General features: G+C 71.8%; 79 protein-coding genes, 1 tRNA gene and 1 other RNA gene (1 of these 81 cut by a window edge). 24 read left to right on the plus strand and 57 right to left on the minus strand.

The window, feature by feature from the left end; genetic code table 11:
• The 4 genes from NLX94_RS15465 to NLX94_RS15480 form a co-directional block, all read left to right on the plus strand.
• Positions 1-759: the 3' portion of a glycine betaine ABC transporter substrate-binding protein gene (locus NLX94_RS15465; RefSeq protein WP_254383281.1), read on the plus strand. The gene continues 225 nt to the left of window position 1, outside the view; the window shows 759 of its 984 coding nt (coding positions 226-984); its start codon lies off the left edge, out of view; it ends in the stop codon at positions 757-759.
• A 144-nt stretch (positions 760-903) separates the two neighbouring features.
• Positions 904-1497, plus strand: coding sequence for a transcriptional regulator (locus tag NLX94_RS15470; RefSeq protein WP_254383282.1), 594 nt, complete (start codon positions 904-906; stop codon positions 1495-1497).
• 56 nt (positions 1498-1553) lie between these two features.
• Positions 1554-1799, plus strand: a complete 246-nt coding sequence (locus NLX94_RS15475; protein WP_254383283.1) for a hypothetical protein — start codon at positions 1554-1556, stop codon at positions 1797-1799.
• Positions 1796-3079 (plus strand): MFS transporter, encoded by a 1284-nt coding sequence (locus NLX94_RS15480; RefSeq protein ID WP_254383284.1) that lies wholly within the window; start codon positions 1796-1798, stop codon positions 3077-3079. Before NLX94_RS15475 ends, NLX94_RS15480 begins: the two co-directional genes overlap by 4 nt.
• Here NLX94_RS15480 and NLX94_RS15485 read toward each other — a convergent pair.
• The 5 genes from NLX94_RS15485 to NLX94_RS15505 all read right to left on the minus strand — a co-directional run bounded on the left by NLX94_RS15485 (position 3030) and on the right by NLX94_RS15505 (position 7590).
• A complete protein-coding gene (locus NLX94_RS15485) occupies positions 3030-3827 on the minus strand; it encodes a S16 family serine protease (RefSeq protein WP_254383285.1) in 798 nt (265 codons plus the stop codon). The two genes, NLX94_RS15480 and NLX94_RS15485, sit on opposite strands and share 50 nt — an antisense overlap.
• A 98-nt stretch (positions 3828-3925) precedes the next feature.
• Positions 3926-4567 carry an IclR family transcriptional regulator gene (locus NLX94_RS15490; protein ID WP_054222485.1) on the minus strand — a complete coding sequence of 214 codons (642 nt, stop codon included), beginning with the start codon at positions 4565-4567 and terminating at the stop codon, positions 3926-3928.
• Between the two features lie 405 nt (positions 4568-4972).
• The gene (locus NLX94_RS15495) at positions 4973-6787 is read right to left on the minus strand and encodes a DEAD/DEAH box helicase (RefSeq protein ID WP_374683954.1); all 1815 of its coding nucleotides are present in this window, start codon (positions 6785-6787) and stop codon (positions 4973-4975) included.
• A gap of 150 nt (positions 6788-6937) precedes the next feature.
• A complete protein-coding gene (locus NLX94_RS15500) occupies positions 6938-7393 on the minus strand; it encodes a type II toxin-antitoxin system death-on-curing family toxin (protein WP_254383287.1) in 456 nt (151 codons plus the stop codon).
• The gene (locus NLX94_RS15505) at positions 7390-7590 is read right to left on the minus strand and encodes a hypothetical protein (RefSeq protein WP_254383288.1); all 201 of its coding nucleotides are present in this window, start codon (positions 7588-7590) and stop codon (positions 7390-7392) included. Before NLX94_RS15505 ends, NLX94_RS15500 begins: the two co-directional genes overlap by 4 nt.
• Before the next feature lie 68 nt (positions 7591-7658).
• Here NLX94_RS15505 and NLX94_RS15510 point away from each other — a divergent pair, with 68 nt between their 5' ends.
• The gene (locus NLX94_RS15510; protein WP_254383289.1) at positions 7659-8126 is read left to right on the plus strand and encodes a hypothetical protein; all 468 of its coding nucleotides are present in this window, start codon (positions 7659-7661) and stop codon (positions 8124-8126) included.
• Between the two features lie 541 nt (positions 8127-8667).
• Here NLX94_RS15510 and NLX94_RS15515 read toward each other — a convergent pair.
• Positions 8668-10281: an MFS transporter gene (locus NLX94_RS15515; RefSeq protein ID WP_254383290.1), complete on the minus strand. Its 1614-nt coding sequence runs from the start codon at positions 10279-10281 to the stop codon at positions 8668-8670.
• Positions 10282-10656: 375 nt separating this feature from the next.
• Between NLX94_RS15515 and NLX94_RS15520 the strand changes: the two genes are divergently transcribed.
• Positions 10657-10728: transfer RNA gene (locus NLX94_RS15520), tRNA-Cys, on the plus strand.
• Positions 10729-10809: 81 nt separating this feature from the next.
• Here the strand turns inward: NLX94_RS15520 and NLX94_RS15525 are convergent.
• The 17 genes from NLX94_RS15525 to NLX94_RS39360 form a co-directional block, all read right to left on the minus strand.
• Positions 10810-12084: a site-specific integrase gene (locus tag NLX94_RS15525; protein WP_254383291.1), complete on the minus strand. Its 1275-nt coding sequence runs from the start codon at positions 12082-12084 to the stop codon at positions 10810-10812.
• A gap of 10 nt (positions 12085-12094) precedes the next feature.
• On the minus strand, positions 12095-12331 hold the full coding sequence (locus NLX94_RS15530; protein ID WP_254383292.1) for an excisionase family DNA-binding protein: 237 nt from the start codon (positions 12329-12331) through the stop codon (positions 12095-12097).
• A gap of 457 nt (positions 12332-12788) precedes the next feature.
• A complete protein-coding gene (locus NLX94_RS15535; protein WP_254383293.1) occupies positions 12789-14264 on the minus strand; it encodes a virulence-associated E family protein in 1476 nt (491 codons plus the stop codon).
• 2 nt (positions 14265-14266) lie between these two features.
• A complete protein-coding gene (locus NLX94_RS15540; RefSeq protein WP_254383294.1) occupies positions 14267-15109 on the minus strand; it encodes a bifunctional DNA primase/polymerase in 843 nt (280 codons plus the stop codon).
• A complete protein-coding gene (locus NLX94_RS15545; protein ID WP_254383295.1) occupies positions 15106-15777 on the minus strand; it encodes a DNA cytosine methyltransferase in 672 nt (223 codons plus the stop codon). Before NLX94_RS15545 ends, NLX94_RS15540 begins: the two co-directional genes overlap by 4 nt.
• A complete protein-coding gene (locus tag NLX94_RS15550) occupies positions 15774-16505 on the minus strand; it encodes a DNA methylase (RefSeq protein WP_254383296.1) in 732 nt (243 codons plus the stop codon). Before NLX94_RS15550 ends, NLX94_RS15545 begins: the two co-directional genes overlap by 4 nt.
• Positions 16506-16590: 85 nt before the next feature.
• Entirely contained in the window at positions 16591-16881 is a 291-nt protein-coding gene (locus NLX94_RS15555; RefSeq protein ID WP_254383297.1) for a hypothetical protein, read from the minus strand.
• A gap of 11 nt (positions 16882-16892) precedes the next feature.
• Positions 16893-17342, minus strand: a complete 450-nt coding sequence (locus NLX94_RS15560) for a hypothetical protein (protein ID WP_374683955.1) — start codon at positions 17340-17342, stop codon at positions 16893-16895.
• 10 nt (positions 17343-17352) lie between these two features.
• Positions 17353-17541 (minus strand): hypothetical protein, encoded by a 189-nt coding sequence (locus tag NLX94_RS15565; RefSeq protein WP_254383298.1) that lies wholly within the window; start codon positions 17539-17541, stop codon positions 17353-17355.
• 33 nt (positions 17542-17574) lie between these two features.
• Positions 17575-17772 (minus strand): hypothetical protein, encoded by a 198-nt coding sequence (locus NLX94_RS15570; protein WP_254383299.1) that lies wholly within the window; start codon positions 17770-17772, stop codon positions 17575-17577.
• An 18-nt stretch (positions 17773-17790) separates the two neighbouring features.
• Complete coding sequence (locus NLX94_RS15575) at positions 17791-18042, minus strand: hypothetical protein (protein WP_254383300.1); 252 nt, start codon at positions 18040-18042, stop codon at positions 17791-17793.
• 139 nt (positions 18043-18181) lie between these two features.
• Entirely contained in the window at positions 18182-20392 is a 2211-nt protein-coding gene (locus NLX94_RS15580) for a cell division protein FtsK (RefSeq protein ID WP_254383301.1), read from the minus strand.
• A 25-nt stretch (positions 20393-20417) separates the two neighbouring features.
• A complete protein-coding gene (locus NLX94_RS15585) occupies positions 20418-20660 on the minus strand; it encodes a hypothetical protein (protein ID WP_254383302.1) in 243 nt (80 codons plus the stop codon).
• Entirely contained in the window at positions 20657-21034 is a 378-nt protein-coding gene (locus NLX94_RS15590) for an RRQRL motif-containing zinc-binding protein (RefSeq protein WP_254383303.1), read from the minus strand. Before NLX94_RS15590 ends, NLX94_RS15585 begins: the two co-directional genes overlap by 4 nt.
• Complete coding sequence (locus NLX94_RS15595) at positions 21031-21879, minus strand: DUF2637 domain-containing protein (RefSeq protein WP_254383304.1); 849 nt, start codon at positions 21877-21879, stop codon at positions 21031-21033. Before NLX94_RS15595 ends, NLX94_RS15590 begins: the two co-directional genes overlap by 4 nt.
• Positions 21876-22064, minus strand: coding sequence for a hypothetical protein (locus NLX94_RS15600; RefSeq protein WP_254383305.1), 189 nt, complete (start codon positions 22062-22064; stop codon positions 21876-21878). Before NLX94_RS15600 ends, NLX94_RS15595 begins: the two co-directional genes overlap by 4 nt.
• A 91-nt stretch (positions 22065-22155) precedes the next feature.
• Positions 22156-22320 carry a hypothetical protein gene (locus NLX94_RS39360; protein ID WP_308402433.1) on the minus strand — a complete coding sequence of 55 codons (165 nt, stop codon included), beginning with the start codon at positions 22318-22320 and terminating at the stop codon, positions 22156-22158.
• A gap of 573 nt (positions 22321-22893) precedes the next feature.
• Between NLX94_RS39360 and NLX94_RS15610 the strand changes: the two genes are divergently transcribed.
• Positions 22894-23664: a helix-turn-helix domain-containing protein gene (locus NLX94_RS15610; RefSeq protein ID WP_254383306.1), complete on the plus strand. Its 771-nt coding sequence runs from the start codon at positions 22894-22896 to the stop codon at positions 23662-23664.
• Complete coding sequence (locus tag NLX94_RS15615) at positions 23661-24134, plus strand: NUDIX hydrolase (protein ID WP_254383307.1); 474 nt, start codon at positions 23661-23663, stop codon at positions 24132-24134. The genes NLX94_RS15610 and NLX94_RS15615 overlap by 4 nt, the downstream gene beginning before the upstream one ends.
• Here the strand turns inward: NLX94_RS15615 and NLX94_RS15620 are convergent.
• The gene (locus tag NLX94_RS15620) at positions 24122-24691 is read right to left on the minus strand and encodes an HD domain-containing protein (RefSeq protein ID WP_254383308.1); all 570 of its coding nucleotides are present in this window, start codon (positions 24689-24691) and stop codon (positions 24122-24124) included. The two genes, NLX94_RS15615 and NLX94_RS15620, sit on opposite strands and share 13 nt — an antisense overlap.
• An 11-nt stretch (positions 24692-24702) precedes the next feature.
• Positions 24703-25149: a winged helix-turn-helix domain-containing protein gene (locus NLX94_RS15625; RefSeq protein WP_254383309.1), complete on the minus strand. Its 447-nt coding sequence runs from the start codon at positions 25147-25149 to the stop codon at positions 24703-24705.
• Positions 25150-25394: 245 nt separating this feature from the next.
• Here NLX94_RS15625 and NLX94_RS15630 point away from each other — a divergent pair, with 245 nt between their 5' ends.
• Positions 25395-26696 (plus strand): hypothetical protein, encoded by a 1302-nt coding sequence (locus tag NLX94_RS15630; RefSeq protein WP_254383310.1) that lies wholly within the window; start codon positions 25395-25397, stop codon positions 26694-26696.
• 460 nt (positions 26697-27156) lie between these two features.
• Here NLX94_RS15630 and NLX94_RS15635 read toward each other — a convergent pair whose 3' ends face one another.
• The 11 genes from NLX94_RS15635 to NLX94_RS15685 form a co-directional block, all read right to left on the minus strand.
• Positions 27157-27711, minus strand: coding sequence for a hypothetical protein (locus tag NLX94_RS15635; protein WP_254383311.1), 555 nt, complete (start codon positions 27709-27711; stop codon positions 27157-27159).
• 1 nt (position 27712) lies between these two features.
• The gene (locus NLX94_RS15640; RefSeq protein WP_254383312.1) at positions 27713-29998 is read right to left on the minus strand and encodes a hypothetical protein; all 2286 of its coding nucleotides are present in this window, start codon (positions 29996-29998) and stop codon (positions 27713-27715) included.
• A 16-nt stretch (positions 29999-30014) separates the two neighbouring features.
• Positions 30015-30440: a hypothetical protein gene (locus NLX94_RS15645; protein ID WP_254383313.1), complete on the minus strand. Its 426-nt coding sequence runs from the start codon at positions 30438-30440 to the stop codon at positions 30015-30017.
• 41 nt (positions 30441-30481) lie between these two features.
• Complete coding sequence (gene mycP / locus NLX94_RS15650; RefSeq protein WP_254383314.1) at positions 30482-31657, minus strand: type VII secretion-associated serine protease mycosin; 1176 nt, start codon at positions 31655-31657, stop codon at positions 30482-30484.
• 1523 nt (positions 31658-33180) lie between these two features.
• Positions 33181-33681, minus strand: a complete 501-nt coding sequence (locus NLX94_RS15655) for a hypothetical protein (protein WP_254383315.1) — start codon at positions 33679-33681, stop codon at positions 33181-33183.
• A gap of 153 nt (positions 33682-33834) precedes the next feature.
• The gene (locus NLX94_RS15660; protein ID WP_374683956.1) at positions 33835-36189 is read right to left on the minus strand and encodes a xanthine dehydrogenase family protein molybdopterin-binding subunit; all 2355 of its coding nucleotides are present in this window, start codon (positions 36187-36189) and stop codon (positions 33835-33837) included.
• Positions 36186-38171 carry a 2Fe-2S iron-sulfur cluster-binding protein gene (locus NLX94_RS15665; RefSeq protein WP_254383316.1) on the minus strand — a complete coding sequence of 662 codons (1986 nt, stop codon included), beginning with the start codon at positions 38169-38171 and terminating at the stop codon, positions 36186-36188. The genes NLX94_RS15660 and NLX94_RS15665 overlap by 4 nt, the downstream gene beginning before the upstream one ends.
• A complete protein-coding gene (locus NLX94_RS15670) occupies positions 38168-39100 on the minus strand; it encodes a xanthine dehydrogenase family protein subunit M (RefSeq protein WP_374683957.1) in 933 nt (310 codons plus the stop codon). The genes NLX94_RS15665 and NLX94_RS15670 overlap by 4 nt, the downstream gene beginning before the upstream one ends.
• Before the next feature lie 198 nt (positions 39101-39298).
• Positions 39299-40936 (minus strand): beta-N-acetylhexosaminidase, encoded by a 1638-nt coding sequence (locus tag NLX94_RS15675; RefSeq protein ID WP_254383317.1) that lies wholly within the window; start codon positions 40934-40936, stop codon positions 39299-39301.
• A 165-nt stretch (positions 40937-41101) separates the two neighbouring features.
• The gene (locus tag NLX94_RS15680; RefSeq protein ID WP_243337322.1) at positions 41102-41389 is read right to left on the minus strand and encodes a DUF3039 domain-containing protein; all 288 of its coding nucleotides are present in this window, start codon (positions 41387-41389) and stop codon (positions 41102-41104) included.
• A gap of 63 nt (positions 41390-41452) precedes the next feature.
• A complete protein-coding gene (locus tag NLX94_RS15685; RefSeq protein WP_254383318.1) occupies positions 41453-42013 on the minus strand; it encodes a YqgE/AlgH family protein in 561 nt (186 codons plus the stop codon).
• Between the two features lie 393 nt (positions 42014-42406).
• On the opposite strand from NLX94_RS15685, the gene murA reads away from it, so the two are divergent.
• Entirely contained in the window at positions 42407-43750 is a 1344-nt protein-coding gene (murA, locus tag NLX94_RS15690; RefSeq protein ID WP_254383319.1) for a UDP-N-acetylglucosamine 1-carboxyvinyltransferase, read from the plus strand.
• Positions 43751-43951: 201 nt separating this feature from the next.
• Here the strand turns inward: murA and NLX94_RS15695 are convergent, their stop codons facing one another.
• From NLX94_RS15695 to NLX94_RS15730, 8 genes are all read right to left on the minus strand, one after another.
• Positions 43952-44233 carry an HU family DNA-binding protein gene (locus tag NLX94_RS15695; protein ID WP_030161324.1) on the minus strand — a complete coding sequence of 94 codons (282 nt, stop codon included), beginning with the start codon at positions 44231-44233 and terminating at the stop codon, positions 43952-43954.
• 331 nt (positions 44234-44564) lie between these two features.
• Positions 44565-45989, minus strand: coding sequence for an NAD-dependent malic enzyme (locus NLX94_RS15700; protein ID WP_254383320.1), 1425 nt, complete (start codon positions 45987-45989; stop codon positions 44565-44567).
• 457 nt (positions 45990-46446) lie between these two features.
• On the minus strand, positions 46447-48774 hold the full coding sequence (locus tag NLX94_RS15705; RefSeq protein ID WP_254383321.1) for a UvrD-helicase domain-containing protein: 2328 nt from the start codon (positions 48772-48774) through the stop codon (positions 46447-46449).
• Positions 48775-48902: 128 nt separating this feature from the next.
• Positions 48903-49472, minus strand: a complete 570-nt coding sequence (locus tag NLX94_RS15710) for an ABATE domain-containing protein (RefSeq protein ID WP_254383322.1) — start codon at positions 49470-49472, stop codon at positions 48903-48905.
• A gap of 60 nt (positions 49473-49532) precedes the next feature.
• Positions 49533-50078 carry a GNAT family N-acetyltransferase gene (locus tag NLX94_RS15715; protein ID WP_254383323.1) on the minus strand — a complete coding sequence of 182 codons (546 nt, stop codon included), beginning with the start codon at positions 50076-50078 and terminating at the stop codon, positions 49533-49535.
• Positions 50079-50144: 66 nt separating this feature from the next.
• Entirely contained in the window at positions 50145-51290 is a 1146-nt protein-coding gene (locus NLX94_RS15720) for a uroporphyrinogen-III synthase (protein WP_254383324.1), read from the minus strand.
• A 155-nt stretch (positions 51291-51445) separates the two neighbouring features.
• On the minus strand, positions 51446-52816 hold the full coding sequence (locus tag NLX94_RS15725; protein WP_254383325.1) for a NarK/NasA family nitrate transporter: 1371 nt from the start codon (positions 52814-52816) through the stop codon (positions 51446-51448).
• Between the two features lie 122 nt (positions 52817-52938).
• The gene (locus NLX94_RS15730; RefSeq protein ID WP_254383326.1) at positions 52939-53904 is read right to left on the minus strand and encodes a LysR family transcriptional regulator; all 966 of its coding nucleotides are present in this window, start codon (positions 53902-53904) and stop codon (positions 52939-52941) included.
• A 262-nt stretch (positions 53905-54166) separates the two neighbouring features.
• Between NLX94_RS15730 and NLX94_RS15735 the strand changes: the two genes are divergently transcribed.
• Together NLX94_RS15735 and NLX94_RS15740 are read left to right on the plus strand one after the other, a co-directional pair.
• A complete protein-coding gene (locus NLX94_RS15735) occupies positions 54167-55435 on the plus strand; it encodes an MFS transporter (RefSeq protein WP_254383327.1) in 1269 nt (422 codons plus the stop codon).
• Between the two features lie 28 nt (positions 55436-55463).
• Positions 55464-55718 (plus strand): type II toxin-antitoxin system Phd/YefM family antitoxin, encoded by a 255-nt coding sequence (locus NLX94_RS15740; RefSeq protein WP_254383328.1) that lies wholly within the window; start codon positions 55464-55466, stop codon positions 55716-55718.
• An 88-nt stretch (positions 55719-55806) separates the two neighbouring features.
• On the opposite strand, the gene ssrA is transcribed toward NLX94_RS15740, so the two are convergent.
• From ssrA to ftsE, 5 genes are all read right to left on the minus strand, one after another.
• Positions 55807-56195: a transfer-messenger RNA gene (ssrA, locus tag NLX94_RS15745) on the minus strand.
• A gap of 127 nt (positions 56196-56322) precedes the next feature.
• On the minus strand, positions 56323-56808 hold the full coding sequence (smpB, locus tag NLX94_RS15750) for an SsrA-binding protein SmpB (protein WP_254383329.1): 486 nt from the start codon (positions 56806-56808) through the stop codon (positions 56323-56325).
• Between the two features lie 18 nt (positions 56809-56826).
• Positions 56827-58065 carry a S41 family peptidase gene (locus tag NLX94_RS15755; protein WP_254383330.1) on the minus strand — a complete coding sequence of 413 codons (1239 nt, stop codon included), beginning with the start codon at positions 58063-58065 and terminating at the stop codon, positions 56827-56829.
• Positions 58066-58132: 67 nt separating this feature from the next.
• Positions 58133-59056 carry a permease-like cell division protein FtsX gene (gene ftsX / locus NLX94_RS15760; RefSeq protein WP_254383331.1) on the minus strand — a complete coding sequence of 308 codons (924 nt, stop codon included), beginning with the start codon at positions 59054-59056 and terminating at the stop codon, positions 58133-58135.
• A 17-nt stretch (positions 59057-59073) separates the two neighbouring features.
• Entirely contained in the window at positions 59074-59763 is a 690-nt protein-coding gene (gene ftsE, locus NLX94_RS15765; RefSeq protein ID WP_243337359.1) for a cell division ATP-binding protein FtsE, read from the minus strand.
• 225 nt (positions 59764-59988) lie between these two features.
• Between ftsE and NLX94_RS15770 the strand changes: the two genes are divergently transcribed.
• Positions 59989-60183: a hypothetical protein gene (locus NLX94_RS15770; protein ID WP_254383332.1), complete on the plus strand. Its 195-nt coding sequence runs from the start codon at positions 59989-59991 to the stop codon at positions 60181-60183.
• Between the two features lie 114 nt (positions 60184-60297).
• Here NLX94_RS15770 and prfB read toward each other — a convergent pair whose 3' ends face one another.
• Positions 60298-61407 carry a peptide chain release factor 2 gene (prfB, locus tag NLX94_RS15775; protein ID WP_254383333.1) on the minus strand — a complete coding sequence of 370 codons (1110 nt, stop codon included), beginning with the start codon at positions 61405-61407 and terminating at the stop codon, positions 60298-60300.
• A gap of 313 nt (positions 61408-61720) precedes the next feature.
• On the opposite strand from prfB, the gene NLX94_RS15780 reads away from it, so the two are divergent.
• A complete protein-coding gene (locus tag NLX94_RS15780; protein WP_254383334.1) occupies positions 61721-62743 on the plus strand; it encodes an isopenicillin N synthase family oxygenase in 1023 nt (340 codons plus the stop codon).
• A 138-nt stretch (positions 62744-62881) separates the two neighbouring features.
• Here NLX94_RS15780 and NLX94_RS15785 read toward each other — a convergent pair whose 3' ends face one another.
• Entirely contained in the window at positions 62882-64126 is a 1245-nt protein-coding gene (locus tag NLX94_RS15785) for a serine/threonine-protein kinase (RefSeq protein WP_254383335.1), read from the minus strand.
• 181 nt (positions 64127-64307) lie between these two features.
• Entirely contained in the window at positions 64308-66101 is a 1794-nt protein-coding gene (locus tag NLX94_RS15790) for a serine/threonine-protein kinase (protein WP_254383336.1), read from the minus strand.
• 494 nt (positions 66102-66595) lie between these two features.
• On the opposite strand from NLX94_RS15790, the gene NLX94_RS15795 reads away from it, so the two are divergent.
• From NLX94_RS15795 to NLX94_RS15815, 5 genes are all read left to right on the plus strand, one after another.
• Entirely contained in the window at positions 66596-70300 is a 3705-nt protein-coding gene (locus NLX94_RS15795; protein ID WP_254383337.1) for an FHA domain-containing protein, read from the plus strand.
• Positions 70301-70473: 173 nt separating this feature from the next.
• The gene (locus tag NLX94_RS15800) at positions 70474-71862 is read left to right on the plus strand and encodes an ABC transporter substrate-binding protein (RefSeq protein ID WP_254383338.1); all 1389 of its coding nucleotides are present in this window, start codon (positions 70474-70476) and stop codon (positions 71860-71862) included.
• 4 nt (positions 71863-71866) lie between these two features.
• Positions 71867-73195 carry a carbohydrate ABC transporter permease gene (locus NLX94_RS15805; RefSeq protein WP_254383339.1) on the plus strand — a complete coding sequence of 443 codons (1329 nt, stop codon included), beginning with the start codon at positions 71867-71869 and terminating at the stop codon, positions 73193-73195.
• The gene (locus NLX94_RS15810) at positions 73192-74076 is read left to right on the plus strand and encodes a carbohydrate ABC transporter permease (RefSeq protein ID WP_254383340.1); all 885 of its coding nucleotides are present in this window, start codon (positions 73192-73194) and stop codon (positions 74074-74076) included. The genes NLX94_RS15805 and NLX94_RS15810 overlap by 4 nt, the downstream gene beginning before the upstream one ends.
• Before the next feature lie 129 nt (positions 74077-74205).
• Positions 74206-76455 (plus strand): bifunctional glycosyltransferase family 2 protein/CDP-glycerol:glycerophosphate glycerophosphotransferase, encoded by a 2250-nt coding sequence (locus NLX94_RS15815; RefSeq protein ID WP_254383341.1) that lies wholly within the window; start codon positions 74206-74208, stop codon positions 76453-76455.
• 170 nt (positions 76456-76625) lie between these two features.
• Here NLX94_RS15815 and NLX94_RS15820 read toward each other — a convergent pair whose 3' ends face one another.
• Entirely contained in the window at positions 76626-77255 is a 630-nt protein-coding gene (locus NLX94_RS15820) for a TetR/AcrR family transcriptional regulator (RefSeq protein ID WP_254383342.1), read from the minus strand.
• A gap of 134 nt (positions 77256-77389) precedes the next feature.
• On the opposite strand from NLX94_RS15820, the gene NLX94_RS15825 reads away from it, so the two are divergent.
• Together NLX94_RS15825 and NLX94_RS15830 are read left to right on the plus strand one after the other, a co-directional pair.
• Entirely contained in the window at positions 77390-78316 is a 927-nt protein-coding gene (locus tag NLX94_RS15825; protein WP_254383379.1) for an ABC transporter permease, read from the plus strand.
• The gene (locus tag NLX94_RS15830; protein WP_254383343.1) at positions 78309-79088 is read left to right on the plus strand and encodes an ABC transporter ATP-binding protein; all 780 of its coding nucleotides are present in this window, start codon (positions 78309-78311) and stop codon (positions 79086-79088) included. Before NLX94_RS15825 ends, NLX94_RS15830 begins: the two co-directional genes overlap by 8 nt.
• 193 nt (positions 79089-79281) lie before the next feature.
• Here NLX94_RS15830 and NLX94_RS15835 read toward each other — a convergent pair whose 3' ends face one another.
• The 3 genes from NLX94_RS15835 to NLX94_RS15845 form a co-directional block, all read right to left on the minus strand.
• Entirely contained in the window at positions 79282-84264 is a 4983-nt protein-coding gene (locus NLX94_RS15835; protein ID WP_254383344.1) for an NAD-glutamate dehydrogenase, read from the minus strand.
• Positions 84265-84660: 396 nt separating this feature from the next.
• Positions 84661-85326: an HAD family hydrolase gene (locus NLX94_RS15840; protein WP_254383345.1), complete on the minus strand. Its 666-nt coding sequence runs from the start codon at positions 85324-85326 to the stop codon at positions 84661-84663.
• The gene (locus NLX94_RS15845) at positions 85323-85823 is read right to left on the minus strand and encodes a hypothetical protein (RefSeq protein ID WP_254383346.1); all 501 of its coding nucleotides are present in this window, start codon (positions 85821-85823) and stop codon (positions 85323-85325) included. Before NLX94_RS15845 ends, NLX94_RS15840 begins: the two co-directional genes overlap by 4 nt.
• 332 nt (positions 85824-86155) lie before the next feature.
• On the opposite strand from NLX94_RS15845, the gene NLX94_RS15850 reads away from it, so the two are divergent.
• On the plus strand, positions 86156-86689 hold the full coding sequence (locus NLX94_RS15850; protein ID WP_254383347.1) for an Rv3235 family protein: 534 nt from the start codon (positions 86156-86158) through the stop codon (positions 86687-86689).
• A gap of 108 nt (positions 86690-86797) precedes the next feature.
• Here the strand turns inward: NLX94_RS15850 and secA are convergent, their stop codons facing one another.
• Positions 86798-89584, minus strand: coding sequence for a preprotein translocase subunit SecA (secA, locus tag NLX94_RS15855; RefSeq protein ID WP_254383348.1), 2787 nt, complete (start codon positions 89582-89584; stop codon positions 86798-86800).
• A gap of 241 nt (positions 89585-89825) precedes the next feature.
• On the opposite strand from secA, the gene NLX94_RS15860 reads away from it, so the two are divergent.
• Together NLX94_RS15860 and NLX94_RS15865 are read left to right on the plus strand one after the other, a co-directional pair.
• On the plus strand, positions 89826-90407 hold the full coding sequence (locus tag NLX94_RS15860) for a GNAT family N-acetyltransferase (protein ID WP_254383349.1): 582 nt from the start codon (positions 89826-89828) through the stop codon (positions 90405-90407).
• A 9-nt stretch (positions 90408-90416) separates the two neighbouring features.
• Positions 90417-91601, plus strand: coding sequence for a winged helix-turn-helix domain-containing protein (locus NLX94_RS15865; protein WP_254383350.1), 1185 nt, complete (start codon positions 90417-90419; stop codon positions 91599-91601).
• The last annotated feature ends 131 nt before the right edge of the window (positions 91602-91732 follow it).

Consider the following 91732-nt stretch of genomic DNA (forward strand, 5'->3'; position numbering starts at 1 on the left):
GCCGGCGCGGAGGTGCTGGACCGCACCAACCTGCCCGGGTCGATCAGCGCCCGCGAGGCGGTCATCCAGGGCGACGCGGACGCGATGTACGAGTACACGGGCACGGCATGGATCACCTACCTCGGCAACGACAAGCCGATCACCGACCCGTACGCGCAGTGGGAGGCGGTGCGGGACGCGGACGTGAAGAACGGCGTGGCCTGGCTGCCGCCGTCCACGCTCAACAACACGTACACGCTGGCCATCAGCAAGAAGAACAACGCCAAGTACGGGCTGAAGACCATGTCGGACGTGGCGGAGCTGTCGCGGCGCGACCCCTCGGCGGTGACGGTCTGCGTGGAGAACGAGTTCGCCTCGCGGGAGGACGGGCTGCCGGGGATGGAGAAGGCGTACGGGATGAACATCCCGGCGGGCAACGTCATGAAGATGGACGCCGGGATCATCTACACGCAGGTCTCCAAGTCCGATTCCTGCCTGCTGGGCGAGGCCTTCACCACGGACGGCCGGATCAAGGCCATGGACCTGGACACCCTCGTGGACGACCGGCACTTCTTCCCCAACTACAACGCGGCGCCGGAGCTGCACGCGAAGACCCTGGAGAAGTACCCGGAGATCGCCGGCCTCCTGGACCCCCTGTCGAAGCGGCTGACGACGGAGACGGCGCAGCGGCTCAACGCGCTGGTGGACGTGGAGGGGCGGGATCCGCACGGGGTGGCGAAGGAATGGCTGGTGGCGGAGGGGTTCATCAAGGAGGGCTGAGGTCCGGCCGAGTCCGGGCCGAGTCCGGGCCGACTCCGGGCGGACTCCGGGCCGACTCCGGGACGAGTTCCAAAGAAATGGATGCAAAGAAGTAGTTGCAAAGAAACCCTTGCACAGAGTCCTTTGCAACTCTACTGTTGAGGCATGCCCGAGAACCCCGACCCCCAGCAGCCGGCCCAGCCGAAGCTCCGGCAGCTCGACGCTCACTCCCTGCGCGGCCTGGCCCACCCGCTGCGCATCCGCCTGCTGGGCGACCTGCGCCTGCACGGGCCGGCCACCGCCTCGCAACTCGCGGAGCGGCTCGGGGAATCGAGCGGGGCCACCAGCTACCACCTGCGCCAGCTCGCCGCGTACGGGTTCGTCGAGGACGCCCCCGAGCACGGCAAGGGCCGTGAGCGCTGGTGGCGGCCCTCTCAGGACGGCACCTCGTTCGACGAGTCGCTGATCTACGACACCGACCCCACCACGCGCGGCGCCGCGGAGGTCTTCCTGACCGAGATCGCGAAGATCCACGCCCAGGAGCTGGCCACCTGGATGAGCGACGCCCCCAGCTGGCCCGTGGAGTGGCGCCGGGCCTCCGACCTCAGCGACTTCGCGCTCCAGCTGACCGCCGAGCAGAGCCTCGAACTGGTCCACAAGATGCACGAATTGGTCAACAGCTACCGCGATCTGCCGCCCACCGAAGGCACGGAGACGGTCCGTTTCCACACGCACGCCTTCCCCCGGCGCGCCCAGTAGCCCACATCACCCCTTCCTTCGTTTCCTTCGTTTCCTTTCGCAGAAGGAGTCCTGCCGTGCACGCCTTCAGCCATGCCGAAATCCACGCCGACACCCACGCCACCCGCACCGCCGAGGCCGCCGCCTGGCGCCGTGCCCGCGAGGCCGCGCCGCACCTGTGCCGCCACCCCGCCTCCGCCCTGCGCAACCGGGTCGGCGAGGCCCTGATCAGCGCCGGGATCCGCCTAATCCAGCCCGCCCACCTGCAGGCGCGCATCGTCCGCAACACCCGGATCTCCCGCCCGCACGGGGGCCTCGTGTGAGCCGTCGCCCTTTCATCGCCGTCCTGCTCGCCAACACCATTTCCATAGCCGGGAGTTCGCTGACCCTCATCGGCGTGCCCTGGTTCGTGCTCCAGACCACGGGCAGCGCCGGCCGGGCCGGGATCGTCGCCTTCTGCGCGACCCTGCCCGTCGTGGTGGCCGCCCTCGTCGGGGGCCCGGTCATCGACCGGATCGGCCGCCGCCGGGTCTCCGCCGTCTCCGACCTGATCTGCGCACTGTCCGTGGGAGCCATCCCGCTGCTGCACTACGCCGGGCTGCTGGAATTCTGGATGCTGTGCGCGCTGATGGCCGTCGGCGGCCTCGTGCACACGCCCGGACTGACCGCGCGCTACGTCCTCCTCCCCCACCTCGCCGAGCACGCCGGCACCACCGTCGCCCGTGCCGCCAGCCTCTACGACGCCGTCTCGCGCGGAGCCCGCATGATCGGGGCAGTGCTGGCCGGCGTACTGGTCGGCACGATCGGCGCCGAGTCCGTCCTGCTCCTCGACGCGGCCACCTTCGGCGCCTCCGCGCTGCTGGTCACCGCGTTCCTGCGCGGGGTACCGGCAGCCGAGCCGCAGCGTGACGCCGCGAAGGTGTCGTTGACCGGCTACCGGACCGAACTCGCCGAGGGCTGGCGGTTCCTGACCCGGGAGCGGCTGCTCCTGGGCATCACGGTGATGGTGATGATGACCAACGGCATCGACCAGGGCTGGTCCTCGGTCCTGCTTCCCGTACACGGCAGCGAGGTCCTCGGCGGGCCCACCGCGCTCGGCCTGATGATCGCCCTCTTCGGCGGGTTCGCGCTGCTGGGGGCCCTGCTCTACGGAGCCTGGGGCGAGCGGTTCCCCCGTAGGGCCGTCTTCGCCGCGGCCTTCCTGCTGTGCGGGGCCCCGCGGTACGTGGTCGCCGCCTTCACCGACACCCCGCTGCCGCTCGCGGTGACGATGGCGCTGTCCGGGCTGGGCGCGGGCGTGCTCAACCCGATCCTGACGACCGTGATGATGGAGAAGGTCCCCGACGCCCTGCGCAGCCGGGTCGCGGGCGTGACCACGGCCGGCTGCGAGCTGGCGATGCCGCTGGGCGGGCTGGCCGCCGGCCTGCTGGTCGACGGCTTCGGGGTGACGCAGGCGCTGCTGGTGTTCGGCGGGATCTACTTCCTCGCCACGCTCTCCCCGCTGGTGTTCCCGTCCTGGCGCACCATGGAGGCGGCCCCTGCGGCCCCCCTGCTCAGCAGGACGGAGCCTGCTCGCCCTTCTGCAGAGCCCGCAGCGCGCTGACCGCATCCGTCAGCGAGGTGACGGGGACCAGCCGCAGCCCCTCGGGGAGTTCGGACTTGGCGTCCGAGCACTCCGCCGCCGGTACGAGGAACACGCTCGCGCCGTCGCGCCGCGCGGCCTGAGTCTTCAGGGCCACCCCGCCGACCGCGCCGACCTCGCCGTCCGCGGTGATGGTGCCCGTACCGGCGATGGTGCTGCCGCCGGTGAGGTCGCCGCCGCTGCCGTTCCCGTCGAGCTTGTCGACGATGCCGAGGGAGAAGAGCAGTCCGGCGCTCGGACCGCCGACGTCGGCGAGGTTCAGCTCGACCTTCACGTCCTTCGGGTCCTTGTGGAGGAAGCCCAGGGCGGCCGCGGAGGCCGTCGACTGCGACTTGGTCATCTCCTCCAGGTTGTGCTTCTCGATCTCCTTGTCGCTTCCGCCCGACGGGTACACCGACTCCCTGGGCATGACCGCCCGGGTGGTGTCGAACCAGTCGCCGACCAGCTCGGGGAGAGTGACGGAGGTGGAGGGGCCGGTGGCCTGGATGGTGGTCATCCGCAGCTGGCCGGTGGTCTCGCGGGTGGGGGCTCCGGTGATGCTGATGACCTGCTTGCCGTCACGGGAGCCGAGCACGTCGGCCGTGAGGCCCGGCTGCGCGATCACGAAGGGCAGCGGGGCGAGGGCCGCGACGGCGAACAGCGCGAGCACGGGCACGGCGCAGACGGCGAGGGCGGCGGGACGCGGCAGACGTGTGAGGCGAGAGAGCACCGGGCCAATCTAGCGCGGGTGCCCCCGAACGGGTCGAGCCGCGCCCCCGGCGGTCGGGGGCGCGGCTCGGTGTCCTGCTCGATGTCGTGCTGCGCTGCTCAGCGCAGCGCGTCGGCCACCTCTCGGGCGGCGTCCACCACGCGCGGGCCGACCCGCTCGGGCACGGCGTCGGCCAGCATGACGACGCCCACGCTGCCCTCCAGCCCGGTGATGCCCACGAGGGGCGCGGCGGCGCCGCTGGCGCCCGCTTCGAGCTCCCCGTGGGTAAGCGTGTACCCGGGCTCGATGAGCGTGCCCTGACGGGCGGCCAGGATGGCCCGGCCGGCCGCCCCGCGGTCCAGCGGATGGCGGAAGCCGGGGCGGTAAGCCACGTGGTAGTCGGTCCAGGTCGGTTCGACGACCGCGACGGCGAGCGCTTCGGTTCCGTCCACGAGGGTCAGGTGCGCGGTGGCGCCTATGTCCTCGGCGAGGGAGCGCAGCGCCGGCAGTGCCGCCTCGCGCACCAGCGGGTGCACCTGGCGGCCCAGGCGCAGCACGCCGAGCCCGACGCGGGCGCGGCCGCCGAGGTCGCGGCGGACCAGGGCGTGCTGTTCGAGGGTGGCCAGGAGGCGGTAGACCACGGTGCGGTTCACACCGAGGCGGTTGGAGAGCTCGGTGACGGTCAGACCGTGGTCGGTGTCGGCGAGCAGTTTGAGAACTCGGAGTCCTCGGTCGAGAGTCTGGGAGGTTTCCGCGGTCACGACGCCTCTCCCTCTTTCGGTGGGCGGCGGTGACTCTCTGGGGAGCGCGCCGCCGGTCCCTCGGCGACGCACGGAGAGGCCGCCGGTAGCGGCCATGGCACCGGCTGCGCTCCCGCAGCGGCGCTGCCACGGGGCGTTCGATGCGGGGACACTAGCGAGCGGGTCCGCTCAGCGGAAGGGCTCGTCCAGAATCCGGGCGCCTACTGCCGTTTTATGCCGGTTGAAAACGCGCATCGCTGTCAATTCGTGACCTACGGCCCCCGGCCGCGACGCGCTCCCCCACCTCTGCCCCGAACGCCCCCGCAGGGCCTCCCACCACGGATCCGGCGCCCCCGCCACGAGGCCCCGGCGGGGCGTGGACCGTACGAATCTCCGCGCGCCCCGCGCTCCGCATTCCGTAGGAAATCACCGCATCCGGGTGGCCCACTCCTGGACCTTCTTGATCCGCTCGCGCAGCTGTCCCGCCGTGGCCTCCGCGCTCGGCGGTCCGCCGCACACGCGGCGCAGTTCGGTGTGCAGGACCCCGTGCGGTTTGCCGCTCTGGTGGACGTAGGCGCCCACCATCGTGTTGAGCGACTTCCGCAGCTCCAGCAGCTCCTTGTGGGAGACCACCGGCCGCCGGTCGGCGGGCAGCTCCAGCAGGTCGGCCTCCGAGTCCGGCTTGCGCTTGCTGTGCGCGATCTGCCGCGACTGCCGCTTCTGGAGCAGCATCTGCACCTGGTCGGGCTCCAGCAGCCCGGGGATGCCGAGGTAGTCCTGCTCCTCCTCGCTGCCCGGGTGCGCCTGCATGCCGAACTCGGCGCCGTCGTACAGCACCCGGTCGAAGACGGCGTCGGACTCCAGAGCCTCGAAGGACATCTGCTCCTCGTCGCCGGTGTCCTCGTCCTCCTGCTTGTTCGCCTCCTCCATCTCCTTCTCGGAGTCGGCGTACGGGTCCTCCTCGCCCTGCTTCTTCGGCTTGTCGAGGACGTGGTCGCGCTCGACCTCCATCTCGTTGGCGAAGCCGAGCAGGTAGGGGATGGTCGGCAGGAACACCGAGGCCGTCTCGCCGCGCCGGCGCGAGCGCACGAAGCGCCCGACGGCCTGCGCGAAGAACAGCGGGGTCGAGATGGTGGTGGCGTAGACGCCCACCGCCAGCCGCGGCACGTCGACGCCCTCGGACACCATGCGGACGGCGACCATCCACCGGTCGTTGCTCGCGGCGAACTCGTCGATCCGCTTCGAGGCGCCCGTGTCGTCGGACAGGACGACGGTGGCCTTGGTCCCCGTGATCTCCCGGATCAGCTTGGCGTAGGCGCGCGCGGAATCCTGGTCGGCGGCGATGACCAGCCCGCCCGCGTCCGGGATGCCCTTCCTGACCTCGGTCAGCCGCTGGTCGGCGGCGCGCAGCACGTTCGGCATCCAGTCGCCGCGCGCGTCGAGCGCCGTGCGCCAGGCCTGCGAGATGGCGTCCTTGGTCATCGGCTCGCCGAGGCGCGCGGCGATCTCGTCGCCCGCCTTGGTGCGCCAGCGCATGTTGCCGCTGTAGGAGAGGAAGATGACGGGCCGCACGACCCCGTCGCCGAGCGCGTTCCCGTAGCCGTACGTGTAGTCGGCGGAGGACCGCCGGATCCCGTCGTTCCCCTCCTCATAAGCCACGAAGGGAATGGGATTCGTATCGGACCGGAAGGGCGTACCGGTGAGGGCGAGCCGCCGGGTCGCCGGGTCGAAGGCCTCGAGGCAGGCCTCGCCCCACGACTTGGAGTCACCGGCATGGTGAATCTCATCAAGAATGACAAGGGTCTTGCGCTGCTCGCACCGGTTGCGGTGCAGCATCGGGCGCACGCCCACACCCGCGTACGTGACGGCGACCCCGTGGTACTCCTTGCTGAGCGGGCCGGCGGAGTAGTCCGGGTCCAGCCGGATCCCTATCCGGGCGGCGGCTTCCGCCCACTGCTTCTTCAGGTGCTCGGTGGGCGCGACGACGGTCACCTGCTGCACCACGTGGTGGTGCAGCAGCCAGGACGCGAGGGTCAGCGCGAAGGTGGTCTTGCCGGCGCCGGGGGTGGCGACGGCGAGGAAGTCGCGCGGCTGGGTCTCCAGGTACCGGTCCAGCGCACCCTGCTGCCAAGCTCGCAGGGCGCTGGCGGTACCCCACGGCGCGCGGCCGGGGAAGGCGGGTGAGAGGTGGTGGGAGGCGGTAGTAGTCACGGTCTCCGGTTCGGGCTCTCGGCGGCGCATCCGATCCGGTCCGGGCGTGCGATCCGGGCATCGGTACGGGTACGGCCGGCGGTACGGGCAGTCGTACGTAGGACAACCGGGCCACCTTACCGGCCCGGGCCCGCCCCCCGCGGAGGGACAGGCCCGTGACCTCGGCGCGTGCGGCGAGCGTCACATTCGCGGGTCCAGCGCGCGCAGCCGCTCCGCGATCCGCCCGATGTCCGCCTCGTTCCCCGCCGCGACGTCGATGACCAGGTCGTACGCGGAGTCCTGGTCGGCGTCGCCGAGATCGACCCCGTTGAGGGCGAGGAAGGTGGCGGCGGCGAGCCAGGCCGTGCGCTTGTTCCCGTCGACGAGGGGGTGGTTCGTCGCGATCCCGTGCAGCAGGGCCGCAGCCTGCTCGTAGGTGTCCTCGTAGGCCGAGGCCCCGAACATCCGCGCCCGCGGCCGGTGCACCGCGGACTCCAGCAGTCCGGGGGCCCGCAGCTCGACGGACTGCTCCTGAGCGAGACAGGCATACCGCGCGAGCCCGAGCACCTCCGCGAGGGTCAGGTACCTGACGCCCCGCCCGCTGCCCCCTGCCTGCTCTGCCTGCCCTGCCTGCCCCGTGTGCTGTCCGGTGCTCATTCCCCGAGCCTCCGCAGCAGCCCCGCGTGCCGGCCGGCGAGTCGCGCGGCCTCGCTCCCGGCGCGCTCGCGCTCCCCGCGCACCCAGGCCCGTACGGCCGCCAGCGCGGCGTCCTCGACGCTCTGCCCCGTGGCATCGGCGAGATCGGCCAACTCCGCCAGCTCCTGCTCGGGCAGCCCGATGATCAGCTCGTTCATCCCCGGATGCTACGGCCGCCGCCCCGGCGGCTGCGCCCCGTTTTCGCAGGGCCCGTACCCTCGGGTCCGTGCCCCGCAGCCCGAGGAAAACCCGCCGACTGCTCGCCGACGGGCGCGCGTACGCGTGGACGGTGCGCCACGGCCACCGCAAGGACGACACGGGCCGGCCCGTGGACTGCCGCCAGACACTCACCCTGTACCCGCAGCCCGCCGGCGCCGGCGGAGCGCTGCGCATCGTCTTCGCCGCCGGGCCGGGCCGTTACGTCCCGGGCGGGGCCCCCTTCGGCTCCGGGGACGTGGGCCTCGTCCGGGGCGCGGACCTCAATCTGCACGAGCCGGGCGCCGTACGGGCCCTGCTCGACGCGGCCCTGGCCCAGGGCTGGGACCCGGAGTCACGGCAGCCGGCGGAGGTCGACGGCTGGCCCCTGCTGGAGGCGGCGGCAGCCGCGCAGACCGCGGCCAAGGCCACCACCGCTCGCGCGGACCACCGAGTCCCCGACGCGGCGGAGTCACGGCACCGGGCGGCGCGGCCCTGACCTTCATGCGGGCCCCGCCGGGCTTCCCGCAATTGCCCGGGCTGCATCCCATCCCCACCGATGCAGGACCCGAAGACGCCGGGGCTCGGCAGCCTGACGGTCCGGAGGCCAGGGGCCGAGGGCCCCGCGGCCTGGCGGCCCGTGGGTCCGGCGGTCCGAAGGCCCAGCGGCCCGGCGGCCCGGGGTCCGAAGGCCCGGCGGCCCGGGGTCCGAAGGCCCGGCGGCCCGGCGGCCCGGCGGCCCGGCGGTCCGGCGGTCCGGCGGTCCGGCGGTCCGGCGGTCCGGCGGTCCGGCGGTGCGAGGGTCCGGCGGTGCGAGGGCCCAGCGGCCTGGCGGTCCGGGGGTCCGGCGGCCTGGCGGCCCGGCGGTCCGAAGGCCCAGCGGCCCGGCGGTCCGGCAGCCGGGCGGTCCGGGGGTCCGGCAGCCCGAAGGCCCAACGGCCCAGGGGTCCGGCGGACCGAGGGCCCAGCGACCTGGCAGTCCGGCAGTCCGGCAGTCCGGCAGTCCGGCAGTCCGGCAGTCCGGCAGTCCGGCAGTCCGGTCAAGCCTTTACGGTGTCCTCCGCCCCGGCCCCCGCTCCGGTTCCCGCTCCCGTTCCTGCCCCGGCCGCGGCCACCGCTCCGCCGCCCTCCCCCGCCGTCGGCCCGGTCCGGCCGGGCCCCCGCCCGGTCCGGCCGGGCCCCCGCCAGGCTCCCGGGACGAGGTCCAGCCGGGTGGCGACCCATGCCCCCACCAGCGCCACGCAGGCCATCGGCAGGAACACCACCAGGAAGGCACCGGGGTGCGAAGCACCGGCACCCTCCGCCGCGGAGTGCGCCGCACCCACCGCTCCCCCGCCCAGCGCAGCGAACGCCGCACCGCCCGCAGCGAGCAGCACCACGTTCGCCAGCGCGTCCGAGATCTGCAGCGAGGCGGAGTTCGCGCCCGCTTCCTCCGGCGCCGACAGCTTCAGCAGCAGCACGCTCGTGGAGCCGATGACGAGCCCCATCCCCAGGCACCCCACCGCCCACACCAGCGCCAGGGTCCACACCGGCACCCGCTCCACGAGCACCGCCGGCACCCCGGCGATGGACGCGGCGACCATGATCATGCCCAGCACCATCAGCCGCTCCCGGTACGGTGCCAGCCGCCCCTGCGACTGCACCCAGGAACCCGCGGCCCACGTCACCCCGCCCAGCGCGAGCGAGAACCCGGCCAGCGTCGGGCTCAGCCCCCGCTGGGTGACCAGCATCAGCGGTACGAAGCTCTCCGCCGCGATGAACGACCCCGCCGCCACGCCCCGCAGCAGCACCACCGACGGCAGCCCGCGCCGCGCCCGGTAGGTCCCGCGCGGCAGCAGCCCCAGCACGGCGGGCACCAGCAGCGCCGCCCCCGCGAGCCCCGGCAGCAGCGACAGCCACCGCGCGCCTGGATTGGACGCAGCCTGCGCGGCGTACTGCAGCAGCCCGGCGCCGGCCGAGATCCCCAGCGCCAGCTTGATCCGCCGCCGGTCGAACGCCACGGGCGGAGCCCCGGGGTCCACCGGCCCCGAGGCGGTCCGCCGGATCGCGGGCAGCGCCACGGCCAGCGGTACGAAGACCAGCGCGGGTATCCCGAGGAAGACCCAGCGCCATCCGAGGTGCTCGGTGACGGTTCCCGCGGCCAGCGGTCCCACGATCGAGGGCACGACCCAGCTCGCGGCGAAGGCCGCCATGATCGCGGGCCGCAGCCGCTCCTCGTAGGCCCGGCTCACCACCACGTAGAGCGCGACGATGACCAGCCCGCCCCCGAACCCCTGCACGGCCCGCCCGAGCACGAACATCCACATCGCCCCGGCGGTCCCGGAACACACCAGCCCGGCGGCGAAGGACCCGATCCCCACGGTCAGCGGCCGCAGCGGCCCCTGCCGGTCGGCCCACTGCCCGGAGAGCACCATCCCGAAGAGGCTGGTGGTGAAGTAGGCGGAGAAGCCGAAGGCGTACAGCCCGATCCCGTCCAGCTCCCGGGCGGCCACCGGCATGGCCGTCCCGACCGCGGTCGCCTCGAACGCGATCAGAAAGATGACGGAGATGATCCCGATGCTGAGCGTCCGGTACGCGGGCCCGAGGATCCCGCCCTTCGGGTGGTCGGGTATCGGTCCGGTGGGTGCGGCGGCTCGCTGCGGGTGGGCGCTCATCGCCCCAGCGTAAGGTGCGTACCCCTGTAGCGACCCTGTCCTTTCGGCGTATCCCACCTCGGCCCCTGGTCCTAGGCCTGCCGGCGCCCCGACGGCTTGCCCACGTCCCGGCCGGCCGGCCTGCGCCGGCTTCGCCCCCACGAACTCATCGGCACAGATATCCGACAGAGAGTTCCGTGTGCGCGGGCTGCGCCGACAGGGGTGGGGCCGGGGACTGCTTGGCCACGACCGGCCGGGAGCTGCGAGCCCGGGCCGTCGGGGTCCCGCTCCGCACCCCGGACTGTGAACGCGGCATGGCAGTCGCATTGCACAGCCGCCCTACCCCTTCCCCACCCCTCGGGCACCCTCGTACGGTCATACCCATCACCACCACCCAGCCGTGTGCCCGAGTGGTTGAGGGACTCGCCTGCAAAGCGAGTTACGCCGGTTCGATTCCGGTCACGGCTTCTGATGGCCCGACCAGCCAAAACGAATGGGCGGCCCCCACACGGGGTGCCGCCCATTTGGCTGTTCGTCTCAGTTCCCGTCTCACTTGGCCGGTACGAGCACGCCAGCTGCACCGTCGTCGCCCTCGTCCGTCCGGTCCGCCGCGGCCTTCCAGATCAGCCCGTCGACCTGCCGCGCGACGTCGCTCCGCACCGCGTCGACCATGTGCTGATACCGCGCGGCCATGGCCGTGGTCGACCACCCCATGAGGCCCATGACGGCCCGCTCGGGGACACCGAGGATGAGCAGCACCGTGGCGGCTGTGTGCCTCGCGTCGTGCAGGCGCCCGTCGCGAACCTTCGCTTCCACGAGCAGTGCCTTCCACTCGGCCCAGTCCCTCCGGTGCGAAGGGCTGCGCCCGTGCTCGTCGGGGAACACCCAGTCCCCTTCTACCCAGCGCTTCCCAACGGCCCGCCGCTCCTCATCCTGGACCTTGCGGTGGGCTCGCAGCAGGTCGACGAGCTGCTCCGGGAGACCTACCGCGCGACGGCCGGCACGCGACTTGGTGACGGAGGTCTCCGGGTTGCTGCGCCGCCTCTCCGGGCAGTACCCGGCCTTTCGACCGCAGGGGTCGCTGCACCCGTGCGCGTACTGAGGCCGGTGGCGACTCCGGCGGACCACGAGGAATCCACCCTCAAGGTCCACGTCCACCCACTTCAGGGCAAGCACCTCCCCCTGACGCAGCCCGAGGGCGAGCGCGACGGCCCAGCGCGCCGAATTCCGCTGCCGGCCGGAGGCCTCAAGGAGCCGCTGCACCTCTTTTACTGTGTAGGGCTCCGCCTCGTAGTCGCCGGTCTTCGGCGCCTTGGCCAACTGGACCGGGTTCTTCCCGAGGTGGCCGCGGCGCACTGCCTCGTTGAGCGCGGTGCGGAAGGTGCGGTGCACCTGGTGAGCGGTCGCGGGCTTGCTGCCGTTGGCCTGCATCTTCGCGTAGAAGATCTCGATGTGCTCGGGCTTGAGCCTGTCGAGACGGTGCGCTCCAAGTCCGGGGATGAGGTGCTTCCGCACGGCCACGCCGTACCCAACCATCGTGTTGTCGTTGACCACGAGGGGCGCGACGTTCTCGATCCAGTGCGTCAGCCAGGCCTTGACGGTCATGGCCTTGCCCGGCTTGCGCACGGTCTTGGCCTCCCGGTCCTTCTCCAGCTCCCGTACGGCGGCCGTGACCTCGGCACGGGTCTTGCGCTCGACGTGGCGCCGGTCAGGTGAGCCGTCGTCGCGCACGCCGACCGTGACGCGGCCGTGCCACTTTCCGTCCTTCCCGAAATAGATGGAGCTGCGGCCGTTGGGCTGGCGGGTCCGCTTGTTCTCTGTCATGGGCAGCCCTTCAGGCAGCGGTGGAGGTAGGACGGTGCGCTTCACGGAGCCGTGCGAGGAAGTCGGTCACGGCTTCCGCCGGCACTCGGCGAAGCCGGCCGATGGGCACGGACTCCAGCTGTCCGGAGGCGATGAGGTGAAAGCACGTGGTCCGGCCGACGGAGAGTCGGCGGGCTGCCTCTTCGACAGTCAGCAGAACGAGCGTTGGATCTGCGGAGTGGGTCGCGGCGACATGAACGTCGTGCATGAGCACGCTCCTTGGCGGGGGTCGTGGCGTGGTGTCCGAGGCCGGGATTTCTGCGTCATCGCGTCATCTGCGTCATTTCGGCATCTGACCTGCGGTTTTGGGGTGACGCAGTGGGCGGCTGTGTGTCACCGGCTGCGTCACCTCGCGTCATTGGGTGTCAGAGGAGGTGACGCAGGTGACGCAGGATGACGCAGCCGTTGGCCGTCTGCGTCACCCGTGTATTCGCAGATCACAGGCCGTTTTGGGGCCTCTGGTGACGCGGGTGACGCAGCATCTCTTCTCTTAGGAAAAAGAGGGGGTGGTTTCTGTTGTGGTGCGCTCTGCTCAAGAGGAAGAAGGGGCCGCTTCGCGGCGCGACCCTTGCAGGGGCGGCAAGCCGCCGGACAGGCAAGAGGAGCACCCCCGCCCGGCGGGGCGTGCTCCTCTTGCTCGTACGGGTGCGACTTCGGGGCGCGGGTCAGAACGCCTCTTGCTGCTGGCCCGGCGGCTCGGCGGCCGGTCGGGTCATCGCGATGTAGCGGGCGGCTTTGGTGCGTCCCCAGTCGACGAGGACGCCGCGGGCGGCGAGGGTCGGTTGGAGCCGTTTGAGGCGGTCGGAGAAGACCTTGCCGGTGGTGGGCCACCCCTTGGGAAGGGGCCGGAAGTCCTCGCCCGCGTAGAGCTGGGTGACGGTGTGCAGCCACTCCGCCGACGTCATCCGGACCTCCTCGCCCGGCTCGGCGCCGGCAGCGTGCTTGAGGACGGTCTGTGCCATGAGGTCGCCCTCGATCACGTCGTCGTTGAGTTCGTCCAGGCCCGCCCGGTAGGCGTTCAGGGCCCCGAAGCCGCTCGCGGCGTCGAGCTGCGCGCACAGGTGGGCAAAGTCGGCCATGCGCAGGTCGGCGGGGATGTCGGCCTCGGCGGCCCGGACCTTGACGGTCAGGTCCAGGAGGGAACCGAGGATGACCGGCAGAACCTGCGCGTACTCCGCCCACAGCTCCGCCTCGGTCCGCCGCACCCGAGGCCGCACCAAGCGCAGGGGGAGAAGGCGTTCGGCGAGGTCGGGGCGGATGACGCCCACGTCGATGCCGGTCAGCAGGAGCGGCCGGCGGTAGCGGGAGCGGTAGACGTCGCCGTCGCTGAACAGCGCCCGCTTGATGCTCTCGGCACCGGTCACGATGCAGCACATCAGATCGGACAGGTCAGGCGGCAGGTGCGAGAGGTTGTCCAGGGCCGTGATCCATCCGGCGGCCACGGCCGTGATCAGGTTCTCCTCGTCCTTCGGCGCGCGCCGAAGGTCCCCGGTCATGCCCTCAACGATCCGCATCAGCATGCGAGCCGCAGTGGACTTCCCCGCGCCCTGGGGGCCGGTGAGGAACGGGGCGGGGACGGGTACGGACGGCTCCAGGCAGCCGATCACCCAGGCGACGGCCAGGCACTCGCTCTCCGCCCCGGCGAAGTTGCACAGCCGCAGCAGAGCGTCGATGCCCTTCCCGTCGGTGTCCCCCTCGGGAAGGGGCAGTTCGCCAGTGAGCTGGGTGCGCCGCCAGCACACCTCACGCGGGTCGGGGACGCGGATGTCCCAGCCGGTGGGGTGGATACGGACGGACTGCCCGTCGTCGCGTCCCAGGTCCAGCCAGGTCGCACCGTCGAATCCCGGGGCGACCCGGATGTGGGTGGCCTGGACCTCCTGGCTGAGGGCGAGTGCTTCGATCAAGTCCAACGCCTCCTTGAGGGCGGTGCCGTTGAAGGAGCCGATCCCGTCGTTGTAGAGGCCAACCATGAGTTCCTGCCGGTGGCTGCCGGTCGTGCCCTGGGAGCGGATCGGCCGGGCGACGGGGTGGCCGTTCTTCTGCGCGTACACGGTGCCTTCGGTGGTGCGGAAGTACCGGAAATGCTGCTGCGCGTAGTCCGTGATGATCTGCCGGGCCGGGGTCTTCTCGTCCTCGGGCACGGTCACATCCCCAATGCGGTGCGGGCGTTGGTCCAGGCGTCCTCGCAGTGCCGGACGGATTCGCCCTTGCCCTGCGCGGCGGTGAACAGCCGCGCGGTGTGGGCCTCGGTCAGGCAGCCGCACCTGCCATGGGCCGACAGCACGGTGAGGAACGTCCGGTACACGGTCTTGTGGATGGTGGCGGTCGCCGCGGTGATGCACTGCTCGGCCATGGCGATGCCGCGCTCCAGGTAGGCGGGCGAGCGGTGCGGGCACTGCCCACCCCCGGCCGGCACCGCCACGATGACGGGGCGGGTCTGCTGGACGGTGGGTTCCTTCACGACGAGCGAGCGCACGGCGTCCGGCAGCACGGCCATCGTTCCGGCGCCGGGGCCGCGCCAGCGGACGTAGGACATCGTGGACTTCACGTCGGCCCCGGGGCGGACCCCGTTCTTCGACGGCATGGTGCCCCGGTAGATCCAGTGCTCGCCCCGCGTCGTCGGGACGACCGTGGTGGCGGGCAGGGTCTGGCGGGCCCAGGCGACGGCTTCGGCGTCGTCCAAGTCCACCACGGTCAGACCGCCGCCACCGGGGTGGTAGGCGACGGCCCCGGCCTGGCGCCAGGCGCGGGCCCAGGCCGGGCCGGTGATGACGTCGGGGTCGGTTGTGGCGGCTGCCCAGGCGTGGCAGGGGGCCGGGCACTGGCAGGGGCCCGCGGCCTTCATGTGGGGCCGGTCCCCGCACGCCGAACGGGTGCAGCCCGGGCAGTTCCCGAACGGCTCCTTCCCCTCCCGGAGCGGCAGGACCGGCAGACCGACCCCGGCGAGCCAGAGGGCGGTTCGCAGGTGTCCGGTGGTGTTCCTCATGCGGCTGCCTCCGCCTCGTGGGTGAGGTACTGGTCGGCGATCCATTCGGTGTAGGCGGGGGGTACGGCCTGGCGGGCTTCGGTCTTGTTCATCCAGGTGCAGCCCATGGCGTCCGCGTACGCGCGCTCGCCCTTGTGCTGGAAGGCCAAGAGGCCCTTGTGGTGCCAGCAAGGGGGCAGGAGGTCGCCACCACCGGCCCAGGAGGTTTCGAAGGCGCGGTGGCGGCGGACGTTCAGGCCGAACTGCGTCCCGCACAGGAGGTAGTCGGCACGGAGGGTGCCGTCCCAGGCGGCCTCAGGGACGTTCTCCAGGGCCCACGGCCGTCCGGAGGCCTGCATGAGCCTCTTGCCGGGGGTGATCAGGTCGGGATGGTCGTCGCGGCTGCCGCGCCAGGCGGTGACCCGGGCCTTGTTCTGACACGGCCACGACGCGTGGATCAGCTCGTACTCCTCGACCTCGCCCGTGGTGATGATCCGGTCGAGGTATTCGAGGGCGTCGGCCTGGTGGAAGGCGAAGGGGTAGTTCGGCATGGGGTGGATGTCGATGCCGGTGACGTCGAATCCGGCAAGGTAGTAGCCCATCGAGAGGCCGCCGGCGCCGCAGCACAGATCCAGTACACGCATACCGTTCGGGCGCCGCAGCGGGAGCACCATCGTGGACGCGCTCATGCGGCTACCGCCCCGGCGAGGGTACGGGTGAGGAAGACACGGCCGAGCCACTGGGAGTAGGCCGGGGGAATGGCTTCGGTCAGTTCCTCCCGGACGTCGGTCCAGTCGATCCCCATCGCGGCCTGCATCTCGGTGACGGTGGCCTTCCCGCCGCCGGAGCCGTACGCGGCGACGTACGGTCCGTCGAAGTACTGTCCGTGCCGCCAGCCGCGTACCCGGCCACGGTGCTTGGGGTGGACGGGCTGAGATGTGGTCCAGCCGCCCAGCTCGAAGTTGCGGTGGCGGAGCACTCCGAGAGCGAACTGTTCGCCGCACAGGGTGATGTCGCGGCGGACGGGGGCTTTGCCGTTGGGCTGCTCGATCATGTACGGGAGCCCTGTGGTGTCGAGCAGGGCCCGAAGTTCGGGGATGAGCTGGACGTGGGTGCGGCCCCAGCCCATGGCCCGGTTGGTGCCGATGGTCAGCGCGCATCCGTCCTGGCAGGGCGGGGAGGCGTGGATGAACGAGTACGCGCCGATTTCCCCGGACTCGATCAGCGCTGCGAGGACCGCGAGGGCATCGCCCTGCTGGAAGGCGAACGGGTATCGGGCCGATCGGTCGATGATGTCGACGCCGGTCACATCGAATCCGGCGCGGTGGTAGCCCATGGCGGCGCCGCCGGCACAGCAGAACAGGTCCAGCAGGGCCGGGCGCTGGTGTGCTCGCAGGATGGGGGTGGTCTGAGTCATGCTTGGGGTCTCCTGTTTCTGCGAAGGGACGGAGAAGCCGGGGCGGTCGCGGTCTTGTGGTGAGAGGCGACCGCCCCGGGCACAGCTACAGGTCGGTAAGCGCGGCGGTGGGGATCTCGTAGACGTCGATGACGTCCTTCACTCCGTGCCAGCGGCCCGGGGTGTGGTGGATGTAGACCACGTGCAGCGGGATGCCGTCGCGGCTGGTGAAGGCGTAGACGTTCACCGCGTCCACGTTCTGCGGGCTCTTACGGGCGCTGCGGATGTGGGACAGAACCGAGATCACCGTGAGGCGTTCGGGCCGGTACCGGGCCCCGTCAACCTGGGTGTGCAGGGTGGGGTGCTGGGTCGCGGCGAGGGTGGGGCTGTGGCTCATGGAGGGCTCCTTCAGTTGTGGAAGTGGTTGCGCTTGATGACGGCCCGGCGGATGTTGACTACCGTTCCGCCAGTGCGGCCGTGGTTGTTGCCGAGGACCTGGGTGGCGATCCATCCGCCGAAGATGACGGCGGCCAGGATGACGAGCTGCTGGATCAGCGCGGCGACGGCGGCGATGAAGGTGGTCAGGAGCATCAGTCCGCCGCAGGCCGCGGCGAAGCCGATGCCGCCGAGGGCGATGTTGACGGCGAGCGGGTTGATGGCCGGCCGCTCCGCGGCGGGCTCGGGGGCCTTCGTGGGGGCGATGGCGTAGCCGGTGATGATCCGGCCGTCCGGGAGCTGGATCGTCTGGACGTCCGGCAGCGGGTGCGGCTGCTGGACGACGACCAGCGGCGCCGGGGCCATGGGGACCGGCCGGTGAATCTCGGCGGTCTCCCAGCGGGTCGGGTCGTGGTGGTTCAAGGGGTGCCTCCTACAGGTCGGGTATGGCGTTGATGACGGAGGTGACGATCTCGGTGACGGCGGGGGCGGCTCCGGTGGAGGCGAGGTAGAAGCCGAACATCACGGCGACGAAGGCGGAGCCGACGCCGAGGGTCTTGGAGCGCAGGAGCAGTGCGAGGAGGAGCCCGAAGAGGGCGACGAGGGTGATGGTGACGGCCATAGGAGGCCTCCTTGCTCGGGGTTGGAGGAGGGGCTACTTGCGGCGCTTGGCGCGGGCGTCCTCGCGGGCCTGGGCGACCTCGCGGATGCGGTCGATCTCGTTCTCGATCCGCTTGGTGGACTTGCCGCGCTGCTGGCGCCGGACGGCCTTGGCGCCGAGGTAGACGACGCGGGCGAGTTCGCCGAGGCTGTGCGGGTCCTTGTCGGTGAGCGCGTACTTCTCGCGGGCCATGACGGTGCTCCCTTGGGGTTAGCGGGTGCCGGCGCGGTGGATGCGGGCGGCGCGGTTGTGGAGGCGGCGGCCGACGCGGACGCGTATGCCGTGGCCGTGGCAGCGGCGGCAGACCTTGCCGCGCTTGGGTCGTCCCTTGCGGTCGGTCTTGAGGAGCTGGCCGACGCCGTCGCACTTGCGGCAGGTGCCGAACGGGGACAGCCAGCACCTGACGCCATAACCGAGGGTGACGACGAGTAGGCAGGCGCTAGCGAGCAGGGCAAGGCTCATTGGGGCCCTCCTGGGCGGGTTTTCGGGGTTTTCGCAGGTGGGCCGCTAGACGCTAGCAACCTGATCAGGTGCGGTGTGGGTCGCTAGCGAGGTTGCTAGGTCTAGCGACGTGGGTTGCTAGACCTAGCGGCCTCTCGGGCTACTTCGCGGCCCGGTTCTTGTCACGCTTGGTGATGGCGTCGACGATGTGCTGACGCTCGATGCCGCGCCGGTTGGCGCCCTTGCCGGTGTCCGTCTTGCCCCACACCTGGTCGGTCTTGATGCCGAACGGCTTGAGGACGGTGCCGAGCTGGTCGGCCTTCGCGCGGCCCTCCAGCTCGGCCCACGGCCCGTAGCTGCCGGGGTCGAGTTCGGCGAGGCGGTCAACGATGACCTCCGACCACACCTTGTCCTCGGAGCGGCCCAGCACGGTGGCGATGTCGTCCAGGATCGCGTCCGCACTGCGGGGAGCGGGGACCTCGCCGATCGCGTCGCCGGTCAGGGTTCCTTCCTCCTCGCGCAGGGCGCGGGCACGGACGAGGATGCTGTCGGCGTCGCGGCCGTCGGCGAGGTAGGTGCGCACGATCCCCGAGTCGTCGCTCATGCCCTTGAGGAGGCCGACGCCCTTGTGGGACTTCAGGAGGCGGGAGGCGTCCAGGCCCTCGGAGTACGAGCCGGCGCCGAGAACGACGTCGGACACCTGCCAGGAGCCGACCCGCAGGGAGAACCGGGCCTGGTGCTGGTCACGCAGGACGGAGGGGCAGGCCTGGTCGTCGGGCTTCTGGGTGGAGTTCATGACCGAGACCCCGACGGCCGGCGCGACCCGGGCGAGGTAGACCAGCAGGTCAAGGATCGTCTTGCCGTGGGCGGGGTGTTGCAGGTACTCCTGCACCTCGTCCAGGACCACGAGGGTGAGGGGCATGTTCATCTTCTTGTCCCGGGAGAGTTCCGGGGTGAGCTTGCCCTCGGGGCAGATGTGCAGGGGCAGTTCGGACAGGCGGTGGTAGCGATCCTCGACGTCGGCCTTCAGCTCCATCAGGGCGTTGATGAGGTGCTCTACGGGGTCGAAGCCGTTGCGGGGCACGATGCCGAACCCGATCCGGTGCGCGACCTTGGAGAACGACCTCCAGTCCGGCGAGGCCTTCCCGTCGAACAGGATGATCCGCACGTACGGATCCAGGGCCGCGGCCAGGACGATGGAGCGGGCGGAGAACGTCTTGCCCTGGCGGGGGACGGCGCCGACCAGGAGGGACAGCCACAGCATGCTGGCCATGACCGGGTTGCCGCGCTCGTCCACGCCCCACGGGAACGGCTTCCAGAAGTCCACCCTCGTCGCACCGAGCAGCGGGGTGCGGCCGGCGGGGACGGCGAGCGGGTCGCGGTCGGCGATCCACATCGACACCCGGCGGGCACTGGTCTCGTCGCGGTCGAGGAAGAGCTGGGTGGGTGAGATGTCGATGCCCGAGGCGAGCGGCACATGCTTCTTCAGCGCGTCCTCGAACGTCTTGCCGTAGGGCAGGTCGACCACGACCCGCCACCCGTCCCCGTCACGGCCGATCGGGCGGGGGAAGGCGATCCCCTGATCCTTGACGGTCAGGCCGGCGGCAGCGAAGGCGCGGGTGATGATGTCGGAGGACAGGCGCCGCTTGCGGAAGGTGACCTTCGCCCGGTCGATGAGCGGCTTGTCCGCCGGGGCCCCGACCACGCCGAGCGTGGTGGTCAGCGCGGCAATGGACAGCATCAGCATCCATGACGGGGCCATGACGTAGACGGTCAGGGCGGCGGCCAGGCCGACGAACCCGGCGACCGCGGCGACGATGCCGCGAAGGCGTACGCGGTCGTTGCGCTGCCGGGACAGGCTCAGGTACTCCCCCGCGTCCTCGGCCCGGACGGCGGCGAGGCGCAGGTTCTTGCCCTCGGCGTCGAACACCCACCGGCCGGCCGCGGCCGACCAGCGCCAGGCCCCGCGGGGGGCGTAGGCCAGGATCTTCGGCGTGTAGACCACCGGGAGTCGGAGTGCGTGGTACCCGACGAGGGTGGAGTAGTGGCGGACGGCCCAGCGTCGGACGGCGGTCCGCTGGTTGGGGAGCTTGACCCAGTCGGGCAGGACCGGCTGACGGGTCTTGTCGTGGGCCTGCATCCACTCCGCGACCGACGGCGGGTACACCTGCCGGGGCGGGTCGACCGGGGCGCCGTCGGTGATGTCGCTGGTCTCGTCGTCGGTGTCGGGGAGTTCGGCCTGCCACTCACCGGGCCGGACCTCGCCCACGCCGGGGGCGTCGGGTCCGGGGGTCTTCTTGGGGAAGGGCATCACCTTGGCCGTGTGCTCGTCCGGGTCGTCGTGGTGCGGGAACGGGGTGGTCTCGGTCACGATGGTTCGACTCCTTCGAGTGGGCTCAGGCGGTGGGGCGGGGGATGGCGCGGCAGGTCTCGGCGTGCTTCTGGGCGTCGCGCTTGGCGCCCTCGGTCATGTAGTTGAGGCAGACGGAGATGTCCCGCTCGCAGCCCCGGCAGGTCGCCGTGGTCCGGTCGCGGTCCTGGCTGATGTCGACGGTGGCCTCGTGGTCGCCGGTGATCTCGGCGGCCTTGGTCAGGTAGCGGGCGATGACGCCGGCGGGCCATACGGTCGTGCTGGTCACGGAGCGGCTCCTTCGGGGTAGGCGCAGGGGATGCACATGCCGAGCTGAGCGGGGATGACGTATCCCGCGTCGCGCCGGCATTCGGGGCAGGTACGACGGGCGGTGTTGGCCTTGGCCAGCGCGGCCGTCTTGGCCGGCGTCATCGGCCGGACCGGTTTCGCACGGTCGACGCGGTACAAGAACGCGGTCAACGGGCCGCGCCGAAACCGCGGACGTAAGACCTGTCCGACGATGTCCTGTCCGCCGGGGCGGAGCCCGAGGGCGCGGAGCTGGCGGCGGGTTGCAAGGCCATCGGGGGCCAGGCGCCAAGGGAAGGTGGGTATCCCGTGGACGGCCCCGGTCGGGTCGAAGCAGCGGGCGAACGTCAGGCTCATCCGGCCACCGCCCCGGCCGCGGTCGCCTGGTCGGCGCGCTCGGCCTTGAGGGTGTCCCGCAGGGTGCGGCCGTTGGCCGACGAGGTGCGGACCGCTTTGCGGATCGCCTCCGCCGTCAGCTCGGCGTCCGGCCAGTCGGCGGTAGCCGACCGGGCCTCGCCGAGAAGTTCGTTCGGGGTGCGGGTCGGTCGAGGCGTGCGGGCCGACTCCGGCACCCGACCGGTCGCCCGACGCGGGGCGTGCTGCACCGCGGCGACCGCCAGGACCGGGGCCGACTGCGGCAGCTCGACCGGCACGAGGTCAGCCGACTCAATGGCGGGGAGTTCGGGCACCTCAGCCGGGGCTGCGAGGGTCGACTTGGGCAGGTCAGACCCCAACCGATTTGCGGTGGGCTGATCTGATTCATCCTGATCTGCGATCCGGGCCGGTCGGTGGTGCAGGACCTTCGCTACGAGGTCGGAGCCGAAGAAGATGGACCCGACCGGAAGCGAGGTCGCCAGCAGCACGAGGACCCAGTTGGCGGGGTCCCAGTCGGCCAACTGCACACGTCCACCGCCGTGCAGCTCGGGGACCAGGCCGTGCACGTAGTTGAGGACCAGCGAGGCGACCGTGTACCCGGCCAGCACCCGCAGGGCGAACGTCTTGTCCTTGCCGGTGAGTACGAGGGTGGCGACCAGGGCCAGGGCCATCAGGCCGTCGACCACGAACGGGTAGAGCAGGGCGGCCGTGCCGTCCGCGCCGACCGTCCGCGCCACGTCCCGCTGAGCGTTCCACGAGACCCGGAAGGCCATCGCGACCACGCCGACGAGAGCGGCGACCAGCAAGCCCTTGGCGGTGCGGTTCATGCCGCACCGCCAATCGCGCGGCGGCGCCGGGCCCAGCCGACGTGCTGGACGCACCAGCCAGCCCCCGCACCTGCCAGCAGCCAAGCTTCATGCAGCGCGACGGCACCCGGTACGGCCACCAGCACCGCCAGCGAACCGGCCCAGATCAGGTACTGATCCAGGGACCGACGAAGGTTCGCGCTCATGCCGCGGCCCCCTTGCGGGAGCGGGCCCGGCGGCGGGCCGCCGGCCGGATGAGCGGGACGACGCTGAACAGCTCCGGGGCGCTGGCCTCGATCACCCGGGCGGCGACCCGGGACACGTCGTCGCATCCAGACGGGCCGCACGCTCCTCGACGCTCTCACCCTCCACGCCGAGCCACAGCTCCAGCGGGGTACCAAGAGCCAGCTCGATGAACTCATTGACGCTAACGGCCTCCTGGCCGCCGATGTACGTACGCATGTGGATCTCTCCTGCCGAGCGAAGGGATCCGGGGCAGTCTCGGTCCGTGGTGAGAGGCGACCGCCCCGGGGTGGAGTTGCACACAGAGCCCCAGCACACGGGGCCCGCGCTCCGGCCAGGAGTCGAACCTGACCTACGACCATCGGAGCAACACGGAGGGCGAAGCCCTCCGATCACGCAATGCCGGATCCGCCGAGAAGGCGGATCCGGGCAGGCACCTGGCCCGACATGGGCGGTCGGGGTGGTGGCCTGCACCCATCGACCACACCTGCGCATGTGGCTGGGTCGGCACGCTCTTCAGTTCTCAAGCAACGGACGCGGCCTTCGTACTCACCCCGCGGGGCTTTCCTCCGGGCGTTCCATGAGGAACATGTATTACGTGTTCCTCATCTTGCAGAGAAGGATTCGCTCCGTCAAGCCCTTCGGCTTTTTTGGGGTTCTGCGAGTCCCTCGCTCGATCTGCTTCCAGATTGGCCTCAGCGGCGAAGACGATCGACCCCGCACATGTACGACTTGTGGACGACTTCGCTACGGTGAAGTCGCACCAAGTCGTCCCAGGGGGGAGAGCACGGCATGGCCAACGAACGACTGCGCGGCGCGATCATCGAGAGCGGCCTGACGCTCGATCAAGTTGGGGCGCGCTTAGGGGTGTCGGCGAAAACGGTGGAGCGCTGGATCGGCGATCCGAAGCGCAAGCCCTACCGGCGCTTCCAGTACGCCGCCGCCTCACTGCTTCAGTGCGAGATGTCCTACCTCTGGCCGGAGGAACGGACATCTGCCGAGGTGACAGAGGCGGGAAACGCAGAGCTGATCAAGCTGTATCCGCACCGCTCCGTCGTACCGAACCGCTTGTGGCCACAGCTCTACGCGAAGGCGAAGGAGCACTTCGACGTGCTCGTCTACTCCGGCTTCTGGCTCACCGAGGACTCCGCATTCCACCAGGTCGTGAAGGAGAAGTCAGCGGCCGGCGTCTCCATCCGCTTCATGCTCGGCGAACCGGAGAGCCCGGCCGTCGCGGTGCGCGGTGCAGATGAGGGCATCGGACCCGCCATGGCCAGCAAGGTTCGGAATGCCCTCGTCAACTACGGGCCCCTCTTCGGACTCCCGGGGGTGGAGTTCAGGCTGCACGCCACGACCCTCTACAACTCGATCTACCGGGCTGACGACGAGATGCTGACCAACGGCCACCTGTACGGGGTCGGCGCGTACATGGCCCCAGTCCTGCACATCCAGCGGGTGCCAGGGGGTGAACTGTTCGATGCGTACGCTGAGAGCATCGAACGGGTCTGGGAGTCGGCCAGGCCCATCGCGTCTCCCGTCGACTTCGGAGGTCCACACGCATGAGCCGAATCGACTACTTCCGCGACCCCAACGCGCCGGCCGCCAACTCCGTGGTCCCCTCGGTCACCGCGGTCGTCCGTGACGATGCCGGACGGCTGCTCATCATCCACAAGACCGACAACGACCTGTGGGCGCTTCCCGGAGGTGGCCACGACATCGGCGAGAGCATCGGCGACACGGTCGTACGGGAGGTGGAGGAGGAAACGGGGATCACGGTCGAGATCGACAGTATCTCGGGCCTCTACACCGACCCTCAGCACGTGCTCGCGTACGACGATGGGGAAGTGCGGCAGCAGTTCTCGATCTGCTTCCGCGCCCACCCGACCGGCGGTTCGCTTCGGACGAGTAGCGAGTCGAAAGAGGTCCGCTGGATGGATCCGGCGGACCTCGACGACCTAGATATCCACCCGTCCATGAGGCTGCGCATCCAGCACGGTCTGGACGACTCGCGGAGTGCGCCCTACATCGGCTGATCTCCGGTGGCCGCCTTGGCCATACGGGATTCCACACGCTCCGCGGCTGCGTGGATCTCCGGTGCCGCCCGCTGGATGAAGCGGCCAACGATCGTGTCCGGCCCGTACCGCTCCACGATCTCGGCCAGCCGTCGCGTCGGCGTGGTGTGGAGCCCGTCCGGCGTAGTCGTCATGTCGCAGAACAGGAGCGCGTCCACGAGGTCGGGGCGTTCCAGCTCGAACTCGCTCTCCAGCTCGTGCCGGAGCCCTCGCTCCTCGGCCTCCAGGAGGGCGCAGGAGTGATGGGCCACGAGGCGGACAACCCGTTCGTCCGCGCCCTCCTGGTCGCGGAGGAACCGGGCCCCGTCCAGCGGGTGGAAGCCGGTGGTGGCGAGGCTCGGCGAGTAGCCGATGTCGTGCAGCACCGCAGCTGCTTCCAGCAGCTCCGCATCGGCGCTGAGGATCGGTCCCAGGGAGCGAGCGCGCTCGGCGACCCCGAGCGAGTGCACCCATCGGCGCGGCAGCGGATCAGACAGCAGCAATTCGGAGAGCGAGTACGCCCACGTAGTCAGTCCCATGACGGCCAAGGCTACGGCCGGCCGGTCTGAGTGGGGAGGTCACGTACGGTGCGCCCCTTGCCGTGGACAGTGTCGAGCAAGCCAGTCCCCTCCATCTGAGCAAGGGCACGGCGCACCGCCGTGCGGGATACGCCGAAGCGCTCGCAGAGCTTCGCCTCGGACGGGTACGCATCTCCGATCGCGAGCGGTTCTTCTGCGATCAGATCAGTCATCCGCTCCGCAAGGGATCGCCGGTCGCCGCCTCGCGCAACGCGCCACCCGATCCCGGGCGCCGACTCTAGGGTCCCCTCAGCTTCGAGGACCTTAAGAGCTCGTCGAATCGTGTTCCTGGAAACGCCGTGCTCGCGGACGAGATCGGCCTCGGATGGGAGCACGTCAACGATGACGCCCTCTTCGACCCTTTTACGCAGTGCTTCCGAGATGACCAGGTAGGTCCCCCGCGGACTGACCTCCGACACTTGCTCTCCCGTCTGTGTGATGGCTCGCCGCCAAGAGTGCCACGCACTCTCGGCGACGGGCCGAACCACTGCCTCAAGCCCGCCTACAGAACCGGGCAGACACCCGAGGATCCCTACATCGCTGGAACCTACGCCGACCACACGCGGACAACAAACCTCTGACCATTTCACGCCTTTCACCCACCTCCATCTGCCCAAACTGAGAAGATGACGCCCACTCATCTAATCCGAGCTGGAGGTCCTTGATGGCTACATCACCTACTTCATTCACGGTGGATAAAGAATCCCTCCTCGTCGGCGTTCGGCTGCTCTTCCCGGACGCCGAAGGAACTGACGACGGCATCGTCATAAAAGATGGCTTGACTATCGCTGGTCGCACAATAGACCGCATCAAGACAAGCGAGATCGACGAGATAGCCAAGACCCTACGAGAATGCATCTCAGTCAGCACAAGCGCAGTCCACTGGACAGACAAGGCCGAATTTACGGTCATCCCGCTCAACGATCACGGATTCTTTGACGGAATCTTCGGAGAACGGCAAATTGGGGAACAGGGCGAAGAAGGAGTCTCCTACAAGGTAGGAAAGCCATCTTCAGTTTTTATCGCGCACCTGCTTTGCTCGCTGGCACAGAATAGCGAAGTACTGAAGACGCCGCGCTGGAATGGCATCAAAAGGCGTACTCGCATGGTACGAAACAACCCAAAATACAGAAACCTTGAGCCCATCGATGGCCTGCTCGACTTGATCGCGGAACTCGTCATGACCACCACACTGCAGATCGACGCGAGCAAGCCGAGAGTCGATTTCGACACCCTCGCCAACGGATTTCTATTCCATGCCGCATACAACCTTGACGCGGCAGCACGCCTTGGAAGCGATTCCACCTTTGGTCCGCCGAGGATCCAAAGAGTTCGCCGAATGAAGGAGCTGGAGCTCGACGCTCCACGCCAGTCCTACAACACTGATCTAATCCACCACTACCTCATGGGCGTTGCGGCAGAAATCCCCCTCCTTGAATACCTGTCCTACTACCACATCGCCGAACATTTCTTCGAGAAAGTATTCAATGACGACTTGATTGAACAGGTAAGGAAAGGCATCACAGATCCATCCTTCTCGGTCCGCCGCGCAAAAGATATTCAATCGATAATCAAGACCGTCAATTCGGCACAGAAGCAAGTAAGGGAGGAGGGTGGAGTCAATGAGCAGCGCGCTCTCGAACTCGTCCTCGCAAAGTTCATCGACATTGACCGGCTCATCTCGGATCTGAACGCATGGGACGGAACGCTCGTAGCGCACTACAAGACCACCGGGGTCCCATTTGCCGACGCAGGAAGAGTGGACCTCCAGGCGACCGACAGTAATGAAATAAAGAAAGCTCTCGCAAAGCGCATCTACAAGGTGAGAAATTCTCTAGTGCACGCAAAAGACGGCGCGCTTCCCAGATATGCGCCCTTCGCCCACGACGCCGAACTCTCCAAAGAAATCCCTCTAATTCGATTCACTTCAGAGCAGATTGTTATCGCACACGGGAAGGCCCTTTAATCCACGGTTTCAGCGCAGTCTGCTGCCCACATCCGGAGCGGCATTAGCCGTGACCAGCGGCCACGTGAGTGGCTGTGCCTGAAGGCCTCGACCGCATGCAGATCTGCGAGTCCTACGGGGCAGGAAGGTTCCCGCTTGCTTCAGAACAAAGCGCTCGCCAACCCATCCGGAAGTCTGCCGCCCCCTAAGGCATGAGCCGGCGCGTCTCAGTTCCCGTCTCGTTCATCCCCGTACCCGGCCGTCCGAAGCCGTTCACGCAGCTGTGGTGATCTCTGGACGCGTACGGGATTGAACGTCCTCGAACGCGCCCGAATCATGCGCTGCCTGACGTGGACAAACCTGCAAAGCGAGTTACGCCGGTTCGATTCCGGTCACGGCTTCCGGACCGAAGGCCGCTCAGGGGAAGGCGCTCCCCTGAGCGGTCTTCGCCGTCTCCTCGCAGCCATCCGGCCGGTACCCGTTACGCGGCGCAGCGCAACTGCTTCGTGGCGAACTGGTGGAACGGCTCCATCATCTCGGTGAAATAGGCTCGCGGATCCTCCGGCTTGCCCACCCCGGAGCCGCTGGTAAGGACCAGCTCCACCTTGAAGGCGCCCTCGGGGCTGTTGCACGTGAAGGAAATCGCCGCGCCGCTGTCCCAGACGATCCCACCGCTTCCGATCGTGATCCTGTCGGGATTCTCCTTCTCCCAGCTGAACCAATGGAAGTTCTGCTCCACCGAAATCCGCGAGGCACGGGCGCTGAAACGGGTGTCCCCATCGACATAGAGGTGACACGAGGTCCCCTTGTCGTTCTGGGGCAGAGCGAACACGGCCGGCGAATCGTCACGGACCTTGTTTCCGTTGCCGGCCGTCCGGGCCACGTCCTTGCCCGCGAAGGCGCCCACACCCCAGCAGACACGGTCCGGCAGCGGTGCCGCGCCCGGTCCTGTCCGGCCTGAGCATGCGGACAGGACCAGGACCAGGACCGCGGTGATCGCGCTCGCGGCGAAGCCGGGGAACGGCTTGAGCGCCATATCAGGAACCCGCCTTGCCGGAGGCCATGAGATTCCGGCCCGTCGAATGCGCGGTCCCGGTCTCCCTCGACGCACCCAGCTTGAGGTCGTCGATGTCCGTGGCCGTCATGTCCGAGCCCCTGGCCGCATTCGCGACGGCAGCCGCCGCCGCCTTGCCGGCCGCCGCCTCCGCATCCGCGTAGTTGGCCATGACCCCCTTCTCGGTCTTTCCCGTCTTCTCCGCCACGTCTTCCTTCGCGCTGTCGACGACGGCCTCGGTGATGTCCTCCTGGAGCCATTCGACGACGTCGCCTGCCAGCGGGACCAACTCCAGGTATTTCCCGCCCGCCATGGTGATACCGCGGTTGACCCACTTGGCGCTGTCCTCGACGCCCTTCACATACTCTTCGTTCGCATGGGCGGCAGTTCCATAAGTACCCTGCGCCCTGGCCTCGGAAAGCATGCCCGCGATCTGACCACCCGGATTGACGGCATTGGCGATCGCGGTGTCCAGCTGCGAATGGTCGGCGCGGTGCGCGATGACCTCGCTGACCAAGGCCGTCGTGTGGGTCTGCTGAGCGGTGGTGATCACTCCGTACGCTTCGGGATCCTGAGCCACCACCCCCAAGAACCGCGCCATGTCGGACTTCTTGAAGTCGGCCTGCTCGCCGAAGGTCTTGATCTCCTGCGTACTGTTCGCGGCGGTTGCCTGCAGGTCGGGCATGTACTCGGCGGCCATGCGTCCGAAGCTGCCGGACAGGCCGCCCAGCGCGGTCGGCTCGTCGGAGGTCGGCTTGGCCACGAGCTCCGGATTGTCGCTGATCTTCGCGACGACCCGTTCCATGACGTCCGTCATCGGGCCGGTGTGCGGCACGGGCTTCGCATCCTCGTCGCCCGCCGCGCGGCCCGACACGGCCGCTTCCAGGGCGCCACCGAGCGCCTCCTGCGCCGCGTGCGGGTCGCCGGCCCTCGCCATGTCGAAGCCGTCCGCGTACGGCTTCTTGTCGAGCATGTAGTCGACCACGCCCTGGTCCTTGCCGTGCTGTCCGCCGACCGGCTTGTCGTCCTTGGTGACGATGCCGTCGCCGTTCGAGTCCTCGCGGACCGGCTCGTTGAAGAACGCGGTCGCCGCGTCCGGGTTGTTGCCCAGCGCCTCCATCAGGCCCGTCAGCGGGTAGAAGCCCCGGCCGCCGCCCTCGCCCTGGTTGAGGACCGAGTCGAGGCCGTACGGGGTGTGGTACTCCCACGCCTTCGGATCCTTGCGGTCCATGGCGACCATGTCGCGGCCGACCGCGGTCAGGAACTCCTTGTCGTACGCGCCCTCGCGGATCAGCGCACCGAGCGCCTGATAGCCGTAGATCGTCGTCACACCGCCGGTGACCTGCATCTCCTTGCGGCCGGCCTTCATCAGCTGGGCCGTCCACGCGGCGTCGAGGTGGTTCGGCACGTCCTTGTGCGTGGCCAGGCCGAGCATCGCGCCCATGTCGCTCTGGATGTTCGCGACCATGAGGGCGCGGTCCCTGCCGGCGACGCCGAGGCTCGTGGCGTCCAGGGACATGGTGGCGTACATGTCGAGCGTGCCCTCGGCGCCGATCGTCCGGTAGAAGCCCGTCGCGAACTCCGGGTCCTCGCGATTGTCGTCGAGCAGGTCCTCCAACTCGCGCAGCGCCTCGGGATTGCGGGCCGTGCCCCCGTCACCCGTGACCTTCCTCATCAACGCTGCTGCGCGGTCAGCTTGTTCGGCGTCGAGCGTGGCGTACTTCGGTGCGGTGAAGTCGTTGTCGTCCGCGACGTTGGCCTGGAGCGCGCGCACGAGGGAGTCGTCCGCGTCCTGGGCGTCCTCGACGGCCCGGTTGACCCGGTCCTGCCACAGGCCCCGGTTCCTGCGGAGGGTCTCCTGATAGTCCGGGTCGTGCTGGGCCGCGAAACGTTCCTGCGGGTCGGCGAGCGGGATGGCGGAGACCCTCCCGCTCTCGTCTATCCGAAAACCGGCGGCCGGGGCGTCCGCGACCAGCTTCTCGATCTGCTCCTGGACCGCCTTGAGGGTGGCGTGGCCGTCGGTGAGCAGGAGGTGGATGCCCTTGGCCTGCCGGGCCGCGTCGTCGAACTCCTTGGCCGTCTTGTCGACGAACGGGCGGGCCACGCCCGCGGTGACCCCGCTCCACTGAGCCCTGTCCGACTTGGCCTTCATCCCGCTGCGCGCCGACTCCGCCAGCTCGTCCAGCTTCTTGACCATCGCGGCCCAGTCGGTGATCGCGGTCTGGAGCGGGCCCAGGGGCGCGTTCACCACGTTCTCGTACGTCAGCACCGGTCCGCCGCCTTCACTACTTGAGGAGCTGGTCGATCTTGGAGGCCGTGAAATCGGCGTGCAGCTGCTGCTCTTCCTTGCTGTGCGAGGAGAGGGAGTAGTTCAGACCGTTGGAGATGTTCGCGCAGGCGGCGACCAGGGTCTTGAGCTGGCTCTCCCAGCGGGTGTTGACCTTGAGCAGGGCCGCGCCGCTCGCGAAGCCCTCGCGCGTGAGCGCGCCGGCCGCCTCGGAGGTGGAGGCGGCGGCGTGCTTCCCGTCGGTGGAGAGCCGGGTGTGGAGCTTGTGGGCCTCGGAGCCGACCTCACCGATGTGGTCCTGGTTCAGCTCCAGATCGGCACTGCCGCCGCCGGGGCCGGGCGCGGCCGGAACACTGTTGAGCCGCGTGGAGACATCGGCGGCCGCGGCGCTCCGTGCGGCGGACCATTCCTCGTCGAACGACATGGCGTGGCCTTCCCTCCTGGTCAGGCTCGGTGACTCACGGTTCAGCGACTCCGGCGCCGCAGGGCCACGGCGGCAACGGCCCCACCGATGACCACACAGGCACCGAGCCCGAGGGCCAGCCAGGGCAGGCTGCCACTGCCTTCCGCCTTCGCCTCGGCCTGGGGGGCGGGGGCGGGGGCCGCCTGGCCGGAGGGAGCAGCGGAGGAGGACGCCGAGGGGGCCTTCGTCCCCGTCCCGCCGCCGGCTGCGGCGAGGTCGGGGATCGGGTAGACGTCCGCGGGACCGGGGTCGCCGGGGTTGGGCACCGCGATGCGGGGGCGGACGGTGCCGTAGCCCAGGAAGTCACTCCGCTCGGCGCCGTCAATGGGCTTGCCAGCGGTGTTCATCATGACTCGGAGCACCTGGTTGTTGGTCCAGTCGGGGTGGGCGGACCAGATCAGCGCGGCGGAGGCGGAGGCGAGGGCGGTGGCGTCACTTGTGCCGTGGTTCTTGCACAGTTGGGTTTCGCTGGCGCAAGCCGTAACGATGTCGGCGCCCGGAGCGGTCAAGTCGACTTGAGGCCCGTGCTGTGACTCTGCGGTTGCTTTCCCGTTTTTGTCGATGGCACCAACGCCCACCACGCCTGGCGTTGCAGCCGGGTAGAGGACTCTGTTTCCTGCGTCGCCCTCATTGCCCACGGAAGCAAAGATCAGCTTCCCCTTGGAGAGGGCGTACCTAACGGCATCGAGCCGTGCCGGGTCTTCCTTAGACATGCCAAGCGAGACGTTAATGATCTTGGCATCCGAGTCCGCCGCGTATCGGATCGCCTCGGTCCAAGAAGGAGCCGTTTCGCGGGACTCATGCGGAACGCGGATCGGAAGGATCTTGGCTCCTGGTGCAAGCCCGAACGACCCATCACCACTCGGGTGTTTACCTGTTGCTGCGATCAACGCAGCCATGGTGGTTCCGTGCTTCCCGTAATCGGTGCGTTCGTCCCCATCGTTTTCCGTAGCGAGGTCCTTCCCCGGGAGAACCTGGCCTTCCAGCTCAGGGATGCGACCGACACCCGTGTCGATTACAGCGACAGTGACCCCCTTGCCCGTCGCCGTCTTCCAGATCTCATCGGCCTTCATTGAGGTGAGGTGCCACTGCTGGGACCGAATGGTCTCCGCATGAGCTGGGGTCGCAGCGATCCCGGCCAGCAAGAAGCCAGCCAAGGCCGCCGTCGCCTTACGCATCCCGTGCAAGGTCCGCTCCACTCAGTCGATCACCGGCGGAACGACACGACCATCGCCCCGCCACGTCTCTTCGTCCTCAGCCAGGTAGTCAGGGCGCTCACCCTGCCGACCATCACCTCGCCGGCCCGGAGCCTGCGCACCAGCACCGCCGTGGCCCATGGGACCGCCTACGGGACCAGCACCCGATCCACCGCGAACCAGTCCGGAACCGCCCTGGGTGAACGGCTGACCACCCGCGATGGAGCGACCCCCAACTCCCGACTGCCCCGCACCGAAAACGCCGCCAGGTTCGGTGGCGAGACGGCGACCGGCGATGGGGTTGCCGAGACCACCGTGCGCTCCGCCACCACCCATGCCCATGCCGCCCCCCATGCCCATGCCGCGACCGGCCGCACCCTCAGCACCGATGACCGTGCCACGGGGAATGCTCGCGCCCGGCCCACCGGGCGTCACAGGCCGGCCACCCGTGATCCCGCTGTCGCGAGGGGGCAGCCCTGCGACACCGCCCAGTCCGCCGCCCTTCCCACTCACCCCGCCGGGGCCAGGAATGGTCCCACCGGGGCCAAAGCCACCAGGGCCGACTCCGCCGATCGGCTTCGTTGCACCACTGCCGGGCGGCAGTGTCAGGGGCGGGACGAACCCACCAGGGGGAACCCCCGGACCGCCACCGGGCCCAACCGGACCCGGGCCTCCAGGCACTGCCGGGACCGGCGGGAGGGTCGTACTCGGTGCTGGGCCGACGTTATCGAGACCGGTGCCAATGTTGCGGTCCGGAGGGCCCGGAACGGATCCCGGAGACGGCTGTGGGCCGGGCGTAGAACCAGAGTCACTCGGCGGACCACTCGGACCCACTGGTGACGGTGCCTGCGACGAGCCACCCGCCCCAATTACTCCCGGAGCGACCCCTCCAACTGCTCCCGGAGCGACCCCTCCAACTGCCCCCGGAGCAACCCCTCCGGAGCGCTCCATTTGCTGCCCGCCATCCCTGACCTGGGGAACAAACACATCCGGAGGCGGCGGAAACGTCGGAATCTCCGCCATCTCCATCCCCGTCGCCGAAGCCTCATACCCCTGCGCCAGCTTCGTCATCTGCTGGATCGCCTGCTGCCGGTCACCGCTCAGCTTCGAGTGCGCCTGCTGTCCGATCTGCTGCGCGTCCGGGTCGTTGCGGTACTCGCGGGAGGCCTCCAAGTTGGCCGCGGCCCCCGCGTCGTACTTCGGCATGTTGGCTTTGACCTCGATGACGACCTGGCTGGCCTGCGTCAGCTGCTTGCCGCCCTCGGCGCTGTACTCGCTCAGGCGCAGCGTCGCATTGCCCGTGCGGCTGACCCAGTCCTGGAAGGCCGTGTGCGATTCGCCTTCCCAGCCGGTCACCCGGTGGTCCTTGAGGCTTTCGCCGATCTCCTTGATGGCCGCCGCGGCGTCCGTCAGCTGGGCGCCACGCGCCTTGAGCGTCTCCGCGTTGGCCGAGGCCAGCATGGCCAGCAGCTCCTGGTGCGTGTGACTCTCGAAGTTCGTCGCCATCAGACGCCCTCCCCCTGGCTAAGTCCCGGCCCAGCCCCCTGCGGAGCCGAACTGTGCGGCGGCGGCGGCGCCAACGGGTCCCGTTCCGGGACGTAGTTCGCGTCGGCCTGCTTGCTGATCGCCAGCATCCGCCGCTTCGTGTCCTCGTCCACGCCCCCGAAGCCCCGGCCCGCGGTCTGGATCGCGATCCCCAGCCCCTCGATCTGCTCCGCCAGCCCCTTCGACAGCGCGAGCAACTGCGCGTGCACGTTCGAGTAGGCCGTGAACAGCCGTGTGGCCTCCGCGAAGCCCTCGCCGAGGGAGTTCTGCGGGAGGGTGCCGTCCGCCAGTTTCTTGTCGCTCGCCGGGGAGCCGTCCAGCTTCTCCAGCAGACCGTCGACCCGCTTCTTGTAGTCCGTCAGCGATTCGTACTCGATCTGCAGCGCGCCCAGAGCCGCCGGCGAGGCCACGCCCACACCGAAGTCCACTCCGAACACGCCCGGCCCATAGTCCACTGCCACGATGGCCTCCCCGACTCCCCGTCGTCCCCGTTCGCACCCGCTTCGCGCGGCAGCCGCATTCGCACACGCACGTCGCCAGTGTCCGCAAACACTCTATCGACAGAGTCCGACAGGCCCAAGTCCCGCGTTGCAGGTGCAATCAGGTTGACGAGGTCACGAGTTGGGCGCCGCCCCCGCCGCAACCGGTGCCGCCACCGCCGCCGACGGCCTGATCGGGAGCCTGTTGACCGGGCGGCCCGTGGCCGCGCGGACCGCGGAGGCGATCGCCGCCGGGGCCGTGACCACGGGGACCGCGCTCGCGGGCTTCGCGCCGAAGGGGGCCACCACGTCGCGTTCCTCGACGAGTTTGACGATGCGGACCGCCGGGGCGTCCAGGGAGGTGGGCAGGGCGTAGCCCGTCAGGTCCGGGTGGCGGATCAGGCCCGCGGCCGTGCGGAGGTTCTCCGTCAGGGCCGCCCCGACGCCCTGCACGACGCCCGCTTCGATACGGGCCTCCAGCTGGCGGGGGTTGAGGATCCGGCCGACGTCCTGGGCGACCGCGAGTTCCACGACGCGGACCGAGCCGAGCTCGATGTCCACGTCGACCACCGCGCGGATCGCGCAGAAGGCGAGGCCGACGAAGGCGTCGCCCTGGCCGTCGCCGTCCAGCGGCTCCGTCGGGTGCGGGCGGCACTGGGCCGTGGCCCAGAGTTCCTTGCCCTCCATCGCTTCCGCGACCGTCGTGGAGAAGGCCCCGTCGTACGAGGTGATCCGGCCGTCCGCGATCTGGAGGAGTTCGGTGGACATGCCGAGCTTGTGGGCCATCGGCTGCAGCAGCTGCGTACGGACCATCTTCGCTGCGCGTTCGACCGCGCCGCCCGAGACCCAGGTGTGGCGGCCGTGGGCGGAGGGTCCGGCCGGCGGCTGGTCGGTGTCGACCGGGGCCATGACCACCTCGTCGACGCCCAGGGTCTCCTGGACGATCTGACGCGCGAGCGTGGAGAAGCCCTGGCCGGTGTCGACGGCGGCGCAGATGACCGTCGCGGCACCGCCGACGATCTTCACCGTGGCCGTGGACACCTCGTCGGTGCCCTCGGCGCCGAGCATGTGGACCATGCCGACCCCGTACCCGACCCCGCGCCGCACCGCGCCCGGCTCGCCCGCGCCCTCCAGGCCGCCGGGGAGCAGCCACTCCTCCTCCGGGGTGTCCTTGGGGAGGGCGGGCAGCTCGTAGTCCCGGACGGCGCGCAGGAGTTCGGCCACGGGGGCGGGGCAGGTGACGGTCTGGCCGGTCGGCAGCAGGTCGCCGGTGGCCAGGACGTTGCGCAGCCGCAGCTCGGCGCCGTCGATGCCGAGGGCGGCCGCCAGCTTGTCCATCTGGCCCTCGTAGGCCGCGCAGACCTGCAGGGCGCCTTCGCCGCGCACGTGGCCCGACGGGGGGTTGTTCGTACGGACCGCCCAGCCTTCGACGAAGGCGTGCGGCACCACGTACGGGCCGCAGGCGAAGGCCACCGCCGCGGCCAGGGATTCCGAGGAGGCGTCGGCGTAGGCGCCGGCGTCCATCAGGATCTGGGCCTCGACCTTGACCAGCCGCCCGTCGGCGTCCGCGTGGTGGCGGTAGCGCAGCAGCGTCGGGTGGCGGTGGGCGTGGCCGAGGAAGGACTCCTCGCGGGTGGCGGCCAGTTTGACCGGGCAGCCGGTGCGCAGGGCGAGCAGGCCGAGGGGGAGCTGGAAGGCGGCGTCCTCGCGGTCGGCGGTCGCGCCCGGGACCCCGGTGACCACGACCCGTACGCGGTCCGGTTCCAGCCCGAAGCAGGCGGCGGCCAGGTCGCGGTCGGTGTGCGGGTCGGTGGAGGCGGTGTAGATCTCCACGCCGCCGTCGGGGCGCGGCACGGCCAGCCCGGCTTCGGCGCCGATGGGGGCGGGGTCCTGGCGGCCGATGCGGTAGAGGCCCTCGACGACGACCTCGCCGGTGGCTTCGGGGTCGCCGTAGCGCAGCGGGATGTGCCGGATCAGGTTGCCGTCGGGGTGCAGGTCGGGGGCGCCGAAGGCCTGTTCGGGGTCGGTGACCGGGTCGAGGAGCTCGTACTCGACGGCGATCGCGGCGGCCGCGAGGCGTGCGGTGTCCGGGTGGTCGGCGGCGACGGCGGCGATGGGCTCGCCGTGGTGGCGGACCACGTCGTGCGCGAAGACGGGCCGGTCGGCGATGCGGCGGCCGTGCGTGGTGGCGCCGGGAACGTCGGCGTGGGTGACGACGGCCCGCACGCCGGGCATCTCGGCGGCGGCGGAGGTGTCGATGGAGAGGATGCGGGCGTGGGCGTGCGGGGAGCGCAGCACGGCGGCCCAGAGGAGGCCCTCGGCCCACAGGTCGGCGGCGTAGGGGAAGGTGCCCTCGGTCTTGGCGCGGGTGTCGGCGGCCGGGACGGACGCGCCGATGCCGCGCGGGACCGCCGTTTCCGACGGCTCCGCACCCTCGGGGGCCGGTGTGCCGACCGTCACCGGGACCGTAGCCGCGTCGTGGGCGCTCACGCCGTGCCTCCCTCGTGGTTGCCCTGGTGGCCGTGGTTCCCCTGGCCGTAGGTGCCCTGGTTGCCCTGCATCCCGTGGAAGCCGCCCTCGCCCGGCGCGGCCTGGTGCGGGATGCGGGCCTCGGCCGAGGCGGCGGCGGCCGCTTCCGCCGCCGACCCGCGCTCGGCCACGACCTCGCGCACGGCCTCGATGACGCCCGAGTACCCGGAGCAGCGGCAGAGGTTGCCGCACAGGGCCCGGCGGGTCTCCAGCTCGCTGGGGGCGTGGTTGCCTTCCAGCAGGTCGTGGATGGTCATGGCCATGCCGGGCACGCAGAACCCGCACTGCACCGCACCCGACCTGCACAACGCCTCTTGTACGTCGGACAGTTCCCCGTCGGTGGCGAGGCCTTCCACGGTCCGGACCTCGCTGCCCGCCGCGGTGGCGGCCGGGACGAGGCAGGAGGCGACGAGCCGGCCGTCGACCTGCACGGCGCAGGCGCCGCATTCGCCCTGCGAGCAGCCGTCCTTGGCGCCGGCGAGGCCGAGGCGCTCGCGCAGCACGTAGAGGAGGGACTCGCCGATCCACGCGCCGGTGACGGGGCGGTCGGCCCCGTTGACGCGCAGGACGTAGGAGGCAGACGGGTGCTCGTGCTGCGCGACGGCCGTGGCGTCCGCTCCGTCGGCGGCCCCTTCTTCGTACGTCTCCCCCTCACCCGGAATCCCCTCGGCCGTCTCCGCCCGAGCCGTCCCGACAGCCAGGTCGGCGTCCTCCGTACCCGGCGCGGGCGCGGCCCCGGCTCCGCCGTCGGCCGGCACGGCTCCGCCGTCACCCGGCTCCGCCTCCCCGGCCCCGGCTCCGGCTGCGTCCTGCTCCCCGCTCGCACCCCGGTCCCCGGCTCCGCCCGAGCCCGGCGCGCCCGCGCCGACCCCTTGCTCCGCCTCGACGACCGCGGCTCCGGCCTCCCCCTCGACCCCGGCTCCGTCCTCACCCCGGACTTCGCCCTCGGTCCCCGGGTGCTGGCGCTCCCCCGAGTCGGGGAGCTGCGCCGGGCCGTGGGCGGCTTCGATGTCGTGCGGGGCCGGGTAGCCCGGCTCCCCGTCCAGCGGGGTGCCGACCCCCGGGCCGCCCAGCACGCGCGGTCCGCGCCCCAGGGCCGAGCCGAAGGTTGCGCCGGCCGGTGCGGAAGCCCCGGGAAGCACCCCGGAGCCCAGCGGATCGGGGCCCAGCGCGTCGGAGCCCAGCGGGTCGGAACCCGCCCCGTCCCCGCCCGGCTGCTGCGCCACGTACCCGCGCGCACCCTCGAAGTCCGGATGCGTCGCCCACGGGGCCGCGGCCCCGCCCGGCAGCGTCGCGGGGGCCTGGCTCCAGTCGGCCGCGGCCGCGAGCTGCCCGAAGCTGCCGGTGTCGCCGGCGCCGCCCGGGGTCCACACGTCGCTCGCCGCCGCCTCGGGGAACTGCCACTCGGCGGTGGCCCCCGGCTCGTGCCCGGAGCCCCGGCTCCCCGCGAAGGGCTCCGCGTAGGGCTCCGCGTAGGAGTCGCCGAAGGGCTCCCCGAAAGCGTCCGCGGCGGGCTCGGCCACCTGCTCCGCCGCCGGATCCGCGAACGCCGCGGCCACCGCGGCCGGGATCGGCACCGAAGCCGGGATCGGCGCCCGCACCGCGGCACCCGCAGACCCCGTACCGGCAGACCCCGCACCCGCGTCCACCGGAGCCGCCGAACCCGCCTCGGGCCACTGCACCGGCATCGACCAGGTACCCGTGGCCGACGGATCCGTACTGGCCGTGCCCAGCGGCACGATCATCGGCGGCGGCACGTAGCCGTGCCCGGGGGCCGCGAGGGGCTCCCCGGTGCCGAGCGCGTCCAGCATGTCCTGCGGCAGTTTCACGAAGGCCGTCGCGTCGGAGTCGAACTCGCCGCCGTGCGGCACCGGCTCCCAGCCCCAGTGGGGTCCCGCGGATCCCGCAGGACCCGCCGCACCCGTGTTCTCGTTCTCACTCATGAGCTCAGCGCCCTCCCCAGGGCCCTCCGTGCCAGCACGGCCACCGTCCGCCGCAAATGCAGTACTGCGGGAGCCACCGGCTCCCCCTGGTCGGGCACGCACGCCGCCGCGACGTACTCGCCGAAGGCCTCGAGCGCCTCGGGGGCCAGACTGCGGTCCCCGTCCCAGTCGATCAACGAAGCAACCCACTGCTCGGCTTCCAGCGGCCGCAGCGGCATCGGCGCGACCGCGCCGATCGCACAGCGCACGCCCCGGCGCGCGGGGTCCAGTACGAGTCCCACGGACGCCACCGCGCGCCCCGGCCCGGTACGGCCCGTGGCCTTGAGGAACACCTGCGGGGCGTGCAGCAGCGGCACCCGCACGAAACCGATCAGCTCTCCGGGGCTGAGCATCTCCCGGCCGGCGAGCAGGTGCGAGACCGGGATCTCGCGCCGGGACCCGCCGGGCCCGACGATGACGAGCACGGCCTCCAGCGCGGCCAGCACGGGCAGCGCGTCACCCGTCGGGGCGGCCGTGGCGATGTTGCCGCCCAGCGTGCCGGCGTTGCGGATCTGCGGCGGGCCCGCGGCGCGTGCGGCGGCGGCCAGGGCCGGGATCAGGGCGGCGAAGTCGGGCCGGCCCATGCGCGCGTGCGTGAGGCCCGCGCCGAGCAGCGCGTGGCCGTCCTGGTACTGCCAGCCGCGGATCTCGTTGATCCGGCCGAGGCCCACGAGGGCGGCGGGGCGCAGGAGTCCCGCGTTGACGGCGGCCATGAGGTCGGTGCCGCCCGCCACGGGGACGGCGGCGGGCATGGCCGCGAGCGCCGCCACGGCCTCGTCGAGCGAGGCCGGCAGCGTCACGGACTGCGCCGCGTTCCCCGCCCGCGGGTCGCTGCGGGGCCCCTGGGACGAGTCCCGTGCCTGCGGTGCGTGCGGTGCGTGCGTGGTCAACCCAGCTGCCCCTTCCCGATGTCCCGGTCCCGGCGCTCACGCCTGTCCGCCGTACGGTACGTGCTCACCGCCGGGACGTGGCAACTCTGGCACATCTTCCGGAGCACCCGACGCGAGGGTCCACCACCCGCGCACCACCGGCGCACCACCCCGGGAACGCCCCGCGCAGGGCCCGCTCGAGCCCCCCGGAGGGGCTCGTCACACGTTCGGGGGCGCTCCCTCGATCGGGCGTCCGAGCACCCCGGGCCGGCGCTGCCACGGCAGCGGGCCGCCCGGGGGCCGGTAGCCGACGCCGAGGGCGTCCAGGCGCCGGTAGTGCACCGCCATCCGCGCCTCGAACTCCGCGTGGTCCCGCTCCTCCGGCACCGGCAGCCGGGACCACACCACCTCGGCGAAGGCCGCCAGGCGCGGGAACGCCTGGTAGTCGACGCGGCTCTGGTCCTCCATCACCTCGGTCCACAGGTTGGCCTGCGCGCCCAGCACGTGGGCGGCGGCCTCCTCCGACAACTTCGGCGGTACCGGCTCGAACCGGTACACATCCTCCAATGTTCGTACGTACCCGATGGGCATCGGCTCGTCCCCGCCGCCCGCCTGACGGTGGTCCAGGTACACCTGCTGCTCGGGGCACATCACCACGTCGTGGCCGGCCTCGGCGGCGGCGATGCCGCCCGCGTAGCCGCGCCAGGAGGACACGGCCGCTCCCGGGGCCAGTCCGCCCTCCAAGATCTCGTCCCAGCCGATGAGCCGGCGGCCGCGCGCGGCGAGCCAGCCGTCGAAGTGCCGGATGAACCAGGACTGCAGACCGTCCTCCCCGTCCACCCCCAGCTCCGAGATCCGCGCCTGCGCGACCCCGGAGGCCTTCCACTGCGTCTTGGGGCACTCGTCCCCGCCCACGTGGACGAAGGGGGAGACCTCCGCCGGGAACAGCTCCAGCAGCTCCTCGAAGACCCCCTCGTAGAACCGCAGGACGGCCTCGGTGGGCGCGAGCACGTTCTCGTTGATGCCCCAGTCGTCCCAAACCTCCAGCGCCGCCGTGTCCACCACGTCCGTGTTCCCGAGCTCCGGGTACGCGGCGATCGCGGCCTGCGAGTGCCCCGGTACGTCGATCTCCGGCACCACCCGCACGTGCCGCTCCGCGGCGTACGCGACGATCTCGCGGATGTCGTCCTGGGTGTAGAAGCCGCCGTGCGGGGTCTCGTTCCACAGCGGGGAGGACCGGTGGCCCCACCGGCTGCGGGCCCGCCACCCGCCGACCCCGGTCAGCTTCGGGTAGCGCTTGATCTCGACCCGCCAGCCCTGGTCGTCCGTCAGGTGCAGGTGCAGCACGTTGAGCTTGTGGGCGGCGAGCAGGTCGATGTACCGCAGCACCCCGTCCTTGGGCATGAAGTGCCGGGCCACGTCGAGCATCAGCCCGCGCCAGCCGAAGCGCGGGCCGTCGGCGATCCCGATGTACGGCAGGCTCCAGGTCCGGCCGGGCAGGGGCGCCTTCCGGTAGGCGTCCGGACCCAGGAGCTGCCGCAGCGTCTGCGCGGCCCAGAACAGCCCGGCCGGGCTCGCGCCGGTCAGCTCCGCGCCCTCTGCGCCGACGGTGAGCGCGTACGACTCCGGCCCGGGTCCGCCGGCCCCTTCGGGGTCGATCCGCAGCCGTACGTCGGCGCGCGCGCCGGGCGCGGCCGGCGGCAGGCTCCAGCCGGTGGCGGACCCCAGCTCCCGGCGCAGCCAGCGGGCGACCCCCTCGGTGCCCGGCCCGGCGTCCAGCACCGGCTCGGGCCCCAGGACGAGGCGGCGGCCGTCCCCGTCCGGAACCGCGACCTGGGGTACGGGGATCAGGTCCATGCGTCAGCCCTTCACAGCAGCCAGCCTGTTGCACAGTACGCAACGCCCGTTCCGCACCGTGCTCGTCGCGGCCGACCCTAGCCCGCTCCGGGGGCACGGAAAAGGCCCCCGGTGCGCAAAACCGCACACCGGGGGCCTTCGTCCCGCTTCAGGAGGGCCGGAGGACTACTTCCCGTCCTTGCCGCCCTTGTCCTTGTCCCCGCCGGGGCCCATGGACTCGTAGATCTCCTTGCACATGGGGCAGACCGGGTACTTCTTCGGGTCCCGGCCCGGCACCCAGACCTTGCCGCAGAGCGCGACGACGGGGGTGCCCCCGAGCGCGCTCTCCATGATCTTGTCCTTCTGGACGTAGTGGGCGAAGCGCTCGTGGTCGCCGTCGCCGTGGGACACCTGCGGCGTCGGCTCTACGAGGGTCCCCGTACCAGTCCCGCGATCGGGCTCAAGAGTGCTCATGACTGCCAGGGTACCGAGTCCCTCGCGCGCGAGGGATCCCACACCGGGCCCCCCGCCCCCGGCTCAGTTCAGCGACGGGTCGTCCGCGTACGTGGCCACCATGGCCAGCTCGCTGCGCTGGCGCCGCAGCACGGCGCGCCACAGCCGCTCGGGGTCCGGGTAGGAGACGTCGCCCGGCTCGGAGTCGACCACGTACCAGGCGCCCACGCCCAGTTCCTCCTCCAGCTGCCCCGGGCCCCAGCCCGAGTACCCGGCGAAGATGCGCAGGGCCCCGAGGGCCGCCGCGAGGAGTTCGGGCGGTGCCTCCAGGTCCACCAGGCCGATCGCCCCGTGCACCCGGCGCCAGCCGAGCGGCCCCTCCTCGCCCGGGATGACCGCGAGCCCCAGCGCGGAGTCCAGGGCCACCGGGCCCCCCTGGAAGACCACTCCGGGGTCCTTGGCCAGCGGAGCCCAGGGCAGCAGGACGTCCCCGACGCCCACCGGGGTGGGGCGGTTGAGGACGACGCCGAGCGAGCCCTGCTCGTCGTGGTCGAGCAGCAGCACCACCGCGCGGTCGAAATTCGGGTCCGCGAGGGCGGGGGTGGCCACGAGCAGCCGCCCTGTGAGGGAGGACACCTCGGTCATGGCGCCATGATCTCGCACATTCGCCCCCGAGGGGGAGTGGGCGGCGCGTCCGGAACGTACGCGGCCCAGGGCGCACGGCGGCAGCACGGGGCGCGCGGGGCCCGCCGGCACACCCCGGCCCGGACCGTGGCCCGCTCCCACCAGGACCGTGGCCCGCTCCCGGCCGGACCCCGGCCCACCCCCGGCCGGACCGCACCGGCCCCCCACCGGACCCCCATCGAACCCCCACCGCCCCCTCACCGGAAGGAGACGCTCCGCCACCTGGCGGGCACCCAGGGTGTTGTGCCGAATTCATGACAGTCCTACGGCCCTGTCAGCCTTACGAACAGGGGGGTCATGCCCCTTACCCTTTTCACTGGCCCCCTGCCCACCCCTCTCCGGAACGCGAGATTCATGACCGGCATCAGTGACGATGTACTGCTTGTCCACGGCGGAACTCCGCTCGAGGGCGAGATCCGTGTCCGCGGCGCGAAGAACCTCGTACCCAAGGCGATGGTCGCGGCCCTGCTCGGCAGTGAGCCCAGCCGGCTGCGCAACGTCCCCGACATTCGGGACGTCCGGGTCGTGCGCGGGCTGCTCCAGCTGCACGGGGTGACCGTCCGCCCGGGCGACGAGCCGGGCGAGCTGGTGCTCGATCCCTCCCACGTCGAGAGCGCCAACGTCGCCGACATCGACGCGCACGCGGGCTCCTCGCGCATCCCGATCCTCTTCTGCGGTCCGCTGCTGCACCGCCTCGGCCACGCCTTCATCCCGGGCCTCGGCGGCTGCGACATCGGCGGCCGGCCGATCGACTTCCACTTCGAGGTGCTCCGCCAGTTCGGCGCGACCATCGAGAAGCGCGAGGGCGGCCAGTACCTGGAGGCCCCGCAGCGGCTGCGCGGCTGCAAGATCCGCCTGCCCTACCCGTCGGTCGGCTCGACCGAGCAGGTGCTGCTGACGGCCGTCCTGGCCGAGGGCGTCACCGAGCTCAGCAACGCCGCCGTCGAGCCGGAGATCGAGGACCTCATCTGCGTACTGCAGAAGATGGGCGCCATCATCTCCATGGACACCGACCGGACCATCCGGATCACCGGTGTCGACCGCCTCGGCGGCTACAACCACAAGGCGCTCCCGGACCGGCTGGAGGCCGCCTCCTGGGCGTCCGCGGCGCTGGCGACCGGCGGCAACATCTACGTGCGCGGCGCGCAGCAGCGTTCGATGATGACCTTCCTGAACACCTTCCGCCGGGTCGGCGGGGCGTTCGAGATCGACGACGACGGCATCCGCTTCTGGCACCCGGGCGGCCCGCTCAACGCCATCGCGCTGGAGACGGACGTCCACCCCGGCTTCCAGACCGACTGGCAGCAGCCGCTGGTCGTGGCGCTGACCCAGGCCGCGGGCCTGTCGATCGTCCACGAGACGGTCTACGAGTCCCGCCTGGGCTTCACCTCCGCGCTCAACCAGATGGGCGCGCACATCCAGCTCTACCGCGAGTGCCTGGGCGGCAGCGCCTGCCGCTTCGGCCAGCGCAACTTCCTGCACTCGGCCGTCGTCTCGGGGCCCACCAAGCTCCAGGGCGCCGACCTGGTCATCCCCGACCTGCGCGGCGGGTTCTCGTACCTGATCGCGGCGCTCGCCGCCGAGGGCACCTCGCGGGTGCACGGCATCGACCTGATCAACCGGGGCTACGAGAACTTCATGGAGAAGCTCGTGGAACTGGGCGCCAAGGTCGAGCTCCCGGGCGGCGACCTCGTCTGACCGGGCGTAGATCCGCCCAGAACCTCCCAGAACGCCCCCACGGGCCCCGTACAGGGCCTGTGGGGGCGTTCCGGCTCCCGGGGGCCACTCGGGTCGCCGGGAGCGCAGAGAGGCGGCCACCCGGTGCCGGGTGGCCGCCTCTCTCGTACTACGTACTACTGCCGTCCCGGGGGCCTGTACGGCCCCCGGCACAAGGGCGGACTACTTGCCCTTGGCGGCTTCCTTGAGCTTGGAGCCCGCGGAGACCTTCACGCTGAAGCCGGCCGGGATCTGGATGGGGTCGCCGGTCTGCGGGTTGCGCGCGGTGCGAGCGGCACGGTGGGTGCGCTCGAAGGTCAGGAAGCCGGGGATGGTGACCTTCTCGTCGCCCTTGGCGACAATCTCGCCGACGGTCTCGGCGAGCGCGGCCAGAACGGCGTCGGCGTCCTTGCGGGTCACCTCGGCGCGCTCGGACAGAGCGGCCACCAGCTCACTGCGGTTCATGTTGTACTCCCGTGTTCAACGTGCCTTAGAGGCGTGAGATCGAAGCCGATGCTGCCAGGGCCCTAGGACAGTCCCCGGACCCGGGTCTGACGTCAGACCCTCTCGCCCGGTTACGCATCCTGCCCCCACCACCGGCGGGAAAGCCAATCCGGCACCCGCCGGGGTCACACGAAAAGCGCCACAGTCACGCCGCGGTGACGCTCCGTCCGCGTCGGAAGGCGACCGGAAGGGTCTCCGGACGACGTCCTCGGAAGCGGACCGCGGGCCACGCGGGCATCCCCGCAACCCTATGGGCGGCCCGGGGGGCCCGCATCCCGCGACGCGCCGGGGATCAGGGGGAGGTGGGCGCCGTCACAGCCGTGGAGGCGGCCTTGCGGACGGCCCCGGCGACCGCGCCCGCGACCTTGTCGTTGAAGACCGACGGGATGATGTAGTTCGCGTTCAGCTCGTCCTCGCCGACCACGTCGGCCAGGGCGCTCGCGGCGGCCAGCATCATGTCGGTGTTCACGGTGCGGGACTGGGCGTCCAGCAGGCCGCGGAAGACGCCCGGGAAGACCAGCACGTTGTTGATCTGGTTCGGGAAGTCGGAACGGCCGGTGGCCACGACGGCGGCGGTCTGGCGGGCGATCGCCGGGTCCACCTCCGGGTCCGGGTTCGCGAGCGCGAACACGATCGCACCTTCCGCCATGGCGGCCACGTCTTCACCGGAGAGGACGTTGGGGGCCGAGACGCCGATGAACACGTCGGCGCCGACCACGGCCTCCTTCAGGGTGCCCGTGTACCCCTCGGGGTTGGTGTTGTCGGCGATCCAGCGCAGCGGGGAGTCCGCGGCCGCGTCGACGAGGTCGGGGCGGTCCGCGTGGACGACACCGTGGATGTCGGCGCTGACGGCGTTCTTGACCCCGGCCGCGAGGAGCAGCTTGAGGATGGCGGTACCGGCCGCGCCGGCGCCCGACATGACCACCTTGACGTCGCCAACTGCCTTGCCCACCACGCGCAGTGCGTTGGTGAGGGCGGCGAGGACCACGATGGCGGTGCCGTGCTGGTCGTCGTGGAAGACGGGGATGTCGAGGGCCTCGCGCAGCCGGGCCTCGATCTCGAAGCAGCGCGGCGCGGAGATGTCCTCCAGGTTGATGCCCGCGAAGCCGGGGGCGATCGCCTTGACGGCGGCCACGATCTCGTCGGAATCCTGGGTGTCCAGGCAGATCGGCCAGGCGTCGATGTCGGCGAAGCGCTTGAAGAGGGCCGCCTTGCCCTCCATGACCGGCATGGCGGCCATCGGGCCGATGTTGCCCAGGCCCAGTACGGCGGAGCCGTCCGTCACGACTGCGACGGTGTTGCGCTTGATGGTCAGGCGCCGCGCGTCCTCGGGGTTCTCGGCGATCGCCATGCACACGCGGGCCACGCCCGGGGTGTAGATCATCGAGAGGTCGTCGCGGTTGCGGATGGGGTGCTTGGACGACATCTCGATCTTGCCGCCGAGGTGCATCAGGAAGGTGCGGTCGGAGACCTTGCCGAGGCTGACGCCCTCGATCCCCCGCAGCTTCTCGACGATCTCGTCGGCGTGCGCCGTGGAGGTCGCGGCGATGGTGACGTCGATGCGGAGCTTTTCGTGGCCGGATGCGGTCACGTCGAGGCCGGTGACCGAGCCACCGGAGGACTCCACGGCGGTGGTGAGCTGGGAGACCGCGGTTCCGCTCGCGGGCACTTCCAGGCGGACCGTCATCGAGTACGAGACGCTGGGCGCCGTTGCCATGGCCGAGTTCCTCTTCTGTCCCTGGTTCTTCTGTACACAGGGCCCAGCACTGCTCCGGCCGAAACATGGCAGGTGCGGCAGGACCTGTTGTCCGATCGTCCCACCTACCAGCCGGTACAAGGTAACCAGCTACAAATTTCGGAAGAACTCTTCCACCATACGAGATAATAGACGGCTGGGGAATGGGTGGCCCATACAAAAAAGGTCCGCGCCCCCCACTGAGTGGAGGACGCGGACCTGGTTCTTCCTACGTCTATGACACCGACCCGCCATGCTCGCCTCGCGGCAAGTGGTCGCTCTAGGCGACTAAGGTTGGGCCCGGGGGCTTGGATCGAGTCGGTGCCGTAACCCAGGCTAACAAAGGTTCGCCGGAAGTGATCCCCCCACCGGCGACCGGTTGCTGGACCACGCCCTTGGCCGCCGACCAACCGGCCCTACGGCCGGTCCCGCCACCCGCCTACGGCTGCAGCAGCGCCGCGACCCCCTCGGCGTCCGGGGCGTCCCGGTCGGTGGAGATGACCGTCAGCTGCTGCGTGGCACGGGTCAGGGCCACGTAGAGCACCCGCAGGCCCGCCGGGGACTCGTCCGCGATCTCCGCCGGGGAGACCACCACGGTGGCGTCGTACTCCAGGCCCTTCGCCTCCAGGCTGCCCAGGGCCACCGCCCGCTCCCCCAGGTCCACGAGCCAGCCCGCGGCCTCCGCGCGCCGGTCCATGGCCACGACCACGCCGACCGTGCCGTCCACCTGCTCCAGCAGCCGCCGGGTCTCCTCCACGACGGTGGAGCGCAGGTCCCCTGCGTCGGGCACCGCCGTGAAGCGCGGCCGCAGGCCCGTGGAACGCACGGCCGTCGGCGGCTCCGTGCCCGGCGCCGCCAGCTTCAGCACCCGCGAGGCGACCTCGGCGACCTCGGCCGGGTTGCGGTAGTTCACCGTCAGGGTGAACTTGCGCCGCGGCCGCGTGCCCAGCGCCTCGTCGCGCGCGGCGGCCGCCTCCTCGGGATCGGTCCACGAGGACTGCGCCGGGTCGCCGACCACCGTCCACGTGCCGCCCCGGCCGCGGCGGCCGACCATCCGCCACTGCATCGGCGTCAGGTCCTGCGCCTCGTCGACGATGACGTGCGCGTACTCGGTGCGCTCCGCAGCGATCCGCTCGGCCCGCTCCCACTGGGTCTCCTCGCGGCCCGGCATCAGCTCCTCCAGACCGCTCAGCTGGTCCAGCGGGTCCATCTGCCGCTTCTTCTTGGGCCGCGCGGGCGCGCCCAGCAGCTGCTGGAGCTCGTCCAGCAGCGCCACGTCGTGCACCGACAGGGCGCCCTTGCCGTCCGGGCCGACCCGGCGCAGGGAGCGCGCCACCTGGCGGGTCTCGCGCGGGTTCAGGTCCCGGCGCGACCAGCGCGCCAGGCGCCGCTCGTCCGCCATGGAGGCCAGCACCCCGCGCGGGGTCAGCTCGGGCCACCAGGCGTTCAGGAAGTCGATGAACGCGTCCTCCGTCGAGATGTCCTCGTCGAAGGCGGAGCGCAGCTCGGCCGCGAGCTCCGGGTCGCTGTGCCGGCCGGACCCGCCGGACTTCGAGTACAGCGCGTCCAGCAGCAGCTTGCGGGCGCGCGGGCGCAGCAGGTTGACCGGGGCGGTGCCGGACAGGACGTTCTGCCGGATCCGGTCGAGGTCGCCGGCCTCCAGCTCCTGGCGGCGGCCGAAGGCCACCACGCGCAGCCGGTCGGGGGCGGGCGCCCCGCCGGGACCGCCGAGCTCCAGGGCTCCCCGTACGACCTTGCGCATAACCTTCAGCATCCGGGACGAGCCCTTGATGCGTGCGGTGGCCGGGTCGTCGTACGTGGTGGCCTCGGCGCCGTCGACGAGCGAGCCGAGCGCCCGGATGGCGACCTGGCCCTCCTCGCCGAGGGAGGGCAGGACGCCCTCGGTGTAGGCGACCAGCAGCGGGGTCGGGGAGACGATCAGGATGCCGCCGGAGTAGCGCCGGCGGTCCTGGTAGAGCAGGTAGGCGGCGCGGTGCAGGGCGACGGCGGTCTTGCCGGTGCCGGGGCCGCCCGCGACCTCGGCGACCGAGGCGGCGGGCGCCCGGATGACGAGGTCCTGCTCGGCCTGGATGGAGGAGACGATGTCGCGCATCGAGTGGGTGCGGGCCCGCCCGAGGGCGGCCATCAGGGCTCCGTCGCCGATGACGGGCAGCTCGTTCCCGCCGAGGAAGGCGGTCACCTCGGGGCGCATCAGGTCGTCCTCGACGCCGAGCACCTTGCGGCCCTTGGAGCGGATGACGCGGCGGCGCACGACGCGGCCGGGCTCCTTGGGGGTGGAGCGGTAGAACGGCGCGGCCGCGGGGGCGCGCCAGTCGATGACGAGCGGCGCGTAGTCGGAGTCGAGGACCCCGATGCGGCCGATGTGGAGCGTCTCGGCGATGTCGGCCGTGAGGTCGGTGCGGATCGCGTCGTCGGCGGGCTCGACGGAGGTGAAGGCGCCGTCCGGGCCCCGCTCCCCGTCCTTGCCGAGGACCAGGTCGATGCGGCCGAACAGGAAGTCCTCGAACTCGTTGTTGAGACGGTTGAGGTGGATCCCGGCGCGGAACACCTGCGCGTCCCGCTCCGCGAGGGCGCCCGGCGTGCCGACCTGGCCACGCTTGGCGGCATCGTTCATCAGGAACTCCGCCTCGTGGATCTTCTCCTCAAGGCGTCGGTACACGTGATCGAGATGCGTCTGCTCGACCGCGATCTCCCGATCGCGGACGGAATCCGCCGTGCTGTCGACAGCGGCATTCTGCGCGGCCACCAAGGCCCCTTTCTGACGTGCATGGGCAGCCGTCAACCGTACGCGAAGGGGCCCGCCCGCGCACGCCCCTTCCGGGACGGCTCGCGGATCAGGACGAAGATCACGCCCCGCGACGCCCGCCGGCAGGGTCAGCCCGGGCGGGATGCGAGGACGCGCCGCCGGTGCCGGGCCACCCGCTCGCGGTTTCCGCAGAGCTCGCTGGAGCACCAGCGGCGGCGGTGGCCGCGCGAGGTGTCGAGGTAGACCCGGGCGCAGCCGTCGCCCGCGCAGGCCCGCAGCAGTTCCCGCTCGCCCGGGTCGGTGAGCAGTTCGACGGCGTCCCGGGCCACGGCGGCGAGCAGCCCGGCGCATTCGACGCCGCCGCACAACTCCCGTACGAGGTGACCTTCTTGGTCCTGCACTGCACACAGTCCCGGGGGTGGACCGGCGGCCGCCGCGTTGACCCGGGCCAGTGCGTCCCCGGGCGGCGCGGCTCCGGCCAGCTCGGCCCGTACGAGGCTCCCGACATCGGCGCGCAGCACCCGGAAGGCTTCCACCCAGTCGTCCCCGACCCGGGTGAGCGGGGTCCGGTCGGGCACCAGCCCGGCTCCGGTCAGCCACAGCCGCAGCCCGTCGCCGTCCCGGATGCCCTCAGTGCTCGCGTGGGGACCGGAAGTCGCCACCAGGTCCAGGCAGACCCGCCCGGAGTCGAACCACATGCCCGTCACCGCCTCCCGCTCGGGGCGTGCCCCCAGAGTGCCCGCCTGCGGTCCGGGAGGCTAGGGGGCGGGCGGCTCGTCGTTCAGCAGCAGCTGGAAGAGGCGGTGGTCCTGCCAGTCGCCGCCGACGTGCAGGAAGCGGGGCGCGAGCCCGTACGGCTCGAAGCCCGCCTTCTCCAGCACCCGCTGGGAGGGCAGGTTGTCCACCCTGGTACCCGCCTCGACCCGGTGCAGCCGCTCCTCGTCGCGGGCGATCCGGCAGAGCTCGTGCAGCCCGGCGGTGGCCAGGCCCCGGCCGGTCCAGGCCTGGTCGATCCAGTAGCCGACGGAGGCGCTGAGCATCGGCCCGCGCACGATGTTCTGGAGGTTCATCACGCCGACCTGCACGCCGTCGTCGGCCACCAGCACGAAGGTCCGCGCCCGGCCGCCCTCCTGCTCCGCGAGGAGCCCTTCGATCCGGGCCCGCTGCCCGGCCTCGGTGTAGAAGTCCTCGTCCCGCCAGGGCTCGTAGGGCGCCATGTACTCCCTGTTGCGCACCAGCGTCTCGGCCCTGCCCGCGGCGTCTTCCAGCCGCAGGCCCCTCATCTCCACCCCGTCAATGATCATCCGTGCACGCTAACGGATCACGGGCCGGCCGCCCAGCCCCCGGACCCGGCCCCGGGCCCGGCCCCCTCAGTCCGCGCACTCCCCCGCGTCCAGCGACAGCCGGTAGCCGCGCTTGACGACGGTCTGGATGAGGTTCGGCGCGCCCAGGGCCACGCGCAGGCGGGCCATCGCCGTTTCCACCGCGTGCTCGTCGCGGCCCGCGCCCGGGAGGGTGCGCAGGAGTTCGGAGCGGGCCACGACCCAGCCCGGGCGCCGGGACAGGGCCCTGAGCAGGGCCATGCCGGCCGGCGGTACGGGGCGCAGCTCGGCGTCGACGAGGACCGCGTGGCCGCGCAGTTCCAGGCGGTGGCCGGCCACCGGCAGGACGCGGGCCCGGCCCGGGAGCTCCTGGCACAGGAGCTGGACGAGGGGTCCGAGCCGGAACCGCTCGGGCTGCACCGTGGGCACGCCCTCCGCCTGCAGCGGCAGGGCCGTCACCGGTCCCACGCAGGCGGAGAGCACCGATCCGCCGGTCAGGGCCTCCAGCACGGGTTCCCGTACGCCCCGCTCCGCGGCGCGTGAGAGCAGCGAGGCCGCCGCCGGGGCGGAGGTGAAGCTCACCGCGTCCACCCCGCCCACGGCCACCGCGTCGATCAGCCGGTCCAGCGGCCCGAGGTCCTCGGGCGCCATCCACCGGTAGACGGGTACGCCGACCACCTCGGCCCCGCCCGCCCGCAGGGCCTCGATGAACCCGGGCAGCGGCTCCCCGTGCAGCTGCAGGGCGATGCGCCGGCCGGCCACCCCGGCCGCGAGCAGCCGGTCCAGTACCTCGGCGAGCGATTCCGAGCGCGGGGACCAGGTCTCCACGAGCCCGGCGGCCCGGATCGCACCCTTCACCTTCGGTCCGCGCGCCAGCAGTTCGGTCTCCCGCAGCCGCCCGAGCAGTTCCTCGCCGAGCCCCCACCCGTCGGCGGCCTCGATCCAGCCGCGGAAGCCGATGGCGGTGGTCGCCACCACCACGTCGGGGGCCGAGGCGATCAGCTCCTTGGTCGCGGAGAGCAGTTCGGCGTCGTCCGCGAGCGGCACGATCCGCAGGGCGGGCGCGTGCAGCACGGTGGCCCCGCGGCGGCGCAGCAGGGCGATGAGCTCGTCGGCCCGCCGGGCGGCGGTGACCCCGACGGTGAATCCGGCGAGCGGGCCGGCCGGCGGCGGACCGGTGTGGATGTCGTGCATGGTGACCTGCCTCGCGCAGTGGTCGGGTCCGGTGTCGGGTCCGGCGTCGCGTTCACACGCACTCGTGAGGTTCGCGTGGACCGAGCCTGCCCTGGGGGCGTATCAGGCTCGGTTCACGCGTATTTCGGGGCCGTTAACCGGCGGGGTGACCGCCGTTACACCGAGGTGAGCTGCGGCTTCGTCTCCGCCCCGGCCGTGGGGATCATCACCTGGGCGGGCCGGCGAAGGTATACCGCCCAGGTGACGGCGCAGCACACCGCGTAGAAGCCGAGGAAGGTCACGAAGGCCGCCGTGCCCGAGCCGGAGCTCAGGAAGGCCTCCCGGAAGACCAGGTTGATGGCGAGCCCGCCGAGCGCGCCGACCGCGCCGATGATTCCCATGGAGGCGCCGGACAGCCGCCGCCCGTACGCGGCCGCCTCCTCGCCGCTCATCCCGCGGGCCAGCGCCTTCGCCTGGAAGATGCCGGGGATCATCTTGTAGGTGGAGCCGTTGCCGAGCCCGCTGAGGACGAACAGCCCCACGAAGCCGACCAGGAACACCGGCAGGGATTCCCGTACCGAGGCCAGGATCACCACTCCGGTCGCCGCCGCCATCACCACGAAGGTGCCGAGGGTGATCCGCGCGCCGCCGAAGCGGTCCGCGAGGGCACCGCCGACCGGCCGGATCAGCGAGCCGAGCAGCGGTCCGATGAAGGTGAGCGAGGCCGCCTGGAGCGGGGTGCGGCCGAACTGCGTCTGGAGCACCAGGCCGAAGGCGAAGCTGTAGCCGATGAAGGAGCCGAAGGTGCCGATGTACAGGAAGGCCATGATCCAGGTGTGGCCGTCGCGGACCGCCTCCCGTACGGCCCCGGTGTCGTTGCGCACGGGCGCCAGGTTGTCCATCCGCACCGCGGCGAGCACCGCCGCGATCACGATGAGAGGGATGTAGGCGCCGAGCAGCAGCCGCGGGTGGCCGGCTCCGGCCGTACCGATGACCAGCAGGGCGGCGAGCTGGACGACGGGGACGCCGATGTTGCCGCCGCCCGCGTTGAGGCCCAGCGCCCAGCCCTTCTTGCGCAGCGGGAAGAAGGCGTTGATGTTCGTCATCGACGAGGCGAAGTTCCCGCCGCCGACCCCGGTCAGCGCGGCCACCAGCAGGAAGGTGGTGTACGAGGTCCCGGGCTCCATCACCAGCCAGGCGGCGACCGTCGGCGCGAGCAGCAGCAGGGCGCTGAAGACCGTCCAGTTGCGGCCGCCGAAGCGGGCCACGGCGAAGGTGTAGGGCACGCGGACCACGGCGCCCACGCAGGTGGCGGTGGCGATGAGGGCGAACTTCCCGGCGGGGTCGATCCCGTACTGCGGGCCCATGAAGAGCACCATCACGGACCACAGGGACCAGATCGAGAACCCGATGTGCTCGGAGAGCACGGAGTAGATCAGGTTGCGGCGGGCGGTCTTCTCGCCCGTCTCCCGCCAGAAGGTCTCGTCCTCGGGATCCCACCGCTCGATCCAGCGGCCACCCTTGCGCGGTGCGGTCGTACTGGTCATCACACGCCTCCACAGCTGCTGCGATCACGTCGCGCTCGTCGCGTCCCGTCCGTGGTGACGACCGTAGGAAGGGCTCGTTTCAGCCCCGGTCCCCGCCGGATGACCGGCGGGAAACCTTGCACTCACCCGCCGTCCGGTCCCGGTGTGAGCGCGGGCAGCCAGCTGTCCGGGGGCACCTCCAGCCAGCCCTGCCCGGCCCCGAGCTCCGCGGCGGCGCGGCGCAGCGCGTCGATCCCGGGATGGCTCGATCCCTTCCGCCAGACCATGGAGAGCGGCGACAGCGGCACCGGGGCGGTCAGCGGGCGCTTGACGCAGCCGGGCATGTCGACGAAGCCCACCGTCGCGAGGACGGGACAGCCCGTCTTGGCCATGACCCGGCGGAACTCCTCCTTGCCCACCGCCACCGGCGCGGGCGGCGCGGAGGCGATGCCCCGGCCGGCGAACAGCTCGCGCGCCAGCCCGGTCCACTCCACGGTCCGCGGATTCCCGGCCCCGGTGTACACCGTCTCGCCGCGCAGCGCCTCCAGCGGTACGGAGTCCAGCGCGGCCAGCGCGTGCCCCTCGGGCAGCAGCACCGCGAGCGGCTCGTACCGTACGGGCGTCCGCGCGAGGCGGGCCCGCAGCGCCGGGGCGAGGCCGTCGGCGTACCCGAAGGAGACGTCGAGGCGGCCCGCCGCGATCTCGGCGGCGGCGTGGGTGAGCCCGGACTCGAAGCGGGCCATCAGCTCGCAGTCGGGGGCGAGTTCGCGGGCCCGGTCCAGGACGCTGCGGGCGGTGCCGGGGCCGTCGGTGTTGAGGTCCACGAGCAGCGGCCGGGGCGCGCCGGCGGCGAAGGCTGCCGCCAGCTCCTCGTGCGCCCGCAGCACGCCCCGGGCCAGGGGCAGCAGCCGCTCCCCGTCCGGGGTCAGCTCCACGGCGCGGGTGGTGCGGACGAACAGGGGCGCGCCCAGGGCCTGTTCGAGCCGCCGCACGTCCCGGCTGAGGGCCTGCTGCGCCACGTAGAGCCGGGCGGCGGCCCGGGTGAAGTGCAGCTCCTCGGCGACGGCGAGGAAGGCGCGCAGCAGTCGGGGTTCCACGTCTCGGGGCATCACTCGCGGAGACTAACAACGCAGAGCGGTGAATGCCCCCCGAACAGGTGTTGGACCGCGGGCGTCGTCGCGCCGGAAGGTGGATCCCATGCCCACACCTGCCGAAGCGCCCGGGCCGGGTGCCACACTCGCGCCCGCACCCACCACACTTTCCGGCCCGGCTGCCACCCCGGCACGGTCCGGCCCGGCTGCCACCCCCGCGCGGCCCTGCCCGCCCGGCCGGCCCAGGACACCCGGCCGGTCCGGGACGCCCGGTCCCCTGATGGCCGTCACCGGCACCACCCTGGTGCTCACCGCCGCCCCGGCGCAGCAGGAGCGCGCCTCCCACCCCTCCCGCGCGGCGCAGCCACATCGCGCCCCCGGCCCGTACCGCCGGCTCTTCGTGATCCCCGGCACCCGCGGGTTCACCGCCGGGAACCTCATCGCCCGGCTCCCCACGGGCATGTTCGGGGTCAGCGCCGTCATGATGATCGCCGGGCAGCGCGGCTCGTACGCCCTCGCCGGAGCGGTCGTCGCGGCCGGTCTGGCCGCCACCGCCCTCGTGGCGCCCTGGACGGCCCGGCTGGTGGACCGGCACGGGCAGGCCCGGATCGCCGTGCCCGCCACCCTGATCGCGGTCCTCGGCTCGCTCTCGCTCGTCGTGTGCGTCCGCACCGGCGCCCCCGCGTGGACCCTCTTCGCCTCCTACGCCGCCACTGCGACCACCCCCAACATCGGCGGCATGTCCCGCGCCCGCTGGACCCACCTGCTGCGGGACGATCCGGCCGCCCGGCACACCGCGATCTCCTTCGAGCAGGCCGCGGACGAACTGGCCTTCATGCTGGGGCCGGTGGCCGCCGCCTTCCTCTGCACCGCCGTCTTCCCGGAGGCGGGCACCCTCGCCGGGGCCGTGCTCCTCCTCACCGGGATGCTGGTCTTCACCGCCCACCGCGCCACCGAGCCCCCGCCGGCGCCCGCGGTCCGGGGACCCTCCCCGCTCCGCGCCCTGGGAGCACTGCTGCCGCTCTTCCTCGTCCTCGGCGCGATGTTCGGCTCCATGGAGATCACCTCCATCGCCCACCTCGGCTCCCACGGACTCGGCGCGCTCTCGGGCCCGGTCCTCGCCCTCCAGGCGGCCGGTTCCTGCGCCGCCGGCCTGCTCTACGGCACCCTGCGCCCGCGCACGCTCCCCGCCTGCCTCGGCCTCCTGGCCCTCGCCATGGCCCTGCCCTGGGCGGCGGCGGCCACCGGCTCGCTGCTCCCCCTGGCCCTGGCCCTGCTGCTGGCCGGCATGGCCACGGCCCCGGTCATGGTCACCGCGATGTCCCGGATCCACGCCGTGACCCCGCCGGGCCGCCTCAACGAGGGCATGACCCTGGCCGTCACCGCGATCTTCACGGGCATCGCCGCAGGCTCCGCAACGGCCGGCGCCGCAATCGACCACTGGGGCCCCACCACCCCGTACGCCCTCCCGGCAGCAGCAGCCCTACTGGCCCTCCTCCTGGGCAGCGCGAGAACGGTACGCGTTTTCGGTACCGGTCAGGTGCGGTAAACAGGTAGCACCGAAAGGGGCGTGCCTCATGTCCATGAGTGCCGGCGAAGCCAGGGCGGCCTTCTTCCACCTCATCGAGTTGGTCAACACCGATCACACGCGGGTACGCATCACCTCGAAGAGCGGCGACGCCGTCCTCATGGCCGCCGACGACTACGACTCCTGGCAGGAAACCATCCACCTGCTCGGCTCCCCGGAGAACGCGAAGCGCCTGATGGAAGCGGTCACCCGCGACCGCGAGGGCGCGCCCGCGGCCACCGGGAGACCTGACCCGAGCCGCTGAAGGATGACCTGTCCGACCACCACTACTGACAGCACACGACAAAGGCCCCGCAGCCTGATGGCCGCGGGGCCTTTGCCCAACATGGGGTTTGTGGAGATGGCGGGAATCGAACCCGCGTCCAACGGTGCAGAAGTAGGGCTTCTCCGAGCGCATTCCGCTGCGCTTTTCTCGGCCCCGGAGATCACACGGACAAGTCTCCGACGGGCTCAGTCACTGTTTGATTTCCCTCTATCCCCCGTGACCGGAGTTAGAGGTTTAGATCCCTAATTGACGCCAGGATCCGGACCGGGACCACTTCCGGGCTGACGCTCCTCACAGAGGCTTCAGCTCACTGTTATTAGGCAGCGAGGGTGAAGCGGGAGTTATCGCTCTTGGAGTTGGCGATTATTGTTTGCGACATATGGTTAACGAGATCATTGCCGCTTCCTCGGCTCGCTTCCCCTACATCGACAGCCGATGTCGAAACCGATCATCCCCATGTTTCACGCTGTTCAGTTATGAGATCCGGCAGGTGCTCTCCATGCGTCCTGCCCGACCGGCACCACTCGCAAGCGCGTGGTGCTGACGCCATGGTACGCGAAGTGGACCACCGCGTGCCAGGAGATTAAAGCTGGCCGCGCTCCTTGCGCTTCACGGCCGAGATCACGCGGTTCGTCTCGCGCGCGTCCTGCTTCTCGCGCAGCGCCTGCCGCTTGTCGTACTCCTTCTTGCCCTTCGCCAGCGCGATCTCGATCTTCGCCCGGCCGTCCTTGAAGTACAGGGCGAGCGGCACGATCGTGTTGCCCGTCTCCCCCGTCTTCGACTCCAGCTTGTCGATCTCCTCGCGGTGCAGGAGGAGCTTGCGCTTGCGCCGCGCGCTGTGGTTGGTCCAGGTGCCCTGGCTGTACTCCGGCACGTGCACGTTGTAGAGCCAGGCCTCGCCGCTCTCCACCGACACGAAGCCGTCCACCAGCGAGGCACGGCCCTGGCGCAGGGACTTGACCTCGGTACCCGTGAGCACGAGGCCGCACTCGTAGGTGTCGATGATCGTGTAGTCGTGCCGCGCCTTCTTGTTCTGGGCGATCAGCTTGCGCCCTGTTTCCTTAGCCATAGTGCGGTCATTTTCGCACTACGGACCCACTCCGATGCCACCCAATACCGTGCGGGCCCGCTCCTCGACCCGGTCAGCCGCCGCCAGGTCCGGGGTGATGCCGGTGCCGTCCAGGCTGCGGCCCGCCGGAGTGCGGTACGTGCCCACCGTCAGCTCCGCCACCGACCCGTCCGGCAGCTCCGTCGGCATCTGCACCGAACCCTTGCCGAAGGTGCGGGTGCCGACCGCCACCGCGCGGCCGCGGTCCTGGAGGGCTCCGGTCACCAGCTCCGCCGCGCTCATCGTGCCGCCGTCGATCAGCGCCACCAGCGGCCGGGCCGTGTCGCCGCCCGGGCTCGCGTAGAGGGCGCGCTGCGCGCCGCGCACGTCGTACGTCGCCACCAGCCCGCCGTCCAGGAAGGCGGAGGCGGCCGTCACCGCCTCGGTGACCAGGCCTCCGGTGTTCCCGCGCAGGTCGAGCATGACCCCGCCGCCGGCCGGTGCGGCCCGGACCGCCGCGCGGACCCGGTCGCCGGAACCCCGGGTGAAGGAGGCGACCTTGATGACCGTGATCCCGCCGGGCAGTTCCCGTACCGTCACGGACTCGCTGCGCAGCTCCTCGCGCCGCACGGTCTCCGTCAGATCGGCCCCGCCGCGGGTCAGCTTCAGCTCCACCGGGGTACCGGCCTCGCCTCGGAGCAGGGCCACCACCTCGGCCACCCTGAGTCCGGTCACGCCCTGCCCGTCGATGCTCAGCAGCCGGTCCCCGGCCCGCATCCCGGCCCGCGCCGCGGGGCTCCCGGGCTGGACCCGGTCCACCTCGATGCGGCCGTCGCGCAGCCGCCCGGCCCACAGGCCGACGCCCGTCCAGCGGCCGTCCAGGTCGTCGGCGAAGGCCTCGTACTCCCCCTGGTCGTACACCACGCCCCAGCGGTCCCCGCTGCGGCTGACCACGTCCTGGGCCGCCGACTTTGCGGACTTGCCCTCGGCGACGGCCTCGGCGACCGCGCGGGCCACCGCTTCCCGGTCGGCGGTGGCCGCCTCCCGGCGCGCCTGCGCCGGCACCGGCAGCCGCGGCTGCTCCTGCGGCCCGGGCGCGGCGGGCTCCGCACGCGCCACCAGCCCGGAGGCGCCCGCGAAGGCACCGGAGTCGGAGTCCCCGCTCCCGGTGCCCGCGCCGGCACCCACGGCGGCAAGGAGGACCAACGTCAGAACGGCCCCGCGACGCACGTCGCGGGGCCGGATACAGAAGTCGGGAATACTCGGCAAGCCCAGCATGGCGCCGAGTCTAGGACAAGGCCCGCGGCGGTACGGGTGGTTGGCCGTACCGCTCGCGGGGCGCTCGTCACACCTTCAGGTACTTGCGCAACGCGATGAACGCGGCCAGCGAGGGCATCAGCACGCCGATGACCAGGACGAGCGGCAGCTTGGTCAGGACCGAGTCCCAGCCGATGAAGTTGATGAGCTCCATCTTGTCGCGCAGCGCGGCGCCGTGGTCGATCACGAAGTACTGGCCCGCGCCGAGCATTCCGCAGGCGAGGAGCGCGCCGATGAGGCCGGCGAAGGCGGCCTCCATGATGAACGGCACCTGGATGTAGAAGCTGGAGGCGCCCACCAGGCGCATGATCCCGGTTTCGCGCCGACGGCTGAAGGCCGAGACGCGCACCGTGTTGACGATCAGCAGCAGCGCCACCACCAGCATGATCAGCATGATGCCGAGGGCGGCGATGTTGAGGTAGCCGAGGAGTCTGAAGAGGTTGTCCAGCACGGTGCGCTGGTCCTCGACCGACTGGACGCCGTCGCGCCCGGAGAAGGAGGTCGTGATGACCTTGTACTTCTCCGGCTGCTTGAGCTTCACCCGGAAGGACTCGGGCATCTGGTCCGGGGTGATGGACGCGGCCAGGGCGGTGTGCCCGAACTGCTCCTTGTAGTGCTTGAAGGCCTCGTCGGAGGACTCGTAGGAGACGGCCTCGACGAGGTCCATGCCCTTGAGCTCGGCCTCCAGGGCCTGCTTCTGCTCCGGGGTCACCGCCCCCTTGGAGCAGGAGGCCCCGTTGGTCGCCTCGGCGTCGTTCTTGTTGCAGAGGTAGATGGAGACGTTGACCTTGTCGTACCAGTACCCCTTCATCTTGCTCACCTGGTCGCGCATGAGCAGGGAACCGCCGAACAGGGCCAGCGACAGGGACACGGAGATGATGACCGCGAAGGTCATGGTCAGATTGCGGCGGAGACCGACCCCGATCTCCGACATGACGAACTGGGCGCGCATCGCGTCTCAGGAGCCTTTCAGTGCTGGTAGCCGTAGACGCCGCGCGACTGGTCGCGGACGAGACGGCCCTGCTCGAGTTCGATGACGCGCTTGCGCATCTGGTCGACGATCTGCTGGTCGTGGGTCGCCATGATCACGGTGGTGCCGGTCCGGTTGATCCGGTCCAGCAGCTTCATGATGCCGACGGAGGTCTGGGGGTCCAGGTTGCCGGTGGGCTCGTCCGCGATCAGCAGCGCCGGCCGGTTGACGAAGGCACGGGCAATGGCCACGCGCTGCTGCTCACCGCCGGAGAGCTCGCCGGGCATCCGGTCCTCCTTGCCGCCTAGGCCGACGAGCTCGAGGACCTGGGGAACGGCCTTCTTGATCTCGCCCCGCGGTCTGCCGATGACCTCCTGGGCGAAGGCCACGTTGTCGGCCACCGACTTGTTGGGCAGCAGGCGGAAGTCCTGGAAGACGGTCCCCAGCTGGCGCCGCATCTGCGGAACCTTCCAGTTGGAGAGCTTGGCGAGGTCCTTGCCCAGGACGTGCACCTGGCCGTGGCTCGCCCGCTCCTCGCGCAGGATGAGCCGCATGAAGGTGGACTTGCCGGAGCCGGAGGAGCCGACCAGGAAGACGAACTCGCCCTTCGCGATGTCCAGGGAGACATCTCTGAGTGCGGGGCGGCTCTGCTTCGGGTAGGACTTGGAGACGTTGTCGAATCGGATCACGGGTGCACCACGGTCGCCGGGAGTAGGTGTGCGTGACCATACGCGAACAGGCGCGAGGTGTGGACCCGGCGTCCGGAGTTGCCCGATATATCCCCTGGTCCGAGAGGTGCCCGACCGCGATTGCCCGGAGGGGCCGCGCCGAATGTCACCGAAGCTGGCACAGTGGGAAGGGGAACGGACCGGTTCCCGCGACCGTTGTAACCGAGGGGACGAAAGGAGGAGCGCATGACATATGACCGGCTCGTGTGCGCGAACTGCGCCGCACCCGTCAGCCAGGGCCGCTGCCCGGTGTGCCGGGCGAACCGGGAGCGCCTCCAGCAGGAGGGCCCCTTCTCTGGCGGTCTGAACCCGGTGGCGCTCGTCGCGCTGCTGGTGATCCTGGTGGCCGCGCTGGCACTGGTGGCCCAGCAGACGGCGTAGTCGCCATAGTCGCAAACGGCGCGGTTCCTCAGCCGCCACGTCCCGATCAGACGCAATGACGGAAGGGCCCGGACACCTCGACGGCGTCCGGGCCCTTCCGATGCAGCTGCGTGCTTACGCGGTCTGCTCCTGCTGCTTGCGCCAGCGGATCCCGGCCTCCAGGAAGCCGTCGATCTCGCCGTCGAGCACCGCCTGCGGGTTGCCGACCTCGAACTCCGTCCGGAGGTCCTTGACCATCTGGTACGGGTGCAGGACGTAGGAGCGCATCTGGTTGCCCCAGGAGCTTCCGCCGTCCTTGAGGGCGTCCATCTTGTCCTTCTCCTCCTGGCGGCGCCGCTCGAGCAGCTTGGCCTGGAGGACGTTCATCGCGGAGGCCTTGTTCTGGATCTGCGAGCGCTCGTTCTGGCAGGACACCACGATGCCGGTCGGCAGGTGCGTGATGCGCACCGCGGAGTCGGTCGTGTTGACGCCCTGGCCACCGGGGCCCGAGGCGCGGTACACGTCAACGCGCAGCTCGGCCTCGTCGATCTCCACGTGGTCGCTGGTCTCGACGACCGGCAGCACCTCGACGCCCGCGAAGGAGGTCTGGCGGCGGCCCTGGTTGTCGAAGGGCGAGATCCGGACGAGGCGGTGGGTGCCCTGCTCGACGGAGAGGGTGCCGTAGGCGTACGGGGCCTTGACCACGAAGGTGGTCGACTTGATGCCGGCCTCTTCCGCGTACGAGGTCTCGTAGATCTCGGTCGGGTAGCCGTGGCGCTCGGCCCAGCGCAGGTACATGCGCTGCAGGCGCTCGGCGAAGTCGGAGGCGTCCACGCCGCCGGCCTCGGCACGGATGTTGACCAGCGCCTCGCGCTCGGCGTACTCGCCGGAGAGCAGGGTGCGGACCTCCATCTCGTCCAGTGCCTTGCGCACGGAGACCAGCTCGGTCTCCGCCTCGGCGAGGGTGTCCGCGTCGTCCATCTCCTGGGCGAGGTCGAACAGCACCGCGAGGTCGTCGATGCGCCCGCGCAGGGTCTCGGTCTTGCGGACCTCCGCCTGGAGGTGCGAAAGCTTGCTCGTGATCTTCTGAGCGGCCTCCGGGTCGTCCCACAGGGACGGCGCGGCGGCCTGCTCCTCGAGCACGGCGATTTCTGCCCTCAGCTTGTCGAGGTCCAGGACGGCCTCGATCGACCCCATGGTCGAGGAGAGGGACTTCAGCTCTTCGGAAACATCGACGACTGCCACGGGTCCAGCGTAGCCGGTCCCCGGGGGCCGCTCTCCGGGCAGGCCGAATCACCCGTACTAATGAGGGGTCGTACGGGCGTACGCTGCCGGTATGACCGTCCTCCTCGTCAAGCGCCGCCATGTGGACCACATGCGTGTCACGACGACGAGCTGTCTGCCGCCGGACCACCCCCAAGCCTGATCCACCCCGATCCGACTTGGTCCTGTACGCGGCCTCGCGGTCCCGGCGCCAACCCAGCCGGCGGCCCTCCCCCGGCCGCGGCCCCCGCCACCCCTGGGGACAGGGCCCCGTGACATCCGAAACGGAGCCGTCATGCCGTCCGCGCACCCGTCTTCCCCTGCTTCGCCCTCCCTCCCGGTCCTGGACCTCTCCCAGGCCGATGATCCGGCCCTGCGCGATTCCTTCCGCAAGCAGCTGCACGCCGCCGCCCGGGACAGCGGCTTCCTGCACCTCACCGGACACGGGATCAGCGCCGCCGAGACCGCCCGCATCCTGGAGCTGACCAGGGCGTTCTTCGCCCTCCCGGAGGCGGACCGGCTGGCCGTGAGCAATCTCAACTCCCCGCACTTCCGGGGCTACACCCGCATCGGGCACGAGCTCACCGGGGGCGCCTCCGACTGGCGCGACCAGCTCGACGTGGGCGCGGAGCGGGAAGCCCCGGAGGTGGGACCGGACGACCCGGCGTACCTGTGGCTGGAAGGCCCGAACCAGTGGCCCGAGGCGCTTCCGGAACTGCGGGAGGCGGTGCTGGAGTGGCAGTCCCGGCTGGCGGCGGTGGCCCACCGCCTGCTCCAGGAGCTGCTCGCCTCGATCGGCGCCCCGGTGGACTTCTTCGACGCGGCCTTCGCGGACCGGCCCCACCTGCACACGAAGCTGATCCGCTACCCGGGATCCGCCCCCACGGGCACCGACCAGGGGGTCGGGGCCCACAAGGACTACGGGTTCCTCACCCTGCTCCTCCAGGACTCGGTGGGAGGGCTCCAGGTGGTCCGGGACGGGGCCTTCCTGGACGTGCCCCCGCTGCCGGGGGCCTTCGTGGTCAACCTGGGCGAGCTGCTGGAGATCGCGACGGAGGGGTACCTGACGGCGACGGACCACCGCGTGGTGAGTCCGGCGGGGGGTGTGGAGCGGTTCTCGGTGCCGTTCTTCTACAACCCGCGCCTGGACTCCGTCATCGAGACGGTCCCGGGCGACTACCTGGACGCGGCGCCGGGGATAGCGCACGACGCGTCGAACCCGCTGCACGCGGAGTACGGCCGCAACGAGCTGAAGGGCTGGGTCCGGGCCCACCCGGCGGTGGCCCGCCGCTGGCACCCGGAACTCACCGGGGCCTAGCCCCGGACCCCCGGAGCCCCGTAGGACGGCCTTGGCATGGGAGCCCCGTGCGGGGCCGCGGCCGGGGAGCCCTGCGGGGCGAGGTCCCCTACCCGCCCTTCCACCGTTCCCCGGGGGCCAGCCCCCGGACCCCCGGGGCTACGGGGTCGTCGAGCCCGACTGTTTGTTGTCCTGGGGCGGCGCCGAGTCGGAGGAGACGGCCAGCCAGCCGCCGACACCGACAGCGGCGGCCAGGGCGACGGCGGCAGCCGACAGCGCCAGCCTCCGCTTGCGGACGGTCTCCGCCCGGTGCCGGGCAGAGCCGGGCCGGTGCCCCCCGGCGGGCCGCGGCACCCGGGCCGTGCCCAGGGCTCCCCCCGCCAGCTCGTCCGGCCCCGGCACCCGCATTGAGGTGTGGGTGTCCCGGTTGGAGTCCGTGGAAGAGCCGGGCACCAGAGGAACCACACCCCGCCGCCGCACCGGATCCGCGGCCGCCTCCGGTTCCGTGAACTCCGCCTGCTCCGGCTCGTCGGGCTCGTCCACGTCCAGCGGCGGCATCCCCGCCAGCAGCGGCAGCAGGTCCCGCAGCCGCAGGGAGAGCTCGGAGGCCCGCAGCCGCGAGGCGGGGGCCTTGGCCAGGCACTGGACCATCAGCTGCCACAGCTCGTCCGGGATGCCGGGGAGCGGGACGACGGTTTCCGTCACGTGGCGCCGCAGCACCGCCCCGGGGTGTCCGCCGCCGAACGGCGTGAAACCGGCGAGGAGTTCGTACAGCACGGTGGCCAGGGCGTAGATGTCCACCGCCGCGCGCGGCGGCAGCCCCTCCACGATCTCCGGCGCCAGGTAGTCGGGCGTGCCGATGATCCGGGTGGTGGGGGCCGAGGCCCGTCCGCCGGTGGCCCGGCGGGGGGAGTCGATGAGCTTGGCCACGCCGAAGTCGGTGAGCAGCGCGGGGTGCGCGCCGCCGGGGCCGAGCGGGCCCTGCATGTCGAGGAGGACGTTCTCCGGCTTCACGTCCCGGTGCACGACCCCCGCCGCGTGCGCCGCGGCCAGCGCGTCGGCCACGTCCGCGACGATGGCGACGGCCGCCTCGGGGGCGAGCCGCCGCTCCCGGTCGAGGCGCGTGCGCAGGTCCGTACCGCGGACGAGGTCCATGACGAGGGCGAGGTCGTTGCCGTCCACGACGAGGTCGCGGACGCAGACCACGTGCGGGTGCTCCAGGCCCAGGAGCGCGCTGCGCTCCTGGACGAACCGTCCGACGAGTTCCTGGTCGGACGCGAGGTCCTCGCGCAGCAGTTTGACGGCGACGGGGCCGTCGGGCCCCTCGCCGAGCCACACCGTGCCCGCGCTGCCGCGTCCCAGGATCTGGTGCGCGGTGTACCGGCTGCCGATCTTCCGTGCCACAACTGCTCCCTCAGCGGCTGGCGTACGTGCCAAAGCTACGCGGCCGGGTGGGGGTTGTAGTCCACGGATCGCGGCGACCTTCACTTCTGCGGGCGAAATCACGTCCTGGAAGTCGACAAATCCACGAAGTCACCGGTACAAGGCCCGGTTCAGGCGGATTGTGCCGGTACCGCTCGGAGGGTCAGCTGCCCGTGCCTCCGCCCGCGCTGTCGCCGATCGTGGTGACCCAGTCCACGGCGTCCGAGCCCCAGGTCCACACCTGGTCCCACCAGCCGCGGCCGGTGCCGATCCACTCCTGGAGCGGGGTCAGCTCCCACACCAGCCAGCCCGCGACGAAGAACACCAGGATCATCACCAGGCAGCCCTTGAGACAGCCCAGGCCCGGGATCTTCACCGGGTTCGCGCTGCGCCGCGGCTCGCGGGGCTCCCGCCGCTCCGGCTGGCGGCCCGGCGGCGGACCCTGCGGGGGCTGCTGCTGGGGCGGCGGCTGGGGCTGGCGGTACTGGGGCTGCTGCTGAGGCTGCTGGTACTGCTGAGGGTGCTGCTGCTGCGGCTGGTAGTGCTGCGGCGGGGGCGGCGGCGCGTACTGCTGCTGCGGGTACTGCTGAGGCTGCTGGTACTGCTGCGGTGGCGGGGCCTGCCGGTACGGCTGCTGCTGCGGGGGCTGCTGCGGTCGCTGCTGCTGGGGCCGCTGCGGCTGCTGGTACTGCTGCTGCGGGGGCGGAGCCTGGCGCTGCGGCCGGCGGCGCAGCGGGTCCTCGCTCGGGTCGAGGTACTGGATCTGCGTCTGCTCGTTGCGGTCGCGGGCCGCCTGCATCTGCGACTGCCACGGGTGCGGCTGGTCCGGCCGCTGCACGGGCGGCATCACGGAGGTCGGGTCGGCAGCGCCGGGCGCCCCCGCGGCCGGGAGCACCGACGTGGCGTCGGCCGCGCCGACCGGCGGCATCACGCTGGTCATGGCGTTGGGGTCGTAGGCCCCCATCGGGGAGGCACCGACACCGGCCGCGCCGGGCAGCATCTGCGTCGGGTCCGCGGCGCCCGGGGTCTCGGGCACCGGCGCGGGCGAGGGGTCGGGCGCGAGGAGCGCGCCGACGCCGAGGGCGGCCTCGACCTCGGCGGACGTGGAGTGCACGCCGATGCCGGAGGCGACCACGCGCAGGCCGCGCGCCAGGGTCTCCGCGCTGGGGCGCTCGTAGGGCTCCTTGCGCATGCAGCGCTCGATGACCGTCCACAGCGGCTCGGGCACGTTCGGCGGGCGCTGCGGCTCCTCGCTGAGGTGGCGGTGCAGGACCTCCAGCGCGGTGCCGCCGGCGAAGGGCGGCCGGCCGGTGAGGAGTTCGTAGAGCAGGATGCCGGCGCCGTAGATGTCCACGGCCGAGGTCTGCGGGCGGCCCTCGGCGGACTCGGGGGCCACGTAGGCCGGGGTGCCGACGAACTCGTGCGTGCGCGTCAGGCCCGGGGAGTCGGCGAGGCGCGCGATGCCGAAGTCGGTGAGCATCGGCTTCATCTGGCCGTCGCGCTCGTCGACCAGAACGTTGGCGGGCTTCAGGTCGCGGTGGACCACGCCGTCGGCGTGGCTGGCGGCCAGCGCGTCCGCGATCTGGGCGGTCAGCAGGCTCGCGGCGACCGGGCTGAAGGGGCCGTTCTCGCGCAGGTACTTGTGCAGGTCCGGACCGTCGATGAGGTCCATGACCAGGGCGAGGAGATCGCCCTCGACGACGAGGTCGCGGGTGCGGACGATGTTGGGGTGGGTCAGGCGCAGCAGGACCGAGCGCTCGCGCAGGAAGCGCATGACGATGTCCGGGTCCTGGGCCAGCTCCTCCTTGAGGACCTTGATGGCCACGGTCTCGCCGGGGTGGCCGGCCACCGCCGCCTCCGCACCGGCCGCCTCACGCTGGCGGGCGCGCCAGACGGTGCCCGTGGCGCCGCGCCCGAGCGGCTCCTCGAGCAGGTACTTGCTGCCGACTGGCCGCACGTCGCGCGCTCCCTGCTGTCATCGATTCCGGCGAGTGGTCCGTGCTGGTTCCCGCCCGGTCCACGCCTGATCTGCGAAATGGTTTTCCGGCCCACTCTAGGGCTTGTCCCGAGGGAAGACGCGGGGTGAGGGAGGTTGGTTGCCGCACATATGCGCGAAGGGTGATGTTTGCGGCGTATGCCGGGGGCGATTTTCCCGGCCTTCGTGTCGCATTCCGATCGGCCCGCTTGCAGGTCCGGTGCCGGTCCGCGACCGATCAAGATCACTTACCGGTGGGTGACGGGCGTGTTGAGGGCGACAGGTGCGAGGATGCACCCGTACGGAACGGCCGGGACGGGAGCCCCGCCTTCCGGGCAGACCTGACCGGACGACGCGTCCGTGCCGGGTGGGGGCGGACGGACGGGCACGCGTGCGAACGGGCACGGGTGGTCCGTCTCGGCGGTCCCTGCCGGGCGCACACACCGCGCACCGCGCAGAAGGGACCGCTGACGGCGATGCAGATCCGGCTGACCGTCCTTGGGTCGGGGTCGCGCAGCGGCCACCAGACCGCCACCGCGACCGCCTCCGGCGGGGGGACCGGCGGAGGAGGCGCGCCGGCGAGCTGTGACGTACTCGTCACCGCGCCCGCCGGCACCGCCCTGTCCGCGGTGGCCTCCGGGCTCGCGGCGACCGTAGGCGGACCCGACACCGGTGGCACGGTCGTGCTGTACGCCGGTACGGAGCGCCTGGACCCGGCGCGGTGTGCGCTCGGCGAGCCGCCGCTCGTGGACGGGGCGGTGCTGTCGCTGAACGTGCCCGGCCCCGACGTCCGGACGGACGGGACCGCGGCCGCGACCGCCCTCGGCGACGGGCCGCAGCTGCACGTCGTGGCCGGGCCGGACGCCGGCGGGGTGCACCTGCTGCACCCCGGGGCGATCCGGATCGGACGCTCGGCCGACGCGGACGTACCGCTCGACGACCCGGACGTGTCCCGGCTGCACTGCACCGTGACGGTGCTCCCCGACGGGCGGGTGGCCGTCGCCGACCTCGGGTCGACGAACGGTACGACGCTCGACGGCGCGGTGGTCGGCGCGGAACGGGTGGCGCTGGCGCCGGGGGCGCTGCTGCGGGTCGGCGAATCCACGCTCCGGCTGGCCGTGGGCCCGGTGCCCTCCCCGCTCCCCCTCACTCCCGACCTGGAGGGCCACCTCTCCCTCGCCCTCCCGGGCCACCCCGGGGGCGGCACCCCTGACGGGGAGCGGGCCGATGCCGGCCGGCCCGGCGGCGGCGCTCCTGGTGGGGCGTGGCCCGACGCAGCCCGGCCCGGGGCCGGCGCGCACGCCGTGCCCGGCGCGGTGGCGGGGTCGCACCCCGACGGCGGCGCTCCCGGCGGAGCCCTGCCCGGCGGAGCCCTGCACGGCGGGCCCGGGGCCGGCGCGCATGCCGTGCCCGGCGCGGTGGCGGGGTCGCAGCCCGGGGGCGGCGCTCCCGGCGGAGCCCTGCCCGGCGGGGTGTGGCCCGATGCGGGGGGCCGGGGGGCGCAGGCGCAGATCCCCCACCCCGCCCCTTCCCGAAACGGGGGCTCCGCCCCCGACCCCGGCCGGCCCGGGTACGCGCCCGCGGCGGCCTGGGACGGCGACCCCGCCGAGCAGCCCGTCGGAGGCGGCTGGGAGGCTCCCGGCTCCGCGACCCCCTGGCCGTACGGCGGAGCCGGCCAGGACGGCGGCACCGACCCGCTCAGCTCCGGCCGGATCGCCCGGCCGGAGCCGGGGTCCCGCCCCGGCTCCGGCCCCGGCTCCCGCCCCGGGGCGGGCACCGACGCCGGGTCCGGGTCCGGGTCCGGCCACGGCTATGACTCCCGGTCCGGCTATGACTCCGGGTCCGGCCACGCCCCCGGATCCGGCCACCGGTCCGGGTCCGCCGGTGCCGCCTCCGGACCCGCGGCCACCGGTCACCCCGGCTCCGGGCCGTACGGTGCGCCCGCCCCCGGGGCCTCGGCCGCCGGGTCGGCGCGGCCTGATCCGTACGGCGGGCCGGCTGCGCAGTGGACCGGGGTCGAGCATCACGGTGCGGAGGGCTGGGAGGGCTCCGGGGCCGCGGGCGCCGAGCCCCGGCGCGGGCGGCGCGGGATCGGGGCCTGGGCCCGGAAGTGGGTGCGGGGGGCGGAGGCCGCCGAGGTGGAGGTGGTCGCGGGGGCCGCGGCCGCCGTCGCAGCGCGGCCCGGCGCCGACGATCCCGCATCCCTGCTGCTCACCGCCCTGGGGCCGGCCCCGCGGCTGTGGGCCGGGCCGGACGGGCTGGAGGTCACGCTCGGCGCGGGCAGCGAGGTCGCGCTCCGCGAGACCGGCGCGCTCGGCATCGCGGGACCGCGGTCCCGGCTGACCGGTGTGGCCCGTTCCGTCATCGCGCGGCTCGCGGCCCTGCACGCCCCCGGCCAGCGCCTGGAGGTCGTGCTGATCTCCACCGACCGGGCCCGCCCGCTCGCCGAACGCCGCCGCGACTGGGGCTGGCTCGGCTGGCTGCCCCACGTACGCCCCGCGCACGGGCAGGACTGCCGGCTGCTGCTCGCGTACGACCGCGATCAGGCGGCCGCCCGCGCCGGGGAGCTGACCCGGCGGCTGGACGACGGCCCGCTCGGCACCCACTGGGCCGCCGCCGGCCCGGACGCGGTGCGCGAGGCCTCGTACGCCTACCGGGGCCCGTACACCCTCCTGGTCCTCGACGGGGACCCCGGTCCCGGGGCGCTGCGGGACATCACCAGCCGGCTGGCCTCGCACGGGCCGGCCGCCGGGATCCACGTGCTGGCCCTGGCCGAGGCGCCGGCCGCGACCCCCGCCTCGCCCGTCACCGAGACCTACGAGGCGGCCTGCGCGGCCAACCCCGCCTTCCGGGACTGTTCGACGGCCGCCCTGCTCAGCGGTGATGTGGCCACGACCGTACGGACCTTCGCGGTCGCGGGCGGCAAACCGGCCGGGTCCGGCGCGACGGCCACGGCGGACGCCGTGTCGGCGGCCTGGGCGGAGCGGTTCGCCCGCGCCCTGGCCCCGCTGAAGGTCGACTCCCCCGTCGTGGAGGGCGGTTACCGGCCCGCCGCCGCCAACCTGCCCCAGACCTCCCGGCTGCTCGACGAGTTGGGACTGGCACGGGCCACCCCGGCCTCCCTGATGGCCCGTTGGGCCGCCTCGACCGATCAGGGTCAGCGCGTCGGCGGGCTCGCGGAGATAGTCCTCGGCACCGGCCGGCGCGGGCCGGTGGGCGCCGAACTGGTCACCGACGGGCCGCACCTGCTGATCGAGGGGCCCGCCGGCAGCGGACGTACGGAACTGCTGCGCTCCGTGGCGGCCTCCCTGTCGGCCGCCGCCCGGCCCGACCGGCTCGGCCTGGTCCTGCTCGACGGGGCCGGCGGCGAGCGCGGCGACGGCCTGCTGCCCTGTACGGAGCTGCCGCACGTCTCGGCGCACCTGATCGCCTCGGACCCGCTGCGGATGCGGGAGTTCGCGCAGGCGCTGGGGGCCGAGCTCAAGCGGCGGGCCGAGCTCCTGGAAGGGGTGCCGTTCTCCGAGTGGCACGCCGTGCGCGAGGTCTCCGACCGGATGGTCTCCCCCCGCCAGCCCACCGCCGGCGAGCTGCGCGGCGATCTCGAACCCCAGCGTTCCGGCACCCTGCGGCTGCGCTCCTCGGCCACCCGTACCGATCCGGCGGCCGGGCCCAGCCCGCTGCCCCGCCTCGTCGTGCTGGTGGACGACTTCGACGCGCTGGTCGCGCCGGGCCTGGGCAGTACGGGCCGGCCCGCCGCCGGTTCGGTGGTCCGCGCGCTGGAGGCGGTGGCCCGCGAGGGGGCCCGGCTCGGGGTGCACCTGGTGGCCACCAGCGCCCGCCCGGACCGGACGGCCGACACCGAGCTGGCCCGGCTCGCGACCCTGCGCGTGGAGCTCGACGCCCCCGACCAGCCGGGCCCCGGCCGGGGCGTGCTCCGGTACGCCGACGGGCGGAGCGTTCCCTTCCAGGGCGGCCGGGTCACCGGCCGGATCCCCCGGACGGCGACGCTGCGGCCGACGGTGGTGCCGGTGGAGTGGGAGCGGATGGGCGATCCGCCCGCCCGTCGCCCGGTCCGCGAGCTGGGCAACGGCCCGACCGACCTGGCGCTGCTGGCCAGCGCCCTGGACCGGGCCTCGCACCTGGTGTCGGCGGTCCCGGTGCTGTTCCCGCCGGCCCCCTGAGCGGGCCCCGGCCCAGCCCCTGACCGGCCCCCCGAGCAGCTCCCGAGGGACCCCCCGGGCCACCCTCCGCTCACCCCCGTACGCCGCGAGGCGGTATTGCGGGGGTGCGCGGGGCGGCGTAGACCTTGTGGCACGGGACACACCACCGCCAGCGAGGCATCGGGGGCACCGCCATGCGCAAGCACGGAACGAGCCGCACGACTTCCCTTCGTACGCGTCACACGTGGGCCGCGCTGGCCGTGGCCGGCGCGCTCGCGCTCAGCGCCTGCGGCGGCGACGGCAAGGAGCCCGCGAAGGGCACGGAAGCCACGGAGGGCTCCGAAACCCCCGGCGGGCCGTTCGTCGCGTTACCGCGTCTCGACGGGGAGAAGCTGGAGGTCGCCGCCGTCTGGACGGGCGCGGAGCAGGCGAACTTCGTCAAGGTGCTGAAGGAGTTCGAGCGGCGGACGGGCGCCACGGTCACCTTCGTCCCGGCGCAGGACCCGATCGTCACCTTCCTCGGCTCGAAGATCGCCGGCGGCTCCCCGCCGGACGTGGCACTGCTGCCGCAGGTCGGCGCGCTGGTCGCGGCGGTCAAGAACAAGTGGGCGCAGCCGGTGGGCGCCGACGCGCAGGCCCAGCTCAACAACAACTACTCGCCCGGCTGGCAGAAGCTGGGCGCGGTCGACGGCACCCAGTACGGCGTCTACTACAAGGCCGCCAACAAGTCGCTGATCTGGTACAACGCGAAGGCCTTCGAGGCGGCGGGGGTACGGCCCCCGGCGACCTGGAAGGAGCTCCTCACGGCGGCCGACACCCTGTCCGCGTCCGGCACCCCGGCGGTGTCGGTGGCCGGGGCCGACGGCTGGACCCTGACCGACTGGTTCGAGAACGTCTACCTCTCGCAGGCGGGTCCGGAGAAGTACGACCAGCTGGCGAAGCACGAGATCAAGTGGACGGACGACAGCGTCAAGCAGGCGCTGACCTCGCTCGCCGAGCTGTTCGGCCGCAAGGACTTCCTGGCGGGCGGCCAGAGCGGGGCGCTGGCGACCGAGTTCCCGAAGTCGGTGACGCAGACCTTCACCGGCGGCGACCGGCCGGCGGCCGCGATGGTCTTCGAGGGCGACTTCGTGGCGGTGAACATCGCGCAGACCGAGGCCGAGGTGGGCAAGGACGCGCTGGTCTTCCCCTTCCCGGCGGTCGGCGAGAAGGCGCCGGTGGTCTCGGGCGGGGACGTGGCGGTCGCACTGAAGGACTCGAAGGGCGCGCAGGCGCTGCTGACGTACCTGGCCTCGGTGGACTCGGCGCGGATCCACGCCCGTGAGGGCGGTTTCCTCTCCCCGAACAAGGCGCTGGCACCGGACGAGTACCCCAACGACATCCAGCGCGGCATCGCCGAGGCCCTGATCGCGGCGGGCGACAACTTCCGCTTCGACATGTCGGACCAGGCTCCGGCGGCCTTCGGCGGGACCCCGGGCGCGGGCGAGTGGAAGGCGCTCCAGGACTTCCTGGCGAACCCGGCCGACGTGGCGGGGACGCAGGCGAGGCTGGAGGCGGACGCGGCCAAGGCCTACGGGAACTGACCGCGTGCCCCCCACCACCGGACCCCGCTCCCACCCCTCGAAGAGCAGGGAGACCCGGCGCCGACGCCTGACCGCCGCGGCCTTCCTGCTCCCCTCCCTCGTCCTGCTCGGCGCGCTCGTCGTGCACCCCATCGGCTACTCGCTCTACCGCAGCTTCTTCGACCGCTCCGGCGGGGAGTTCGTGGGCGCCGGCAACTACGGGGAGATCCTGCGCGACGACACGATCCGCACCGCGCTGGGGAACACGGCGATCTGGGTGGTGCTGGCCCCGGTCACCGCCACCGCGCTCGGGCTGCTCTTCGCCGTGCTGACCGAACGGGTGCGCTGGGGAACGGCCTTCAAGCTGATCGTCTTCATGCCGATGGCCATCTCCATGCTCGCGGCGGGCATCATCTTCCGGCTCGTCTACGACGCCGACCCCGACCGGGGCGTGGCCAACGCCGTCTGGGTCGGCGTCCACGACACCTTCGCCGAGTCCTCCGCCTTCCCCAAGGCCCGCCCCGGCCGGGACTCGCCGCTGGTCCCGGCCGACGGGGGCGCGTACGTGACCCGCGATCCGGTACGGGCGGGCGTGCCCGCGCCGCTCCCGCTGGTCGGCATCGCCCCCGAGGCACTCCCCCCGGGCACGCGTACGGCCCGGCCGGCCGCCACCGAGCCCGGGAAGGTCACCGGCACCGCCTGGCAGGACTTCACCCGGGGCGGGGGCGGTACGACGAACACGGTCGACGCCACCGAGTCCGCGCTGTCGGGGCTGCGCGTCGAGGCGGTCAAGGACGGCCGGGTGGTCGACTCGGCGCGGACCCGGGCCGACGGCACCTTCACCCTGTCCGCCGCGGCCGACGGCGCACTGCTGCGGCTGCCCGCCTCGAACTTCCGGGAGGCGTACGGGGGCGTCGAGTGGCTCGGCCCGACCCTGGTGACCCCGGCGGTGATCGGGGCCTACGTGTGGATGTGGGCCGGGTTCGCGATGGTGCTGATCGGGGCCGGGCTGGCCGCCGTACCGCGGGAGCTGCTGGAGGCGGCGCGGGTGGACGGGGCGGGCGAGTGGCAGGTGCTGCGGCGGATCACGGTGCCGCTGCTGGCGCCCGTCCTGGCGGTGGTGCTGGTGACCCTCGTGATCAACGTGATGAAGGTCTTCGACCTGGTCTTCGTGATCGCGCCGGGCGCGGTGCAGGACGACGCCAACGTCCTGGCGCTCCAGCTGTACCGGACCTCCTTCGGCACCGACGCCGACCCGGGGCTGGGCAGCGCCATCGCGGTGCTGCTGCTGGTGCTGGTGGCTCCGGTCATGGCCTACAACATCCGCCGGATGCGCCGGGAGGCCCGCCGATGAGCACACCGCCGCGCACGGCTCCCCGTACGCCCTCCCCCGCCGTGCGGTCCCTCGCCACCCGGGCGGCCGGCGGGGCGCTGCGCGTCTTCCTGGTCCTGGCGGGCCTGTTCTGGCTGCTGCCCACGCTCGGGCTGCTGGTCTCCTCCTTCCTCTCCCCCACCGCGCTGAACGACGGCGGCTGGTGGCAGGCGCTGACGGCGCCCTCCCGGCTGACGGCCGGCAACTACGAGCGGCTGCTGGCCAACGAGACCGTGACGGGCTCGCTGGTCGACACGGCGGCCATCGCCGTCCCGGCGACCCTGCTCGTCCTGGCGCTGGGGGCGTTCGCCGGATACGCCTTCGCCTGGCTGGAGTTCCCGGGCCGCGACTGGCTGTTCCTGGTCGTGGTCGCACTGCTCGTCGTACCCGTCCAGGTGGCCCTGATCCCGGTCTCCGAACTCTTCGGCTCCGTCGGCCTGTTCGAGACGACCGCCGGGGTGGTGCTCTTCCACACCGCCTTCGGGCTGCCCTTCGCGGTGTTCCTGCTGCGCAACTTCTTCGCGGAGATCCCGCGCGAGCTGCTGGAGGCGGCCCGGCTCGACGGGGCGGGCGAACTGCGGCTGTTCACCCGGGTGGTGCTGCCGCTGGGCGGTCCGGCGATCGCCTCGCTCTGCATCTTCCAGTTCCTGTGGGTGTGGAACGACATGCTGGTCGCCCTGGTCTTCGCCGACTCGGCGCACCCGCCGGTCACGGTCGCGCTCCAGCAGCAGGTGCGGCAGTTCGGGAACAACATCGACGTGCTGGCGCCCGGGGCGTTCCTGTCGATGGTGGTGCCGCTCGTCGTCTTCTTCGCCTTCCAGCGGCAGTTCGTCTCGGGGGTGATGGCGGGAGCGATCAAGTAACGGGGCTCCTGATCATGGTGTTGACGTGCCGAGTTGACGCTCCGTAACCCGAATGCCACACCCTGCGTAACCCGATCACCACGCCGGGGGTTCCTGGGCCATATGCCCGCGCCGACCCCTGGATGTGCCGTGCCCCGGTTCAGCGTCATCGTGCCCGCGTACAAGGTCCAGGCCTACCTCCAGGAGAGTCTGGACTCGGTCCTGACCCAGTCGTACCCGGATCTCGAACTGATCGTGGTCGACGACGCCTCCCCGGACGCCTGCGGCTCGATCATCGACGACTGCGCGGCCCGCGACCCCCGGGTCACCGCCGTGCACCTGGCGCACAACCTGGGCCTGGGCCCCGCCCGCAACGCGGGCCTGGCCCGGGCCACCGGCGACTACGTGCTCTTCCTCGACGGGGACGACACCCTCGCCCCCGGCGCCCTGCAGGCCATCACCGACCGGCTGAAGGCCACCGGCTCCCCGGACGTCCTGGTCTACGACTACGCGCGCACCTACTGGACCGGCGAACTGGTCCGCAACAGCCTCTCCCACCGCCTCTCCGAGGAGGGCCCGGCCAGCTTCCGCCTCGCCGACCGCCCCGCCCTCCTCGGCATGCTGATGGTGGTGTGGAACAAGGCCTACCGCCGCGAGTACGTGGAGCGCGAGGGCCTCTCCTTCCCGCCCGGCTTCTACGAGGACACCCCCTGGACCTACCCGGCGCTCCTGGCGGCGGAGTCGGTCGCCGTCCTCGACCGGGTCTGCGTGCACTACCGCCAGCGCCGCACGGGCTCGATCCTGACCACGTCCACCCGCCGCCACCTCGACGTCTTCGACCAGTACGACCGCGTCTTCGGCTACCTCGCCACCCGCCCCGAGCTGGAGCGCTGGCGGCCCGCGGTGCACCGGCGGATGGCCGAGCACTTCTGCGCCCTGTACGCCGACCCGCGCCGGCTCCCGCGCGCCGCCCGGGCCGAGTTCTTCGCCCGCGCCTCGGCCCTGCTGCGCCGCTACCGGGTGCCGGGCCCCCGGCCGCTGTCCCTGAGCCGCACGGACCGCACCCGCCACCTCCTGATGCGGCTCGGCACGCGGCGCGCGTACCGCGTCCTGTCCGTGCTCCGCTCGGCCTCGCTCGCGGCGGGCCGCGCCGGGATCACCCTGGGCCGGGGCCTGCGCGAGACCGCCCTGCGCCTGCACTACCGCGCCCAGCGGCTGCTCCCGCTCCGCCCGGAGCTGGCGGTCTTCTCCGCGTACTGGCACGGGGGTTACGCCTGCAACCCGGCGGCCATCGAGGCCAAGCTGCGCGAACTCGCCCCGCGCATGCGGACGGCCTGGATCTGCGACCCGGCGCACGCCTCGACCCTGCCCCGCGGCACCACCCCGCTCCGCCCGGGCTCGGCGGCGTACTGGACCGCCCTGGCCCGCGCCACGTACCTCGTCACGAACGTCAACTTCGACCGTGCGCTGGTCAAGCGGCCCGGGCAGATCCTCGTCCAGACGCAGCACGGCACCCCGCTCAAGCGGGTCGGCCTCGACCTCCAGGACCGGCCGGCCGCCACCCCCACGACGGACTTCGCGGGCCTGCTGCGCGGCGCGGACCAGTGGGACTACCTGCTCTCCTCCAACCGCCACTCGACGCTCGTCTGGGAGAAGGCCGTCCCGTCCTCCTACACCACGCTCGAATACGGCTACCCCCGCAACGACGTGTTCCACCGGGCCACCCAGGCCGACGTCCTGGAACTGCGCGAACGCCTCGGCATCCCGCCGGGCTCCACCGCGATCCTGTACGCGCCGACCCACCGCGACTACCGCCGCAGCCGCCCCGCCCCGCCGGACTTCGACCGCATCCTGCGCGACCTGGGCCCCCGCTACACGATCCTGACCCGCACCCACCTCACCTACGCCGGCTCCCCCTCACCCGAGCCGCACCCCCGCCTCCTCGACGTCTCCTCCCACCCCTCCGTCGAGGAACTCTGCCTGGCCTCGGACGCGCTGGTGACCGACTACTCGTCCCTGATGTTCGACTACGCGTCCCTGGACCGCCCGATCGTGATCCACGCGGACGACTGGGAGGCGTACGAGGCCTCCCGCGGCACCTACTTCGACCTCCGGGCCTTCCCCCCGGGGGCGATCGCCCGCACCGAGGACGAGCTGGTGGACATCTTCTCCACCGGCCACTGGCAGGGCTCCCGCTCGGCGCAGCTCCGCGCGTCCTTCCGGAGCCGGTTCTGCACGCACGACGACGGGCAGGCGGCGGAGCGCGTGGTCCGCCGCGTCTTCCTGAGCCAGCCCACGTCCCCCATCACCCCCCTGGAAGACCGCCGCCCCGCCCCCGCGGCCCCCTCCGCCACCCCGGAACCCACCCTGGCCCACCTGACCACAGGCCGCTGGCCGTAGATCCAGCCGTCCGGCGTTTGAGGACCGGGGTCTGGGGCGGAGCCCCAGAGGGGGGTCCGGGGCTCCGCCCCGGGGAACGGGCGAAGGGCGGGTAGGGGACCTTGCCCCGCGCAGCGGCGAAGGTCGCTGCGGGGACTTCGCCCCGCGCAGCGGACCGGGACCCGGACGGGTCAGGCAGTCCCGGCCGTCAGCCCGGCGACCACCGACCGCGCGAGGTCGTCCAGGTATCCCCCCGGGACGGAGTCCCGTACGACCACCTGCCGCCAGTACAGCGGCCCGATCGCCAGATCGAGCGCCTTCCCCACATCCACCCCCACCGGCAGCTCCCCCCGCGCCACCGCCTCGGAGATGATCCCCTCCGCCATCCGCCGCTGCCCCTCCAGCAGCGCCCCCCGCACCGCATCCGCGATCTCCGGATTCCGCGCCGCCTCCACGAGCAGGTCGGGGATGACCGCAGAGGCCACGGGATGCCGCAGCACGTGTGACATCACCTCCAGCAGCGCCCGTACGTCCCCGTAGAGCGACCCCGTCGACGGCACCGGCAGGCCGTCCACGGCGAAGGCGCCCACCAGGTCCAGCACCAGGTGCAGCTTGGACTTCCACCGGCGGTACACGGCCGTCTTCCCCACGCCCGCCCGCCGCGCGATGCCCTCGATCGACATCCGCGCGAACCCGACGGTGGCCAGCTCCTCGACGACGGCCGCCCGGATCGCCTCGGTCACGTCCTCACGGAGAACGGCGGCCCCGGCGGGGGCTCTACGGGCGGTGGCGGCGGGGGTGGCGGCAGGCTCAGGCGTCATAAGCAGAGCATAACCCGCGACGACGATACGGTTGCGTTCCGACGTCGCACGACCTAACCTCGACGTAGCGACGATACGGACCCGTCCCATCGCCAGCCGACGCCCCGACCCCGTCGAAAGCGACCCCCGTGACAGTGACCACCGCGCCACCGGCCCCCGCTCCGGCGAAGCCCCAGGGCAGCGCCAAGGCCCCGGACCCCATCGCCGAACTGGCGGCCGCCCACGACCTGACCCTCAGCGGCGCCCGCCCCACCCTCCCCCGCTACCTCGCGCAGCTCTGGGGCCGGCGTCACTTCGTGACCGCGTACGCCACCGCCCGGATGCAGGCCCAGTACAGCGAGGCGAGCCTCGGCCAGGTCTGGCACCTGGTGACGCCGCTGCTCAACGCGGCCGTCTACTACTTCATCTTCGGCCTGGTCATGCACGCCAGTCACAACGTGCCGAACTACCTGCCGTTCCTGATCACCGGCGTCTTCGTCTGGGACTTCATCGGCAGCTGCATCAACGCAGCCACCCGCTCCGTCCAGGGCAACCTGGGCCTGGTGCGCGCCCTGCACTTCCCGCGCGCCTCGCTCCCGCTGTCCACGGTCGTCCAGCTCTTCCAGCAGCTGATGGTCACCATGGGCGCGCTGATCATCCTGCTGTTCGTCTTCGGCCAGACCCCGACCCTGAACTGGCTGCTGGTCTTCCCCACGCTCTTCCTGATGGCCGCCTTCTGCGCCGGCTGCGCCATGATCATGGCCCGGATCGGGGCGAAGAGCCCGGACGTCAGCCAGCTGATGCCGTTCGTCCTGCGGACCTGGATGTACGCCTCGGGCGTCATGTGGTCGATCGACCAGATGCTCAGGACCGACCACCTGCCGCACTGGGTCACGATGGCCCTCAAGCTCAACCCCGCCGCCGTCTTCATCGACCTGATGCGCTTCGCGCTCATCGACACCTACAAGGCGAGCCAGCTCCCGCCGCACGTCTGGCTGGTCGCGCTGGGCTGGGCCGTGGTGGTCGGCGTCGGCGGATTCGTTTTCTTCTGGAAGGCAGAGGAGGAGTACGGCCGTGGCTGACACCGCAACCACCCGGATCCCGACCGTCATCGCCGACGAGGTCCACGTCATCTACAAGGTGCAGGGCTCGGGCGGCCGCAAGGGCGGGGCCACCGCGGCCCTGAGCCGGATGTTCTCCCGCAAGCCCGCCCCCGGCATCCGCGAGGTGCACGCCGTCAAGGGCGTCAGCTTCACCGCGTACAAGGGCGAGGCCATCGGCCTGATCGGCACCAACGGCTCCGGCAAGTCCACCCTGCTGTCCGCCATCGCCGGCCTCCAGCCGGTCGCGCGCGGCCGGATCTTCTCGCACGGCCAGCCCTCGCTGCTCGGCGTGAACGCCGCGCTGATGAACGACCTGACCGGCGAGCGCAACGTGGTCCTCGGCGGCCTCGCCATGGGGATGTCCAAGCAGCAGATCCGCGAGCGGTACCAGGAGATCGTCGACTTCTCCGGCATCAACGAGAAGGGCGACTTCATCTCCCTGCCCATGCGCACCTACTCCTCCGGCATGGGCGCCCGGCTGCGCTTCTCCATCGCCGCCGCCAAGGACCACGACGTCCTGATGATCGACGAGGCCCTGGCCACCGGCGACGCCGCCTTCCAGCGCCGCAGCCAGGCCCGCATCGAGGAACTCCGCGAACGGGCCGGCACCGTCTTCCTCGTCAGCCACGGCATCGGCACGGTCCGCGAAACCTGCGACCGCGCGATCTGGCTCGAATCGGGCGTCCTGCGCATGGACGGCCCCTCGGAAGAGGTCTGCGACGCGTACGAGGAATTCACCAACAACCGCTGACAATCCAGCCGGGCCGATCCAGCGCCGCCAGGCCACATCCAGCCCCTCCGGCGTTTGAGGAGCGGGGGTCCGGGGGCAGCGCCCCCGGCAACGGCCCCGCACCCGCCCACGACGGGCCGGAACACGAACGGGCCGGGCCCGGAACCCCAAAAGGGTCCCGGGCCCGGCCCGTTCCCGCGCAAGCCCCGCAGGGCTACGCGTGCGCCCTCAAGAGCGAGCGCATCGTCCGCATGGCCACCGACAGGTTCGCCAGGTCGAAGTCGTCCGAGCCCTGGATCTCGTCCAGAGTCGTCCGCGCACGCCCGATGATCGCCGCGTTCCTCTCCTCCCACGCCTTGAAGCGCTCCTCGGGAGTCGAGGCCCCGTTCCCGACCGCCAGCACGTCCGCGGTCAGCGCCGCATGCGCCGAGAACAGGTCCTCGCGGATGGACGCGCGGGCCATCGACTGCCAGCGGTCGGCCCGCGGCAGGTCGATGATCCGGTCCATCAGCTGGGTGATCTCCAGCCGGTCGGCGAGGTCGTAGTACACCTCGGCGACGGCCAGCGGCTCGACACCCGTACGGTCCGAGATCGCGACGATGTCCAGCGTCGGGAAGGCGGACGAGAAGCCGGCCACCTTCGCCGCCAGCTCCTCCGGCACGCCCTCGCCGATCAGCTCGGCCATGACCGCCTCGTACCACTCCAGGTCCGCGCCGCGCACCAGCTTCGGCAGGTCCGACCAGACCCGCTCCACCCGCTCGGCGAAGAACTCGATGGTCTCGGTGATCTGCAGCGGCTGCGGCCTGTTGTTGAGCAGCCAGCGCGTACCGCGCTCGACCAGCCGCCGCGAGTGCAGCCGGATCCGGGTCTGGACGTCGGCGGCGACCTCGTTGTCGAGGTCCTCGACGGCGTCCCACACGCCGGCCAGGCCGAAGATCTCGCGGGCCGCGAGCTGCGCCCGGACGATCTCCTCCAGGGAGGCCCCGGTCTCCTCGCGCAGGCGGTGCAGGAAGGTCGAGCCACCGCTGTTGACGGTGTCGTTGACCAGCACCGTGGTGATGATCTCCCGGCGCAGCGCGTGCCCGTCGACCTGCTCGGGGAACTTCGCCAGCAGCGCGGCCGGGAAGTAGGCGTGCAGCAGGCGGGCGAGGTACGGGTCGTCCGGCAGCTCGGTGTGGATGAGCTCGTCCGCCACCGTGATCTTGGTGTAGGCGAACAGGACGGCCAGCTCCGGCTGGGTCAGGCCCTTGCCGTTGTTCAGCAGCTCGCGGATCTGCCGGTCGTTGGGCAGGAACTCCAGGGCCCGGTCCAGCAGGCCGTCACGGCCCAGGCGGCGCATGAAGCGCTGCTGGGCGTGGAGCAGGCTGGGGGCCTGGGCGGCGCCGTTGGCCAGGGCCGTGTTCTGCGCGTAGTTGTTGCGCAGCACCAGCCGGCCGACCTCGTCGGTCATCTCGGCGAGGAACTTGTTGCGCTGCTTGACGGTCAGGTCCCCGTCGGCGACAACCGAGTTCAGCAGGATCTTGATGTTCACCTCGTGGTCGGAGGTGTCCACGCCCGCGCTGTTGTCGATGGCGTCGGTGTTGACCTTGCCGCCCTCGCCGCCGGCGCCGCTGCGCGCGAACTCGATGCGGCCGAGCTGGGTCAGGCCCAGGTTGCCGCCCTCGCCGATGACCTTGGCGCACACGTCGGAGCCGTTGACGCGGATGGGGTCGTTGGCCTTGTCGCCGACGTCCGCGTGCGTCTCGGCCGTGGCCTTGACGTACGTACCGATGCCGCCGTTCCACAGCAGGTCCACGGGGGCCTTGAGGATGGCCTGCATCAGCTCGGCGGGGGTCATCTTGGAGACGCCCGCCTCGATCCCGAGGGCCGCGCGGACCTGCGCGTTGACCGGGATGGCCTTCGCGCTGCGCGGGTGGATCCCGCCGCCGGCGGACAGCAGGGAGCTGTCGTAGTCCGCCCACGAGGAGCGCGGCAGCTCGAACAGGCGCCGGCGCTCGGCGTAGGAGACCGCCGCGTCCGGGGTCGGGTCGATGAAGATGTGCCGGTGGTCGAAGGCCGCCACCAGGCGGATGTGCTCGGAGAGCAGCATGCCGTTGCCGAAGACGTCGCCGGACATGTCGCCGACGCCGACGACCGTGAAGTCCTGCGTCTGGGTGTCGTGCCCGAGCTCGCGGAAGTGCCGCTTGACGGACTCCCAGGCGCCGCGGGCGGTGATGCCCATGCCCTTGTGGTCGTAGCCGGCCGAGCCGCCGGAGGCGAAGGCGTCGCCCAGCCAGAACCCGTAGGACTCGGCGACCCCGTTGGCGATGTCGGAGAAGGTCGCGGTGCCCTTGTCGGCGGCGACGACGAGGTAGGTGTCGTCCTCGTCGTGGCGGACCACGCCCTTGGGCCGCACGACCTCGCCGCCGACCATGTTGTCGGTGATGTCGAGCAGCGCCGAGATGAAGATCTTGTACGAGGCGATGCCCTCGGCGAGCCAGGCGTCCCGGTCCACCGACGGGTCGGGGAGGTTCTTGGCGACGAAGCCGCCCTTGGCGCCGACGGGCACGATGACGGTGTTCTTGACCATCTGCGCCTTGACCAGGCCGAGGATCTCCGTACGGAAGTCCTCGCGGCGGTCGGACCAGCGCAGGCCGCCGCGGGCGACCTTGCCGAAGCGCAGGTGGACGCCCTCGACGCGCGGGGAATAGACCCAGATCTCGAAGGCCGGACGAGGCGCCGGCAGGTCGGGGATGGCCTGCGGGTCGAACTTCATCGACACGTAGGAGTGCTGCTCGCCCGAGGCGTCGAGCTGGAAGAAGTTGGTGCGCAGCGTCGCCTTGATGAGGGTGAGGAAGGACCGCAGGATCCGGTCCTCGTCCAGCGAGGCGACCTGGTCCAGGGCCCCGTCCAGCTCCTCCAGCATCGCGTCGACGAGCTCGGTGCCGGCGGACTGGCGGCCGGGCGACATCCGGGCCTCGAAGAGGGAGACCAGCAGCCGGGTGGTGTGGACGTTGTTGCGGAGGGTGTCCTCCATGTAGTCCTGGCTGAAGGTGGCACCGGCCTGGCGCAGGTACTTGGCGTACGCGCGCAGCACCACGGCCTGCCGCCAGGTGAGCCCGGCGCCCAGCACCAGGGTGTTGAAGTTGTCGTTCTCGGCGTCGCCCTGCCAGACCGCCGAGAAGGCGTCCTGGAACCGCTCGCGGGCGTCGTCGCCGAGGTAGTGGGAGCTCCCGGCGCCGTCCCCGTTGCCGCTCTGCAGCGGCATCCGCAGACCGAAGTCGTAGATCCACGCGTTGGTGCGGTCGGTGCAGCGCAGCTCGTACGGCCGCTCGTCGGTGACCTCGACGCCCAGGCGCTGCAGGACCGGCAGGACCGCGGAGAGGGAGACCTGCTCGCCCGTGCGGTAGATCTTGAACCGGCGTTCGCCGGGGCCCGCGCCGACCGGCTCGTACAGCGACAGCGCGAACTCGCGGTCGCTCGCGGACAGCCGCTCCAGGTGGCACAGGTCCGCCACGGCCGAGCGCGGCGAGTGGTCGGCCTTGTAGCCCTCGGGGAAGGAGTTCGCGTACTTGCGCAGCAGCTCGGCGGCGCGCTCCTCGCCCAGCTCGGCCACGAGCGCCTCGCCGAAGCCGTCGGCCCAGGAACGGGCGGCCTCGACCAGCCGGCCCTCGAGGCGCTCGACGTCGGCGTCGGTCAGCACGGGCAGCTCGGTGCCCTGCGGGACGCGGACGACGAAGTGGATGCGGGAGAGGATCGACTCGGTGTTCCAGGCGGTGAAGTCGACGCTGATGCCGCCGAGCTCCTCCTTCAGGATGTCCATCAGGCGCAGCCGGACGCCGGTGGTGAAGCGGTCGCGCGGCAGGTAGACGAGCGCGGAGTAGTAGCGCCCGTACTCGTCCTGGCGCAGGTACAGCCGCAGCCGGCGGCGCTCCTGGAGGTACAGCACGGAGGTGGCGATGGCCTGGAGCTGGTCGACCGGGGTCTGGAACAGCTCGTCGCGCGGGTAGGTCTCCAGGATCTGGAGCAGGTCGCGGCCGTCGTGGCTGGACGGCGCGAAGCCGGCGCCTTCGAGGACCTCGGCGACCTTGCGGCGGATGACCGGGACCCGGCGCACCGACTCGGTGTACGCGGCGGAGGAGAAAAGGCCGAGGAAGCGGCGCTCGCCGACGACGTTGCCCTCGGCGTCGAACTTCTTCACGCCCACGTAGTCGAGGTACGAGGGGCGGTGCACGGTGGAGCGACTGTTGGCCTTGGTCAGCACCAGCAGGCGGTGCTCGCGGGCCTTGGCGCGGGCGTCGGCCGGCAGCCGGTTGAAGGACGGGGAGACGGGGTGCGCCTCGTCCTGGCCGTGGTGCACCGGGTCGGAGCGCAGGATGCCGAGGCCGGTGCCGGGCACGGCGGCCAGGGAGTCCCCGTCGACGAGGTTGTACTCGCGGTAGCCGAGGAAGGTGAAGTGGTCGTCGGCGAGCCAGCGCAGCAGCTCGCGGGCCTCTTCGAGCTCGTACTCGCGCAGGTCCGGGGCGGTGTGCTCCTCGGGCAGCTCCTGCGCGATGCGCAGGGCCGCGTCGCGCATCTTCTCCCAGTCCTCGACGGACTCGCGCACGTCGGACAGGACGCGCAGCAGATCGACGGTGATCTGCTTGAGGTCGGCCCGGTCGGTCTCGCGGTCGATCTCGACGTGGATCCAGGACTCGACGAGGGAGTCGTGGGGGCGCGCGGTGCGGGGACCGTGGGCGTCGCAGTCGGGGCCGAGGATCTCGATCAGCTTGCCGGTGACGTCGCGGCGGACGACGACCTGCGGGTGGATCACGACGTGGATGCCGCGGCCCTGGCGGGACAGCTCGTTCGTCACGGAGTCCACGAGGAACGGCATGTCGTCGGTGACCACCTCGACGACGGAGTGGCTGGAGGTCCAGCCGTTCTCCTCCACCGTGGGGGTGTGCACGCGCACGTTCGCGGTGCCCTGGGGGCGGTTCTCCGCGAGCCGGTAGTGCGAGAGCGCGGCCCCGAACACGTCGACCGGGTCCCGGTCGAGGAGGTCCTCCGGGGCGGTGTGCAGGTAGTAGCGCTGGAGGTAGGAGAGGGTCGTGTCCCGGTCGGGACGCCCTCCCTGCTCGGACCCAGTCGGAAGTAGCCCCCCGGCCGGGCTGTTCTCAGCTACCCGTGCCGCCCGCGCGAGCAGCTCGGCCTTTGCTTCGTCCAGCTTGGTCTGCATGTCCTCTGGCTCCTGTCGCGCGCCATTGCGTGACGTAGGTGAAGGAAGGAATGGCATAGCACCGCGAGGCGGGGTTTCGATGTCCGTCCGGAATCGACGCTATGCCGTCGAGAGAACCCACCGGGAGGAAATCGGCCATGATCGGCAGGACGTCCCGGGGGCGGGGATCAGCGACGGCCCGGGCACCGAGGTGCGCCGGGCGCGGTGCGGAGGCTTCAGTGCCTCCGAGGACTATCGCGCTGATCACGGGTACCAGGCTATCTCGCTCCACCCCCGGCTCGTCATGAGCTGTATGTGTACAAAAGAGGGGGGGTAACTTTGACACTCTGGACAGGGACCGGCCCGGCCGGACGTGCCGGGCCGGCGCACGGTCGCTCTCCGCTCATGCGCCAGTCGCTATCCGGCCAGCTCGCGAGCAGTGCGTACGGCCTCCGCCAGGCTGTCCACGACGGGGACACCGGCTGATTCCAGACTGCCCCGGCTGTGCGAACCGCCCGTATAGAGGACGGCCCGCGCGCCCACGTGCGCGGCGGCCAGCGCGTCGTCCACGGCATCCCCGATGAGCACCGTACGGGCGGCGGTCACGCCCGTCCCGTCCAGGGCCGCCAAGTGACGTACGAGGTGTCCCGCCTTGGTGGTGTGGGAGGGCCCGGTCCGCCCGTCGACGCGCAGGAAGTGCCCGTCGATCCCGTGCGCCCGAACGAGCGGCACGAGCCTGTCGTGGGGCGCGAGGGACAGCAGCGACTGGGTGAGCCCGTCCTCCTGCCAGTCCCGCAGGAGCTCGCGGGCCCCCTCGGCGAGGCCGGCCTCCTCGGCGGCCACCCAGTAGTGCCGGTGGAAGGCCTCGTCCATGACCAGCCACTCGGCGTCCGTGGGCAGCCGGCCCATGAGCCGCTCGTAGAACTTGGGCACCGGTACGACGTACAGCTCGCGGTACCGCTCCAGGGTGATCGGCGCGAGGCCGAGCTCGCCGAAGGAGGCGTTGGTGGCGGCTATCACGGCGTCGATGTCGTGGAGCAGCGTGCCGTTCCAGTCCCAGACGATGTGCGGGGCCGCGGTCACTTCAGCAGCCCCGGAATCTCCTGGACCCCGAACCACAGCAGCTCGTGGTCCTCGGCGCCGTCGACGGTGAAGCGCGCGTCCTCGTCGCCCCCGTCCGCGGCCGCGACGGCCGACACGGCGGCGCTCACGTCCTCCAGGGCCTCTTCCGCGTCCACGTGCACCGCGGCCGCCACCGAGAGCCGGACGGCCCCGGCCAGCGCCACCTGGCCGAGCGTGGCCTCGTCGACGCCGGGGGTGGCGGTGGCGGCCTTGTCGTCCACGTCGACGGCCACCACGACCCGCTTGCGGGGCGCGGCCCCGTCCTCGGCGATCATCCGCAGCGAGGCGGCGGCGGCCCTGGTCAGGGCGGCGTACTCCAGCTCCTCGATGTCGTCCGACACGTACCACTCGCGCAGTCCGGGCGTGACGGCGTACGCCCGCAGCGGAGCGGGGCCCAGCTCACCCGCCTGGTGCGCCTCGGCGAGCCCGGGGAGAGTCAGGGGGACGTACACGCGCATGGCCGGCTGCTTTCGGTAGTCGGAAACGCCCCCAGGATACGACCGGCTGGCAACCGTGGGGTGCGTCGGCCCGTACCGGGGCCGGACTCCGTCCGTGACCGCCGGCGTCCCCCTTCGGGGTGCGACGGCGGGGCCGTGCCGCGTCCACCTCGCTCCCCGCGGGACCCGGGCGGGGCCCGGGCGCGGCCGGGGAGCGACCCGGATAGGTGAAGGCGGGGCGGGCGCGGGGCCGCCCCGCGGGGCCGTTGCGGAGCGTGTTCGCAGCCCCGTAGAAGTCCCCTATCAAGTTACCGCCCGGTACTGATCCGGGCCCGACCCCAGGGACGGCCGCGATGCCCCTCACCACACCCCGCACCACCGAGCCCACGAGCCCCGCACCCACCGCGGCCGGGGGCGGCAGCGGGACCGGGAGCGGCAGCCCCCGTACGGTCGGCAGCGCCGGTGCCGGCACCGGGCCCGGCCGCCGCGGCTTCGCGAGGCCCGCGAACACCGGCCCCGGCCGCCGCAGGCCGTCCGCCGGGGTCCGCCGCCGGGGCCCCCACGACTGGTTCGCCGAGCGGCTGCTCGCCGTCCTCAGCGGTCGCCGCCCCGTGCACTCCCTGATCGGCCACACCATCGGCCCGGCCTACGACCAGCTGATCACCCTCGCCCCCGCCGACCCCCCGCACGAGCACCCGTACGACCCCCGCCGGCTCAGCCCCGTGCTGCACGGGTGCGGCCGCTTCACCCCCGGCCCGGGGGTCATCGAGGCCTTCGCCCGCATCGCCACGGGCGACCGCCTCACCGCGCTGGCCTTCCGCCTGGAACAGGGCCCCGACCTGCGCTGGCGCTGCGCCGCCGTGGAACTCCACGGCCCCCGCCCGTGAACGCGCCGCGCCGCACCCCCGTACAACGCCGCCGGGGCCGGACCCCACGCACAGCGTGGTGTCCGGCCCCGGCGGTGGTCCCGCGATCGGCGGGCGGGTTTGCCCGGGTTACTTCTTGCGGCGGCGGCCGCCCGAGGCCTTCGCCGCCTTACGGCGCTCCGCGCGCGTCATCCCGGAGTCGTCACCGGAGTCCGAGTCGAAGTCGCCCTCGATGACGCCGCCCTCGCCGTCCACGGTAGGCGCGGAGAAGTGCAGCCGGTCCGGCCGCTGCGGGGCGTCCAGACCCTTCGCCCGGATCTCCGGCTTGGTCAGCGACGGACCGGAGGACGCACCGGCGTCCGACACCAGGACCTCCTCGACCTGCTGCTCGACCTGGACCTCCAGGTTGAACAGGTAGCCGACGGACTCCTCCTTGATGCCCTCCTGCATGGCGTTGAACATGTCGAAGCCCTCGCGCTGGTACTCGACCAGCGGGTCCTTCTGGGCCATCGCCCGCAGGCCGATGCCCTCCTGCAGGTAGTCCATCTCGTACAGGTGCTCGCGCCACTTGCGGTCCAGCACCGACAGCACCACGCGCCGCTCCAGCTCGCGCATGATCTCGGAGCCGAGCGTCGCCTCGCGGGCCTCGTACTGCTCGTGGATGTCGTCCTTGACGGACTCCGCGATGAACTCGGCGGTGATGCCCGCGCGGTCGCCCGCGGCGTCCTCCAGCTCGTCCACCGTGACCTTGATCGGGTAGAGCTGCCGGAAGGCGCTCCACAGCCGGTCCAGGTCCCACTCCTCGGCGAACCCCTCGACCGTCTCGGCGTTGATGTACGCGTCGATCGTGTCGTCCATCATGTGACGGATCTGGTCCTGGAGGTCCTCGCCCTCCAGGACGCGGCGGCGCTCCTTGTAGATCACCGTGCGCTGGTTGTTGAGGACCTCGTCGTACTTCAGGACGTTCTTGCGCGTCTCGAAGTTCTGGGTCTCCACCTGCGACTGGGCCGAGGCGATGGCCCGCGTGACCATCTTGTTCTCGATCGGCACGTCGTCCGGCACGTTCGCCATCGACATGACGCGCTCGACCATCTGCGCCTTGAACAGGCGCATCAGGTCGTCGCCGAGCGACAGGTAGAAGCGGGACTCGCCCGGGTCGCCCTGTCGGCCGGAGCGGCCGCGCAGCTGGTTGTCGATGCGGCGGGACTCGTGGCGCTCGGTGCCCAGCACGTACAGCCCGCCGAGCTCCTTGACCTCCTCGAACTCCGCCTTCACGGCCGCCTCGGCCCGCGTGAGCGCCTCGGGAAGGGCGTGCGCCCACTCCTCGATGTGCTCCTCCGGGTCCAGGCCGCGCTGGCGCAGCTCGGCCTCGGCGAGGTCGTCCGGGTTGCCGCCGAGCTTGATGTCGGTACCGCGGCCGGCCATGTTCGTGGCGACCGTGACGGCGCCGCGGCGGCCGGCCTGGGCGACGATCGAGGCCTCGCGCTCGTGCTGCTTGGCGTTCAGCACCTCGTGCGGGATGCCCCGCTTGGAGAGCTGCTGCGAGAGGTACTCGGACTTCTCGACCGAGGTGGTGCCGACCAGGATCGGCTGGCCCTTCTCGTGCTTCTCCGCGATGTCGTCGACGACGGCGGCGAACTTCGCGACCTCGGTGCGGTAGATCAGGTCCGCCTGGTCCTTGCGGACCATGTCGCGGTTGGTCGGGATCGGGACGACACCGAGCTTGTAGATCTGGTGGAACTCGGCGGCCTCGGTCATGGCCGTACCGGTCATGCCCGACAGCTTCCCGTACAGGCGGAAGAAGTTCTGCAGGGTGATCGTGGCGAGGGTCTGGTTCTCGTCCTTGATGTCCACCCCTTCCTTCGCCTCGATCGCCTGGTGCATGCCCTCGTTGTAGCGGCGGCCGGCGAGGATGCGGCCGGTGTGCTCGTCGACGATCATGACCTCGCCGTCGATGACGACGTAGTCCTTGTCGGCCTTGAACAGTTCCTTCGCCTTGATGGCGTTGTTCAGGTAACCGACGAGCGGGGTGTTCACCGACTCGTAGAGGTTCTCGATGCCGAGCCAGTCCTCGACCTTCGCGACACCGGCCTCGTGGATGCCGACGGTGCGCTTCTTCTCGTCGACCTCGTAGTCGCCGGTCTCCTCGATGCCCTTGAGGGGCTGGCCGGGCTCGCCCTTGGTCAGGCGCGTGACCAGCTTCGCGAAGTCCGCGTACCACTTGGTGGCCTGGTCGGCCGGGCCCGAGATGATCAGCGGGGTACGGGCCTCGTCGACGAGGATCGAGTCGACCTCGTCGACCACGGCGAAGTTGTGGCCGCGCTGGACGAGCTCGTCCTGCGACCACGCCATGTTGTCGCGGAGGTAGTCGAAGCCGAACTCGTTGTTCGTGCCGTACGTGATGTCGCTCGCGTACTGCTCGCGGCGCTGCGCCGGCGACATGTTCGCGAGGATGCACCCGATGGACAGGCCCAGGAACTTGTGGACGCGGCCCATCATCTCGGAGTCGCGCTCGGCCAGGTAGTCGTTCACCGTGATCAGGTGGACGCCCTTGCCGGACAGCGCGTTCAGGTACGCGGGGAGCGTGCCGACGAGGGTCTTGCCCTCACCGGTCTTCATCTCGGCGACGTAGCCGAGGTGCAGCGCGGCGCCGCCCATGATCTGGACGTCGTAGTGGCGCTGGCCGAGGACGCGCTTCGCGGCCTCGCGGACCGTCGCGAAGGCCTCGGGCAGCAGGTCGTCCAGGCTCTCGCCGTCCTGGAAGCGCTGCTTGTACTCGTCCGTGAGCGCACGCAAGTCGGCGTCGGAGAGGTTGACAAAGTCCTCTTCGATGGAGTTGACCTGGTCCGCGATGCGGTGCAGTTTTTTGAGGATCTTGCCTTCGCCTGCACGCATGAGCTTGTTGAAGACGGACACCGAGGTTTGTCTCCTTGCCGGTCGGGCCTGGCACTGTTTTCGTGCACGGGCACGGAGGGTGGGCCCCACCGCAACGGCCATCGTAAGCGAGGACGCGGTCGCGTCGGGAGGTCCGCACTGCCGCGGGGCTGGACTGCCCGGAAATGAGAACGTGCGAGGGGCACCGAAGGTGCCGGTATGGGCGGTCACTCTTCCGGAAACCCCTTCGCCGCGGCCGTCCTCCCACAGCAGAATCTCCACCATGGAACCGACCACGCTGACCACCCGGCGGCTCGTCCTGCGCCCGCACCTCCCCTCGGACACCGAGGAGGTCCACGCGGCGTGCCAGGACCCTGCGATCCAGCGCTGGATCCCCGTCCCCGTCCCGTACCAGTACACGGACGCGGAGGCCTACGTGGCCAAGGTCCCGGTCGCGTGGCGCGAGGACACCGAGTACAACTTCGCGGTCCGCCTCGGCGCCGACGGCCCGCTCGTCGCCACCATCGGGGTGGCCCCGCACGGCGCCCACGCCCACGAGATCGGCTACTGGGCGGTCCCCGCACACCGCCGCCGCGGCTACCTCTCGGAGGCCCTGCCCGCCGTCCTGCACTGGGCCTTCACCGAGGCCGGCTGCGTACGGATGATCTGGCGGGCCGGCGTCGGCAACGACGCCTCCCGCGCGGTGGCCGAGAAGGCCGGCTTCACCGTCGAGGGGCTCCAGCGCGCGGCCATGGAACACCGCGGGACCCTGCGGGACTGCTGGACCGGCGGCCTGCTCCCCTCCGACCTGGGCCTGCCCTCCCGTCTCCCGTACCTTCCCTCGCCTGTCAGTGGCCGGGTCTAGGGTGCGGTCATGACGACCGCCACGCCCCGGCCGCACCCGGCCGTGTCCCTGTCCGCCGACGAAGCCCGCCGCATCGCGCTGCGCGCGCAGGGCTTCCTCGGGGCCCCCGACCGGCGCGGCGGTGTCCGCGGCGTCCTGCGCCACCTGGGCGCCGTCCAGCTCGACACCATCTCCGTCCTGGCCCGCTCCCACGAGCTCGTCCCGTACGCGCGCCTCGGCGCGGTCGGCCGCTCCGACGTTGAGGCGGCGTACTGGTCGGACCACCACGCCTTCGAGTACTGGTCGCACGCGGCCTGCATCCTGCCGATCGAGGAATGGCCGCACTTCGCCTTCCGCCGCCGGGCCAACAAGGCGCGCGGCCACCGCTGGCACGTCCTGGAGGACAAGAACCGCTCGACGAAGACCGTCCTGGAGCGCCTCGCGGCCGAGGGCCCCCTGACCTCCACGGAACTGGGCGGGGCCAAGAACGGCGGCGAATGGTTCGAATGGTCCGAGACGAAGATCGCGGTGGAGTGGCTCCTCGACATCGGCGAGGTGGTCTGCACCGAGCGGCGCGGCTGGAAGCGGGTCTACGACCTCCCCGGGCGCGCGGTCCCCACCGCCCTGCTCCACGACGAGCTGGACGACCGCGAGTGCAAGCGCCGCCTGGTGGCCCTCGCCGGACAGTCCCTGGGCGTGGGCACCCGCTCCGACATCGCGGACTACCACCGCCTCAAGGGCCCCGACTTCGACGCGGTGGTCGAGGACTCCGGCCTGGTCCCGGTGGAGGTGGAGGGCTGGGACAAGCCGGCCTGGGCGGACCCGTCGGCCCTGGCGTCCGTCCCCCGCGGCCGCCACCGCACGACGCTCCTCTCCCCCTTCGACTCCCTGGTCTGGGAGCGCCCGCGCACGGAGCGGATCTTCGGCTTCACCCACCGCCTGGAGGCCTACGTGCCCAAGCCCCGGCGGATCCACGGCTACTTCGCGATGCCCCTGCTGGCCGGAGGCCGGCTCCAGGGCCGCGTGGACCCGGCCCGCGAGGGCACCACCCTGGTGGCCCGCCAGCTCTCCCTCACCACCCCGAAGGCCGCCCGCCCCATGGCCCAGGCCCTCCGCGAAGCCGCCACCTGGGTGGGCTGCGACACCATCCGCATCGACCGCGCCACCACCCCCGCAGAAGCCCAGGCGGTCACCGCAGAACTCGCCACGCTCTGACTCATCAGCCCCGCGGGGCAACTTCAGCCCCGCCGGCGTTTGAGGCGCGGGGTCTGGGGCGGAGCCCCAGGAGGGGTCCGGGCGCCGCCCGGGACCCCACCCCAGCCCCGCCGCCGCGGGGGGACCGGGGG

The organism is Streptomyces sp. TBY4, assembly GCF_024213195.1.
Taxonomy (GTDB): domain Bacteria; phylum Actinomycetota; class Actinomycetes; order Streptomycetales; family Streptomycetaceae; genus Streptomyces.

Coding starts and splice junctions, on each gene's coding strand:
- NLX94_RS15555 (WP_254383297.1), bottom strand. CDS start 16,881: ATGAGCCACAGCCCCACCCTCGCCGCGACCCAGCACCCCACCCTGCAC.
- NLX94_RS15505 (WP_254383288.1), bottom strand. CDS start 7,590: ATGAACGAGCTGATCATCGGGCTGCCCGAGCAGGAGCTGGCGGAGTTG.
- NLX94_RS15680 (WP_243337322.1), bottom strand. CDS start 41,389: ATGAGCACTCTTGAGCCCGATCGCGGGACTGGTACGGGGACCCTCGTA.
- NLX94_RS15615 (WP_254383307.1), top strand. CDS start 23,661: ATGAGCCGAATCGACTACTTCCGCGACCCCAACGCGCCGGCCGCCAAC.
- NLX94_RS15730 (WP_254383326.1), bottom strand. CDS start 53,904: ATGCCCCGAGACGTGGAACCCCGACTGCTGCGCGCCTTCCTCGCCGTC.
- NLX94_RS15810 (WP_254383340.1), top strand. CDS start 73,192: ATGAGCACACCGCCGCGCACGGCTCCCCGTACGCCCTCCCCCGCCGTG.
- NLX94_RS15865 (WP_254383350.1), top strand. CDS start 90,417: ATGACGACCGCCACGCCCCGGCCGCACCCGGCCGTGTCCCTGTCCGCC.
- NLX94_RS15710 (WP_254383322.1), bottom strand. CDS start 49,472: ATGTGGTTCGACTCCGGGCGGGTCTGCCTGGACCTGGTGGCGACTTCC.
- NLX94_RS15540 (WP_254383294.1), bottom strand. CDS start 15,109: ATGAGGAACACCACCGGACACCTGCGAACCGCCCTCTGGCTCGCCGGG.
- NLX94_RS15675 (WP_254383317.1), bottom strand. CDS start 40,936: ATGGACCTGATCCCCGTACCCCAGGTCGCGGTTCCGGACGGGGACGGC.
- NLX94_RS15820 (WP_254383342.1), bottom strand. CDS start 77,255: ATGACGCCTGAGCCTGCCGCCACCCCCGCCGCCACCGCCCGTAGAGCC.
- NLX94_RS15635 (WP_254383311.1), bottom strand. CDS start 27,711: ATGGCGCTCAAGCCGTTCCCCGGCTTCGCCGCGAGCGCGATCACCGCG.
- NLX94_RS15740 (WP_254383328.1), top strand. CDS start 55,464: ATGTCCATGAGTGCCGGCGAAGCCAGGGCGGCCTTCTTCCACCTCATC.
- NLX94_RS15610 (WP_254383306.1), top strand. CDS start 22,894: ATGGCCAACGAACGACTGCGCGGCGCGATCATCGAGAGCGGCCTGACG.
- NLX94_RS15665 (WP_254383316.1), bottom strand. CDS start 38,171: ATGAGTGAGAACGAGAACACGGGTGCGGCGGGTCCTGCGGGATCCGCG.
- ftsX (WP_254383331.1), bottom strand. CDS start 59,056: ATGCGCGCCCAGTTCGTCATGTCGGAGATCGGGGTCGGTCTCCGCCGC.
- NLX94_RS15595 (WP_254383304.1), bottom strand. CDS start 21,879: ATGAACCGCACCGCCAAGGGCTTGCTGGTCGCCGCTCTCGTCGGCGTG.
- NLX94_RS15630 (WP_254383310.1), top strand. CDS start 25,395: ATGGCTACATCACCTACTTCATTCACGGTGGATAAAGAATCCCTCCTC.
- NLX94_RS39360 (WP_308402433.1), bottom strand. CDS start 22,320: ATGCGTACGTACATCGGCGGCCAGGAGGCCGTTAGCGTCAATGAGTTC.
- NLX94_RS15735 (WP_254383327.1), top strand. CDS start 54,167: ATGGCCGTCACCGGCACCACCCTGGTGCTCACCGCCGCCCCGGCGCAG.
- NLX94_RS15780 (WP_254383334.1), top strand. CDS start 61,721: ATGCCGTCCGCGCACCCGTCTTCCCCTGCTTCGCCCTCCCTCCCGGTC.
- NLX94_RS15590 (WP_254383303.1), bottom strand. CDS start 21,034: ATGAGCCTGACGTTCGCCCGCTGCTTCGACCCGACCGGGGCCGTCCAC.
- NLX94_RS15550 (WP_254383296.1), bottom strand. CDS start 16,505: ATGACTCAGACCACCCCCATCCTGCGAGCACACCAGCGCCCGGCCCTG.
- NLX94_RS15685 (WP_254383318.1), bottom strand. CDS start 42,013: ATGACCGAGGTGTCCTCCCTCACAGGGCGGCTGCTCGTGGCCACCCCC.
- NLX94_RS15795 (WP_254383337.1), top strand. CDS start 66,596: ATGCAGATCCGGCTGACCGTCCTTGGGTCGGGGTCGCGCAGCGGCCAC.
- smpB (WP_254383329.1), bottom strand. CDS start 56,808: ATGGCTAAGGAAACAGGGCGCAAGCTGATCGCCCAGAACAAGAAGGCG.
- NLX94_RS15845 (WP_254383346.1), bottom strand. CDS start 85,823: ATGCGCGTGTACGTCCCCCTGACTCTCCCCGGGCTCGCCGAGGCGCAC.
- NLX94_RS15695 (WP_030161324.1), bottom strand. CDS start 44,233: ATGAACCGCAGTGAGCTGGTGGCCGCTCTGTCCGAGCGCGCCGAGGTG.
- NLX94_RS15850 (WP_254383347.1), top strand. CDS start 86,156: ATGCCCCTCACCACACCCCGCACCACCGAGCCCACGAGCCCCGCACCC.
- NLX94_RS15645 (WP_254383313.1), bottom strand. CDS start 30,440: ATGTCGTTCGACGAGGAATGGTCCGCCGCACGGAGCGCCGCGGCCGCC.
- mycP (WP_254383314.1), bottom strand. CDS start 31,657: ATGCGTAAGGCGACGGCGGCCTTGGCTGGCTTCTTGCTGGCCGGGATC.
- NLX94_RS15600 (WP_254383305.1), bottom strand. CDS start 22,064: ATGAGCGCGAACCTTCGTCGGTCCCTGGATCAGTACCTGATCTGGGCC.
- NLX94_RS15515 (WP_254383290.1), bottom strand. CDS start 10,281: ATGAGCGCCCACCCGCAGCGAGCCGCCGCACCCACCGGACCGATACCC.
- NLX94_RS15770 (WP_254383332.1), top strand. CDS start 59,989: ATGACATATGACCGGCTCGTGTGCGCGAACTGCGCCGCACCCGTCAGC.
- NLX94_RS15495 (WP_374683954.1), bottom strand. CDS start 6,787: ATGCGCCGCCGAGAGCCCGAACCGGAGACCGTGACTACTACCGCCTCC.
- murA (WP_254383319.1), top strand. CDS start 42,407: ATGACCGGCATCAGTGACGATGTACTGCTTGTCCACGGCGGAACTCCG.
- NLX94_RS15800 (WP_254383338.1), top strand. CDS start 70,474: ATGCGCAAGCACGGAACGAGCCGCACGACTTCCCTTCGTACGCGTCAC.
- NLX94_RS15725 (WP_254383325.1), bottom strand. CDS start 52,816: ATGACCAGTACGACCGCACCGCGCAAGGGTGGCCGCTGGATCGAGCGG.
- NLX94_RS15575 (WP_254383300.1), bottom strand. CDS start 18,042: ATGAGCCTTGCCCTGCTCGCTAGCGCCTGCCTACTCGTCGTCACCCTC.
- NLX94_RS15860 (WP_254383349.1), top strand. CDS start 89,826: ATGGAACCGACCACGCTGACCACCCGGCGGCTCGTCCTGCGCCCGCAC.
- NLX94_RS15500 (WP_254383287.1), bottom strand. CDS start 7,393: ATGAGCACCGGACAGCACACGGGGCAGGCAGGGCAGGCAGAGCAGGCA.
- NLX94_RS15565 (WP_254383298.1), bottom strand. CDS start 17,541: ATGGCCGTCACCATCACCCTCGTCGCCCTCTTCGGGCTCCTCCTCGCA.
- NLX94_RS15700 (WP_254383320.1), bottom strand. CDS start 45,989: ATGGCAACGGCGCCCAGCGTCTCGTACTCGATGACGGTCCGCCTGGAA.
- NLX94_RS15835 (WP_254383344.1), bottom strand. CDS start 84,264: ATGCAGACCAAGCTGGACGAAGCAAAGGCCGAGCTGCTCGCGCGGGCG.
- NLX94_RS15715 (WP_254383323.1), bottom strand. CDS start 50,078: ATGATCATTGACGGGGTGGAGATGAGGGGCCTGCGGCTGGAAGACGCC.
- NLX94_RS15470 (WP_254383282.1), top strand. CDS start 904: ATGCCCGAGAACCCCGACCCCCAGCAGCCGGCCCAGCCGAAGCTCCGG.
- NLX94_RS15755 (WP_254383330.1), bottom strand. CDS start 58,065: ATGCTGGGCTTGCCGAGTATTCCCGACTTCTGTATCCGGCCCCGCGAC.
- NLX94_RS15525 (WP_254383291.1), bottom strand. CDS start 12,084: ATGACAGAGAACAAGCGGACCCGCCAGCCCAACGGCCGCAGCTCCATC.
- NLX94_RS15530 (WP_254383292.1), bottom strand. CDS start 12,331: ATGCACGACGTTCATGTCGCCGCGACCCACTCCGCAGATCCAACGCTC.
- NLX94_RS15545 (WP_254383295.1), bottom strand. CDS start 15,777: ATGAGCGCGTCCACGATGGTGCTCCCGCTGCGGCGCCCGAACGGTATG.
- NLX94_RS15620 (WP_254383308.1), bottom strand. CDS start 24,691: ATGGGACTGACTACGTGGGCGTACTCGCTCTCCGAATTGCTGCTGTCT.
- NLX94_RS15570 (WP_254383299.1), bottom strand. CDS start 17,772: ATGGCCCGCGAGAAGTACGCGCTCACCGACAAGGACCCGCACAGCCTC.
- NLX94_RS15720 (WP_254383324.1), bottom strand. CDS start 51,290: ATGCACGACATCCACACCGGTCCGCCGCCGGCCGGCCCGCTCGCCGGA.